Source organism: Streptomyces sp. NPDC048612, assembly GCF_043199295.1.
Classification (GTDB): Bacteria; Actinomycetota; Actinomycetes; order Streptomycetales; family Streptomycetaceae; genus Streptomyces.
Window position 1 is genome coordinate 168,744 of record NZ_JBICVV010000004.1, and the last position, 112,488, is coordinate 281,231.

At 72.3% G+C, this 112,488-nt stretch carries 97 protein-coding genes and 2 riboswitches (2 of these 99 running past the window's edge); of the genes, 37 read left to right on the forward strand and 60 right to left on the reverse strand.

The genetic code is table 11. The features are described from left to right. Both ACGFN2_RS09450 and ACGFN2_RS09455 read left to right on the forward strand, forming a co-directional pair. Positions 1-1,235, forward strand: partial view of an alpha-2,8-polysialyltransferase family protein gene (locus tag ACGFN2_RS09450; RefSeq protein WP_393358810.1) — the 3' portion only. Its footprint begins 121 nt before the window's first position; the window shows 1,235 of its 1,356 coding nt (coding positions 122-1,356); its start codon lies off the left edge, out of view; it ends in the stop codon at positions 1,233-1,235. Next, entirely contained in the window at positions 1,232-2,386 is a 1,155-nt protein-coding gene (locus tag ACGFN2_RS09455; RefSeq protein ID WP_362604411.1) for an acyltransferase, read from the forward strand. The genes ACGFN2_RS09450 and ACGFN2_RS09455 overlap by 4 nt, the downstream gene beginning before the upstream one ends. A 12-nt stretch (positions 2,387-2,398) precedes the next feature. Here ACGFN2_RS09455 and ACGFN2_RS09460 read toward each other — a convergent pair whose 3' ends face one another. Beyond that, a complete protein-coding gene (locus tag ACGFN2_RS09460; RefSeq protein WP_362604413.1) occupies positions 2,399-3,076 on the reverse strand; it encodes a TetR/AcrR family transcriptional regulator C-terminal domain-containing protein in 678 nt (225 codons plus the stop codon). Between the two features lie 38 nt (positions 3,077-3,114). Between ACGFN2_RS09460 and ACGFN2_RS09465 the strand changes: the two genes are divergently transcribed. Then, positions 3,115-4,686, forward strand: a complete 1,572-nt coding sequence (locus ACGFN2_RS09465) for an FAD-dependent oxidoreductase (protein WP_393358813.1) — start codon at positions 3,115-3,117, stop codon at positions 4,684-4,686. Between the two features lie 54 nt (positions 4,687-4,740). Here the strand turns inward: ACGFN2_RS09465 and ACGFN2_RS09470 are convergent, their stop codons facing one another. Then, positions 4,741-5,118: a hypothetical protein gene (locus tag ACGFN2_RS09470; RefSeq protein WP_393358814.1), complete on the reverse strand. Its 378-nt coding sequence runs from the start codon at positions 5,116-5,118 to the stop codon at positions 4,741-4,743. A 185-nt stretch (positions 5,119-5,303) separates the two neighbouring features. Here ACGFN2_RS09470 and ACGFN2_RS09475 point away from each other — a divergent pair, with 185 nt between their 5' ends. Further along, positions 5,304-5,801 (forward strand): GNAT family N-acetyltransferase, encoded by a 498-nt coding sequence (locus tag ACGFN2_RS09475; protein ID WP_393358816.1) that lies wholly within the window; start codon positions 5,304-5,306, stop codon positions 5,799-5,801. Positions 5,802-5,920: 119 nt separating this feature from the next. Here the strand turns inward: ACGFN2_RS09475 and ACGFN2_RS09480 are convergent, their stop codons facing one another. The 3 genes from ACGFN2_RS09480 to ACGFN2_RS09490 all read right to left on the reverse strand — a co-directional run bounded on the left by ACGFN2_RS09480 (position 5,921) and on the right by ACGFN2_RS09490 (position 8,742). Further along, on the reverse strand, positions 5,921-6,451 hold the full coding sequence (locus tag ACGFN2_RS09480; protein WP_393358819.1) for a hypothetical protein: 531 nt from the start codon (positions 6,449-6,451) through the stop codon (positions 5,921-5,923). Between the two features lie 292 nt (positions 6,452-6,743). After that, on the reverse strand, positions 6,744-8,141 hold the full coding sequence (locus ACGFN2_RS09485) for a gluconate:H+ symporter (RefSeq protein ID WP_362604422.1): 1,398 nt from the start codon (positions 8,139-8,141) through the stop codon (positions 6,744-6,746). 82 nt (positions 8,142-8,223) lie between these two features. Further along, on the reverse strand, positions 8,224-8,742 hold the full coding sequence (locus ACGFN2_RS09490) for a gluconokinase (RefSeq protein ID WP_393358821.1): 519 nt from the start codon (positions 8,740-8,742) through the stop codon (positions 8,224-8,226). Between the two features lie 143 nt (positions 8,743-8,885). On the opposite strand from ACGFN2_RS09490, the gene ACGFN2_RS09495 reads away from it, so the two are divergent. Next, complete coding sequence (locus ACGFN2_RS09495; RefSeq protein ID WP_362604425.1) at positions 8,886-9,587, forward strand: FadR/GntR family transcriptional regulator; 702 nt, start codon at positions 8,886-8,888, stop codon at positions 9,585-9,587. A 58-nt stretch (positions 9,588-9,645) separates the two neighbouring features. Here the strand turns inward: ACGFN2_RS09495 and ACGFN2_RS09500 are convergent, their stop codons facing one another. Next, positions 9,646-9,858 (reverse strand): hypothetical protein, encoded by a 213-nt coding sequence (locus tag ACGFN2_RS09500; protein WP_362604427.1) that lies wholly within the window; start codon positions 9,856-9,858, stop codon positions 9,646-9,648. A gap of 74 nt (positions 9,859-9,932) precedes the next feature. After that, a complete protein-coding gene (locus ACGFN2_RS09505) occupies positions 9,933-11,531 on the reverse strand; it encodes a methylmalonyl-CoA mutase (protein WP_393358824.1) in 1,599 nt (532 codons plus the stop codon). A 137-nt stretch (positions 11,532-11,668) separates the two neighbouring features. Between ACGFN2_RS09505 and ACGFN2_RS09510 the strand changes: the two genes are divergently transcribed. Further along, positions 11,669-12,544, forward strand: coding sequence for a L,D-transpeptidase family protein (locus ACGFN2_RS09510; protein ID WP_393358826.1), 876 nt, complete (start codon positions 11,669-11,671; stop codon positions 12,542-12,544). A gap of 255 nt (positions 12,545-12,799) precedes the next feature. Here ACGFN2_RS09510 and ACGFN2_RS09515 read toward each other — a convergent pair whose 3' ends face one another. From ACGFN2_RS09515 to ACGFN2_RS09525, 3 genes are all read right to left on the reverse strand, one after another. Further along, a complete protein-coding gene (locus ACGFN2_RS09515; protein ID WP_393358828.1) occupies positions 12,800-13,834 on the reverse strand; it encodes a hypothetical protein in 1,035 nt (344 codons plus the stop codon). Beyond that, positions 13,834-14,625, reverse strand: a complete 792-nt coding sequence (locus ACGFN2_RS09520; RefSeq protein ID WP_393358830.1) for an RNA polymerase sigma factor — start codon at positions 14,623-14,625, stop codon at positions 13,834-13,836. The genes ACGFN2_RS09515 and ACGFN2_RS09520 overlap by 1 nt, the downstream gene beginning before the upstream one ends. 575 nt (positions 14,626-15,200) lie before the next feature. Then, positions 15,201-16,922, reverse strand: coding sequence for a glycoside hydrolase family 20 protein (locus ACGFN2_RS09525; RefSeq protein WP_393358832.1), 1,722 nt, complete (start codon positions 16,920-16,922; stop codon positions 15,201-15,203). A 335-nt stretch (positions 16,923-17,257) separates the two neighbouring features. On the opposite strand from ACGFN2_RS09525, the gene ACGFN2_RS09530 reads away from it, so the two are divergent. From ACGFN2_RS09530 to ACGFN2_RS09550, 5 genes are all read left to right on the forward strand, one after another. Then, on the forward strand, positions 17,258-17,854 hold the full coding sequence (locus ACGFN2_RS09530; protein ID WP_362604439.1) for a 2-oxo-4-hydroxy-4-carboxy-5-ureidoimidazoline decarboxylase: 597 nt from the start codon (positions 17,258-17,260) through the stop codon (positions 17,852-17,854). 232 nt (positions 17,855-18,086) lie between these two features. Continuing rightward, the gene (gene sdhC / locus ACGFN2_RS09535) at positions 18,087-18,467 is read left to right on the forward strand and encodes a succinate dehydrogenase, cytochrome b556 subunit (RefSeq protein WP_362604441.1); all 381 of its coding nucleotides are present in this window, start codon (positions 18,087-18,089) and stop codon (positions 18,465-18,467) included. A 6-nt stretch (positions 18,468-18,473) separates the two neighbouring features. Then, positions 18,474-18,956, forward strand: a complete 483-nt coding sequence (locus ACGFN2_RS09540; RefSeq protein ID WP_362604443.1) for a succinate dehydrogenase hydrophobic membrane anchor subunit — start codon at positions 18,474-18,476, stop codon at positions 18,954-18,956. 20 nt (positions 18,957-18,976) lie between these two features. After that, positions 18,977-20,731, forward strand: a complete 1,755-nt coding sequence (gene sdhA / locus ACGFN2_RS09545) for a succinate dehydrogenase flavoprotein subunit (protein WP_362604444.1) — start codon at positions 18,977-18,979, stop codon at positions 20,729-20,731. After that, complete coding sequence (locus ACGFN2_RS09550) at positions 20,731-21,504, forward strand: succinate dehydrogenase iron-sulfur subunit (protein WP_362604446.1); 774 nt, start codon at positions 20,731-20,733, stop codon at positions 21,502-21,504. Before sdhA ends, ACGFN2_RS09550 begins: the two co-directional genes overlap by 1 nt. On the opposite strand, the gene ACGFN2_RS09555 is transcribed toward ACGFN2_RS09550, so the two are convergent. Next, positions 21,488-22,360 carry a hypothetical protein gene (locus tag ACGFN2_RS09555; RefSeq protein WP_362604448.1) on the reverse strand — a complete coding sequence of 291 codons (873 nt, stop codon included), beginning with the start codon at positions 22,358-22,360 and terminating at the stop codon, positions 21,488-21,490. The two genes, ACGFN2_RS09550 and ACGFN2_RS09555, sit on opposite strands and share 17 nt — an antisense overlap. Positions 22,361-22,467: 107 nt before the next feature. Continuing rightward, positions 22,468-22,866 (reverse strand): MerR family transcriptional regulator, encoded by a 399-nt coding sequence (locus tag ACGFN2_RS09560; protein ID WP_393358836.1) that lies wholly within the window; start codon positions 22,864-22,866, stop codon positions 22,468-22,470. An 84-nt stretch (positions 22,867-22,950) separates the two neighbouring features. Here ACGFN2_RS09560 and ACGFN2_RS09565 point away from each other — a divergent pair, with 84 nt between their 5' ends. After that, entirely contained in the window at positions 22,951-23,772 is an 822-nt protein-coding gene (locus ACGFN2_RS09565; RefSeq protein ID WP_393358838.1) for an alpha/beta fold hydrolase, read from the forward strand. A 91-nt stretch (positions 23,773-23,863) separates the two neighbouring features. On the opposite strand, the gene ACGFN2_RS09570 is transcribed toward ACGFN2_RS09565, so the two are convergent. The 7 genes from ACGFN2_RS09570 to ACGFN2_RS09600 all read right to left on the reverse strand — a co-directional run bounded on the left by ACGFN2_RS09570 (position 23,864) and on the right by ACGFN2_RS09600 (position 31,053). Next, on the reverse strand, positions 23,864-24,370 hold the full coding sequence (locus ACGFN2_RS09570) for an FBP domain-containing protein (RefSeq protein WP_393358840.1): 507 nt from the start codon (positions 24,368-24,370) through the stop codon (positions 23,864-23,866). Positions 24,371-24,533: 163 nt separating this feature from the next. Then, positions 24,534-25,712, reverse strand: a complete 1,179-nt coding sequence (locus ACGFN2_RS09575) for a S8 family serine peptidase (RefSeq protein ID WP_393358842.1) — start codon at positions 25,710-25,712, stop codon at positions 24,534-24,536. A 265-nt stretch (positions 25,713-25,977) separates the two neighbouring features. Continuing rightward, the gene (locus tag ACGFN2_RS09580; RefSeq protein WP_393358844.1) at positions 25,978-27,171 is read right to left on the reverse strand and encodes a S8 family serine peptidase; all 1,194 of its coding nucleotides are present in this window, start codon (positions 27,169-27,171) and stop codon (positions 25,978-25,980) included. Between the two features lie 114 nt (positions 27,172-27,285). Then, positions 27,286-28,758 carry a hypothetical protein gene (locus ACGFN2_RS09585; RefSeq protein ID WP_393358846.1) on the reverse strand — a complete coding sequence of 491 codons (1,473 nt, stop codon included), beginning with the start codon at positions 28,756-28,758 and terminating at the stop codon, positions 27,286-27,288. A 56-nt stretch (positions 28,759-28,814) separates the two neighbouring features. Next, positions 28,815-29,126: a hypothetical protein gene (locus tag ACGFN2_RS09590; protein WP_393358848.1), complete on the reverse strand. Its 312-nt coding sequence runs from the start codon at positions 29,124-29,126 to the stop codon at positions 28,815-28,817. A gap of 219 nt (positions 29,127-29,345) precedes the next feature. Then, the gene (locus ACGFN2_RS09595; RefSeq protein ID WP_393358850.1) at positions 29,346-30,743 is read right to left on the reverse strand and encodes a metallophosphoesterase; all 1,398 of its coding nucleotides are present in this window, start codon (positions 30,741-30,743) and stop codon (positions 29,346-29,348) included. 22 nt (positions 30,744-30,765) lie between these two features. Next, positions 30,766-31,053 carry an SCO4848 family membrane protein gene (locus ACGFN2_RS09600; protein WP_362604465.1) on the reverse strand — a complete coding sequence of 96 codons (288 nt, stop codon included), beginning with the start codon at positions 31,051-31,053 and terminating at the stop codon, positions 30,766-30,768. Positions 31,054-31,063: 10 nt separating this feature from the next. On the opposite strand from ACGFN2_RS09600, the gene ACGFN2_RS09605 reads away from it, so the two are divergent. Continuing rightward, positions 31,064-32,488, forward strand: a complete 1,425-nt coding sequence (locus tag ACGFN2_RS09605) for a D-alanyl-D-alanine carboxypeptidase family protein (protein WP_393358852.1) — start codon at positions 31,064-31,066, stop codon at positions 32,486-32,488. A gap of 29 nt (positions 32,489-32,517) precedes the next feature. Here the strand turns inward: ACGFN2_RS09605 and ACGFN2_RS09610 are convergent, their stop codons facing one another. The 3 genes from ACGFN2_RS09610 to trpS all read right to left on the reverse strand — a co-directional run bounded on the left by ACGFN2_RS09610 (position 32,518) and on the right by trpS (position 35,412). Next, entirely contained in the window at positions 32,518-33,429 is a 912-nt protein-coding gene (locus tag ACGFN2_RS09610) for a YihY/virulence factor BrkB family protein (protein WP_393358854.1), read from the reverse strand. Positions 33,430-33,631: 202 nt separating this feature from the next. Continuing rightward, complete coding sequence (locus ACGFN2_RS09615; protein WP_393358856.1) at positions 33,632-34,216, reverse strand: 2'-5' RNA ligase family protein; 585 nt, start codon at positions 34,214-34,216, stop codon at positions 33,632-33,634. Between the two features lie 182 nt (positions 34,217-34,398). Next, positions 34,399-35,412, reverse strand: a complete 1,014-nt coding sequence (trpS, locus tag ACGFN2_RS09620; RefSeq protein WP_362604473.1) for a tryptophan--tRNA ligase — start codon at positions 35,410-35,412, stop codon at positions 34,399-34,401. A 398-nt stretch (positions 35,413-35,810) separates the two neighbouring features. Here trpS and ACGFN2_RS09625 point away from each other — a divergent pair, with 398 nt between their 5' ends. Next, on the forward strand, positions 35,811-37,142 hold the full coding sequence (locus ACGFN2_RS09625) for a cytochrome P450 (RefSeq protein ID WP_393358859.1): 1,332 nt from the start codon (positions 35,811-35,813) through the stop codon (positions 37,140-37,142). Between the two features lie 105 nt (positions 37,143-37,247). On the opposite strand, the gene glyA is transcribed toward ACGFN2_RS09625, so the two are convergent. Continuing rightward, positions 37,248-38,519 (reverse strand): serine hydroxymethyltransferase, encoded by a 1,272-nt coding sequence (gene glyA / locus ACGFN2_RS09630; RefSeq protein WP_362604477.1) that lies wholly within the window; start codon positions 38,517-38,519, stop codon positions 37,248-37,250. A 42-nt stretch (positions 38,520-38,561) separates the two neighbouring features. Then, positions 38,562-38,653, reverse strand: a riboswitch (ZMP/ZTP riboswitch). A gap of 130 nt (positions 38,654-38,783) precedes the next feature. Between glyA and rocD the strand changes: the two genes are divergently transcribed. After that, the gene (rocD, locus tag ACGFN2_RS09635; protein ID WP_393358861.1) at positions 38,784-39,989 is read left to right on the forward strand and encodes an ornithine--oxo-acid transaminase; all 1,206 of its coding nucleotides are present in this window, start codon (positions 38,784-38,786) and stop codon (positions 39,987-39,989) included. Positions 39,990-40,139: 150 nt separating this feature from the next. Continuing rightward, a complete protein-coding gene (locus ACGFN2_RS09640; RefSeq protein ID WP_393358863.1) occupies positions 40,140-40,949 on the forward strand; it encodes a hypothetical protein in 810 nt (269 codons plus the stop codon). Between the two features lie 135 nt (positions 40,950-41,084). Here ACGFN2_RS09640 and ACGFN2_RS09645 read toward each other — a convergent pair whose 3' ends face one another. The 4 genes from ACGFN2_RS09645 to ACGFN2_RS09660 all read right to left on the reverse strand — a co-directional run bounded on the left by ACGFN2_RS09645 (position 41,085) and on the right by ACGFN2_RS09660 (position 50,633). Then, the gene (locus tag ACGFN2_RS09645; RefSeq protein WP_393358865.1) at positions 41,085-42,275 is read right to left on the reverse strand and encodes a glutathionylspermidine synthase family protein; all 1,191 of its coding nucleotides are present in this window, start codon (positions 42,273-42,275) and stop codon (positions 41,085-41,087) included. A gap of 16 nt (positions 42,276-42,291) precedes the next feature. Continuing rightward, positions 42,292-42,666 carry a hypothetical protein gene (locus ACGFN2_RS09650; protein WP_393358867.1) on the reverse strand — a complete coding sequence of 125 codons (375 nt, stop codon included), beginning with the start codon at positions 42,664-42,666 and terminating at the stop codon, positions 42,292-42,294. A gap of 225 nt (positions 42,667-42,891) precedes the next feature. After that, a complete protein-coding gene (locus tag ACGFN2_RS09655; RefSeq protein ID WP_393358869.1) occupies positions 42,892-48,486 on the reverse strand; it encodes an Ig-like domain repeat protein in 5,595 nt (1,864 codons plus the stop codon). 698 nt (positions 48,487-49,184) lie between these two features. Next, entirely contained in the window at positions 49,185-50,633 is a 1,449-nt protein-coding gene (locus ACGFN2_RS09660) for a PLP-dependent aminotransferase family protein (protein ID WP_393358871.1), read from the reverse strand. 47 nt (positions 50,634-50,680) lie between these two features. Between ACGFN2_RS09660 and ACGFN2_RS09665 the strand changes: the two genes are divergently transcribed. From ACGFN2_RS09665 to ACGFN2_RS09675, 3 genes are read left to right on the forward strand one after another with little or no spacing between them, the layout of a single operon-like run. Further along, complete coding sequence (locus tag ACGFN2_RS09665; RefSeq protein WP_362604490.1) at positions 50,681-51,196, forward strand: carboxymuconolactone decarboxylase family protein; 516 nt, start codon at positions 50,681-50,683, stop codon at positions 51,194-51,196. Then, positions 51,193-51,675 (forward strand): carboxymuconolactone decarboxylase family protein, encoded by a 483-nt coding sequence (locus ACGFN2_RS09670; protein ID WP_362604492.1) that lies wholly within the window; start codon positions 51,193-51,195, stop codon positions 51,673-51,675. Before ACGFN2_RS09665 ends, ACGFN2_RS09670 begins: the two co-directional genes overlap by 4 nt. Continuing rightward, positions 51,672-52,403, forward strand: coding sequence for an isocitrate lyase/phosphoenolpyruvate mutase family protein (locus ACGFN2_RS09675; protein ID WP_393358873.1), 732 nt, complete (start codon positions 51,672-51,674; stop codon positions 52,401-52,403). The genes ACGFN2_RS09670 and ACGFN2_RS09675 overlap by 4 nt, the downstream gene beginning before the upstream one ends. Before the next feature lie 16 nt (positions 52,404-52,419). Here the strand turns inward: ACGFN2_RS09675 and ACGFN2_RS09680 are convergent, their stop codons facing one another. Continuing rightward, a complete protein-coding gene (locus tag ACGFN2_RS09680; protein ID WP_393358875.1) occupies positions 52,420-52,989 on the reverse strand; it encodes a carboxymuconolactone decarboxylase family protein in 570 nt (189 codons plus the stop codon). 46 nt (positions 52,990-53,035) lie between these two features. Here ACGFN2_RS09680 and ACGFN2_RS09685 point away from each other — a divergent pair, with 46 nt between their 5' ends. Continuing rightward, on the forward strand, positions 53,036-54,463 hold the full coding sequence (locus tag ACGFN2_RS09685) for a PLP-dependent aminotransferase family protein (protein ID WP_393358877.1): 1,428 nt from the start codon (positions 53,036-53,038) through the stop codon (positions 54,461-54,463). A gap of 351 nt (positions 54,464-54,814) precedes the next feature. Further along, entirely contained in the window at positions 54,815-56,050 is a 1,236-nt protein-coding gene (locus ACGFN2_RS09690) for a M20 family metallopeptidase (RefSeq protein ID WP_393359038.1), read from the forward strand. A gap of 48 nt (positions 56,051-56,098) precedes the next feature. On the opposite strand, the gene ACGFN2_RS09695 is transcribed toward ACGFN2_RS09690, so the two are convergent. The 10 genes from ACGFN2_RS09695 to ACGFN2_RS09740 all read right to left on the reverse strand — a co-directional run bounded on the left by ACGFN2_RS09695 (position 56,099) and on the right by ACGFN2_RS09740 (position 68,139). Further along, positions 56,099-57,256 carry a trypsin-like serine peptidase gene (locus tag ACGFN2_RS09695; RefSeq protein WP_393358879.1) on the reverse strand — a complete coding sequence of 386 codons (1,158 nt, stop codon included), beginning with the start codon at positions 57,254-57,256 and terminating at the stop codon, positions 56,099-56,101. Between the two features lie 338 nt (positions 57,257-57,594). Further along, positions 57,595-58,569 (reverse strand): DUF4344 domain-containing metallopeptidase, encoded by a 975-nt coding sequence (locus ACGFN2_RS09700; protein ID WP_393358881.1) that lies wholly within the window; start codon positions 58,567-58,569, stop codon positions 57,595-57,597. Positions 58,570-58,704: 135 nt separating this feature from the next. Next, positions 58,705-58,917 carry a hypothetical protein gene (locus ACGFN2_RS09705; protein ID WP_362604504.1) on the reverse strand — a complete coding sequence of 71 codons (213 nt, stop codon included), beginning with the start codon at positions 58,915-58,917 and terminating at the stop codon, positions 58,705-58,707. Between the two features lie 169 nt (positions 58,918-59,086). Next, positions 59,087-60,538 carry an amidase gene (locus ACGFN2_RS09710; protein ID WP_393358883.1) on the reverse strand — a complete coding sequence of 484 codons (1,452 nt, stop codon included), beginning with the start codon at positions 60,536-60,538 and terminating at the stop codon, positions 59,087-59,089. A gap of 208 nt (positions 60,539-60,746) precedes the next feature. Beyond that, the gene (locus tag ACGFN2_RS09715; RefSeq protein WP_362604507.1) at positions 60,747-61,739 is read right to left on the reverse strand and encodes an ABC transporter substrate-binding protein; all 993 of its coding nucleotides are present in this window, start codon (positions 61,737-61,739) and stop codon (positions 60,747-60,749) included. Positions 61,740-61,741: 2 nt separating this feature from the next. Further along, positions 61,742-63,736 (reverse strand): ABC transporter permease, encoded by a 1,995-nt coding sequence (locus tag ACGFN2_RS09720; RefSeq protein ID WP_393358885.1) that lies wholly within the window; start codon positions 63,734-63,736, stop codon positions 61,742-61,744. Continuing rightward, positions 63,733-63,903 carry a hypothetical protein gene (locus ACGFN2_RS09725; protein ID WP_018089530.1) on the reverse strand — a complete coding sequence of 57 codons (171 nt, stop codon included), beginning with the start codon at positions 63,901-63,903 and terminating at the stop codon, positions 63,733-63,735. Before ACGFN2_RS09725 ends, ACGFN2_RS09720 begins: the two co-directional genes overlap by 4 nt. Beyond that, entirely contained in the window at positions 63,903-65,036 is a 1,134-nt protein-coding gene (locus ACGFN2_RS09730; RefSeq protein ID WP_393358887.1) for a glycine betaine/L-proline ABC transporter ATP-binding protein, read from the reverse strand. Before ACGFN2_RS09730 ends, ACGFN2_RS09725 begins: the two co-directional genes overlap by 1 nt. Then, complete coding sequence (locus tag ACGFN2_RS09735) at positions 65,036-66,577, reverse strand: GMC family oxidoreductase (protein WP_393358889.1); 1,542 nt, start codon at positions 66,575-66,577, stop codon at positions 65,036-65,038. The genes ACGFN2_RS09730 and ACGFN2_RS09735 overlap by 1 nt, the downstream gene beginning before the upstream one ends. Positions 66,578-66,636: 59 nt before the next feature. Further along, positions 66,637-68,139, reverse strand: coding sequence for an aldehyde dehydrogenase family protein (locus ACGFN2_RS09740; RefSeq protein ID WP_362604513.1), 1,503 nt, complete (start codon positions 68,137-68,139; stop codon positions 66,637-66,639). A 214-nt stretch (positions 68,140-68,353) separates the two neighbouring features. Between ACGFN2_RS09740 and ACGFN2_RS09745 the strand changes: the two genes are divergently transcribed. From ACGFN2_RS09745 to ACGFN2_RS09755, 3 genes are all read left to right on the forward strand, one after another. After that, positions 68,354-69,172 carry a hypothetical protein gene (locus ACGFN2_RS09745; RefSeq protein WP_362604515.1) on the forward strand — a complete coding sequence of 273 codons (819 nt, stop codon included), beginning with the start codon at positions 68,354-68,356 and terminating at the stop codon, positions 69,170-69,172. A 94-nt stretch (positions 69,173-69,266) separates the two neighbouring features. Continuing rightward, complete coding sequence (locus ACGFN2_RS09750) at positions 69,267-69,890, forward strand: Uma2 family endonuclease (RefSeq protein WP_362604517.1); 624 nt, start codon at positions 69,267-69,269, stop codon at positions 69,888-69,890. A 67-nt stretch (positions 69,891-69,957) separates the two neighbouring features. Beyond that, positions 69,958-70,167: a DUF5988 family protein gene (locus tag ACGFN2_RS09755; RefSeq protein ID WP_362604518.1), complete on the forward strand. Its 210-nt coding sequence runs from the start codon at positions 69,958-69,960 to the stop codon at positions 70,165-70,167. Between the two features lie 38 nt (positions 70,168-70,205). Here the strand turns inward: ACGFN2_RS09755 and ACGFN2_RS09760 are convergent, their stop codons facing one another. The 5 genes from ACGFN2_RS09760 to ACGFN2_RS09780 all read right to left on the reverse strand — a co-directional run bounded on the left by ACGFN2_RS09760 (position 70,206) and on the right by ACGFN2_RS09780 (position 74,645). After that, on the reverse strand, positions 70,206-71,192 hold the full coding sequence (locus tag ACGFN2_RS09760) for a hypothetical protein (protein WP_362604520.1): 987 nt from the start codon (positions 71,190-71,192) through the stop codon (positions 70,206-70,208). A 1-nt stretch (position 71,193) separates the two neighbouring features. Continuing rightward, a complete protein-coding gene (locus tag ACGFN2_RS09765) occupies positions 71,194-71,568 on the reverse strand; it encodes a hypothetical protein (RefSeq protein ID WP_362604522.1) in 375 nt (124 codons plus the stop codon). Then, positions 71,555-73,390 carry a hypothetical protein gene (locus ACGFN2_RS09770; protein ID WP_393358893.1) on the reverse strand — a complete coding sequence of 612 codons (1,836 nt, stop codon included), beginning with the start codon at positions 73,388-73,390 and terminating at the stop codon, positions 71,555-71,557. Before ACGFN2_RS09770 ends, ACGFN2_RS09765 begins: the two co-directional genes overlap by 14 nt. A 147-nt stretch (positions 73,391-73,537) precedes the next feature. Continuing rightward, positions 73,538-73,720 carry a DUF397 domain-containing protein gene (locus ACGFN2_RS09775; protein WP_393358895.1) on the reverse strand — a complete coding sequence of 61 codons (183 nt, stop codon included), beginning with the start codon at positions 73,718-73,720 and terminating at the stop codon, positions 73,538-73,540. Continuing rightward, a complete protein-coding gene (locus ACGFN2_RS09780; protein ID WP_393358897.1) occupies positions 73,638-74,645 on the reverse strand; it encodes a Scr1 family TA system antitoxin-like transcriptional regulator in 1,008 nt (335 codons plus the stop codon). The genes ACGFN2_RS09775 and ACGFN2_RS09780 overlap by 83 nt, the downstream gene beginning before the upstream one ends. Positions 74,646-74,796: 151 nt before the next feature. On the opposite strand from ACGFN2_RS09780, the gene ACGFN2_RS09785 reads away from it, so the two are divergent. Beyond that, positions 74,797-75,159, forward strand: a complete 363-nt coding sequence (locus ACGFN2_RS09785; RefSeq protein WP_393358899.1) for a hypothetical protein — start codon at positions 74,797-74,799, stop codon at positions 75,157-75,159. A 108-nt stretch (positions 75,160-75,267) separates the two neighbouring features. Here ACGFN2_RS09785 and ACGFN2_RS09790 read toward each other — a convergent pair whose 3' ends face one another. The 4 genes from ACGFN2_RS09790 to ACGFN2_RS09805 all read right to left on the reverse strand — a co-directional run bounded on the left by ACGFN2_RS09790 (position 75,268) and on the right by ACGFN2_RS09805 (position 79,464). Beyond that, positions 75,268-76,260: a malate dehydrogenase gene (locus ACGFN2_RS09790; RefSeq protein ID WP_362604529.1), complete on the reverse strand. Its 993-nt coding sequence runs from the start codon at positions 76,258-76,260 to the stop codon at positions 75,268-75,270. A gap of 460 nt (positions 76,261-76,720) precedes the next feature. Next, on the reverse strand, positions 76,721-77,833 hold the full coding sequence (locus ACGFN2_RS09795; protein WP_393358901.1) for a helix-turn-helix domain-containing protein: 1,113 nt from the start codon (positions 77,831-77,833) through the stop codon (positions 76,721-76,723). 281 nt (positions 77,834-78,114) lie between these two features. Further along, the gene (locus ACGFN2_RS09800; RefSeq protein ID WP_362604533.1) at positions 78,115-78,543 is read right to left on the reverse strand and encodes a DUF3017 domain-containing protein; all 429 of its coding nucleotides are present in this window, start codon (positions 78,541-78,543) and stop codon (positions 78,115-78,117) included. Between the two features lie 66 nt (positions 78,544-78,609). After that, entirely contained in the window at positions 78,610-79,464 is an 855-nt protein-coding gene (locus ACGFN2_RS09805) for a bifunctional methylenetetrahydrofolate dehydrogenase/methenyltetrahydrofolate cyclohydrolase (protein ID WP_362604535.1), read from the reverse strand. A gap of 241 nt (positions 79,465-79,705) precedes the next feature. Between ACGFN2_RS09805 and ACGFN2_RS09810 the strand changes: the two genes are divergently transcribed. Both ACGFN2_RS09810 and ACGFN2_RS09815 read left to right on the forward strand, forming a co-directional pair. Next, positions 79,706-80,488: an RDD family protein gene (locus tag ACGFN2_RS09810; protein WP_393358903.1), complete on the forward strand. Its 783-nt coding sequence runs from the start codon at positions 79,706-79,708 to the stop codon at positions 80,486-80,488. A 191-nt stretch (positions 80,489-80,679) separates the two neighbouring features. Beyond that, positions 80,680-81,252 carry a hypothetical protein gene (locus ACGFN2_RS09815; protein WP_393358905.1) on the forward strand — a complete coding sequence of 191 codons (573 nt, stop codon included), beginning with the start codon at positions 80,680-80,682 and terminating at the stop codon, positions 81,250-81,252. A 65-nt stretch (positions 81,253-81,317) separates the two neighbouring features. Here the strand turns inward: ACGFN2_RS09815 and purH are convergent, their stop codons facing one another. Further along, entirely contained in the window at positions 81,318-82,880 is a 1,563-nt protein-coding gene (gene purH / locus ACGFN2_RS09820; RefSeq protein ID WP_393358907.1) for a bifunctional phosphoribosylaminoimidazolecarboxamide formyltransferase/IMP cyclohydrolase, read from the reverse strand. Continuing rightward, on the reverse strand, positions 82,877-83,542 hold the full coding sequence (purN, locus tag ACGFN2_RS09825; RefSeq protein WP_393358909.1) for a phosphoribosylglycinamide formyltransferase: 666 nt from the start codon (positions 83,540-83,542) through the stop codon (positions 82,877-82,879). Before purN ends, purH begins: the two co-directional genes overlap by 4 nt. Positions 83,543-83,787: 245 nt before the next feature. On the opposite strand from purN, the gene ACGFN2_RS09830 reads away from it, so the two are divergent. Then, positions 83,788-84,654 (forward strand): hypothetical protein, encoded by an 867-nt coding sequence (locus tag ACGFN2_RS09830; RefSeq protein ID WP_362604545.1) that lies wholly within the window; start codon positions 83,788-83,790, stop codon positions 84,652-84,654. Positions 84,655-84,707: 53 nt separating this feature from the next. Here the strand turns inward: ACGFN2_RS09830 and ACGFN2_RS09835 are convergent, their stop codons facing one another. Beyond that, entirely contained in the window at positions 84,708-86,279 is a 1,572-nt protein-coding gene (locus ACGFN2_RS09835; protein WP_393358911.1) for a DUF6350 family protein, read from the reverse strand. Positions 86,280-86,378: 99 nt separating this feature from the next. On the opposite strand from ACGFN2_RS09835, the gene ACGFN2_RS09840 reads away from it, so the two are divergent. Then, positions 86,379-87,401 carry a hypothetical protein gene (locus ACGFN2_RS09840; protein ID WP_393358913.1) on the forward strand — a complete coding sequence of 341 codons (1,023 nt, stop codon included), beginning with the start codon at positions 86,379-86,381 and terminating at the stop codon, positions 87,399-87,401. 111 nt (positions 87,402-87,512) lie between these two features. On the opposite strand, the gene sucD is transcribed toward ACGFN2_RS09840, so the two are convergent. Then, complete coding sequence (gene sucD, locus ACGFN2_RS09845) at positions 87,513-88,397, reverse strand: succinate--CoA ligase subunit alpha (protein ID WP_030082896.1); 885 nt, start codon at positions 88,395-88,397, stop codon at positions 87,513-87,515. A gap of 20 nt (positions 88,398-88,417) precedes the next feature. After that, positions 88,418-89,593 carry an ADP-forming succinate--CoA ligase subunit beta gene (sucC, locus tag ACGFN2_RS09850; protein WP_088799507.1) on the reverse strand — a complete coding sequence of 392 codons (1,176 nt, stop codon included), beginning with the start codon at positions 89,591-89,593 and terminating at the stop codon, positions 88,418-88,420. Positions 89,594-90,375: 782 nt separating this feature from the next. Between sucC and ACGFN2_RS09855 the strand changes: the two genes are divergently transcribed. Then, positions 90,376-91,371 (forward strand): peptidoglycan-binding protein, encoded by a 996-nt coding sequence (locus ACGFN2_RS09855; RefSeq protein ID WP_393358916.1) that lies wholly within the window; start codon positions 90,376-90,378, stop codon positions 91,369-91,371. A gap of 186 nt (positions 91,372-91,557) precedes the next feature. Here ACGFN2_RS09855 and ACGFN2_RS09860 read toward each other — a convergent pair whose 3' ends face one another. The 5 genes from ACGFN2_RS09860 to ACGFN2_RS09880 all read right to left on the reverse strand — a co-directional run bounded on the left by ACGFN2_RS09860 (position 91,558) and on the right by ACGFN2_RS09880 (position 99,002). Then, positions 91,558-93,051 carry a hypothetical protein gene (locus ACGFN2_RS09860; RefSeq protein ID WP_393358918.1) on the reverse strand — a complete coding sequence of 498 codons (1,494 nt, stop codon included), beginning with the start codon at positions 93,049-93,051 and terminating at the stop codon, positions 91,558-91,560. 94 nt (positions 93,052-93,145) lie between these two features. Continuing rightward, complete coding sequence (locus ACGFN2_RS09865) at positions 93,146-94,015, reverse strand: hypothetical protein (RefSeq protein WP_393358920.1); 870 nt, start codon at positions 94,013-94,015, stop codon at positions 93,146-93,148. Positions 94,016-94,150: 135 nt separating this feature from the next. Beyond that, complete coding sequence (locus ACGFN2_RS09870; protein ID WP_393358922.1) at positions 94,151-95,443, reverse strand: VWA domain-containing protein; 1,293 nt, start codon at positions 95,441-95,443, stop codon at positions 94,151-94,153. After that, positions 95,440-97,851, reverse strand: a complete 2,412-nt coding sequence (locus tag ACGFN2_RS09875) for a DUF5682 family protein (RefSeq protein ID WP_393358924.1) — start codon at positions 97,849-97,851, stop codon at positions 95,440-95,442. The genes ACGFN2_RS09870 and ACGFN2_RS09875 overlap by 4 nt, the downstream gene beginning before the upstream one ends. Next, on the reverse strand, positions 97,848-99,002 hold the full coding sequence (locus tag ACGFN2_RS09880; protein ID WP_393358926.1) for an AAA family ATPase: 1,155 nt from the start codon (positions 99,000-99,002) through the stop codon (positions 97,848-97,850). Before ACGFN2_RS09880 ends, ACGFN2_RS09875 begins: the two co-directional genes overlap by 4 nt. Positions 99,003-99,168: 166 nt before the next feature. Between ACGFN2_RS09880 and ACGFN2_RS09885 the strand changes: the two genes are divergently transcribed. Beyond that, a complete protein-coding gene (locus tag ACGFN2_RS09885) occupies positions 99,169-100,530 on the forward strand; it encodes an SWIM zinc finger family protein (RefSeq protein ID WP_393358928.1) in 1,362 nt (453 codons plus the stop codon). 67 nt (positions 100,531-100,597) lie between these two features. Continuing rightward, a complete protein-coding gene (locus ACGFN2_RS09890; protein WP_393358930.1) occupies positions 100,598-102,286 on the forward strand; it encodes a DUF5691 domain-containing protein in 1,689 nt (562 codons plus the stop codon). 116 nt (positions 102,287-102,402) lie between these two features. Here ACGFN2_RS09890 and ACGFN2_RS09895 read toward each other — a convergent pair whose 3' ends face one another. After that, positions 102,403-102,858, reverse strand: coding sequence for a cobalamin B12-binding domain-containing protein (locus ACGFN2_RS09895; RefSeq protein WP_362607929.1), 456 nt, complete (start codon positions 102,856-102,858; stop codon positions 102,403-102,405). A 378-nt stretch (positions 102,859-103,236) separates the two neighbouring features. Here ACGFN2_RS09895 and ACGFN2_RS09900 point away from each other — a divergent pair, with 378 nt between their 5' ends. Both ACGFN2_RS09900 and ACGFN2_RS09905 read left to right on the forward strand, forming a co-directional pair. Further along, entirely contained in the window at positions 103,237-104,187 is a 951-nt protein-coding gene (locus ACGFN2_RS09900; protein WP_393358932.1) for an esterase/lipase family protein, read from the forward strand. Between the two features lie 246 nt (positions 104,188-104,433). Next, complete coding sequence (locus ACGFN2_RS09905; RefSeq protein WP_393358934.1) at positions 104,434-106,191, forward strand: peptidoglycan DD-metalloendopeptidase family protein; 1,758 nt, start codon at positions 104,434-104,436, stop codon at positions 106,189-106,191. Positions 106,192-106,251: 60 nt separating this feature from the next. Here ACGFN2_RS09905 and pcrA read toward each other — a convergent pair whose 3' ends face one another. Beyond that, complete coding sequence (gene pcrA / locus ACGFN2_RS09910) at positions 106,252-108,738, reverse strand: DNA helicase PcrA (protein ID WP_393358936.1); 2,487 nt, start codon at positions 108,736-108,738, stop codon at positions 106,252-106,254. 288 nt (positions 108,739-109,026) lie between these two features. Continuing rightward, a riboswitch (cyclic di-AMP (ydaO/yuaA leader) is annotated at positions 109,027-109,211 on the forward strand. Between the two features lie 7 nt (positions 109,212-109,218). Between pcrA and ACGFN2_RS09915 the strand changes: the two genes are divergently transcribed. Then, positions 109,219-110,358: an NlpC/P60 family protein gene (locus ACGFN2_RS09915; RefSeq protein ID WP_393358938.1), complete on the forward strand. Its 1,140-nt coding sequence runs from the start codon at positions 109,219-109,221 to the stop codon at positions 110,356-110,358. Between the two features lie 118 nt (positions 110,359-110,476). On the opposite strand, the gene ACGFN2_RS09920 is transcribed toward ACGFN2_RS09915, so the two are convergent. Further along, positions 110,477-110,830 (reverse strand): hypothetical protein, encoded by a 354-nt coding sequence (locus ACGFN2_RS09920; protein ID WP_362607922.1) that lies wholly within the window; start codon positions 110,828-110,830, stop codon positions 110,477-110,479. Positions 110,831-111,166: 336 nt separating this feature from the next. Here ACGFN2_RS09920 and ACGFN2_RS09925 point away from each other — a divergent pair, with 336 nt between their 5' ends. Together ACGFN2_RS09925 and ACGFN2_RS09930 are read left to right on the forward strand one after the other, a co-directional pair. Next, complete coding sequence (locus tag ACGFN2_RS09925) at positions 111,167-112,321, forward strand: NlpC/P60 family protein (protein WP_393358940.1); 1,155 nt, start codon at positions 111,167-111,169, stop codon at positions 112,319-112,321. 96 nt (positions 112,322-112,417) lie between these two features. Further along, a protein-coding gene (locus ACGFN2_RS09930) for a hypothetical protein (protein ID WP_393358942.1) crosses the window boundary here: on the forward strand, positions 112,418-112,488 show its 5' portion. Its footprint extends 115 nt past the window's final position; 71 of the gene's 186 nt are visible here — the first part of the coding sequence; its start codon is at positions 112,418-112,420; the stop codon falls past the right edge of the window.

The window sequence follows — 112,488 nt, forward strand, 5'->3', positions numbered from 1 at the left end:
GCAACAACGCGACGAATCCGGAGACCGCCGCGCCGCTGGACACCATGCCCGGCTTCGAGCGGCTGCGCGGCCGCTTCGACCGGGTGCTGTCGTGGAACGAGACGATCAGCCCGTTCCACCCCGGCGGCTGGTCGCCGCGCGCGGACGACGTCCCACTGTGGGAGCGGCATCTGCGGCTGCTGTGGGGCCTGGGCGATGACCACGTCGAGCTGGTCGTGGAGTCCATCCAGGTCAACCCGGCGCTGGCGCTGGCCCAGCTGTTCCCCGACGCGCCGGTCGAGGTCTACGCCGACGGCCTGATGAGCTACGGCCCCACCCGCAACAAGCTCGACCCGCTGATCGGCACCCGGATCAGCCGGCTGCTGCACCTGGACCTGGTGCCGGGCCTGACGCCGCTGCTGCTCACCGAGTTCGACGTCCCGTCGCAGACCGTGCCGACGGAGGCCTTCACCAAGGTGCTGTCCGAACTCTCCGACACCAGTGGCGAGGTGGCGGTCCCGGAGGGCGGTGCGCTGCTGCTCGGCCAGTACCTCTCCGCGCTGGGCATCCTCACTCCCGAGGAGGAGGAGGAGCTGCATGTGCGGATGGTGCGCGGCGCCGTCGAGCGCGGCCACCGCGAGATCGTCTTCAAGCCGCACCCGTCCGCCCCGGCCCGCTGGTCGCGGCTGCTGGAGCGGGAGGCCGAGAAGCTGCACATCGCGCTGACCGTGCTGGACACCCCGGTGCTGGCCGAGGTGCTCTACCAGCGGATGCGGCCCGCGCTGGTCGTCGGCTGCTTCTCCACCGCGCTGCTGACGGCGGCCACCTTCTACGGGCTGCCGACGGCGCGGACCGGCACCGGGCTGCTGCTGGAGCGGCTGACGCCGTACCAGAACAGCAACCGGATGCCGGTCACCCTCGTGGACGCGCTCGTGCCCGACCTGGGGGACCTCAGCGAGCGTCCCCGCGCCCACTCCGCCGCCGACGGCGTCGAGGGCCTGGTCGCCGCGGTCGGCTATGCGATGCAGCACCAGATCTATCCGCAGCTGCGGCCGTCCGCCGAGCGCTATCTCGCGGCGCATCTCGACCCGTACACCCGGCGCTACTTCAAGCGCCGCCGGCTGACCGCGCTGGCGCTGCCCGGGGCGATCCCGTCGCAGCTGTCGTTCATTCCGCGCAACGCCACGGTCCGCCGGGTCGCGCGCCGGGCGCGTGCGGTGCAGCGGCAGCTGAAGAAGCGGGCCGCGTTCGGATGACCGCCACCCAGCTGACGACCGGTGCGCCGCCCGCCGCACCGGATGTCGTCACCCCCGCGCCGCAGCCCGGCATACGGGGGCGCAGCCGCAACGGTCCGTCGCGGCTGCGCGCCCTCGACGGGCTGCGGCTGCTCGCCGCCCTGATGGTCGCCGCGTACCACTTCGGGGGCCGCGACGGTGAGATAGCGCAGGCCTGGGGCGGTTCGCCCGCCGGTCAGTTCCCCACCGCGGCACCGCTGTTCGCGTACGGCTGTCTGGGCGTCCAGATCTTCTTCGTGATCAGCGGCTTCGTGATCTGCCTGAGTGGCTGGGGGCGCAGCCTGCGAGCATTCGTCGCCTCGCGGGTCTCCCGCCTCTACCCGGCGTACTGGGTCGCGATCCTCTTGGTCACCGCGGTCTTCGCGCTCCCCTGGGTCGCCTACAAGGCGCTGTCGCCGAGCGACGTACTGACCAACCTGACCATGCTGCAGCAGCCGTTGGGCGTGGACCGGGTGCTGGGGGTGTGCTGGACACTGTGGGCGGAGATGCGCTTCTACGCGCTCTTCGCGCTCTGTGTCGTCCTGCCCGGCGCCACCCGCGGCCGCGTGGTGCTCTTCTGCGCGGGCTGGACGCTGGCCGCGGCCGTCGCCCAGGCGGTGCACGAGCCGCTCCTCGACACCGTCCTGATGCCCGAGTACGCCCCGTTCTTCATCGGCGGCATCGGCCTGTATCTGCTGCACCGCTATGGCTCCCGCGATCCGGTCGCCTGGGCGATAGTGCTGGTCAGCTGGCTGATCGGGCAGCATTACGCGGTCGCCAGACTGTGGCACGCGCCGTCGGCCGACGGCTTCTCCTACCGCTCGTCGGCGGGCATCATCGCCGTCGTCACCCTCGGCTTCGCGCTGGTCGCGGCGGTCGCCCTGGGCAAGCTGCGGTGGGCGAACTGGCGCTGGCTGACCGTCGCGGGCGCGCTGACCTACCCCTTCTACCTCGTGCACGAGCATCTGGGCTGGGTCGTGGTGCGGGCGCTGCACCACGGCGCAGGGCTGCCCTCGTACGCGACGCTGCCGCTGACCGTGGGGCTGATGCTGCTGCTCGCGTGGGTGCTGCACCGCTGCATAGAGCGCCCGCTCACGCCTGTGCTGAAGCGGGCGATCGATCCGCGCCGCTGACCGCCGTCCGGCTCAACTCCGCACGTCCGGGCCGGCGGTGGCCTCTATCCCGGCGATGATGAGGCGCAGCCCGGCCTCGAAGTTGCGGTCGATGTCGCCGAACATCTCCACCCCGGCCCGCGCCGCGAGCGGATAGCCGTCGCCGATCTTCTCCGCGCGCAGGCGCGTGTCGTAGGCGGGGTCGCGGCGCTCCGGCGCACCGGGGTCCGGGTGCACCGACTGCTCCTCGATGACCAGGCCGACGGTGAAGTTGTAGACCGTCCACCAGGCCTGCGCCGCCTCGCGCAGGGTGAATCCCTCGCCGGTGAGCTGGGCGAGGAGGCCTTCGAGCGGGCCGGCGTAGCTGTCGTCGGTCATGCGGGTACCGCTGAAGACCTTGCCGCCGTCGCGGTAGCCGAGGAGTTCGCGGCGCAGGCCGCGGCAGCCCTCGCGGAGGGTGTCCTGCCAGCTCTGGCCGGCACCGCGCGCCGCGTCCCCCTCCCCCGTCAGCTGCGTGGCCATCCGCCGGAACATCGCGGTGGCCATCTCGTCCAGCAGCTCCTGCTTGTTCTTGAAGTGCCAATACAGCGCGGGGGCCTGGACGTTGAGCTCCTTGGCGATACGCCGCAGGGTCAGCCCGTCGAGGCCGACCTCGTTCAGCACCCGCAGGGCCGTGTCGACGATCTGCTGCCGGTCGATGCGCGAAACCATGTTGACAACTTAACACCGTTAAGCGCACCCTCATAGCCATGGAACTTAACAACGTTAAGGACATCGAGAACGCTGTCGGTGTGACGGACGACCTCCTCACGACCGTCGACGTACTGATCGCCGGCGCGGGCCCGACCGGCCTCGCCCTCGCCGTCGACCTCACCCGCCGCGGGCTGCGCGCCCTGCTCGTCGAGCGGCAGGACCGCCTCTCGCAAGGCGCCCGCGGCACCGGTGTGCAGCCGCGTACCCAGGAGGTCTTCGACGACCTCGGCGCGCTGGCGGCCCTGCAGGCGGGCGGTGGCAACTACCCGCCGACCGCCCTCTGGGAGAACGGCCGGATCGCCGAGACGGCCGTGATGATCGAGCAGACCGACCCGACCCCCGCCGTGCCCTACTCGAACGCCCTGATGGTGCCGCAGTTCCACACCCAGCACGTGCTGCACGCCCGCCTCCGGGAGCTGGGCGGCAGCGTCCTCCTCGGCACCGAACTCACCGCGTTCACCCAGGACTCGGCGGGGGTGACGGCCCGTCTGCGCGGCGCCGATGGCCAGGAGCGCGAGGTGCGCGCCGCCTATCTGGTCGCCGCCGACGGCGGGCGCAGCACCGTCCGCCAGGCGGCGGGCATCGCGATGGGCGGCCCGCCCCTGCCGCCGGGCGCCGCGGTGCTCGCCGACGTCCGGGTGGACGGCCTGGACCGGGACCACTGGCACCGCTGGGTCCTGCCGGACCACGGGTTCGTCTCCCTCCTCCCGCTCGCCGGCACCGACTCCTTCCAGACGATGATCGCCGCCAACTCCACGGACACCTCGCCCGAGTCGGTCCGCGCCCTGCTCGCGGCCCACACCCACCTCGCCCCCGAGCAGATCCGCGAGGTCCTGTGGTCCTCCCTCTTCCGCCCCAAGGCGGGCCTGGCCGACACCTTCCGGGAGGGCAGGGTCTTCCTGGCCGGCGACGCCGCGCACATCCACTCCCCGGCGGGCGGCCAGGGCCTCAACACCAGCGTCCAGGACGCCTACAACCTCGGCTGGAAGCTCGGCCAGGTGCTGCGGTACGGCGCCCCCGCCGCCCTCCTCGACAGCTACGAGGCCGAGCGCCGGCCGATCGCCGAGCGCATCCTCGACACCAGCTCCCGGCTGCACCGCTCCGGCTCGCTCCGCCGCGGCCGCGATCTGCACCAGCTCGACATCGGCTACCCCGACAGTCCCCTGTCCCGGGAGCTGCGCCCCGGGACCGCCGAGGGCGTGCCCCGCGCGGGCGACCGGGCGCCCGACGCCCCCTGCACCACGGCCGACGGCCGGCCCACCCGGCTCTTCGACGCCTTCCGCGGCCCGCACTTCACCCTGCTCACCCTGGGCGCGACCGACCTCGACCCCACCGCGCTCCCCGCCGATCCGGCACTGCTGCGCCTCGTCCGCGTCGGCGGCCAGGACCCCGACCTCCTCGACACCGACGGCCATGTCCGCGACGCCTACGGCAGCGCCCCCGCCGCCCTCCTCATCCGCCCCGACGGCTACCTCGCCCTGGCCGCCCCGGCGGAGAACGCCACGGCCCCGGTGACCGAGGCCCTCGGGGCGTACCTCGGCGCGGTCACGGCGCAGATAGCCAGGTGAACGCCGCGGGCCGGCCCGGCGGGCCGGCCCGCGGTCCGCACCGGCGGGTCCCGGTCAGCGCTCTGTGATCAGCCGTGTGATCACCCGCACCGGGAGGTGCGGGTACCCGGCCCTCAGATGCCGCACGATCGCCGCATCACCCTTCTCCTGCCGCACTCGGCGCACCTCGTCGATGACCTCTGCGCGGAAGTTCTCGTACGTACGGAACGTCCGGTGGAACCACTCACGCTGTCGCCTGCGACGGTTGTGGACCGGGCCTCCCCCGATCAGCGCGAGCGAGATCAGCATGAGGGCGTTCGCAGGCGCAAGATGCCCGTTTCTCGCGAACGCCACCGTCGCGAGAAGGCCACCGACCCCCAAAAGCACCACCAGTGCCGCCGACGGATATACGCGCCGCGGTTTGTACATGTTCACGCCAGGGCTTTGGGTCATGTGCCGACCGTAACAACGCCCGCCCCTCACGCGCGGCGCCAACGCGGCGCACCACCAGGGGGTTTGGGCGGCTCCCGGAACCCTGATCCCGGTGCCCGCCCGAGCGCAGGCCGGATCGGCTGTGCCGCCTGCTCGGGTACCGATAAGGCGTTTGCTCTTCCGCGCCGCGTCTCTAGTCTTCCCGCATGGTCACCTCGCCCCGCCTGGAGAAGGTCACTCCCGGCAACTTCGACGCCGCGATCGCCCTGAAGGTACGTCCCGACCAGGACCACTTGGTCGCTCCGGTCGTCACGTCCCTCGCCGAGGCGTACGTGCACCCCGACACCGCCTGGCCCCGGCTCATCCTCGACGACGACCGGGTCGTCGGCTTCCTGATGGCCTTCTTCGACATCGACTTCGCCAGCGACGGCACCGGCACCGACATCCGCTCGGGGCTGTGGCGTCTGAACATCGCCGCCGGAGAGCAAGGCCGCGGCTACGGCCGCTTCGCGGTCCGGGCGGTGGCCGACGAGATCCGCCGCCGTGGCGGCTCCCGCCTGACGGCCTGCTGGCATCCCGGCAGCGACGGTCCCGAAGCCTTCTACCTCGGACTCGGATTCCGGCCGACCGGAGAGACGAGCGGCGACCAGCGCGTCGGCGAACTGGCGCTCTCCCAGGGCATGTCGTTCGGATCATCGGGCTGACCAGCGGAAGATGCCTGCGATGTGGAGTCCGGCCAGGTGGATGGTTGCGTCGCCGCGCCGCTTGCAGGTCTCACGGTCTGCGCAGGTGGTCGCGGATGACCGTGAAGAGTGCGCCTTGGTCAGAGCCTGTTTGTGGCCAGCTTTTCTCCATCTGTGCCACGAACAACGACATTCCAGGCGGTCCCGTCGCCATCGTCACCGTCCCACCACGTCACAAAGGAGTGCGCCAGGTCGGTGGCCGTCGAACGGTCGTCCCCGGTAGCGGGATAGTCGGTGGTCAGCTCGATGTCGTAGTCCCCACGGTGCAGTTCTACGAGGGTCAGCCTGTTGACATGCGCGGTAATCGGCCGCTTGTCGGTATCACTCAGCCAGGCCTTGAAACGCTCAAGGAGATCCTGGTCGTTGCTGCGCTTGGTGACTTGGCTGCTCGGCAGGTGCTCAGGGTTTTCACTCACGCCGTCCAGACACCCGGAGACCCAGGCTCCACGGTCGGCTTCGGCCTCCTGGCCGGCGCTGAGAGCGCGTCGCGTGCAGCCACCCCAGACAACTTCACGGACTGACGAGCCTTTACCTCCTGCGTCACGGACTGCCCGGCCCCGGTTGTAGCCGGCGGTGTAGGCGTCCCGCGCGGCCTTGTTCTTGTCTTTCAACGGTGTCTGGGTTGGCCGCTGCGATGACTCCCCCGGTTGTGGGCTGCCCGTTTCACTGCCGCATGCCGGTATGGCTAAGACGGCAAGCATGGTCGCAGCGAGCGTGCGGCGCGGGCGATATCGGGATAGGCGCATGGTGTCTCCTGCCGTGTGCGCACGTTGAGTGAGATCCGGTGCCTCCCAAGTGTTTCCTGCGGATCGCCGACTCAGGGCCACTTCGAGCAGAACGACCCGGGCGACACGGAACGACCGGAGCACGAGCGCCCGGCGAGACCCCCGCGAGAGCCCGTCGCTAGACGACCAGCGACAGCAGCAGCACGCAGACGATCCCGACCACCGAGATCAGCGTCTCCATCACCGACCAGGTCTTCAGCGTCTGGCCGACGTCCATCCCGAAGTACTCCTTGACCAGCCAGAACCCGGCGTCGTTGACATGGCTGAAGAACAGCGAACCGGCGCCGATGGCCAGCACCAGCAGTGCGGCGTGCGGGGTGGTCATCTCCGCGGCGAGCGGGGCGACCAGTCCGGCGGCGGAGATGGTGGCGACGGTCGCGGAGCCGGTGGCGAGCCGGATGGTGACCGCGATCAGCCAGGCCAGCAGGAGGGTGGAGAGGTTCCAGCCCTGGGAGACCTCCAGGATCATCTGGCCGACGCCGGCGTCCACCAGCGTCTGCTTGAAGCCACCGCCCGCGCCGACGATCAGCAGCACCCCGGCGATCGGGCCGAGCGACTTCTCGACGGTGACGGCGATCCGGCCCCGGCTGAACCCGGCCGCCCGGCCCAGCGTGAACATCGCGACGACGACGGCGGTGAGCAGCGCGATCAGCGGCGAGCCGATGACGTCGAAGACCCTCTGGACGGTGTGCTCCGGGTTGTCGACGACAATGTCCACCAGCGCCTTGGCCAGCATCATCACGACCGGCAGCAGGACGGTGGCCACGGTGATCCCGAAGCCGGGCCGCTTCTCCAGATCGTCGGAGGTGCGCTCGGGGATCAGGTTCTCGGGCGGCTGGATGTCGACCCAGCGGGCCGCGTAGCGGGAGAAGAGCGGCCCGGCGATGATCGCGGTCGGGATCGCGACGACCACGCCGAGGGCGAGCGTGACGCCGAGGTTCGCGCCGACCGCGTCGATCGCCGCGAGCGGCCCGGGGTGCGGGGGTATCAGCCCGTGCATGACGGACAGTCCGGCCAGCGCCGGGATGCCGATCCGCATCAGCGAGAAGTTGCCGCGCTTGGCGACCAGCAGCACCACCGGGATCAGCAGCACGATGCCGACCTCGAAGAAGATCGGCAGCCCGACGATCCCGGCGATCAGCACCATCGCCCACGGCATCGCCTTCCGGCCCGCCTTCGCCAGGATCGTGTCGACGATCTGGTCCGCGCCGCCGGAGTCGGCGAGCAGCCGCCCGAGGACGGCACCGAGCGCGATCAGCACGCCGGTGCCCGCCACGGTCGTGCCCAGGCCCGCCGAGAAGCTGGTGATCGTCTTGTCGAGCGGTGCGCCGGCCACCGCGCCGAGCACCAGCGAACCGATGATCAGCGACAGGAAGGCGTGCAGCTTGAACTTGGTGATGAGCAGGACGATGACGGCTATGCCGGCCAGGACGGCGATGCCCAGCTGCGCGTGACCGGCCGTGGTGATCGGCTCGGCCGCGTCCGCTGCGAGCATCTCGACGCTGAGATGTGTCACGGCGATTCCCTTGGTTGAACGGAGGGGGAAAGGTGCTGCGTTACCTGTGGGGGGTGGGGTGCGGAGGGGGCGCCGGTCCGGGCTAGCCGGCCGCCGCTTCCCGGGTGCGGAGTGCGGCCACGGCCCGCCCGGCGATCTCGTCCGGGGTGCCGGAGACATCGACGGCGACGCCGGCCTCGCCGGGCCCGAGCGGTTCGAGCGTGGCGAACTGGGAGTCCAGCAGCGCGGCCGGCATGAAGTGGCCCCTGCGCTCGGCCATCCGCTCCTCGATCAGCGCGCGTTCGCCGGTGAGGTGGAGGAAGACCAGGCCGGGGGCGGCGGCCCGCAGCCGGTCACGGTAGGCGCGCTTGAGCGCGGAGCTGCTGACCACCCCGCCGTGCCCGGCCCGCTCGCCCGCCCAGGCCCCTATGGCGTCGAGCCAGGGGCCGCGGTCGTCGTCGTCCAGCGGGATGCCCGCCGACATCTTGGTGATGTTGGCCGGCGGATGGAAGTCGTCGCCCTCGGCGTACGGGACGCCCAGTGCGGCGGCCACCAGCGGGCCGATCGTGGTCTTGCCGGTGCCGGCCACGCCCATCACGACGATCACGTCGGGGGTGCTCATCCCGTGTACCTCGCTGTCTTCCTCGACCTCGTACGCCGTAGCGCGCGGCCCCCACTGAAACCCATTGGGTACGACGTATTCAAGAGCCTGTGATGCAAACGTCATACTTAATTGGCCGGGGTGCGGGAACGTAGGCTTGGCCCATGGAAAACGAGGGGAAGGGGCTGCACGCCCGCGTGCTGGAGTCCCTGGGCCCCGCGATCACCGCGGGCGACTACCCTCCGGGCACGGTCCTGCGCACGGACGAACTGGAGCAGCGCTTCGACGTCTCGCGCACGGTCATCCGCGAGGCGGTCCGGGTCCTGGAATCCATGCGGCTGGTCGCCTCCCGGCGCCGGGTGGGGGTGACCGTCCGGCCCACCGAGGAGTGGAACGTCTACGACCCGCGGGTCATCGGCTGGCGGCTGGCCGGCCGGGACCGCCCCCGGCAGCTGCGCTCGCTGACCGTGCTGCGCTCGGCCGTCGAACCGGTCGCCGCGGGCCTGGCCGCCCAGCACGCCACCCCCGAGCAGTGCGCCCGGCTCACCGAGGAGGCCATGGGCATGGTCGCCACCTCACGCGGCCAGCAGCTCGACGCCTATCTCGTCCACGACACGGCCTTCCACCGCGTCATCCTGACCGCCTCCGGCAACGAGATGTTCGCCCGGCTCGGCGACGTGGTCGCCGCCGTCCTGACCGGCCGCACCCAGCACCAGGTGATGTTCACCGACCCCGACCCGGCAGCGGTCACCCTCCATGTGCAGGTCGCGGAGGCGGTACGCACCGGCGACGCGGCACGGGCGGAGTCCCTGACCCGCGAGATCACCGCCGGCGCGCTGGCCGAACTCGACGTCCTGGCACCGTAGTCGCGCGCCGGAACCGCACCGGCACCGTCACCGCCCGTACGCCCGGCGGCTCCCCGGCTCAGAACAACGGCTGCTGCCCCGGGAACGGCGGCTCCTCCGGGTCGAACAGCTTCTCCGCCGGCGCCATCATCGGCGCCATCCTGCGCGACCCCGGGCAGGAGATCAGCTCCAGCACCGTCCGCCGGCCGGGCGGGTCATGACGGGCGAAGCGGCCGCCGACAACGGCGATCTCTCGGGTGCAGACGGGGCACGTGCGGCGGGGTGACGACATGACACCAGTGTCGCTCAGCCCCGCCCGGCGGTCACCAGCCGCCGTCCCCGCGGGCACCGGCCGCCACGGCGCGCTCAGAACGCGTCCGTCGGCACATACGTCCCCCACACCTCCCGCAGCGCCTCGCACGCCTCGCCCACCGTCACCCGTGCGCGCAGTGCCTCGCGCAGCGGACAGAGCACGTTGTCCGTGCCCTCGGCGGCCTTGCGCAGGTCGTCGAGGGCCCCGGAGACCGTGCGCCGGTTGCGGCGGGCCCGCAGGGTGGCGAGCCGTTCGGCCTGCTGGGCCTCGATGGCGGGGTCGACCCGCAGCGGTTCGTAGGGTTCCTCCTCGTCGAGCTGGAAGCGGTTGACGCCGACCACGATCCGTTCGCCGGCGTCCGTCTCCTGCGCGATGCGGTAGGCGTTGCGCTCGATCTCGTCCTTCTGGAAGCCCCGTTCGATGGCGGCCACCGCACCGCCCAGGTCCTCGACCCGCCCCATCAGCGCCACGGCCGCCTCCTCCACCTCGTCCGTCATCGACTCGACGGCGTAGGACCCGGCGAACGGGTCGACGGTGGCGGTCACATCGGTCTCGTACGCGAGCACCTGCTGGGTCCGCAGCGCGAGCCGGGCCGACTTGTCCGTGGGCAGCGCGATGGCCTCGTCGAAGGAGTTGGTGTGCAGCGACTGGGTGCCGCCGAGGACGGCGGCGAGCCCCTGGACCGTGACCCGGGCGAGGTTCACCTCCGGCTGCTGGGCGGTGAGCTGCACCCCCGCGGTCTGGGTATGGAACCGCAGCATCATCGACCTGGGGTTCCGCGCGCCGAACTCCTCCCGCATCACCCGGGCCCAGATCCGGCGCGCGGCACGGAACTTGGCGACCTCTTCGAGCAGCGTGGTGCGCGAGACGAAGAAGAACGACAGCCGGGGCGCGAAGTCGTCCACGTCCATCCCGGCGGCAACGGCGGTACGGACGTAGGCGATGCCGTTGGCGAGGGTGAAGGCGATCTCCTGCACGGGCGAGGCACCCGCCTCGGCCATGTGGTAGCCGGAGATGGAGATGGTGTTCCACCGGGGGATCTCCGCGCGGCAGTACTGGAAGATGTCCGCGGTCAGCCGCAGCGACGGCTGCGGCGGGAAGATGTAGGTGCCGCGCGCGATGTACTCCTTGAGGACGTCGTTCTGGATGGTCCCGTTCAGCCGACCGGCTGCCACCCCCTGCTCCTCCCCCACCAGTTGGTAGAGGAGCAGCAGCAGCGCCGCGGGGGCGTTGATCGTCATCGACGTCGATACCTGGTCCAGCGGGATGCCGCCGAACAGCACCCGCATGTCCTCGACGGAGTCGATGGCCACCCCGACCTTGCCGACCTCGCCGGAGGCGATCGGGGTGTCCGAGTCGTGGCCCATCTGGGTCGGCAGGTCGAAGGCGACGGACAGGCCCGTCGTGCCGTGGGCGATCAGCTGCCGGTAGCGGGCGTTGGACTCGCGTGCGGTGCCGAAGCCGGCGTACTGCCGCATCGTCCAGGGCCGCCCGGTGTACATCGACGGGTACACCCCCCGGGTGAAGGGGTAGCCGCCGGGCGCGCCGAGCCTGCGCTCGGGGTCCCAGCCGGCCAGCGCCGCCGGCCCGTACACCGGCTCGACGGGCAGCCCGCTCTCGTTGTACCGCTCACTGCCCGCCTCGGGTGCCATGGCTGTACGCCTCCCACCGGGTGACCGGTTCGTCCAGGTTTACGCCTTGCTCACAGCATGCCCGCAGGTTCGCCGCCGCGCAGCACTGGGAAGAGTCACCGGTGGCCGGTCGGGCCGCCGAGATCCGGGGGTTGCGCATGCAGCGGAGCAGTGGACGAGGTACGGCGCCGGCGGTGGCCACGGTGCTGGTGGTGGCGGCGCTCGCGGTGGGCTGCCGCCCCGTCACGGTCACCGGCGGGGCCGGCGCGCCGGACAGCAAGGGCGTCCGCTACGCCCCCACCACGCCCGCTCCCCCGCCGCTGGGACATCACCCGCCCACCCCCGCCCGGCACGCGACGAAACCGCGGCCCGCGCACACCGCACGCCCCGCCCGGCCGGCCACCAGACCCCTGATGGCGGTGGGCTCACGCGGGGCACAGGTCCGCGAACTCCAGGCGCGGCTGGCCCAGCTGGGCCTGTTCGGCCGCGCCCCGACGGGCTTCTACGCCTCGGTCACCGCACGCGCGGTCCGCGCCTTCCAGAAACGGTGGGGCCTGCCCCGTACGGGCACCGTGCGGCCCGCGACCTGGCGCGCCCTGCGGTCACAGACCCGCCGCCCGTCGCACACGGAGCTGTACCCGCCCACCACCCGCCCGGTCGGCGCGCCCGATCCGCGCTGCATGACGGGCAGGGTGATCTGCATCAGCAAGCGGAGCAACACACTCACCTGGGTGGTGGGCGGCCGGGTCGTCTCGGCGATGGACGTCCGCTTCGGCTCGCAGTACACCCCCACCCGCGAGGGCACCTTCCACATCACCTTCAAGAGCCGCCATCACGTCTCGACGCTCTACCACACGGCCATGCCCTACGCGATGTTCTTCAGCGGCGGCCAGGCCGTCCACTACTCGGCGGACTTCGCCGCCCACGGCTACCGCGGCGCCTCCCACGGCTGCGTCAACGTCCGCGACAGAAAGAAACTCGCCACCCTCTTCACCACAGCCAAGCCGGGCACCAAGGTGGTCATCTACCACTGACCCGCACCTACACGGGGACCGAAGAAGGTCTCTGACCGAAGCGAAAATTGCTCCACCCCCACCCGGAGCAACCACACCCGCGAGAGCGGCGCCGGCTTAGGCGCAAAAGAAGGGCGCGGGCAGGGCCGGGGGAACGTGCCCCGCCCGCGCCATGTGCGCTGAGCCGTGGGTACGGGGGGAACCCCGGCTCCTCGCGCAGCCGATGACCAGTCGGCTTCACTCAGTACTGCGTCACCCGCTCGAAAAACGTCACACCTACGGGGTGGAGGTTCCTCCCGGGCCCTCGTTTCCGGGGTCCGTGGCGGTCACCGAGGGGTCGGGCGCCGTGGTGGGCGTGCCGGGGCCGGGGGTGGTGCCGGGCGTCTGGGAGGGGTGGTGGTCGTCGTCCTCGTCGCCCGAGCCGCCGCTCTGGCCGGTGTCGCCGGAGCCGCCGGTGGAGCCGCCGAAGCCGTCGCCGCCGCCGGAGTTGCCGCCGGTCTGGTAGCGGGCGAGGTAGGCACGGCAGAAGAGGTGGACCTTGTCGGCGCCGCCGGCCTTGCGTTCGAGACTCCGCAGGGTGTCGCGGTCCATGCCGTCCCGTTTGCCGGACTCGTAGCTCTGGCACAGGGAGAGCAGCAGGTTGTTCTTCTCGCCCTGGCCGGGGAGGGTGCCGGCGCCGCCGGGTCTGTCGTCGCGTCCGGTGCCGCCGCTCGGGGTGCCGCGGCCGGGGCGCTCGGTGGCGCCGGGGCTGCTGCCGGGTGCGGGGGTCTCGGTGGGACCGGCCGACTTCCGGTCGGGGGTGGGGTCGGGGGTGTGTCCCGTGGTGCCGTCGGTCTGGGCGCCGGGCTCGCGGGTGTCAAACGGCCCGGGGGACTCGGCGGCGGAGACGCTGGAGGCGGGTGCGGGTTCGCCGTCGCCCCGGAAGGGGGTGGGCAGCACTCCGGTGCCGGCGCCGACGGCGACACCGCCGATGGCGCAGGCGGCGAGGGCCACGGCGAAGCCGCGCCGGAAGGGGCGGCCGAGGCGGGTGCGTTCGGTGGCGCGTGCGGTGCGTCCGCCGGAAAGGGGTTCGGCGGCGGCGTGCTGCGCGGCGCCGGCGCCGCGGCGGGCGGCCTGCCGGAACGCGGCGAGGGCGGCCTCTTCGCCGGGGAGTTCGGCGGTGCCGGGCGTCCGGCTGCCGACCGCGGCGGCGGCCTGGAGGAGCTGTTCGAGTTCGCGTGCGCCGTCACCGTGCCGGGCACTGACCTGTTCACCGCGCAGCAATCGCTCCGCGGTGTCCTTGTCGAGCCAGTTGTACCGGTCGTCGGCCATCACATGTCCTTCTGCGTTCGTGCGGCCGTTTCCGTCACACCTGGTACGTACGATTCCGTCACGCCGTCGTGGCGCCTTCTGCCCTGTACGGGCACCCCGTTCACCGTTCCGCCACCTCGGCGCGCGCCCGGTGCGGACCGCTCCGAGGGGGCACCCTGCTGCGGGACGGCACCTTCTTCGCCGCCGTCCTGACCGGTGCCGTTCCGCCCGTCGGGGCCGGGGCCGGGCATCTCGCCGAGGAGTTCGGCGAGCCGCCGCAGCCCGCGGTGTGCGGCGGTGCGCACCGCGCCGGCCCGCTTGCCGAGCACCTCGGCGGCGCTCTTGGCGTCGAGTCCGACCACCACCCGGAGCACCACGGCCTCGGCCTGGTCCTGCGGCAGCCTGGCTATCAGCCGCATGGTGTGGCCGGTGCCCAGGGATTCCAGGGCCTCGCCCGCGGTGTCGGACGCGGCGGGGGTGTCGGCCAGTTCGCTCTCGTCGCCGCCGATCGCCGGACGGCGGCCGCGCATCCGGATGTGGTCGAGGGCGCGGTTGCGGGCGATACGGGCGGCCCACCCGCGGAAGCGGTCGGCGTCGCCGCTGAAGCGGGCGAGGTCACGGGTGATCTGGAGCCAGGCTTCGGAGGTGACGTCCTCTACGTCCGGTTCGCTCACCAAGGTCCGCACATACCCCAGAAGTCGGGGATGTACGGCGCGATAGACGGTACGGAACGCCGCCTCGTCGCCGTCCTGCGCCGCCTGCACGGCCGCCGTCAGCCGACGGTCGTCCGGCTGAATGTCGTCCCCTCGCACGGGTCCATCCTGTCGCACGCGGAATGTCCGCCGCCCGGTCCTTGCTGCATTGTCGCTTCACTCGGCCATGTCACCGGCCCGGCTCCGCCCTGCGGCGCCGGAACTGTGCCGGCTGCTGCCGCCGGCCACCGTCGGCCGGAAACCCCCGGTAACCCGGATGTTCCTGCTGACCGTAACGCGTGAGCCGGCGTCCTCCACACCCGGGAGGGGCGCACCACCCGCTCCGGCGGGACCGGGAAAGCGGGCGCGGGCGGCGTCGCCGGGGCACCTGCCGAGTGCGCGCACGAATCCATCGGGAGCTCCCGGGGAAAGACGGCGTTCCGGACCGCGCCAAGCGGCGCGAACACCGCGCCCACCAGCGCAGATCCGCACGTTACGGGCCCCTCCCGGCCCGCGTCCAGACCACGAGCCGTACCCCTGCCCGTACCCCGTGTGACGCTTTCGCGCCGTCTGGCGCTGTATCGGATAGGGGGCCGTCACCGGCCCTTCGCGAACGACGGCCGGGGCCTCTCCTGTGGGGGGTGGCGGCCCCGGCCGTCCTCGCTTCTCTCACCCGTTTCTTACCGGGCCGGTGGTCACACCCGGCTCGCCAGCACCTTGAACTGCGACCAGGACAGGGTGGGTGTCCGCGGGTCCCAGGTCTTCTGCGCCAGCGCCACCAGCGGCAGCCGGATACCGGCCGCCACCTGCGCCGCGGTCTGCGCCTGCGCCCGGTCGCACCAGATCGCGAAGCGCGCCCCGGGAATCCGGTCCGGGCCGGTCATGCTCGCGGGCACCGTCACCGGCCGGGTGCCGCGGATCACCAGCGGGGTCCAGCTCTCGTAGATCCGCTGGCCGGTCGGGTAGACGAACTGGTTGGGCTCGCCGAGGACGTAGTAGAGGTACTCGTCGTTGAAGTTCATGACGTTGCGGCCCTCGCGCAGGAAGTCCGAGGGGTCGCGGTGACCGGCCTCCTTGCCGGTCCAGTAGTCGACCATCCGGTTCTTGTCGGCGGACACCCGCGGGCTGGAGAAGAAGCCGTCGTTCCAGGCCTCGATCCGGTTCTTGCCCTTGGCCTGCACGGTCTTCTGCCGATCGTTGAGCCAGCCGGTCGTGAGGTCCTCGATGGTGCCGTTGGGCCCGTACTTCTCCCGTGCGGCCCGCGCGAGCTGCGGGTACTTGGTGGCCGGGGAGGACGACATCAGGGCCTGGTACTCGTCGCCGCCCAGGTGCCAGTACGCCGGGGCGCCCTTGGGGTTGGTGAACAGCTCGCTCATTTCCCTCAGCAGCGAGTCGATCAGCGGGGCGGACTTGGGGTTGGAGATGTCGATCGCGCCGGTGATCACCCGGCCCTGCGCGTTGCGCAGCTGGAGCTCGGGATAGTGGGCCAGCACGGCGCCCAGGTGGCCGGGCGAGTCGAGTTCCGGGACGACGGAGATGTGCAGACTGCGGGCGAGGGCGACGATCTGCCGGATCTGCGCCTTGGTGAGGTGGTCGGCGGAGACGATCTGGGGGTGGGTGTCGCTCTGGATGCGGAAGCCCTGGTCGTCGGAGAAGTGCAGCTGGAACTGGTTGAGCTTGAGGTCGGCGATCTCCCGGAGCCGGGCCTCGATCCAGTCCTGGGTGAACGGCTTGCGGGCGTTGTCCAGCGACATGCCGCGCTGCGGGCGGCCGGGCCGGTCCTGGATGGTGCCCTCGGGCAGTCCGCCCGCGGCGCGCACGGCCTGTTTGACGGTGCGGGTGCCGTAGAAGATTCCGGCGTCGGTGGGGGCCGTGAGAGTGAGCCGGGTGCCGTTGGCGGTGAGCGTGTAGGCCTCGTCGGCGGCGCCCCGGACGGGCACGTTGTCGGCCTGGTCCGCACCGTTCTTGCCGGTCAGCTTCACCTCGACGTCGCCCGGCCGTACGGTCTGGTCGCCGTAGACGACGGTCAGCCCGAGGTCGCGGGCCATCCGCTGGGCCTCGTCGGCGACATTGCTCTTCTCGCCGGCCGGTACGACCACCCGGGCCCCCTTGACGGGCCGCCAGCCACGGCCGTCGGCGGCGCGGAAGTCGCGGACCGCGGGGATGACCCGCGGTGTCCCGGTCACCGGCGCCCAGGTCGGGGTGGCTCCGGCGGAGGTGGGGTTGACCTTGGCGCTGGTGCTCCCGGGCGGCTCGGTGTCCGCGGTGCCGGTGCAGCCGGCGAGCAGCAGGGCTCCGGCGAGGGCCGCGGCCGGCAGTGCGGACCGGGCTGCCGGGCCGCGCCCGGTCGGCGGCGTCGCGGGGTGCGGCGAGGCCGAGGGCCGCGGGGCGCGCGGCGGCCGCATCGGGTTCGACATCGTGCAATCCTCACTTTTCGGGGCGAAGGCATTGCCAGGTGTGCGGAGCCGGTCGTCCACGGAACGCACGGAAGCTCTCCCATCCGGGTGAAATTCGTGCATCCGTCGGACAGTCGTCGCCAGGCGTCGTTAGCGTGGCGTCTCCGGTGTCACCCCCTTCACAGGGCTCTCCCGGAACCGCCGGAAACCGCCGGGGTGACGTCGCACACGTACCACCGCCATACCCGCCGCCGCCTCGTACGCATCCCGGCTTCGGTCCGCATCTCCCCCAGCTTCCTTCAGTCCTCCGTCCCGCACCTGTCGAACCGCCCTATTCGCATCCGTCCGAGGAGCCCATGCTGTCCGGTGACATCCCGGCCGCCCGGCCGACGACGCTGCCCCCTCCGCAGCCGCCGCGGCGCGGCATATCTCCGCGGGTCCCCGGTGCCGCACCGCCCCGTCCGGGCGCCGGGGCGACCGGGCTCCTCCGTTTCAACGCACTGCCCCGGGACGGCGCCCTGGCCTCGCTGCTGAGCTGCTGCGGCAGCCTCCGCTGGGCCGAGCGGGTCGCCGCGCACCGCCCGTATCCCGATGTGGAGTCCCTGCTCGCCGCGTCCGACGAGGCCTGTTACGACCTGACCGCGGCCGAGCTGGACGAGGCGCTCGCCGAGGAGTCGCTCTCCCCGCAGCCGCTCGTCGGCGCCCGCGGCCCCGGCACGCTGGCCGCCCACACCGCACTGCGCGCCGCGCACGCCGAGTACGAGCGGCGCTTTCGCCATGTCTTTGTCATCTGTCTGGACGGCTACCGCGACGAGGAGCTGCTCGACCAGGTGCTGGCCGCGATCCGCACCCGGCTGGGCCACGAGCCCGACGAGGAGCGGGCGGTCGCCGCGGACGAGCTGCGCCGACTGGCCCGCGGGCGGCTGGCCCGGCTCACGGCCTCGGTTCCGTAACGGATCGCAGCCCCTGGCCTCGGGGGGAGCGCGGCCGCCCGGCCGGGAATGTTCCGTTTCGTGCTTGTGTGATAGCCCGTTGGTGGCTGTTTGATCACACCTAAGGACCCCGGCGCAAGGAACCGACAGCTCGTCGATACGATGACGAGCGGCCGGTGGACCGTACCCGGCCGGGCCCGACCGACAGAGAAGCCGGCTGGCGCCCCAATCCCCGCTCCCGGAGGGTTATTCCGTGCCGGCTGGAACGCTGTACCGCGGCCGGGAAGGCATGTGGTCCTGGGTGGCTCATCGAGTCACCGGCGTCCTCATCTTCTTCTTCCTGTTCGTTCACGTCCTCGACACCGCTCTCGTCCGCGTCTCCCCCGAGGCGTACGACGACGTCGTGGCGACCTACAAGACGCCGATCGTCAATGTGATGGAGTACGGCCTGGTGGCCGCCATCCTCTTCCACGCGCTGAACGGCCTGCGGGTCATCGCCGTGGACTTCTGGTCCAAGGGCCCGAAGTACCAGAAGCAGCTGCTGTGGACCGTTGTCGGTGTCTGGGTCGTCCTGATGGCCGGTGCCTTCTACCCCGTGCTGCAGCACACCCTGCGCACGCTGTTCGGGAGCTGACGCGAGATGTCTGCTGAAACCACCTCCGCGGGTACCACGGGCGCGGACGACAGCGTCTCGCTCTATGACGTGGACCACCCGGCTCCGGTCATCGAGGCGCCGCGCAAGCGCACGGCCAAGACCCCGAAGTCGACCCGTACCAACTTCGAGCTGTACGGCTGGCTGTTCATGCGGCTGTCCGGCATCGTGCTGGTCGTCCTGGTCCTGGGTCACCTGCTGATCCAGCTGGTCCTCGACGGCGGCGTCTCCAAGATCGGCTTCGCGTTCGTGGCCGGCCGCTGGGCCTCGCCGTTCTGGCAGGTCTGGGACCTGCTGATGCTGTGGCTGGCCATGCTGCACGGCGCCAACGGCCTGCGTACGGTCATCAACGACTACGCGCAGCGGGACAACACCCGCTTCTGGCTGAAGATGCTGCTGTACACCGCGACGGTGTTCACCGTCCTTCTGGGCACGCTGGTGATCTTCACCTTCGACCCGAACATCTCCTGAAGCCGGGGCTGACTGGAACCATGAAGATCCACAAGTACGACACCGTCATCGTCGGCGCCGGCGGCGCGGGCATGCGTGCGGCCATCGAGTCCACCAAGCGCAGCCGTACCGCGGTCCTGACGAAGCTCTACCCGACCCGCTCCCACACCGGCGCCGCCCAGGGCGGCATGGCCGCCGCCCTCGCGAACGTCGAGGAGGACAACTGGGAGTGGCACACCTTCGACACGATCAAGGGTGGCGACTACCTGGTCGACCAGGACGCCGCCGAGATCCTCGCGAAGGAGGCCATCGACTCGGTCCTCGACCTGGAGAAGATGGGCCTGCCGTTCAACCGCACGCCGGACGGCACGATCGACCAGCGCCGCTTCGGCGGTCACTCCCGTAACCACGGTGAGGCCCCGGTCCGCCGGTCCTGCTACGCCTCGGACCGCACCGGCCACATGATCCTCCAGACGCTGTACCAGAACTGCGTCAAGGAGGGCGTGGAGTTCTTCAACGAGTTCTACGTGCTGGACCTGCTGCTCCAGGACGTCGACGGCGTCAAGAAGTCCGCCGGTGTGGTCGCGTACGAGCTGGCCACCGGCGAGATCCACGTCTTCCAGGCGAAGGCGATCATCTTCGCGTCCGGCGGCACCGGCAAGTTCTTCAAGGTGACCTCCAACGCGCACACCCTGACCGGTGACGGCCAGGCCGCGGCCTACCGCCGCGGGCTGCCGCTGGAGGACATGGAGTTCTTCCAGTTCCACCCGACGGGCATCTGGCGCATGGGCATCCTGCTGACGGAGGGCGCCCGTGGTGAGGGCGGCATCCTCCGCAACAAGGACGGCGAGCGCTTCATGGAGAAGTACGCGCCCGTCATGAAGGACCTCGCCTCGCGTGACGTCGTCTCGCGCTCCATCTACACGGAGATCCGTGAGGGCCGCGGCTGCGGTCCCGAGGGCGACCACGTCTTCCTGGACCTGACCCACCTGCCGCCGGAGCAGCTGGACGCCAAGCTCCCGGACATCACCGAGTTCGCGCGGACCTACCTCGGCATCGAGCCCTACACGGACCCGATCCCGATCCAGCCGACCGCGCACTACGCCATGGGCGGCATCCCGACCAACGTCGAGGGCGAGGTGCTGGCCGACAACACCACCGTCGTGCCGGGCCTGTACGCCGCCGGCGAGGTGGCCTGTGTCTCCGTGCACGGCGCCAACCGCCTGGGCACCAACTCGCTCCTGGACATCAACGTCTTCGGGCGCCGGGCCGGCATCGCGGCGGCGGAGTACTCGGCCACCGCCGAGTACGTCGAGCTGCCCGAGGACCCGGCGCAGCAGGTCGCCGACCAGGTCGAGCGGCTGCGCAACTCCACGGGCAGCGAGCGGGTCACCGAGATCCGCAAGGAGCTCCAGGAGACCATGGACGCCAACGTGATGGTGTTCCGCACCGAGCAGACGATCAAGACCGCGGTCGAGAAGATCGGCGAGCTGCGCGAGCGCTACCTGAACGTGTCCATCCAGGACAAGGGCAAGCGGTTCAACACCGACCTGCTGGAGGCCATCGAGCTGGGCAACCTCCTCGACCTGGCCGAGGTCATGGCGGTGTCCGCGCTGGCCCGCAAGGAGTCCCGCGGCGGTCACTACCGCGAGGACTTCCCCAACCGCGACGACGTCAACTTCATGCGGCACACCATGGCGTACCGCGAGGTGGGCGCAGACGGCGCCGAGTCGATCCGCCTCGACTACAAGCCGGTCGTGCAGACCCGCTACCAGCCGATGGAGCGTAAGTACTGATGAGCACCCCGACTCTCGACAAGGACTCCGCGGCCGCGGACACGGCCGAGGCCGGCGCTTCGCACCTGATCACGGTCACCTTCCGCATCCGCCGGTTCAACCCGGAGGTCTCGGAGGACGCCGGCTGGGAGGACTTCCAGCTGGAGATCGACCCCAAGGAGCGCGTCCTGGACGCCCTCCACAAGATCAAGTGGGAACTCGACGGAACGCTGACCTTCCGCCGCTCCTGCGCCCACGGCATCTGTGGCTCGGACGCCATGCGGATCAACGGCCGCAACCGTCTCGCCTGCAAGACGCTGATCAAGGACATCAACCCGGAAAAGCCGATCACGGTCGAGGCCATCAAGGGCCTCACCGTGTTGAAGGACCTTGTCGTCGACATGGAGCCCTTCTTCCAGGCCTACCGCGATGTGATGCCCTTCCTCATCACGACCGGCAACGAGCCGACCCGTGAGCGCCGGCAGTCCGCCGAGGACCGCGAGCGCTTCGACGACACCACCAAGTGCATCCTGTGCGCCGCCTGCACGTCCTCGTGCCCGGTGTTCTGGAACGACGGCCAGTACTTCGGCCCGGCGGCGATCGTCAACGCGCACCGCTTCATCTTCGACTCGCGCGACGAGGGCGGCGAGCAGCGGCTGGAGATCCTCAACGACAAGGACGGCGTCTGGCGCTGCCGGACGACCTTCAACTGCACGGACGCCTGCCCGCGCGGTATCGAGGTCACCAAGGCCATCCAGGAAGTCAAGCGGGCGCTGATCACCCGCCGCTTCTGAGCCCGGCGGCGATCCGGGTCCCGACCCGGCCGCCGAGCAGCGACGGCATCTCCCGAAGGGCCTCGCCTCCGTATCCCCGGAGGCGGGGCCCTTCGGCACGGTCGCTCACCCGCTCCTTCGCCGGGTACACCAGCACCGGCGGCAGGGCGTCGTCCACCAGCGCCACTGGCACTTCACGGCAGAAGTACGACGGGACGAACACCAGCCCCCGCCCTTCCAGATACAGGTCCCGCTCCACCGGGTAGCCGACCTCCAGCACCGGCGGCCGCCAGCGCATCACCGGCCCGAACGTCCGCAGCATCGCCACCGCTCCGGACTGCGCCAGCGCATGCCTGCGCAACGCCCGGTCCGCGCCGACCCGTTCGGCGATCCGCGGCCAGCTCGGCGCCACCGCCATGTGGTGGTACGTCCGCAGGCTGCGCGCGAGCCGGCGCAGCGCGGCCGGCTCACCGTCCGCGATCCCGCGCGCCCAGCCCGGCAGCGCCCGGTGCCCCGACAGCAGCACCAGCTCGGACCGCAGCCGCTCCCGCGGGGTGCTCATCACGGCCTCCAGCCCCGGCTCCACCCCGTGCAGGCCGGCGAACGGCGTGAGGAAGTCCGGGAAGTAGCCGTACCGCGGCACCAGCGGCAGCAGGGTCCGCAGCGGCCCCGGCCCATGCCGTACCGCGTGCTGCCGCCAGGCCGCCAGCGCCGGTTCGGCCCGGCTCTCCCGCAGCGCGTGCAGACTCAGCACCGTCTCCCATAACGGGTCGGCCCCCTCGGCCACTCGCGTCCGCACCAGATCCTGCGCGGTGAAGTGCACTCGCAGCACATCGTCCCCCTGATTCCCTGCCGCCTCCCCGAGCGGCGTGCTCACGAGGATCTGTCCGAAGTACGGACGTCCGCAAGCGGAACTGGTGGGTAGGGTCGGGGGGTTGGGCGGCGCCTTGGGCAGGGACTCGGGCGAGGCCGGCGGCGGGTCGCTCAGGCCGACCGCAGCGCCCTCGCCGCCAGCGCCTCGTCCTCCGCCCGGCGCGCCTGCATGACCTGCGCATACGCTGCGAGCGCGGCCCGTTTCCTGGTCAACTCGGCTATCTCCGACTCCAGTTGAGCCATCTGCCGGTTCATGACGCCGCTGGAGAACTCACACGCCTGCAGCCCGGGGCCGCCCTGGGCGCAGGGCAGCAGCGCACGGATGTCGTCGGTGTTCAGCCCGACGGCGAGGAGTTCCCGGATGCGCCCGACGCGCTCCACCGACTCCCGTGCGTCGTAGCGCCGGTAGCCGTTGGTGTCCCGCCGGGCGTGGAGCAGCCCCCGCTGCTCGTAATAGCGCAGCACCCGCGTGCTGACTCCCGTCCGCCGCGCCAGCTCACCGATCCGCATCCGTCCCCCTCCGACGCCGGGCCGTACCGCCGGTGCCGGGCCGCCTTGACCTTCACACCGACGTCAAGGTGCAACCTCGTGGCCATGACGCAGATTCCCGCCGCGCACACCGCGGCCACCGCCCTCCCGCCCCTGTCCACCGCCGTCGCCGGCGATCCGGCCGGACCCGGCATCCTGCTGGCCCACGGAGCGACCGGCAGCATCCGGGACAACTACGGCGGCCTCATCCCCGCGCTGACCGCCACCGGACATCGCGTCGTGGCACCCGACTACCCGGGCTCCGGTGAAACCCCGCGCGCCACCGGCCCGTTGCAGCTGGACGCACTGGCCGACGCCCTGGTCGCCGCGGCCACCGCGGCCGGCCTGGAGACCTTCACCCTGATCGGCTACTCGATGGGCACCGCCGTCTCCGTACGGGCCGCCGCCCGCCACCCCGAGCGGGTGCGCGGCCTCGTCCTGACGGCGGGCCTCGCCACGGCGGATGCCCGTACCGCCGTCTGGCTCGACCTGTACCTGCACCTCCTGGAGCGCGCCGACCACACGGGCTTCGCCCACGCCCGCGCCCTCAGCGGCTTCGCCCCCGCCCACTTCAACACCCTGTCCCCCACGGAACGGGCCGCCGCACTGGACCCTGACCCGTCCCTGCCACCGAGCGGCTCCGCCGAACAGGCGGCACTCGTCCGCGCCTTGGACACCACCGTCGACCTGCCCGGCATCTCGGTACCGACCCTGGTCATCGCCACCACACTGGACGAACTGGTACACCCGTCCCACTCGCGCTACCTGGCGGACCACATCCCCGGCGCCGTCCACACCGAGATCGCCACCGGCCATCTGCCCATGGCCGAACGCCCGGAGGAGTGGGAGGGCCTGATCCAGGGCTTCTTGGGGCGGCATGGGCTGTGAGGGAGGGGCGGGGGTGGCGGCGGGGTCCGCTCAGGACTGGGGAGCGGCTGCCTGCTCCCCCTCAGCCCCTCGCTTCCGCTGTCGCGCCGCTCTACCGCTCCCCCTCCAGGACCTTGTCCAGGAAGGCGTCCAGGTTGTGTACGGTGCGGGCGATCCGCTCCTCCAGCGGCAGCGTCTCCTCGTGCCGCCCGGCGAGCTGGGACCTCTTACGCCCCCGCACGTAGAGGGAACAGGCCAGGTCGGCACAGAGGTACGTCCCGACGGTGTTCCCCTGCCGCCCCAGCGTCCCGGCCCGGCGCGCGGCAAGCAGACTGACCCCGGACCCGGGATGCCCGGTCACACAGACCGAACACACCGTCGTCTTGGTGAAACTCCGCCGCACCCCCTGCGGCCGCCGCAACGTCACCCCGATGATCCCGTCCCCCCGCGGCGCCACCAGATAACTCCGGTCCGGCGCCCCCGGGTCCCGCCACCCCAGGAAGTCCAGATCCCCCCAGGGGAGTCCGGCCATCCCCACGGGCAGATGAATCCTGCTCGCCTCCCCTTTCGAGCAATTCACGAAGGAGGCGCGGATGGCTTTTTCACTTAGGGGGTCCATGGGGTGGGAAGGTAACAGCAGGTCGGGGCAGGTGTCGCCGGAATTTCTCCCGCCCTGCATGGCCTGGATGAACGGCGCCCACACCAGAACCTGCGCCTTCCGGGCGCGCCCGGCCCGCTTTGTCACCGGCGACCATGCACGTCCGGGGGCCCCGGCAGTCGCCTCAGCCCCAGCTCTGGCCGCCGGCGCTCTTGCGGCGGGATGCCCGGACGATGGCGATGACGGCCCCGACGACCACCAGAACGCCGATGCCGATGCCGCCGTAGAGGAGGGCCTTGTTCATGATCTCCTTGCCGCCCATCGGCGGGTTGGGGTCCTGCGCACCGGTGTCCAGCTGCGCTGAGGCCTTGCCCTTCGGCATCGGCAGCGGGCCCTCCTTGGAGCCTGCGGGGATGTCCTTCCGCAGGGCGGGGCCGGGCTGGATGTAGCCGTAGCCGTAGTGGGCGTCCGGGACCTTGAGGTCCTTCTGGCCGCTGGGCAGACCTGCCGTCTTCACCAGGCGGTTGGCGATCTGGCCCGGCGTGAGGTCGGGGTACTTCTCCTTGAGGAGGGCGACTGCGGCGGATACGTAGGCCGTCGAGCCCGAGTTGCCGTCCTCGGTGTGGTAGCTGGAGTCGCTCTTGCCCGTCGCGGCCGGGATCTTCACCCCGGGCGCGAGCAGGTCCATGTCGGAGTTGTAGTTGTTGAATTCAGCCGATTTGCCGTACTCGTCGACCGCACCGACCCCGATCACACCGGGGCAGCCCACCGGATAGGTCTTCTCGGTCGCGGACTCGTTGCCCATGCCGGCCACCACCACGGCGCCCTTGGAGATCGCGTAATGGATGGCTTCGCACGTGTCGGCCGAACGGCCCTCGGTATAGGACATGTTGATGACGTCAGCACCGTGGTCCGCCGCCCAGCGCGTGGCCAGCCCGGAGTTCTTGTACTCCGGAACGGGAAGGATCTTGGCGTCGGGCGCCAGCCCCTTGACGCCCTCGGAGCCCCCCGGACCGTGGCCACGGCCTGCGATGATCGCCGCCATACCGGTGCCGTGGTCAAGAACGCTCTCACCCGGATCGAGGTTCTTGGCCCCCTCTTCCTGAGTTGCCTTCCCGAAGTCCGGCCCGGGGAGGAACTGTCCCCTCAGATCCTGGTGGGTCTTCCGGAAACCCGTGTCGAGCACGGCCACCTTCACACCCTTGCCCGTGGCCTCCTTCCACATCTGCTCGGCCCCGAACGCTTCCAACGGCCACAGATCCTTGCGGGTTTGATCCGCGGCGGCGGTACCGCTCGCGGTGATGAGCAGCGCGCCGGTCAGCGCGGCACCCACCGTCGCGCGCAGTGTTCGGGTGACCCTCATGCTTGGCTCCTTCTCGCTGTGCGTTCGGCGTCCGCCGGCTCGCGTTGCCGCGCCGGCTCGTCCCCGCACCACAGTGCGATAGAGACGAGTCCAGCCCAGCAAGCGATGCCGCTACCGGGATCGCCACAAGAACAGCGGTGAGCCGCAGACCCAGCGCAATGAACGTGGCCAGGGAGCAATGATCGGCATGCAGAATCTGCGCCAGGTCCGGGGCTCGGAGGTGCCGGAGTCTGTGTGCCGTACGCCGTGGCCCTTTCCGGTGGGCTCAGCCCCAGGTCTGGGGACGGGGGTTGTTGCGGCGGCGGGCGGCGGTCACGACGCCGATGATGACGCCGAGGACGACGAGCACACCGAGTCCGATACCGCCGTAGAGCAGGACGGCCTGCTTGCCGCCCATGGGCGGGTCGGGGTCATAACCCTTGTCGTCACCGGGGCCGACGGCCTTCTGCGGTGCCTTGCCCTGCGGCATCGGCAGCGGGCCCTCGGCCGGGCCGGCCGCAACAGTGCGGCGGAGGGCGGGGCCGGGCTGGATGTAGCCGTAGCCGTAGTGGGTGTCCGGGAGCTTGAGTTGCTCGTCCTTCTGGGACTGCGGCAGTCCGGCGGTCTTCACCAGGCGGTTGGCGATCTGGCCGGGGGTGAGGTCCGGGTACTTCTGCTTGAGGAGCGCGGCGGCCGCGGAGACGTAGGCGGTGGCGGCCGAGCTGCCGTCCGCGGTGCGGTAGTCCGAGTCGCTCTTGCCCATGGCGACCGGGATCTTCACGCCGGGGGCGAGCAGATCGACGGCGGAGGTGGAGTTGTTGGCGTCGTCCGCCTCACCGTTCTTGTCCACCGATCCCACACCGATGGCGCCGGGGCAGGCGGCGGGGTACTTCTTCTTCGGGAGGCCGTCGTTTCCGACACCGGCCACCACGACCACGCCCTTCTCCACGGCGTAGTGGATGGCCGGGCAGGTGTCGGCGGAGGGGGTGGTTTCCGTGTACGACATGTTGATGACGTCGGCGCCGTGATCCACCGCGTAGCGCGTCGCCGCCGCACCGTTCTTGTACTGCGGAATGGGCATGATCTTGGCGTCGGGAGCCAGCCCCCTGACGCCGTCGGCGCCCTGGGGGCCGTGACCGTGACCGGCGATGATCGAAGCCATCGCCGTGCCGTGGTCCCGGATGTCCTCATGCGGACCGAGATCGCTGGAACCGTCACCTGCCGCCGTGTTCGCGAAGTTCGCGCCACCGGTGAACTGCCCTGTCAGATCCTGATGGGTCTTACGGAAGCCGCTGTCGAGCACGGCCACCGTCATGCCCTTACCGGTGGCCTGCTTCCACAGCTGCTGGGCCCCGAACGCCTCCAACGGCCACAGATCCTTGCGTACTTGGTCTGCGGAGGCGGTACCGCCGGCGGTCAGCAGCAGCGCTCCCGTTAGCGCCGCGCCCACCGTCGCGCGCAGTGTTCGGGTGACCCTCATCCTTCGCTCCTTCTTGCTGTGCTGTCCGGGCGGCATTGTCCCGCCTGAGGAAAGGCCCCGCACACCCAGGTGCGGGGCCATGCCTCATTGGCCGCATGCGACGTTATCGCCAGCTCACTCGATGACGCGAGGGGCCACCGTACGCTGCGGGGTCCAGGTCTCCTCGTCCTCGACGAGGTAGTCGGGGCGCTGCCCGGTGGTGCGCTCCTTGTCGCCCTTGCCCTTCCCCTTGGCTCCGGCACCGGCGGCACCCGCGGCGCCCGGCATGCCCTTGCTCCCCTGCTGGCCGCCACGGCTGCGGTGCAGTCCGGAGCCGCCCTGCTTGGCGCCGCCCGTCGGACCACCCGGCTTGCCGACCACGCCGCCGCGGGTGCGCGCCTGCGCACCGCCACGTCCGGCCGCTCCGGCGGCGCCTGCCTTACCGGCGCCGGTCCCGGCCGCACCGCCCGGCATACCGCCGCGCATTCCGCCGGCGCCGCCCGGGCCACGCCCCGCGCCCACGCCACGCACCCCGCCGTTGCTCCGGCCGCCCGGCATGCCGATGGGACCGGGCGGGATGGCTCCGTTGGGGAACCCGCCGGTGCCGCCGGACACACCGTGACTGCCGCCGGGCAACCCGCCGTTGATGGCGCCGCCGCCGGTCGTGGGCGGGGTAAGAGTGCCGCCCTGCACGCTGTCGAGTCCGGTGGTCACCGGCAGTTCGGGCCGGGCCGTCTTGAGGCTGTCGAAGCCCTCCGGGACGGCGTGCCCGCCCGCACCGTTGAGCCCCTTCGGGGTCGAGCCCGACAGCTTGGGGCGGCTGCCGCCGATGACGGGCATGTTCACCGGCGCGGGCGACGGGCTCGTGGAGGGGTGCTTGGGCCAGTCGCCGGCGGGACCACCGGGGTCCACGCCCTCCTTGAGGACCTTGGCCTGACCGTCGTAGTGATGCGCCAGCTCGTCCATCACGATGACGGCCTCGACCTGGCGCTCCTTGGTCAGGGACAGGTTGTTCCGGTTGAGCTCCAACGCCATACGGGCGTCCATCTTCGGGTTGTCCATGTCCCGCTTGAACTGCGCGTCGTCGCCGCTCGCGTCGGTCGCACGGTCCAGGACACCCGGGTCCTTGATCTTCGCCATGGCCGCCTTGGCCTCGCGAAGGTTGTGGGCGACGCCGGTCTCCGGGCCCAGCTCGCGGGAGCCGATCAGCACCCGCTCGACGACCCGGGCGTGGCCGTACGTCCGGTCGACCTTCTCCAGGACCTTGACGGCCTCCCGGCGGAACGCCTCGGCGGCCGAGCCCTCCCAGTGCGCCGTGGCGTGATCCACGGCGTCCATGAAGGACTTCCGGAGGCCCCCGCGCCCGTCCTCGCCCGCGAGCCGGTCGGCGGCGGCGCGCCAGTGGCGGCCGGAGTTCTCGATGCCGTCGGGGTGAGCATTCTCGATCATCGCCCGGAGGTCATCGAGGCCGTGGTGATGGAAGTCCGAAGGAGACGCGGGGATGGGGCGGTGTCCCTTGAACGACTTGAGCCGCTCCGCCCGCTCCTCCGCCTCGTGCTGCTTCGCCATCTTCTTGGCGCTCTCGTATTCCTGCCTGCCGTCAGCCATGCAGGCCCCCCTTCAAATCCATCGCCGTCTGCCGTACCTGCACCACCGCGGCCTGCTCAGCCATTCATGGAGTTCTTGGTCTGGTGCTCCTGGTCCTCGTACGCTCCACGGCTGGCTTCGGTCTTCTCACCGAACTTGTGGATGAGGTCCTGGAGGGCCTTGATGACGTCCGACATGTACGTCTGCATATCGTCGTGCGCACCGCCGAGGTCGGTCGCCTCAAGGAAATTCTCCCCGAAAGCCGCCTTCGTGAGTGTCGTGCTGTACTTCACCTTCTGGCTGGGTTCATCCATATCGGCCCGAAGGCGCCGGAGCTGGCGTACCACGCTGTCCAGTTCGTCGAGGTCGACCTTGAACCGCTCGCTCATTTCCCGCTCTCCCCGTTCCCCGTTCGTCCCCCTCGGCCCGCCCCGCACGGCCACCTCGGTAAGGACAACGCAAAGTCAATAAATACTAGGGAGTTGCCTGCCGGTGGTGCAAGATCGAAAGTCAGGATCTGTCCGATTTGACGCGGGATGGCACCGTACTTTGTCGACGGGTTGTTACCTTCTCCGCGCAACCCCTCCGCGCGGTGGTCAAGATAGCGATCACGCGCGCAACGAAGCCAGTTCCACCACCGTGATGTCCGGCGGTGCGCCCAGGCGTACCGGTGGGCCCCAGGTGCCTGCGCCGCGGGAGACGTAGAGCTGGGTGTCGCCGTAGCGTTCCAGGCCCGCGAGGGTGGGGTTGGTGGCGTCGGCGATGTGGGTGAAGGGCCACATCTGGCCGCCGTGGGTGTGGCCGGAGAGCTGGAGGTCTACGCCGTAGCGGACGGAGTCGTGGATGGTGACCGGCTGGTGGGCCATCAGGACGACGGCGCGGGCGGGGTCGCGGTCGCTGAGGGCCTGGTCGTAGTCGGGGCCGGACTGCTCGGATTGGCCGGCGATGTCGTTGATGCCGGCGAGGTCGAAGCCGGGGAGTTCGGTGCGCACGTTCTCCAGCGGGTGGATGCCCAACTCCCGTACGTGGTCGACCCACTGGTCGGCGCCGGAGTAGTACTCATGGTTTCCGGTGACGAAGAAGGCGCCGTGGCGGGCGCGGAGTTCGCGCAGGGGGGCGACGGCCGGGGCGAGGTCGGTGACGCTGCCGTCGACCAGGTCGCCGACGATGGCCACCAGGTCGGGGTGGGTGCGGTTGATCGTCTCGACGACGCGCCGGGTGTGGGCGCGGCCGAGGATCGGGCCCAGGTGGATGTCGCTGACGACGGCGATCCGGAAGCCGTGGGCGGCGCGCGGCAGTTTGGCCAGCGGGATCGTGACGCGCTTGACCACCGGGCCGCGGAGGGTGGTGTAGGTGCCGTAGCCGACGGCGGCCGTGGCGGCGAGGGTGGCGCCGGCGGCGACCGCCCGGGCGAGGAAGAGACGGCGGGGTGGGGTGGGGGGTGACGGCAGGGCGGGGGTACCGGGAGGGAGGAGGGTGGGGGAGGGAGCGGTGGGAGAAGAGGGAGAGGAGGGAGCGGAGGGCGGGTTCGGGGAGGTCTCCGGGGAAGGGGCCTGGGAGTGTTCCGGGGAGGGCTCCGGGTGGGGCTCCGGGTGGGGCTCCGGGTGGGGCTCCGGAGGTGGTGGCGGGGTCTGGGTGGGGGGCTCGGGGGCGTGGTCGGTGGAGGGTGGGGGGTGTTGTTCCGCGTGCTCGCGGGTGCGTACGGCCCGCAGCCATACCGCCCGGACCGCTTCCCCCGCCAGCAGTGCCAGGGTGAGGTAGAGCACCAGGGCCAGCCAGAGGTAGCCGGGCCAGGCGAGGGCCTGCTGGAGGGGGAAGGGGGTGCCGGTGCGGGCGAAGAGCAGGGCCGCGGGGGTGAACAGGGGGAGGACGAAGGCCGCGACGGTGCCCGTGCGGCGGAGGCGGCTGTCCGGGGTGGTGGTGTCGCGGACGAGTCGGCACCACAGGTAGCGGTGCACGCCGAAGAACAGTCCGAGGACCGGGATCACGATCAGGGCGAAGATCACGGCGTCTCCCCGTGCCCGTGGTTCAGGAGGCGGACGAGGAGGAGGCGGGCGGCTGGGGCGGGCGGTCCGCGGCTTCGCGGCGCAAGGCGCGCACACCACGGAACCCGATCACCCCGATCACCGTCCCCAAAAGAAAGGAAGCCACCGCGAGCAGCAGATGGACCCAGAAGTAGGCGGTCGGGTCACCCGCGTCGTCGAAGGCGAGACCGCTCCCGTCCTTCCAGAGGTTTTTGACGAAAGTGATCCAGATGAACCAGCTCCACACCCCGAAGGCGAGCAGGAACCAGGACACGGGGCGAGAGAGCTTCATACGTCCCAGTATGGGCAGCGGCTCCATCCGGCGGTCGGCAGGGGCACTCTTCCGTGGGGTGCTGTCGGCGTCCCGGGCCGAGCCGGGTACGTTCACCGACGTGCCGACGACCTTCAGTGCTTCCACGGCTTCCACCGACCCGACCGCCCCGAACACCTCGGCCACGACCGGCAGCGCCGGACGCGCGGCGCGTCACGGCTTCCCCCTGCGCACCGTCGCCGCACTGGCCTCCTCCGGGCTGCTGGCCACCCCGCTCCTGGCCGGCACCGCCCACGCCGACCCCAAGGAGCCGAAGGCGCCCAGGCCGCCGGCGAAGATGTCGCAGATCGGCGGGGACCGGCTGGGCACGCCCGGCGTGCAGGTGGCCCTGAAGCCGGGCAGCCCCAAGCTGCCGGGCCCGGACCTGCTGACGGCCCGCTCGTGGATCGTGTCCGACGCCGAGTCCGGCAAGGTGCTGGCCGCCAAGAACCCGCACTGGCGGCTGGCGCCGGCCAGCACGCTGAAGATGCTGTTCGCCGACACCGTGCTGCCGAAGTTCCCCAAGAACCAGAAGCACACGGTCAAGCCCGCCGACCTCGAAGGGATGGGCGCCGGCAGCAGCCTCGTCGGGATAAGGGAGAACCTGAGCTACTCGGTCCACGACCTGTGGCTGGGGGTCTTCCTGCGGTCCGGCAACGACGCCGTGCACACGCTGTCGGCGATGAACGGCGGGACCGCGGCCACCGTCACGCAGATGCAGAAGCGCGCCAAGGAGCTCAACGCCCACGACACCCATGTCGTGACGCCGGACGGTTATGACGCGCCGGGCCAGGTGTCCAGCGCGTACGACCTGAGCCTGTTCGCCCGGTCGGGCCTGCAGAACCCCGACTTCCGCGAGTACTGCTCGACGGCCAGTGCGCAGTTCCCCGGGGACAAGGGCAAGGACGGCAAGCGGGCCTCGTTCGGCATCCAGAACACCAACCGGCTGCTGAGCGGCGACTACGACATCAAGCCGTATCCGGGGATCGCGGGGGTGAAGAACGGCTCGACGACCAACGCGGGGTCGACCTTCACCGGCGTCGCCCAGCGCGGCGACCGCAAGCTCCTGGTCACGGTCATGAACCCGGAGAAGAAAGAGCACAACGAGGCCTACAGGGAGGCCGCCCAGCTCCTCGACTGGGGCTTCGCGGCGGCCGACAAGGTGGAGCCGGTCGGCCGGCTCGTCGGCCCCCGGAGCGAGGACGACGGCACCGGCGCTGTGGGAGCCAAGGGCAAGCACAAGGACGCGAAGGGGAGCACCCAGGCCGCGCTGAACAGCTCCGGCGCCAAGAGCGGCGCCTGGACGGCGCTGGGCCTCACCAGCGGGGCGCTGGCGGTGCTCGCCCTCGTGGCGTTCGCCGTGCACCGCCGCTGGCCGCTGCCCGAGCTGGTACGGAGCCGCCGCTCCCCCAAGTGACCGCAGGGGGGCGGGAGATGGTCCGGGGCCTAGGAACCCTGGGGCCGCTCCGGCCCCTCCCGCACCTTGAGCCCCTCGCCCTCCCCCTGCCGCCCCTTCCCCTCCGTGGCCGTCCAGGAGGCGCAGTACACCAGCAGCTTCGCGGTGAAGTTGATCCACAGGAGGAGGGCGATCGGGGTGCCGAAGGCGCCGTACATGCTCCGTGAGGCGACGCCCTGGAGGTAGCCGCTGAGCAGCAGCTTCAGCAGCTCGAAGCCGATGGCGCCGAGCAGGCCGGCGACCACGACGGCACGGCGCGGCGGATGGACGCCGGGGAGCCTGGTCAGTATGTAGGCGAGCAGCAGGAAGTCCGCCAGGACGGCGATGACGAAACCGGCGGAGGAGAGCAGGAGGCTGCCGACGCCGCCCTCCGGGAGGCCGATCGCCTCCGCCACCTTGCCCACCGCGGCGGACGCGAAGGTCGAGCAGGCCAGGGAGAGCACGGCCACGCCGCCCACGCCGAGCAGCAGCGCGCCGTCCCGGAGCTTGCCGAGGAAGAAGTTGGTGTCCTCGTCGGGCTTCTCCCACACGGCGCGCAGGCAGTCGCGCAGCGATTCGACCCAGCCGATGCCGGTGAGCAGCAGCGCGGCACCGGCCACCAGGCCGACGGTGGTCGCGTGGGCGACGAGTCCGGCGATGTCGAGCCGGTCGGAGAGGCCGGGGAGCTGCTCGGCGAGCTTGCCCTCCAGCGAGTGCAGCCGGGCGTCGCTGAGCAGCGCGGCACCGATCGCGGCGGCGACGGTGAGCAGCGGGAAGAGCGCGACGAAGCTGGTGAAGGTGATCGCGGCGGCGAGCCTGGTCCAGTGCACCCGGAGCATGCGCTCGTAGGCGCGCCAGAGGTGGGTGGTCATCAGCCGGCTGACGACCGGTCCGATCACCGGGAGTGTGCTCAACCAGTTCATGGCGTTCCCCTCGTGCCCTGTCGGCCGCCGGGTCGGGCAGAGGCGGCGGCCGGCGCCCCGGCTGACCCGGAACACTAGCGTCCGGGTACCCCGGAACCGTGCACCGTCATACGTGCCGTACGGCCATCGCGGGCCGGGACGGCGGGCCGGGGCACGCCCGCGGCGGCCCGCCGGTCAGCCGTCAGCCGTCGGCCGTCGGCCGTCAGCAGGACGGTGCCGAGGGGCGGGAGAGGTCGGCGGCCTGGCGGGGGACGCCGGCGGTCTGCGGCCCGAAGGGGTACTCCCGCTCCAGCCGCCACACCGCGTCCGCGCCCTGCTCGTAGAGGGCGAAGCCACCGATCGTCCAGGTCGCGGTGAAGTCCCGGAGCCCGGCCTGGGCGCGGTCCATGGCCGCTTCGGTGATGCCGTGGGCGATGGTCACATGCGGGTGGTACGGGAACTGGAGCTCGCGGGCGCACGGGCCGGAGGCGGCGCGGATGCGGGCCTGGAGGGCGGTGCAGCCCGCGACCCCGTCGGTGACCTTGACGAAGACGACCGGGGAGAGCGGCCGGAAGGTCCCGGTGCCCTCCAGGCGCAGCGGGAAGGGGCGGCAGCCGGCCGCGACCTCGGCGAGGTGGCGTTCGATGGCGGGCAGCGCCTCGGTCCGTACCTCCGTCGGCGGGAGGAGGGTGATATGCGTGGGGATGCCGGGTGCGGCAGGGTCCCCGAAGCTCTCGCGCTTCCGTTGGAGGAAGCTGCCGTAAGGCTCCGGGACCGCGATCGAAACGCCCAGCGTTACGGTCCCCACTGTGTTCTCCCTCCTGACGTGTGTGCGGCGCGCTCGCGCACCCTCTTAGTGTGCCGGGTGCGCGCCCTTCGCGGGGAGCGTCCTCGGCCCTGTTGCGAGCGGACAAGGGGCCCACGGGCGGGGCCCCCTGGCTCGGCGGGGTCCGCGCGGCAGGCCGTGGCCCGCCGCGCGAGGGGGTGGCGTCAGTGCTTGGCCGGCAGGAATCCGAGCCGGTCATAGGTGGTGGCGAGGGTCTCGGCGGCCACCGCGCGGGCCTTCTCGGCCCCCTTGGCCAGGATCGCGTCCAGGGTCTCCGGGTCGTCCAGATATTCCTGCGTACGGTCCCGGAACGGTGTGACGAAGTCGACCATCACCTCGGCGAGATCGGTCTTGAGCGCGCCGTACATCTTGCCCTCGTACTTCTGCTCCAGCTCCGCGATCGTGGTGCCGGTGAGGGTGGAGTAGATGGTGAGGAGGTTGGAGACGCCGGGCTTGTTCTCGGCGTCGTAGCGGATCACGGTGTCGGTGTCCGTGACCGCGCTCTTGACCTTCTTCGCGGAGACCTTCGGCTCGTCGAGGAGGTTGATCAGGCCCTTGGGGCTGGCGGCCGACTTGCTCATCTTGGCCGACGGGTCCTGCAGGTCGTAGATCTTCGCCGTCTCCTTGAGGATGTACGGCGCAGGCATCGTGAAGGTGTCGCCGTAGCGGCCGTTGAAGCGCTCGGCGAGGTCGCGGGTCAGCTCGATGTGCTGGCGCTGGTCCTCGCCGACCGGGACCTGGTGGGCCTGGTAGAGCAGGATGTCGGCGATCTGCAGGATCGGGTACGTGAACAGGCCGACGGAGGCGCGGTCGGCGCCCTGCTTGGCGGACTTGTCCTTGAACTGGGTCATCCGGGACGCCTCGCCGAAGCCGGTGAGGCAGTTCATGACCCAGGCCAGCTGGGCGTGCTCGGGCACATGGCTCTGGATGAAGAGCGTGCAGCGCTCCGGGTCGAGCCCGGCGGCCAGCAGCTGGGCGGCCGCGATCCGGGTGTTGCCGCGGAGCTCCGCCGGGTCCTGCGGAACGGTGATCGCATGCAGGTCGACCACCATGTAGAAGGCGTCGTGGGACTCCTGGAGCGCCACCCACTGGCGTACCGCACCCAGGTAATTGCCGAGGTGGAAGGAGCCGGCGGTGGGCTGAATGCCGGAGAGCACACGCGGACGATCGAGAGCCATGTCATTGATTGTCTCAGGTCGGGGAGAGGGCGACGGCGCGTGGTGGCGCGTGCGGCGACGGGCCCGGCGGGCCGTGGCGCGGCGAACCCTCCCGGCGGCGCGGCGGACCTCCCGACCGGCCGCTGCCGTCTGCGCGGCGGCGCCCGTTCGCGGCGGCCTGTTCGGGGCGGGCGGGAGCTGGAATCGTGGGGCTGTCGTGGCCGGGCGGCAGCGCCGTACGCGGCCCCGGCACCGCGGTCCGCGCTCGTGGGCCCCGTGCCCATGCCGCCTGCACCGCCCGGATCACGGCTCCCGCACCGCCCGGATCAACCGCCCCGGATCACGGCTCCTGCACCGCCCGAATCAACCGCCCCGGATCACCGCCACCGATCACCGCCACCGATCTGTGAGGACCACTGATGACCGACGGACAGCCGATCTCCGACGGACAGCCGATCGCCGACGACGCCCGCCTCACCGGCCCCGCGCCGCTCCCCCCTCCCCGCGCCGGCTGCCCCGCGCGCCCCGGGAGTGCGGCGGCGCACCGGCTCGCCCCCGGGGGCGCCGGGCGGGCCGCGGCCGATGCGGTGCTGCGGGAGGCCGGGGCGGTGGTTCCCGTACTGCTGCCCGGGGAGGTGCCGGCCGTCGCCGTCACCCGTCATGCGGTGCTCCGCGAGGTCCTGGCGCACCCCGAAGTCGCCAAGAACGCCTGCCACTTCACGGCGCTGCACGACGGCACGGTGCCGCCCGGCTGGCCGCTCACCACCTTCGCCACCGTCGACGGGATGACCACGGCCGACGGCGCGGACCACCGGCGGCTGCGCGGCCTGGTGACCCAGGTGTTCACGGCGCGGCGGGTGGCGGCCCTGCGGCCCCGGGTGGTGGAGCTGACCGCCGGGCTGCTGGACGGGCTGCCGGGCACCGCAGCGGCGGACGGCACGGTGGAGCTGCGCCGGCACTTCGCCTATCCGCTGCCGATGGGCGTGATCTGCGAACTGCTGGGCGTGGACGCCGGGTTGCGGGACCGGCTGCACGAGCTGTCGAACGTGATCGTGGGCACCACCGGTACGGCGGCCGAGGTGCAGGCGGCCAACCGGGAGATCACCGGCGTCCTCGGGCAGGTCGCCGAGGCCCGGCGGGCGGACCCCGGGGACGATCTGACCAGTGCGCTGATCGCCGCCCAGGAGGAGGACGGCGACCGGCTGAGCGCACGGGAGCTGGTCGGCACCCTGCTGCTGATGATCATCGCCGGGCACGAGACCACCCTCAATCTGATCACCAACGCGGTGCGGGCCCTGTGCACCGACCGCGCGCAACTGGAGCTGGTCCGGGCCGGGCGGGCGACCTGGGACGACGTGGTCGAGGAGACGCTGCGGCACGACAGCCCGGTCGCCCATTTCCCGTTCCGCTATCCGGTCCGGGACCTGGAGCTGGGCGGTACGGTCGTGCCGCGCGGCACCCCGATGTTGGCCTCCTACTCCGCGGCCGGGCGGGACCCGGAGGCGTACGGGCCCGACGCGGACCGGTTCGACGTCACCCGGCGGCCCGCCGCCCGGCACCTCTCCTTCGGCCACGGGCCGCACTACTGCCTGGGCGCGCCGCTGGCCCGGCTGGAGGCGACGGTCGCCCTGGAGGCGCTCTTCACCCGCTATCCGGCGCTGGACCTCGCCGTCCCGGACGCGGAGCTGCCGCCCCACCAGAGCTTCATCGGCAACAGCACCGGCGTGCTGCCGGTCCGGCTCACCGGCTGACCCCGGGCGCGAGGGCGCGGGGAGCCGGTGAGCGGGTGAGCCGGTCGGCCGGCCAGCCGGTCACCCGCTCGGCCTGCGGGCCGGTGAGCCTGCGGCTTCCCGCGGTCAGGCGGTCGGCAGACCCGGCGCCGGGTAGCCGGCCATCAGCTCCGCGACCTCGCCGCGGATCACCGTCAGGGCGTCCTCGTCGCCCTTCGCCGCGGCCCGGACGCTGCGGTCGATCCAGTCGGCGACCAGCGGCATCTGCTCCGTGCCCAGTCCGCGGGAGGTGAGGGACGGGGTGCCGATGCGGATGCCGGAGGGGTCGAAGGGCTTGCGGGGGTCGAAGGGGACGGTGTTGTAGTTGACGACGATGCCGGCCCGGTCCAGGGCCTTCGCCGCGACCTTGCCCGGGACGTCCTGGGAGGTCAGGTCGATCAGCACCAGGTGGTTGTCGGTGCCGCCGGAGACCAGGTCGTAGCCGCGGGCCAGCAGCGCCTCGGCGAGCGCCTTGGCGTTGGCGACGACGGCGTGCGCGTAGTCCCGGAAGGACGGGGCGGCCGCCTCGCGCAGCGCGACCGCGATGGCGGCGGTGGTGTGGTTGTGCGGGCCGCCCTGGAGGCCGGGGAAGACGGCCTTGTCGACGGCCTTGGCGTGGCTCGCCCGGGACATCAGCATCGCGCCGCGCGGGCCGCGCAGGGTCTTGTGGGTGGTGGTGGAGATGACGTCGGCGTGCGGCACGGGCGACGGGTGGGCGCCGCCCGCGATCAAGCCGGCGATGTGCGCGATGTCCGCGACGAGTACCGCGCCGACCTCCCGTGCGATCTCGCCGAAGGCGGCGAAGTCGATGGTGCGGGGGACGGCGGTACCGCCACAGAAGATGATCTTCGGCTGTTCCTTGCGGGCGAGGTCGCGCACCTCGTCGAAGTCGATCAGCGCGCTGTCCGGGCGTACGCCGTACTGCACCCCGCGGAACCACGTACCGGTCGCCGAGACGCCCCAGCCGTGGGTGAGGTGGCCGCCCATCGGGAGCGCCATGCCCAGCACGGTGTCGCCGGGCTCGGCGAAGGCGAGGTAGGCGGCGAGGTTGGCGGGCGAGCCGGAGTACGGCTGGACGTTGGCGTGCTCCACGCCGAAGACGGCCTTGGCGCGCTCGACGGCCAGCGTCTCGACGCGGTCGATGTTCTGCTGGCCTTCGTAGTAGCGACGGCCCGCGTACCCCTCGCTGTACTTGTTCTGGAGGACGGTGCCGGTGGCTTCCAGAACGGCGGCGGAGACGTAGTTCTCGCTGGGGATCAGTCGCAGCGTGTCGGACTGGAGCTGCTCCTCGGCGCCGACCAGCGCGGCCAGTTCGGGGTCGGCGGCGCTCAGCGCGGGATGGGAAAGGGGCAGTGACATGGCGTCCTCCGGGGCGGTCGATCGGTGTTTCCGGTCGTGGTCCCGGGGTGCCCAGGCGGGGCGGCACCTCGTGATGGTTGCCGCGCACCGCTTCCTCGAGGTCGCTTCCCCGTACGCCAGTCGCGATGCGCACCGCAGAGTCTAGGACACCCGCGGGGCCCTGTCCGGCGGATCTTCGCAGGCCGGGCGGTCCGGGCGGGCGCAACAATGGAGGGGGACGCGGCAGGGTCCGCGCCCCGCACGGCCTACCGAACGGAGCCACCGGTGACGTCCACGGAACGCTATATCGCCGCCGCCGAAGCCCACAGCGCGCACAACTACCACCCGCTGCCCGTCGTCGTGGCCACCGCCGAGGGTGCCTGGGTGACGGATGTGACCGGCCGCCGCTACCTGGACATGCTCGCCGGGTACTCCGCGCTGAACTTCGGGCACGGCAACCGCCGGCTGCTCGACGCGGCCAGGGCCCAGCTGGAGCGGGTCACGCTCACCTCACGTGCCTTCCACCACGACCGCTTCGGCGACTTCTGCACCCAGTTGGCCGAGCTGTGCGGCATGGAACTCGTCCTCCCGATGAACACCGGCGCCGAGGCGGTCGAGACGGCGGTGAAGACGGCCCGTAAGTGGGGCTACCAGGTCAAGGGCGTCCCGGACGGCCGGGCGAAGATCATCGTCGCGGACCACAACTTCCACGGCCGGACGACCACCATCGTCTCCTTCTCCACCGACCCCGAGGCGCGCGCCGGCTTCGGCCCGTACACCCCCGGCTTCGAGATCGTCCCGTACGGCGACCTGGCCGCGCTGGAGGCGGCCGTCGACGCCGACACCGTCGCCGTCCTCCTGGAGCCGGTCCAGGGCGAGGCGGGCGTGCTGGTGCCGCCGCCGGGCTACCTGCCGGGCGTGCGGGAGCTGACCCGCAGCCGGAACGTGCTGTTCATCGCCGACGAGATCCAGTCCGGGCTGGGCCGCACCGGCCGGACCTTCGCCTGTGAGCACGAGGACGTGGTGCCCGACATGTACGTGCTGGGCAAGGCGCTGGGCGGCGGCGTGGTGCCGGTGTCGGCGGTGGTGTCGTCCCGTGAGGTGCTCGGGGTGTACGCGCCCGGCGAGCACGGCTCGACGTTCGGCGGGAACCCGCTCGCCTGCGCGGTGGCGCTGGAGGTCATCGCGATGCTGCGGACCGGCGAGTTCCAGCAGCAGGCCCTGGAACTGGGCGAGCATCTGCACAGCGAGCTGGGGCAGCTGCTGGCCGGCGGCGCGGTGGACGCGGTACGCGGCCGCGGCCTGTGGGCCGGCGTGGACATCAACCCGTCACGCGGCACGGGCCGGCAGATCTCCGAGCAGCTGCTGGCCCGCGGGGTGCTGGTCAAGGACACCCACGGCTCGACGATCCGGCTCGCGCCCCCGCTGGTCATCAGCAAGGAGGACCTGGACTGGGGGCTGGGGCAGTTGCGGGGGGTGCTGGAGGGGTGAGGCGGGCGGTGCGGGCGGCCCGTCGTCCGCAGGTCCGGCTCCGCACCTGACCGCCCCGACAAGTCCCCCTTGCGCCCCTCGATCGGCCTGCTGGTAGCGTCGCGCTCTTCGCCGGTGTCGGCCGCGCGGAGTCCCCTGACAGGTCCCGGAATGTCCGAGCCCCCCGCACTCGCCGCGTACACGCTGTGGCGCGAAGCGCTCGCCGAGGTGGACGAGGTCTTCGCCTCGCCGCCTGAGCTCGACGGTCCGGTCGATGGGTGCACCTACTGCACTCCGGAGTCGGAGCTGCGCGTCCTCGGCGGTGACCCTGCCGATGTGCCGGACGATCTCCTGGGGTACTTCATGCGTGAGGTCGCCGGCCACTGGGACGAAGACCAATACCCCGTCCTGTGGCGCCGCTTCCTCCCCCGTGCGCTGCGCCGCTGGGGACCGGACGGGGACGGCACCGACCCGTCGGATTCGATGGGGCACCTAGGCCGCCACGGTGCCCAGCTCGCGGACTGGCCCGCGGCCGAGCGCGAGGCGGTCGAGCGGGCCTTCCGGGCGCTGCTGCACATCGCCGTGACCGACGGCCGGCCGTACCGGGAGATCACCGATCTGATGGAGGGAATCGCTCATGCGACGGGCTCCCTGGAGCCGTGGCTGGACCACATCGCCAGGCTCGCCGGTCCCGAAGCGGACGCCGGCGTGGTCCGCCTCGCCTTCGGCTGGGCCACCGAACTCCTCTGGCAAGAGCTGAAGTTCACCTGGTGGGACGACGGCGACCCGCAGCTCATCGCCGCCTGGCTGCCTACCCTGCGCGCCCGCATCGCGGCCTTTGCAGTGCAGCACCCCCGCTGCAAGAACGCATCCGACGCGCTGACAGCGATCGATGCGTGCGAGGCCGGCACCTCGGGCCCCTGGCTCTACCCCTACGACATGCGGACGCTCGGCGGCCCTGTGCTCATCCGCCAGGGGTGAGGGCATGGCACCTCATGGAAGAGGAGGTTGGTGGATGAGCGTCGCTGACCGGCCGGGCTCGCAAGGCCCGTCCGGCGCACCGGACGGGTCTCCTGCGGTGCCTCCGCCGGGCCGCCCGAGCGGCCCCCGGCGGATTCAGCGGATCACATGCGGCAAGAACCGCGCGTACTCGTCCGTGACCGGTCCCGCGGACTCCCGGATGCCGAGGCCGGCTGCCTCGTTTTCGACGATCCAGGCGCCGAGGACGACGCGGTTGCCGTCGAAGTCGGGCAGCGGGGCCAGTTCCTGGTAGCAGCAGGGGTCGTCGGGGCCCCGCAGTACCGGGTCGGTGCCCGGGGCGTGGAGGGTGACTCCGGCGCCCTCGCGGCCGAGGAGGGGCTTGGCTACATAGCCGCGGGTGTGGGCCAGTTCGCGCGGGCCGTCGAGGTAGGCGGGCAGCAGGTTCGGGTGGCCCGGATACAGCTCCCAGAGGATCGCGAGCAGCGCCTTGTTGGAGAGGAGCATCTTCCAGGCGGGCTCGATCCAGAGGGTGGAGCCGGTGCCGCCGCCGTTGTCGAGGGTGTCCAGGACGTGCGGGCCGAACTCGTCGGTGGCCAGCCACTCCCACGGGTAGAGCTTGAAGCAGGCCCGTATGAAGCGCAGCCGCTGGTCGACGAAGCGGCCCGAGAGCCGGTCCCAGCCGATGTCCTCGACCGAGAGGGCGACGGTCTCCAGGCCCGCCTGCTGGGCCGTCTCCTCCAGGTAGGCGACGGTCATCAGGTCCTCGCCGAGTTCGTCGCCCGCCGAGTGCGCGAAGTGCACCGGTGCGCCGGGCGGCAGCAGCGGGGCCTGCCGCTTCCAGGCCGCCACCAGCCGCTCGTGGAGGGAGTTCCACTGGTCGGCGCCGGGAAAGCGCTCCTCCATCCAGAACCACTGCGGGCTGGCGGCCTCGACCAGTGAGGTCGGGGTGTCGGCGTTGTACTCCAGCATCTTGGCCGGGCCGCTGCCGTCGTAGTGCAGGTCGAACCGCCCGTAGAGGGAAGGGAGTTCGTCACGGCGGCGCCAGGATTCGGCGATCAGCCCGGCCAGGCGCGGGTCGTCGATGCCGAGGTCGGCGAAGCGGTCCCGGTCGACGATGTGCGCGGCCGCGGCCAGGCACATGGCGTGCAGCTCCTCGACGACGTCCTCCAGGGCCTCGACCTCGGGGAGCGTGAAGGAGTAGTACGCGCTCTCGTCCCAGTAGGGGCGCAGCGAATCGTCCGGGTAGCGGGTCAGCGGGTAGATCAGGCCCTGCGCCTCGACGGTCTGCTGCCAGCCGGGGCGGGGCTCGATGGTGTGGCGTTCCATGGTGTGCCGGGTCCGCTCAGCCGCCGGAGGAGCCGTGCCGGCCGCCCGAGCAGCCGAAGCCGCCGCGGTTGACGGCGGTGCTCTTGCTGAATGTGCCGCTGTCGGCGTACGAGCCGCCCTTGTTGGACGGGTCGTAGTACCAGCCGGCGTCGACGCGCTTCGCGCCGCGGCCGCCGCTGCCGGTGCCGCTGCTCCCGGAGGAGGAACTGCCGCTCGCCGAGCAGTTCTTGGAGTCGACGACGCGGTAGCCCTTGAGCGTGTCGTAGCTGTTGCGGTCGACGCAGCGCTTGTCGGGCTCGGAGCCGCAGGACGTCAGGGCGGCGGCGAGCGCGCCCATGCCTCCCAGGATCACCGTGCTGGACCGCAGCCTCCGGCGTGCCTTCTCGGCCATGATTCACCTTTCCCCCGTGGAACTTTGTCTGAGCACGGACAGCGTAGACGGCGCCCGTGGGCCGGTGACAACGCGGTGCGGCCGGCTCGGCGCGGCGCCCCGGGCATCGGTGACGGACCCGTACGAAGGGGGCGGACGGCGGCCATGACCGGGCGGCGGCGACAGTCGGGCGCCGGGCCGCCCTCCGAGGAGGACGGCCCGGCGCGGCGGGCAGGGGCGGGTGTGTCAGGGGCCGGCGAGGACGGTCTGGGTGTCGGTGTCGGAGGAGCCGGTGAAGTTGGTGTCACCTCCGTAGACGCCCGTGACGGTGTAGATGCCGGCCGTGGCCAGCGGCGAGCTGGCGGCGGCGACGCCGTCGCCGTCGAGCGTGCCGGTCAGGGTCACGGTGGTCACGCCGTCGGTGACGGTGAAGGTGACCGTGCCGGTCGGGTCGCCGCTTCCGGGCGCCACGGGCTGCACGAAGGCCAGGAACGCCACCGTGTCACCGGCGTTGGACGGGTCGGGGAACGAGGTGACGGTCGTGGTGGTCGCGCTCTGGCTGACGGTGTGGATGTCGGTGCCGGTGGAACCGGTGAAGTTGGCGTCACCGGTGTAGATGGCGAAGATGTTGTGCGGACCGGCTCCCAGGGTGCTGGTGGTGATGGAGGCCACGCCCCCGGAGACGGTGGCGGTCTGCGTTCCGCCGCCGTCGCCGTCGATGGTGAAGGTGACCGTGCCGGTCACCGTGCCGGAGCCGGGTGCCACCGGCGCGACCGTGGCCGTGATGGTGACCGTCTCACCGAACACCGTCGGGTCCGGAGCCGACGTCACCGTGGTGGTCGTCGCCGCCTGGACCACCGTGTGGGTGTCCGTGCCGCTGGAGCCGCTGAAGGTGGCGTCACCGCTGTAGGTGGCCGTGACCGGGGAGGTCCCCACCCCCACCGCACTGGTCGTGGCGGTCGCCGTGCCACCGGAGAGGGTGGCGGTCAGCGTCGGGCCGCCGGTGACGACGAAGGTCACCGTCCCGGTCGGAGTGCCCGTGGCCGGTGCGACCGGAGCGACGACGGCCGTGAAGGTCACCGTCTCCCCGAACACCGACGGGTCCGGAGCCGAGGTCACCGTGGTGGTCGTCGCCCCCTGGGTCACGACGTGGGTGTCCGCCCCGGTGGAGCCGAGGAAGTTGGCGTCGCCTCCGTAGGTGGCGGTGACGGTGTAGGCCCCCGCGGTCACCAGCCCGCTGGTGGTGACACTGGTGGTGCCCCCGGTCAGCGTGCCGGTCAGGGTCACCGTGGTGACCCCGTCGGTGGCCACGAAGAGCACCGTCCCGGACGGCGTGCCCGCACCGGGCCCGACCGGCGTCACCGTCGCCGTGAAGGTCACCGGCGCGCCGGCCCCGGACGGGTCCGGGGTCGTGGTGACGGCCGTCGAGGTCGCCGCCTGGCCCACGGTGTGGGTGTCGGAGCCGGTGGAACCGGTGAAGCTTCCGTCACCGCCGTAGGTCGCCGTGACGGTGTAAGCCCCCGCGGTCACCAGCCCGTTGGTGCTCACGCTGGTGGTGCCGCCGCTGAGGGTGCCGGTCAGCGTCACCGTGGTGACCCCGTCGGTGGCCACGAAGAGCACCGTCCCGGTCGGGACGCCCGTACCCGGTGCCACCGGCGCGACGGTCGCCGTGAACGTCACCGATTCACCGACCAGCGAGGGGTCCGGCGCCGTGGCCACCGACGTGGTCGTCGAGGCCGTGCCCACGGTCTGGGTGTCCGTACCCGTGGAACCGCTGTAGTTGGCGTCGCCGCTGTAGGTCGCGGTGACGGTGTAGGCCCCCGCGGTCACCAGCCCGCTGGTGGTGGCACTGGTGGTGCCGCCGCTCAGCGTGCCGGTCAGGGTCACCGTGGTGACCCCGTCGGTGGCGATGAACGTGACCGTGCCGGTCGGGATGCCCGTGCCGGGCGCCACCGGCGCGACGGTCGCCGTGAACGTCACCGGCTCGCCCACCACCGAGGGGTCCGGCGACGAGGTCACGGTCGTGGTCGTCGACGCCTGGGCCACGGTCTGGGTGTCCGTACCCGTGGAACCGCCGAAGTCGGCGTCGCCGCTGTAGGTGGCCGTGACCGCGTACGCGCCGGCCGTCGCCAGCCCGCTGGTGGTGACGCTGGTGGTGCCGCCGCTCAGCGTGCCGGTCAGCGTCACTGTGGTGTCCCCGTTGGTGGCGAGGAAGATGACCGTGCCCGTGGGCGTCCCCGCGCCCGGCGCGACCGGCGTCACGGTGGCCGTGAACGTCACCGGCTCACCGACCACCGACGGATCGGGGGTCGAGGTCACCGTCGTGGTCGTCGACGCCTGGCCGACCGTCTGGGTGTCCGTGCCGACCGACGAGGTGAAGTTCCCGTCGCCGCTGTAGGTGGCCGTGACCACGTAGGCGCCGGCCGTCACCAGCCCACTGGTGGGGACACTGGTCGTGCCACCGCTCAGCGTGCCGGTCAGCGTCACCGTCGTCACCCCGTTGGTGGCCACGAACGTGACCGTGCCCGTGGGGGTGCCCGCGCCCGGCGCCACCGGAGCGACCGTCGCGGTGAACGTCACCGGCTCGCCGACCACCGAGGGGTCCGGGGTCGAGGTCACCGTCGTGGTCGTCAGGGACTGGACCACCGTCTGGGTGTCCGTGTCGGACGAGCCGCTGAAGTTGGCGTCACCGCTGTACGTCGCCGTGACGGTGGAGGTACCGACGGGCACCGCGTTGGTGCTGACGGTGGCGACCCCGCCGGACAGCGTGCCGGTCAGCGTCGGGCCACCGGTGACGACGAAGGTCACCGTCCCGGTCGGGACGCCCGCGCCCGGCGCCACCGCCGTCACGGTGGCCGTGAAGGTCACCGTCTCACCGGACACCGAGGGGTCCGGAGCCGTGGTCAGCGTCGTGATCGTCGTCGCCTGGCCCACGGTGTGGGTGTCCGTGCCGACCGACGAGGCGAAGTCGGCGTCGCCGCTGTAGGTCGCGGTGACGGTGTACGCCCCGGCCGTCACCAGGCCGCTGGTGGTGACACTGGTGGTACCGGCGACGAGGGTGCCGGTCAGTGTCACCGTCGTGACCCCGTCGGTCGCGACGAAGGTCACCGTCCCGCTCGGGGTGCCCGCACCCGGCGCGACCGGTGTCACGGTGGCCGTGAACGTCACCGGCTCGCCGACCACGGAGGGGTCGGGCGCCGACGTGACCGTGGTGGTGGTCGCCGCCTGGTTGACCGTCTGCGTGTCCGTACCGACCGACGAGGTGAAGTTGGCGTCACCGCTGTAGGTCGCGGTCACCGTGTGCGTACCGGCGCCCAGGGCGCTGGTGCTGACGCTCGCCACCCCGCCGGACAGCGTCCCGGTCAGGGTCGGGCCACCGGAGATGACGAAGGTGACCGTGCCGGTGGGCGTCCCCGCACCCGGCGCGACCGGCGCCACGGTGGCCGTGAACGTCACCGACTCACCGACCACCGACGGGTCCGGAGCCGAGGTGACCGTGGTCGTCGTCGCGGCCTGGCCCACGGTGTGGGTGTCCGTCCCGACCGAGGTCAGGAAGTTGGCGTCGCCGCTGTAGGTCGCGGTGACCACATGCGTACCGGCGCTGAGCGCGCTGGTGCTGACGGTCGCCACCCCGCCGGACAAGGTTCCGGTCAGGGTCGGACCGCCGGTGATGACGAAGGTGACCGTGCCGGTGGGTGTGCCCGAACCCGGAGCGACCGGCGCCACGGTGGCCGTGAACGTCACCGACTGGCCGACCACCGACGGGTCCGGCGATGAGGTGACCGTGGTGGTCGTCGCCGCCTGGAGGACGGTCTGGGTGTCGGTGTCACTGGAGCCGGAGTAGTTCGCGTCGCCGCTGTAGGTCGCGGTGACGGTGTAAGTGCCCGCCGTGACCAGTCCGTTGGTGCTGACGGTCGCGACGCCGGCGCCGTCGAGGGTGCCGGTGAGGGTCACCGTGGTGACCCCGTCGGTGATGACGAAGCTGACGGTTCCGGTCGGGATGCCGCCGGCCGGGAACACCGGCGCGACGAAGGCGGTGAAGTTGACCGTCTGGCCCACCACGGAGGGGTCGGGGAACGAGGTGACCGTGGTGGTGGTCGCCGCCTGGTTGACGATGTGGGTGTCCGTCCCGACCGAGGTCAAGAAGTTCGCGTCACCGCTGTAGGTCGCCGTGACCGTGTGCGAACCGACGCCCAGGGCGCTGGTGCTGACGGTCGCCACCCCGCCGGACAAGGTCCCGGTCAGGGTCGGACCGCCGCTGATGACGAAGGTGACCGTGCCGGTCGGCGTGCCCGCGCCCGGCGCCACCGGCGCGACCGTCGCCGTGAACGTCACGGTCTGGCCGACCACCGAGGGGTCCGGCGCCGAGGTGACCGTGGTCGTCGTCGCGGCCTGGCCCACGGTGTGGGTGTCGGTGCCGACCGACGAGGTGAAGTTCGCGTCGCCGCTGTAGGTCGCGGTCACCGTGTGCGTACCGGCGCTGAGCGCGCTGGTACTGACGGTCGCCACCCCGCCCGACAACGTCCCGGTCAGGGTCGGACCGCCGGAGATGACGAAGGTGACGGTGCCCGTCGGCGTCCCCGAGGCCGGTGCCACCGGCGCCACCGTCGCCGTGAACGTCACCGTCTGCCCGACCACCGACGGGTCCGGAGCCGAGGTGACCGTGGTGGTCGTCGCCGCCTGGCCCACCGTGTGGGTGTCCGTGCCGACGGAGCCGTTGAAATTGGCGTCGCCGCCATAGGTCGCGGTGACCACGTGTGTACCGGCCGACAGGGCGCTGGTGCTGACGCTCGCGGTCCCCCCGGACAGCGTGGCGGTCAGCGTCGGGCCGCCCGTGATGACGAAGGTGACCGTGCCGGTCGGGGTGCCCGCGCCCGGTGCCACCGGGGCGACCACGGCGGTGAAGGTCACCGACTGGCCGACCGCCGAGGGGTCCGGCGCCGAGGTGACGGTGGTGGTCGTCGAGGCTTTGAGGACCGTCTGGATGTCCGTACCGCTCGACGGCGCGAAACTGCCGCTGCCGCTGTAGGTCGCGGTCACGGTGTGGGGTCCCACGCCGAGGCTGCTGGTGGTGACGCTCGCCGTGCCGCCCGAGAGGGTCGCGGTCAGCGTCGGGCCGCCGCTGATGACGAAGGTCACCGTGCCGGTCGGGGTGCCCGAACCGGGCGGGACGGGGGCGACGGTGGCCGTGAAGGTCACCGGCTGCCCGAAGACCGACGGGTCGGGGGACGAGGTGACGACGGTGGTCGTCGGTGTCAGGACCTGCTGCACCGTCTGCGTATCGGTGTCGGACGACGCGTTGAACTGCGCGTTGCCGTTGTACGTGGCCGTGATCAGGTGCGTGCCGGGGGTGAGTGTGCTGGTGGTGACGGTCGCCGAGCCGCCGGAGAGCGGGGCGGTCAGGGTGCCGCCCCCGCCGCCGGCGATGACGAAGGTCACCGTGCCGGTCGGGGTGCCCGCGCCGGGCCCGACCGGTGTGACGGTGGCGGTGATGGAGACCGTCTGCCCGAAGTTCGACGGGTCGGGCGACGAGGTGACGACGGTGGTGGTCGATGCCTTGACCACCGTGATGGAGCCGACGCCGCTGGACGGCGAGAACAGCGGGCTGCCGTTGTAGTTCGCGGTGAAGGTATGAAAACCGATGGGGATACTGCTCGTGGTGACGGTGGCGACGCCGCCGATGAGCGGGGCCGTCAGGGTGGGGCCGCCGGCGATGACGAAGGTCACGGTGCCGGTGGGGGTTCCCAGGCCCAGCGGAATGACGGTGGCGGTCAGGGTGACCGGCTGCCCGAAGGCAGCCGGATTCGGCGCTGCGGACGTCAAGGTAAAGGTGGGTGCCATGCTATGGCCCTCCGGTTGCTGGATGTTGGCGGGCCGTTCAGCTCCCCGCGGAGCTCGTGGCGCTGCGGGAAGTGGGCATCAACCTGGGCGCGGGCACGGTAATGACAGCCGACGGGGTTCGCATCTGCATACCAATGTCCTCCGCCAGGTAGGCAACCCGCCGGTCGATAGCATCAGTAGGCGCGCCGATCGGGCCGCCACGCCATAGGCGTCACACCCATTTACCCTGAATGGCGCAGCGCGAAGTGGCGCCCACGACGCGGCGGGGCGCGCGCCGCAGGGCGCGGACGGGACAGAGGTCGGCACCGGTGACGCGCGGTCAGTACGGGACGCCGCCGCGAGCGGTCCCGGCACCACCCTCAACGCCGTTGCACAACCGCGCGGTTGGGCGCCGGACGGGCGCGGACCGGGAGCGCCGGAAGCGCCCGGCCACTTCGCTGAATTCGCTATCGCAACGCATTTTCGGCGTGCGGCTGGTGAACCGACAACTGCCCCTCCACCTCCTCAATCAACCGTCCTTGCAGGGAAGTTGGCTTGGCGACGGCGACTTCTCGCCAGTCGCCGGACCGGCCGCCGTCTACACCGGCCAACGCACGGCCGGGGCGCAGGGGGTCCCGGTCACCCCCTCGGACAGAAGGAGCCGGACCATGACGGGCTCGACCGGGTGTCCTTCGTACGGGAGTGGTGACCGGCTCCCCCTACTCCCCCGGCCGGCCCGGCGACTCCGGTGGCAGGGCCCTGAGGAGGGCGTCCAGGGCGCCGGTGAAGGAGTGGTCGGGCGGGGTGCCGTAGGCCACCACTAGACCGTCGCGGGCAGGCTGCAGGGCGGTCGGGTCGTGGAAGCAGCTCAGGCCCTGGAGGGCGAGGCCCTGGCGGCGGGCAGCCTGGACGACGGACCGCTCGGTGCCGGGCGGGAGTTCCAGCACGACGTGCAGACCGGCGGCGATGCCCGAGACCCGGACCTGGGGCGCGCGCTCGGCCAGGGCGGCCACCAGCTGGTCGCGGCGGCGCCGGTAGCGCATCCGCATCCCGCGCAGATGGCGGTCGTAGGCGCCCGAGGACAGGAACTCGGCCAGGGTGAGCTGGTCCAGCACCCCGGACTGCCACTCACCGGTGCCTTTGAGCGCGCGCACCGGGTCGACCAGCCGGTCCGGCAGCACCATCCACGACAGCCGCAGCGCCGGGGCGAGGCTCTTGCTCGCGGTGCCCATGTAGACGACGTGGTCGGCGTCCAGCCCCTGGAGGGCGCCGACCGGCTGGCGGTCGTAACGGAACTCCCCGTCGTAGTCGTCCTCCAGGACGAAACCCCCGGTGGCCCGCGCCCACTGGACAGCGGCGGCCCGGCGGTCGGGGTGCAGCGGTACGCCGGTGGGGAACTGGTGGGCGGGGGTGAGCAGCGCCGCCCGTACGTCGTCGAGCGCGGCCAGCTCCTCCGTACGGGCGCCGTGTGCGTCCACGGGGAGCGGGACGGTGTCCAGGCCGGCGCGGGTGATGACGGCGCGGTGGAAGTCCAGGCCGTACGACTCGACGGCCAGCCGTCCGGTGCCCAGCGCCCGGCTGAGCAGTGCCAGCCCCTGCATGAAGCCGGCGCACAGGACGATGCGGTCGGGGTCGGCGCGGACGCCGCGGGCGCGGGCGAGGTAGTCGGCGAGGACGGCGCGGAGTTCGGGGCGGCCGCTCGGGGTGCCGTAGCCGAAGGCCTCGCTGGGGGCGGCGGTCAGCGCGCGGCGGGCGGCGGCGAGCCAGGCGGTGCGGGGGAAGGCGGAGACATCGGGGGTGCCGGGGGTGAGGTCAAAGCGCGGGCGGCCTGCGGGGCCGGGCGGGCCCGGGGTGCGCGGGGCGGCGGGCGGGGTGCGGGGCAGGTCCCTCCCGCCCGGCAGGGGCCCCCACGCGACGCGAGTGCCGGAGCCCTGGCGGGCGCTGAGCCAGCCCTCGGCGACGAGTTCGGCGTAGGCGTCGGCGACGGTGTTGCGGGCGAGGCCGAGGTCGGCGGCGAGCGAACGGGAGGACGGCAGCCGGGTGCCGGGGGCCAGCCGCCCGGACCGTACGGCGTCCCGCAGGGCCCGCAGCAGCGCGGCCCGCAGCCCGCCGGGGCCGGTGAGGTCGAGGTGCAGGTCGCGACCGAAAGTGGCCCAGGAATTCTCCATGAAAGTGGACCATACAGCTGCGCCACTTCCGCCGTAGCGTCATCGGCATGACGACCGCACCAACAGCACGGACCACACCCGCCGCGGACTCCGGTACGCCGGCCGGGGCCACCCACCGGCACGGCCCCCGGCTGCGGTGGGCCCAGCTCGCCCCCGAGGTCTACCAGGCCATGACCGCGCTGGACACCGCCGCGAAGCAGGGCCTCGACCCGGCGCTGGTCGAGCTGGTCAAGATCCGTGCCTCGCAGCTCAACCACTGCGCGTTCTGCCTCGACATGCACATCAAGGACGCCCGCACGGCCGGCGAGAGCGAGCAGCGGATCTACCTCCTGAACGCCTGGGAGGAGGCCCCCGGCCACTACACCGAGCAGGAACAGGCCGCCCTCGCCCTCACCGAGGCGATCACCCTGCTCACCGAGGGCTTCGTGCCGGACTCCGTGTACGACCGCGCCGCGGCGCACTTCGACGACGCCCGACTCGCCCGCCTCATCGCCCTGATCACCACCATCAACGCCTGGAACCGCTTCGGCGTCGCCACCCGCATGACCCCGGGCCGCTCATGACCACGGCCGAGACCGCTCCCCAGGTCCCCCCGACCGGCCCCCGGCTGCCCTTCTACCGGCTCGCGCCCGAGATCTACGCCCCGCTGCTGGCGCTGACCCGGGCCGCCAAGAAGCACCTCGACCCGGTCCTGGCCGAACTCGTCCTCCTCCGGGCCTCCCAGCTCAACCACTGCGCTTTCTGCCTCGACATGCACATCACGGAGGCCCGCCGGGCCGGCGAGACCGAGCAGCGCCTCCACCTCCTCAACGCCTGGGAGGAGGCCCCCGGCCACTACACCGACCAGGAACAGGCCGCCCTCGCCCTCACCGAGGCGGTGACCCTGGTGGCGCGGGGTGGCGTCCCGGACGCGGTGTACGACCGGGCGGCGGCGCACTTCGACGACGTCCAACTCGCCCATCTCCTGGCCCTGATCACCGCCATCAACTCCTGGAACCGGATCAACACCGCGTCCCGTACCCCGGTGGGTGATGCCCTGTGACGGCCGCTGAACTGCGCGCCCTCCACCACGGGCCGGATCTGCCGCTCGTGCTCCCGGGCCCCTGGGACGCCGCCAGTGCCACGGTGTTCGCCGACGCCGGGTTCACCGCGCTCGCCACGCCCAGTGCGGGCATCGCGGCCTCGCTCGGTTACGCGGACGGCGCGACCCCGCCCGGCGAGATGTTCGCCGCCGTCACCCGCATCGTCCGGGCCGTCGGCATCCCGGTCTCGGCGGACGTGGAAGCCGGATACGGCCTGTCCGCCCGGGAGTTGGTGGGCCGGCTCGCGGACACCGGCGCCGTGGGCTGCAACCTGGAGGACACCGACCACACCACCGGCACCCTGCGGGACGCGCACCGGCAGGCCGACTGGCTGGCCGAGGTACGCGCCGAGGCGGGCGATGCCCTGGTGATCAACGCCCGGATCGACACCTACCTGCACGGCGCCCCGGACACCGAGGAGACGATCCGCCGCGGCCGCCTCTACGCCGCCGCCGGCGCCGACTGCGTCTATCCGATCCTCGCCCCGCCGCCCCGGCTCGCCGCCCTCGCCACCGCCATCGGGCTCCCCCTCAACTCCGTGGTGACCCCGGACGGCCCCGCTCCCCGCGCCCTCGGCACCCTGGGCGCTTCCCGGGTCACCTTCGGCCCGGGACTGCAGCACCGGGCGACGGCGGCCCTGGCGGGGATCGCGGAGCGGCTGCGGGAGGAGCTGGGAGGGGAGCGGTAGAGGCGGCGGCCGTCGCTCACCGCTCGTCCGTCCCCGGCACCTTGCCCGTGGCGAGGGCGATCCGGTTCCAGGTGTTGATGGTGAAGATCAGGGCCAGCAGCTGGGCCAGTTCGGCCTCGTCGAAGTGGGCGGCGGCCCACTCGTACACCGCGTCCGGCACGCCACCCTGCGCCACCAGGGTCACGGCCTCCGTGAGGGCGAGGGCCGCCCGCTCCTTCGGGGTGAAGAAGTGTGCGGCCTCCTCCCAGACCGCGACCATGTGCAGCCGCTCCTCGCTCTCACCGGCCTTGCGGGCGTCGGTGGTGTGCATGTGCAGGCAGTACGCGCACTTGTTGAGCTGCGAGGAACGGATCTGGACCAGCTCCACGAGGGCCGGGTCCAGGCCCTCCCGGGCGGCGGCGTCGAACCCGATCAGCGCCCTGAACGCCTTCGGCGCGGCCTTCGCGAAATTGACCCGCTGGCTGCGGACCGAGGCCCCGTTCGCCGCGTCGGCCCGAGGGCCGCCGTCCTGAGGGGCGCCGGCCTGAGGGGCGCTGCTGTGGGGGGCGTTGCCCTGGGAACCGTCGACCTGCGCTTCATTCGTCATACCGTGAATCTAGAAGAGCAGAAGACCGGCTGTAGGGTGCATTTCCATGCCGGAATCATGGGTCAATTCCGCCGAGAGCCTGGGCGCCGATCTGTATCTGGAGCTGACCGGTCCCGGCAGCCGCCGCGCCGCCCTCATCCGGGCGCTGCGGGACGCCGTACGGTCCGGGCGGCTCGCCCCCGGTACGCGGCTGCCGCCCTACCGTTCGCTCGCCGCCGACCTCGGCCTCGCCCGCAACACCGTCGCCGACGCCTACGCCGAACTCGTCGCCGAGGGCTGGCTCAGCGCCCGCCAGGGCTCCGGCACCCGCGTCGCCCCCCGCGCACAACCGCTGACGCCCGCCCGGTCCCCGGGCGCCCGCACCCCGGTGAGCCGCCCCGCGCACAACCTCCTCCAGGGACAGCCGGACGCCGCGTCCTTCCCGCGCACCGCCTGGCTCGCCGCAGCGCGCCGCGCGCTGACCGCCGCCCCGCACGACGCCTTCGGCCCCGGCGACCCCCGGGGACGCCCCGAACTGCGCCGCGCCCTCGCCGACTACCTGGCCCGCACCCGCGGCGTACGCACCGACCCCGAACGCCTGGTGATCTGCTCGGGCTTCGCCCACGCACTGCGCCTGCTGCTGCCCGCCGTACTCCCCGGCCCCCTCGCCGTCGAGTCCTACGGCCTCCCCTTCCACCGCCGGCTCCTGGCCACGGCCGGCATCCCCACCCACCCCCTCGCCCTCGACGAACACGGCGCGGACCCCGCGCAGTTTGCCTCCTCCACGGAGCCGAAGGCGGTCCTGCTCACCCCCGCGCACCAGTTCCCCCTCGGGGTGCCGATGCACCCCCAACGGCGTGCGGAGGTGATCAACTGGGCGCGGGAGACCGGCGGTTACGTCCTCGAAGACGACTACGACGGCGAATTCCGTTACGACCGCAAGCCCGTCGGCGCCCTCCAGGGCCTGGACCCGGAGCGCGTCCTGCACATCGGCTCGGTCAGCAAGAGCCTCTCCCCCGCGCTGCGCCTGGGCTGGATGGCGCTCCCCGACCGCCTCGTCGAGGCCGTACTGGCCGCCAAGGGCGAGCGGGAGGCCTGGGCGGGCGTCACCGATCAGCTCACCCTGGCCGAGTTCCTCACCCACGGCGCCTACGACCGGCACATCCGCCGGATGCGCCGGCGCTACCGCAGACGCCGCGACCAGCTGGTCGACGCGGTGACCGCCCACGCCCCGCACCTCACCGTCACCGGCATCGCCGCCGGCCTGCACGCCGTACTCCAACTCCCCGACGGCTCGGGCGAGCCGGACGAGCGGGCGGCCCTGCGCGCGGCGCGCCGGCAGGGCCTGGCCCTCGACGGCCTGTCCGCCTACCGCCACCCGGAGGCCACCATGCCGCCCCGCCACGGCCTGGTCGTCGGCTACGCGACCCCCAGCGACAGCGCCTTTCCCGGCGCTCTGGAGGCGCTGTGCCGGGCGCTGCCGCCTGGGGAGTAGCGGACGTGGGCGCGGGGCGGGACAGGGCTCCCGTGCCGGGCTCTCGTCGCGGGCAGCTCCGCGGCGGCCGGGCCCGTGGCGGACAGCGGTCCCCATGACGGGGGTTACCCCCACCTCTGAAAGGTGGCTCGCCGGATGGGCAAGGGCATCCGCGCACAGCGATCGTGTCATCACGGGTTCTCGGCTCACCGGGCAGCGGCGGCACGACATCCAGTGCCGAGGGACCGCTTGCCTGTCGGACGCCCGGAAGACCGCTTGAGGGATCGCGAAGGGGGAAACGTGAAGCATCCTGGGGACCGGACTCCCGCGCGCCGCACACTGCTGGCCGGTGCGGCGGCAGCCGGTGCGGGCATGGTGTGGGGCACCGAGGGGACGGCCGTGGCCGGCGGGCGAGGACGGCCGGTGGGGCGCGGAGCGGTGGCGCAGGACGCGGTGGACGCCGAGGCCGCACGTCTCCGGCGGGAGCTGATCGCGCTGCGGCGGGACCTCCACCGGCACCCCGAGTTGCCGGGCCGGGAGCGGCGCACCGCCGGTGTGGTGGCCCGCGAACTGCGAGCGGCCGGACTGACCGTCACCACCGGGGTGGGCGGCCACGGCGTCGTCGGAGTCCTGCGTGGCGCACACCGCGGCCGGACCGTGGCGTACCGGGCGGACATGGACGCGGTGCCGCCGAAGGACATCGTGGGCGGCGGCCCGGCGGCGGCTCATGTCTGCGGGCACGACCTCCACACCACGGTCGCCCTCGGCGTCGCCCGGGTCCTGGCACGCCTGCGGCGGCGACTGAGCGGAACGGTGGTGTTCCTCTTCCAGCCGGCCGAGGAAACCCTGTCCGGGGCCCGCGCGCTGCTCGACGCGGGCGTGCTGGAGCGCACCGGCGTCGCGGAGATCCATGCGCTGCACTGCGGGCCGTTCCCCGTCGGCACGTTCGCGGTGACCCCGGGCTACGGGCTGCCCGGCCAGGACAAGGCAGAGGTGGCCCTCTCCGGGCCCGACGCGCCCGATGCCGCGCGGCGGCTGGCCGCCGAGATCAACGCCCTGGCCACGGTGGCAGCGCCGCAGACGCCCGCCGACATCGAACGGCTGCTGGCCGACGCCCTGACCGCCGACGGCCCCCTGGCCCGTTTCGTGGCGGTCCGGGCCGGAGCACAGGAGGCCGGGGTGCGGGTGACCTACCGCTGCTGGCCACAGGAGCGGTACGGGGAGGTGCGCGCGGACATCCGCCGCCTGGCCAGGTCCTGGGCGGGGGCAAGGGTGCGCTTCCCCGCCGAGCCGTTCCCGGCCATGGTCTGCCCGGAACGCGACGCCCGCAGGCTCGCCCACCACCTGCGCCACGCGCTGGGCCGGGACGCGGTGGCCGAACTCCACGCCGCGTTCCCGCCCTTCAGCGGCGAGGACTTCGCCCTCTACCTGGACCGCGTCCCCGGCACCTTCACCTTCCTCGGTGTCCGCGCCCCCGGCGCCCCCCTCACGACCGGCTACCCGCACTACCCCGACTTCGCGCCGGACGAGCGGGCGATAGGCATCGGCGTACGGGCGATGGCGGGCTGGATCGCGGAGCGGACGCACAGCGGCGGGTCCGGCCACTGAGCTGCCCGCCCGCGCCCGCCACCACGACTGCGCCCGCCCCCGCGACTCCTACTGGTTCGCGAACTTCTGGCTGATGTCGGTGAAGATGCGCTGGGCCTCGGGGCCCAGGTGGGGTCCGGCCAGCCAGGTGTGGGCGTTGGAGCTGATCGAGGTGTTGGAGACCAGGGTCAGCTTGCCGCCGCGGTTGACGAACCAGCCGCCGCCGGAGGTACCGCCGGTCATGGTGCAGCCTATGCGGTTCATGGCGGGCGTGCCCTGCTGCATGACGAGGCGGCCGGGGCGGGCCGGGCAGTTCATCATGCGGGCGCCGTCGTAGGGGGGCGCGGCCGGGTAGCCGAAGGCGTCGAGGGAGCTGAGCCGGTTCGCCGCGGGGGCGTTGAACCAGACGCGGGCGGCGTTGCCGACGGTCTCCTGGAGCGACTTGCCGCCGCCGTTCTCCGGCTTCACGTGCAGGACGGCGAAGTCGTAGGCGGAGCCGCCGTTGCCGGACTCCTCGCTGCCCATGTTGATCCACTCACCGGACGTGGTGATCCAGTCGGCCCAGAAGCGGCCGTACGGGGTGACCTGCTGGGACGGCGTGCTGTTGACCTGGTTCATCGGCACACCGTTGTCGTTGTACGACGGCACGAAGACGATGTTGCGCATCCAGCCGCCCTTCTTGCCGGAGTGCACACAGTGGCCCGCGGTCCACACCAGGTTGGACTTGCCGGGGTGCGCCGGGTCCTCGACGATCGTGCCGGAGCAGACCATCGGGCCCTTCGGGCTGTCGAAGAAGATCTTGCCGACCGGGGCCATGTGCTGGTGGTACGGGCGGGCGACCTGTTCGGCGGTGACCGGCTGCGGTTCGGGGTCGGTGCCTTCGAACTCACTGCCCGTGCCGGTGGCGTTGACGTCGATCTCCGGCGAGGTCTTCGCCTTGGCCAGCCGGTCCGACTTCCAGTGGTCCTTGATGACCGGGTTGGCGAAGTCCTTGGCGTCGCGGGCCCACTTGTCCCAGTCCTGCCAGCCGCCGTCCTTCCACTTCTTCAGGTCGTCCAGGCTGGTCGGCACGCCCTTGGGGAGCTTGAGGCCCCCGTCGGCCCGGTCCTTGGGGTCGGCGGCCGCACTGCCGGCGGCCTGGTCGGCGGGGCCGCAGGCGGAGACCGTGCCCGCGAGCAGTGCGACGAGTGCCGCGGCCGCGGCGGTGGAGCGGCGGATGGATGGCATGGAGCGGACTTCCCCCCGGTACGGGGCGGCGCGGGGCGCACCGCGCCGCGCCGCCGTGAATTGTCATGTCCCTCGTCGGGCTGCGCCCTACTATGCCGCCACGCCGGGACCACCGGGCACCCAGGTCCCGGCCGCAGCGCGCACCCCAGGACGGGACATACGCAATCAGGACGGGACGTTCGCCATGTCGCCTTCGCCGGTCCGCCGCTCCGTACGGAGCGCCTCACGCCGCGCCGATTCACCCCGGGCGAGGGGGAATTGCCGAGCGCGCCCGCACGGCGGCCCGGAGTCATGCAAGCGACCGGAAGCAGGGCCCCGGGCCCCGCCCCCCGGCCATCTCACTGCGCCCTGCGGACCTCGTCGAGCTTCTTCCCGAGGGCCTTGGTCTCCGCGATCAGCCGGTCGTGCGCGTGCCGCTGTGCCTCGTCCCCCTGGTCCCGGAACGCCGTGCGGAAGTGCGGTGCGAGCTGGGTCCACCAGCCGTAGTCCAGCATCGACCAGGCCTGCGGGCACAACGGGGCGCGGGTCTTCGGCAGGTACCCCGCACCGACCAGGGGGCCGTCGAACCGCTTCGGGTCGCTGCCGTCCAGGTAGCAGAGGAAGGTGAAGACCCGCTGCTGGGTGACGGGGTGGTCGCTCGACAGCCCTTCCAGCGTCAGCCCGCCCTCCTCGCGGGCGAGTTCGTCGAAGAGGAGGGCGGCGGCGAGCGAGGGACCGGGGCCGACCTCGTTGACGGTGTAGAACGACGCGAAGCCGTCGGCGGCGTCCTCCTCCAGGCCGAGGTTCGCCAGCAGCAGCTGACGCTGGAGGGCATGGCCCATCTCGTGGCCGAAGACGAACTGGGTCGACAGCGCGGTCAGGTCGTCGGCGTTGTACCGGTCCTCGGGGAACAGGGCCGGACGCTTGACGGTCTTGGCCACCTTGCCGCTGACCTCTTCGATCTGCGTCAGGAACGACGGCGGCACGAAGACCGTCCGGCCGTCGGGCTGGGTGACCGCGTCCGTGACGCCCGGCGGGACCTTGCCGGTGACGCGTACGACCAGATCGTGCGGGAGAGCGACCGAGGCGTTCACCCAGTCGGCGACCTGCTCCAGTACACGGGACTTCCGGATCACCGCCACGGCCGGACGGTCCTGCGGCTTGACCGTGTCGTCCTGGTAGACGACCGTGACCTCGCCCTGCGCGCCGTCCCTCTCTCCGTCGCCGTCACCGTCACCGTCGCCGCCGCACGAGGCGAGCGCGAGGCAGGCGACGAGCAGCGTCGCCGCGCCGGCGGTCCGCACCACGGCCGGGGACCCGCCACTGTTCAGCACCCTGGTCAGCTCTTTCCTCGGCCGGACCTGACACGCGGATTATGGGCGAGAAAGACCATGCCCTCAATAACCCATTTGTGCGGGTTGCCCCCCCCTAGGCGAGGGCCGCCGGCATCGAAGATCCGGAAAGCCGGCCTACCGCCGGGCCGCCCTCGGGTCCCCGTGCACCGGGCCGGGGCGGCCCGTGCCGTAGCGGTACTCCTTGAGCTGGTCGGCCGTGGGGTACCACTGGTTGCGGCAACGGCAGCACCACCAGCGCCAGTTGTCCCAGTCGGTGCTGGTGTGGGCGGTGTCCTTCCACAGCCAGTCGTCGCAGTCGGGTGTGGGGCACTTCGGCGGCAGCGGCATCACGGGCGCCTTTCGTCGGTGACGGCTGCCCAGCCTTCTGCGCCGCCCGTCACGCCGTGCGGTGGTTGACCGCCCGCCACCCGAACGGGTGGGAACCGCACGCACCAGAAGGCCCCGGCCCTCGCTCCTGATCCGCACCTCGCCCCCGACGGACATCCGGTGGAACGCCCTACCTCGGTGCCTGGAAACCGCCGATCTTCTGCTCAAGCAGGTCAGCCAGCCGCAGCGGGGTGCGGTCCTCGAACATCGGGCCGATGAGCTGCACTCCCACCGGCAGGCCCTCGGGGGACCGGCCCGCTGGAACGGCGGTGGCGGGCAGGCCGGGCATGGTGGCCAGACCGGCCCAGACGAGCTGGTCGAAGTACGGGTACTCGACGCCGTCGATGTCGATCCGGCGTGCCAGCAGATCGGGGTTGTGGTCGTGCGGGAACGCGGGAGTGGGCGTGATCGGGCACACCACGGCGTCGAACTCGGCGAAGAGCCGCCGCCAGCCGTGGCGGTGGAGCTCGCGGCGGTTGTCCGCCGCCATCCAGTCGCGGTGGCTGAACACCATGGCGCGCAGCCGCGCCGCGTCGAGGCTCTGGTCGTCCGCGCTCAGTCCGGCGGCGCGGGTCCGCAGCTGCTCGTAGGAGTCGAGGGGAAAACGCGCGACGGAGCCCGAGAACAGCAACTGCGTGTAGAGCGTCCCGGCTTCGGTCAGGTCGGGCAGCAGCGGGGTGTGCCGTGCGACGCGGGCGCCGCCGTCGGCGAGCGCTTCGGCCACCCGGTTCACGCCCGCTCGCACAGCGGCCCCGGTCGGAATGAGCGGATGCTCGTCGAGGACCAGGACCCGGAAGTCGGCGAGCCGCTCGTGGCGCGCGGGCGGCAGCGTCACCTCGTACGCCGTGCCGAGCGTCAGCGGGTCCGGTCCGGCCATGACGTCGAGGAGGAGTTCGAGGTCGCGGGCGGTGCGTGCCATCGGGCCGACGACGGCCAGATCGAGGTCGACCGGCAACGGCGGTGCCGGCGGCGCGACCATGCCGCGGGTTGCCGCCAGTCCGAGTGTCGGCTTGTGCGCGTAGACACCGCAGAAGTGCGCGGGGGTGCGCAGCGAACCGGCGAGGTCGGAGCCGAGGGACAGCGCGCCGAATCCGGACGCCAGGGCCGCCGCCGACCCGCCGGAAGATCCGCCCGACGTGCGAGCGTGATCCCACGGGTTGTTGGTGGTGCCGTAGATCTCGTTGAAGCTCTGGATGTCCTGCAGCCCCAACGGCACATTGGTCTTGCCCAGCACCACGGCGCCCGCGGCCTTGAGCCGCGACACCTGCACCGCGTCCTCGGCGGGCAGATGGTCCCGGTGTTGCGGCATGCCCCAGCTCGTGGGCAGCCCGGCGATGTCGTAGGACTCTTTGACCGTCACCGGAATACCGAGCAGCGGCCGGTCCTCGCCGCGGGCGCGCGCCTGGTCTGCGCCGCGCGCGGCGGCCCGCGCACGGTCGAAGTCCGGCACACAGATCGCGTTGACGGCCTTGTCGTCGCGCTCGATGCGGGTAATCGCCTCGTCGGTCAGTTCCGCTGAGGTCACGTCACCGGCGCGCAAGGCGGCCGCGAGTTCTTCTGCAGTCTGAAAGTTCCGCTCCATGAATGCGAACGTACTGGCCTCTGTCAGAGGCCATAAAATGCCGATTCGCACAATTCAGGAGAGGTATCTCCACTCCATGGTCTTCTCCGGCCACGGAGAATTCGCCCGGCCGCCGGCCATGGCGGCGCGCGGCGCCCCGGAACGCGCTCGCGGGCAGCCGCACCCGTGGTGCGACTGCCCGCGAGTTCCCGCGTGGCCCGTCAGGCGGCTACTTCTTGGGCAGCCACTTCTTCCACACGTCCGGGTGCTTCTCCACCCAGCGCTTCGCCGCCTCGTCGGCGGACAGGCCGCCCGAGGCGATGGATTCGGAGACCTCGTTCTGGTCGTCCTTGGTCCACTTGAAGTGCTTCAGGAACGCCGAGGCGCTGCCGCCCTTCTTGGCGAACTCCGTGTTGAAGTACTTCTGGAGCGGCGTGGTCGGGTAGGCGCAGTCGATGGACTCGGGGTCCTTGGTGCCCTTCTCCGCGCAGGCGTCGGTGTACTTGGGGAGCTTGACCTCCACCATCGGCACCTGGTTGAAGAGCCACTGCGGCTCGTACCAGTACGTCAGGAAGGGCTTCTTCTCCTTGGCGAACTGCTGGATCTGAGTGATCTGCGCCGCCTCGGAGCCCGCGAAGACGACCTCGTAGTTGAGCTTGAGGTTCTTCACCAGCGCCTTGTCGTTGGTGACGTAGGACGGCGAACCGTCCATCAGCTGGCCCTTGTTGCCGCTCTCCGAGGTCTTGAGCTGGTCGGCGAACTTGTTGAGGTTCTTCCAGTTCTTGACCTCGGGGTGCTTGTCGGCCCAGTACTTGGGGACGTACCAGCCGATGTGCCCGGTGACGCCGTTGCCGCCGCCCGCGGTGATCGTCTTCTTGTCCTTGACGTACCGCTGCTCCTGCTCCGGGTGACCCCAGTCCTCCAGGATCGCGTCGACCCGGCCCTGGCTGAGGGCGTCCCAGGCGGGGATCTCGTCCACCTGGACGGTGTCGACGTGGTAGCCCATCTTGTGTTCGAGCAGGTACTTGGCGACCGCGACGTTGGACTGGGCGCCGACCCAGGTCTGCACCGACAGGGTGACCGACTTGGAGCCCTTGGCCGCCGCGAACGGCGAGGCCTGCTTGGTCATGTCGGCCTTGCCGCAGGACGACAGGGAGAGCGAGAGGACCGCCGCGCCGGCCAGCGTGGCCGTCCCGATGATCATGGTGCGCTTACGGGACATGGTCAGACTCCCTTCCCCGTCGTACGGCGTTCCGTGGGCTGGGTGACCCGGTCGAGCATCAGGCCCAGGCACACGATGGCGACACCCGCGACCAGGCCGAGGCCCAGGTCTCCGGTGGCGAGGCCGGTGACGACGTCGTAGCCGAGGGCACCGCCGCCGACCAGACCGCCGATGATGACGACGGCGAGGACCATGACCACGCCCTGGTTGACGGCCAGCAGCAGGGCCGGCCGGGCCAGCGGAAGCTGGACCTGGCGCAGGATCTGCCAGCGGGTGGCGCCCAGCGAGTGGGCGGATTCCATCGCGGCCGGGCTCACCTGGCGCAGGCCCTGGGTGGTGATGCGGATGACGGCCGGCAGCGCGTAGACCACGGCAGCGGCGGCGGCCGGAGCGCGGCCCACGGCGAACAGCGCGACGACCGGGATCAGGTACACGAACTGCGGCATGGTCTGCATGACGTCCAGGACCGGGCGCAGGATCGCCTCGAAGCGCTTACTGCCCGCCGCCAGGACACCGACGCCGAAGCCCAGCACCAGGGTCACCGCCAGGGCGGCGATCACCTGGGACAGGGTGTTCATCGACGGCTTCCAGACGCCCAGGACGCCGATGGCGGCCATCGCGAGGACGGCGGTCAGGGCGGTGCGCCAGGTGCCGATGAGCCAGGCCAGCGCGGCGACGATGAGCAGCGTGGCGTACCAGGGCAGCGCGGTCAGGCCGTCACGCAGCGGGTTGAGCACCCAGTTGGTGAAGTGCGCGGCCCAGTCGGCGGTGCCGCCGACGACCGGGACTCCGGAGTAGAGGTGGTCGACCATCCACTCCTTGAAGTCGTTGACCGGGCGGGCCACGTCCACGGCCCAGGCGCCCGGCCAGACCAGCGAGCCGCTGAGCCGCCCGGCCAGCGCGAGGGCGGCGGTGACCACGGCGATGCCGGTCCAGGCCTGCCAGCCGCGCAGCCACTTCGGGCCGTTGGCGGTGTCGGCACCGAGCCGTTCACCGGCCGCCGCGGTGGTGCGGTCCATGACGATGGCCAGCAGCACGATCGGGATGGCGGCGGCGAGCGCGGCACCGACGTCCACCGAGGCGAGGGCCTGGTAGACGCGGTCACCGAGACCGGCGGCGCCGATCATCGAGGCGATGACGACCATGCCCAGCGCCATCATGATCGTCTGGTTGACGCCGAGGAGGAGTTCCTTGCGCGCCAGCGGCAGACGGGCGGTCAGCAGCCGCTGCCGGCCGGTGGCGCCGAGCGAGGAGACCGCCTCCAGGACACCCGCGTCGGCACCGCGCAGGCCGAGCGCGGTGAGCCGCGCCATCGGCGGAGCCGCGTAGATGACCGTGGCCAGGAGGGCGGCCGGGACGCCGATGCCGAAGACCAGCACGACGGGCAGCAGGTAGGCGAAGGCCGGCAGGACCTGCATGGTGTCCAGGACCGGACGGAGGATGCGGAACAGGCGCTCGGAGAGACCGCCCGCCAGGCCCAGCAGCGCGCCGACCACGACCGAGACGACGACCGCCACGACCATCAGCGCGAAGGTCTGCATGGTGGGGACCCACATCCCGAGCAGCCCGCTGACCAGGAAGGAGATCAGTGCGGTGGCGGCGATGCGGACACCGGCCACGCGCCAGGCGATCAGCGTCACACCGGCCGTCACACCCGTCCAGCCGAGGGCGAGCAGCAGCAGGTAGACGCCGCGCACGGAGATCACCACGGCGTTGCTGAGGTGACCGAGGAAGTAGACGAACAGCGGGTGGCTGTCGCGGTTGTCGATGATCCAGTCGCTGGTCTTGTCCAGCGGGCCGGAGACGTCGACGGTCAGCGCCGACGGCCAGGCGGCGCCGAACTTGGCCTGCAGCAGCGGCACGAGGACCGCCGCGGCGAGCACGAGCACCAGGAGCTTGGTCACGGCGCGCATTTGCAGCACGGCCCGCAGGGGGCCGGGCCGCACGGCGTCGCTCAGCGGGCGCGTCGCCATGGGGGGCGTGCTGAAGAAGCTCATGCGCGCCCCCGCTTCACGGTGCCCGTGGGCACGTTGAGCGCGGCGCAGCGCTGGGCCTCACGCCAGTGGCGCAGCCAGGAGGCGCGCAGCCGGGTGCGGGGTGTGGCGGCGGGAGCTCTGGAGCCGACGGCGCGGAGGGCGCCGTCGCGGGTGGTAGCGGTGTACATCAGGCGGCCACCTCGTCCTGCTGCGGGCTGTCGAGCCGGGCGACCACGTTCAGCAGACCGGCGCTGTCGACGATGCCCAGGCAGCGCTTGCCGTCGACGACCCGGGCCGCGCCGCCGGAGCGGGCGACCGCCTCGATTGCGTCGGAGATCAGGGTGTCGGGGCTCAGCGCGGGGCCCTGGTCGGCCTCGCCGTCCTCGGCCGGGCGCATCGCCCGGCGCACGGTCAGCACCTGCTCGCGCGGCACGTCCCGGACGAAGTCGCGGACGTAGTCGTCGGCCGGGGAGCCGACGATCTCCTCGGGGGTGCCGAGCTGGACGATCTCGCCGTCGCGCATCAGGGCGATCCGGTCGCCCAGGCGCAGCGCCTCGCTCAGGTCGTGGGTGATGAACACCATCGTCCGGCCCTCCTCGCGGTGCAGGCGGACGACCTCTTCCTGCATGTCGCGGCGGATGAGCGGGTCGAGCGCGCTGAACGGCTCGTCGAAGAGGAGCACTTCGGGGTCGACGGCGAGCGCGCGGGCCAGGCCGACGCGCTGCTGCTGACCGCCGGAGAGCTGACCGGGGCGGCGCTTCTCCATCCCGGCCAGGCCGACCTTCTCGACCATCTCGTTGGCCTTCGCGCGGCGCTCCGCCTTGCCCATGCCCTGGATCTCCAGGCCGTAGGCGACGTTGTCGACGACGGTGCGGTGCGGCAGCAGACCGAAGTGCTGGAAGACCATGGCGGCGCGGCGGCGGCGCAGTTCACGCAGCGTGGCGCGGTCCATGGCGCGGACGTCCTCGCCGTCCATCTCCAGCACGCCGCTGGTCGGCTCGATCAGCCGGGTCAGACACCGCACGAGGGTGGACTTGCCCGAGCCGGACAGGCCCATGACGACGAAGACCTCGCCCTTGTGGACGTCGAAGGAGACATCGCGGACGGCGGCCACACAGCCGGTCCGGTCGCGCAGTTCCTGGACGTTCAGGCCCCTGACGGAGGAGTCCTCGGGGATGCGCTCGGCTTTGGGGCCGAAGACCTTCCAGAGGTTGCGGACGGAGAACACGACCTCACGGCCGTCGGACTCCCCGGTGGTGGCGGCGTCCTCGGACGTACGGGCGTTGGGTATCTCGGATGCGCCGGCGGAGGTGGTAGCCATCACGCATCACCTCCTTGGGTCGGAGCCTTCTGGAGCAGTTCGGCGCACTTCTCCCCCACCATGAGCACACCCAGCATGGGGTTGACCGCGGGCATCGTCGGGAAGACGGAGGCGTCGGCGATACGGATGCCGGCCAGTCCGCGGATCTTCAACTCGGGGTCGACGACGGCCAGCTGGTCGTCGGCGGCGCCCATCTTGCAGGTACCGGCCGGGTGGTAGACGGTGTGTGCCGCCTTGCGCACCAGCTCGCTGATCTCCGCGTCGTCGGTGACCTCGGGGCCGGGGAAGACCTCCCGCTTGAGCCACTTCTTGAACGGCTCGGCCTGGGCGACCTTGCGGGCCAGCTTGACGCCGTCGACGAGGGTCTTGCCGTCGTAGTCGTCCTCGTCCTCGAAGTACTTGAAGTCGAGGGCGGGCTTGGCCTCGGGGTCGGCCGAGGTGAGGTAGAGGCGGCCGCGGGAGCGGGACTTGGGGATGTTCGGGGTCATCGACACGCCGTGCTCGGGGCGCTCGTAGCCCAGTCGCTCGGGGTTGTCGGTGAACGGAATCTGGTAGAAGTGGAACATCAGGTCGGGGCCCTTGTGCTCCGGGTCCCGCTTGACGAAGAGGCCCGCGTCGGAGTCCATCGCGGAGTTGCCCGGGAGCGGTCCGTTGGTCTCCCAGACGATCACCGACTCGGGGTGGTCGATGAGGTTCTCCCCGACACCCGGCAGGTCGAGCACGCAGGGCAGCCCGAGCGCTTCCAGGTCCTTGCGCGGCCCGATGCCGGAGTGCATCAGCAGCCGCGGGGTGTCGACGGCGCCGGCGCAGACCAGCACCTCGCGGGCGGCCTCGACGTAGACCTCCGCGCCGTCCTTCGTCCGGACGTGGACGCCCTTGGCGGTGGTGCCGTCCAGCTCCAGCTCGGTGGCCCAGGTCTCCAGCATCAGGTGGAGGTTGGGGCGGTCGCCGGCCTCCATGTGCGGGTGGAGGTAGGCGACGGAGGCGGAGGAGCGCTTGTTGTTCTCCGGGTGGTAGGAGAGGTCGAAGAAGCCGACGCCCTCGTCGAAGGGCTTGTCGTTGAAGCCGACGACCTCGGGAACACCGAGGGCGGTCTTGGTGGCCTCGATCCAGTCGGTGGCGATCTGGTTCTGGTCCTTCTTCGCCACCCGCACGATGTTGTTGCGCAGCTTGCCGAAGTAGGGGTCCATCTCCTTGGCGCCCCAGCCGGCCGCGCCGGCCTCTTCCCACTCGTCCCAGTCGGAGGGCAGCGGCTTGAAGGAGATCAGGGTGTTGTGCGAGGAGCACCCGCCGAGCACCTTGGCGCGGCTGTGCAGGATGTGCGAGTTGCCGCGCGGCTGCTCGGTGGTCGTGTACTCGTAGTCGAGGTCGCCGCCGAGCAGGCCGAGCCACTTGCGCAGCGTCAGCACGTCCTCACGGTCGATGTCCGACGGGCCGCCCTCAATAACCGCGACGGTGACGTCCGGGTCCTCGGTGAGGCGGGAGGCAATGACGGAACCGGCGGTGCCGCCGCCGACTACGACATAGTCATACACAGGCATTGGGGGTGCTCCTTCTTACAACGTGCGTGGTGCGGGTGGTGCTGTGACAGGGGCGGGTGTCAGCCCGCGAACCAGCGCACCGGCTCCGGCCGGAGGTTTTCGTAAATGTGCTTGCTCTCGCGGTACTCGTCCAGACCCGTGGGACCCAATTCCCGACCGATGCCGGACTTGCCGAAGCCGCCCCACTCCGCCTGCGGGAGGTAGGGGTGGTAGTCGTTGATCCAGACCGTGCCGTGCCGCAGCCGGGCGGCGACCCGGCGGGCGCGTGCGGTGTCGCCCGAGAAGACGGCACCGGCCAGGCCGTACTCGGTGTCGTTGGCGAGCGCCACGGCCTCGTCCTCGGTGGTGAAGGTCTCCACCGTCAGGATCGGGCCGAAGGTCTCCTCACGGACCACCTTCATCTCGCGGTGGCAGCCGTCGAGCACGGTCGGCGCGTAGAAGTAACCGGTGGCCGGACGGACGTCCGACGGCTCGGGCCGGGCACCGCCGCAGCGCAGCTGAGCGCCCTCGGCCAGGGCGGAGGCGACATACGCCTCGACCTTGTCGAGCTGCTGCTGGGAGACCAGCGGACCGCACTCGACGCCGTCCTCGGTGCCCCGGCCGAGCTTGATCTTCTCGGCGCGGCGGGCCAGCTCGGAGACGAAGCGGTCGCGCACCGACTCCTCGATGATCAGCCGGGCACCGGCCGAGCAGACCTGGCCGCTGTGGATGAACGCGGCGTTCAGCGCCTGGTCGACGGCGGTGTCGAAGCCCTCTTCCGTGGCGCACGCGTCGGCGAAGACCACATTGGGGTTCTTGCCGCCCAGCTCCAGGGCGATCTTCTTGGCGCCGGAGACCGCGGCCGCGCCCGCCTTCGTGCCGCTGACCAGGCCACCGGTGAAGGAGAACAGGTCGACGTCGGGGTGCTCGGCGAGCCGCTGGCCCACCGGGAGGCCCGCGCCGGTGACGATGTTGGCGACCCCGGCCGGCAGTCCGGCCTCGACCAGCAGCTTGACCAGGTGCACGGTCGACAGCGGGGTGACCTCGCTGGGCTTGATCACAAAAGTGTTGCCGGCTGCGAGGGCCGGCGCGATCTTCCAACTCGCCTGGAGCAGCGGGTAGTTCCACGGCGTGATGAGCGAGCAGACACCGACCGGCTCGTGCACGACCACGCTGTGCACGTCCGGCGAGCCGGCGTCGACGACCCGGCCGCCGCTCTCGTTCATCACCACGTCGGCGAAGTACCGGAAGGCGTTGGTGACGTCGTCGACGTCGACCCGGCCCTCCTCCAGCGTCTTGCCGGTGTCCCGGCTCTCGATGAGGGCGATGACCTCACGGTCGCGCTGCAGCAGGTCGGCGACCCGGCGGAGCAGCGCGGAGCGCTCGGCGACGGCCGTACGGGGCCAGTCGCCCTGGTCGAAGGCCCGGCGGGCGGCCGCGACCGCAGCGTCGGCGTCCTCGGCACCGCCCTCGGCCACCAGCTGGAGCGTCGTCGCGTCGGCGGGGTCGAGGACCTCCCGCGTGTCGCCGGATGCGGCGGCCTGCCACACCCCGTCTACGTGAATGGTCTCGATTGCCGACACGTCGTTCTGCCTTCCGGTTACTGATCTCGTTCCCACTGGTGCAACCACTGGCGTCACCAGCAACGTGGACCCCTCCCCCCAAGCGGCGGACCTATGCCCAAACGTTCATGGAAAGTGACTCGACTCACTGAATGTGCGGCCGAATGTCCCGGAACGTACCCTGAATAGCCGTATGTCCCAGGCCGTATTTCCCCTCGGGACCGGAGGTACCCAGATGACCACCAGACGGCGTGCCGCCACCGCCACCGCCGCCCTGACCTGCGGCGCGGCCCTGATCGTCGGGCCCGTGTGCACCGGGGCCGCGGCGGCCGAGGACCCGGACGGCGGCGAGGGCGACCTCGCGAACAAATCGGCCCAGCAGATATCCGACGATTCCCTGCATCAACTGGTCGCCGCGAAATCCCTGCGGTTGCGCACCCAGACCAGTGCCGATCCCACGAAACTCGACCTCACCCTCGACCGCGCCGGCAACTGCACCGGCGCCATCAGCAAGGGCTCACTCGGCCGCATCGAGCTGGTCAAACGCGGAAACCAGGTCTGGATGAAGCCGGACGCGGCCTTCTGGAAGAGCCAGCTGCCCGGGAACGAGGGCCAGGAGGCCGCCGAGAAATACAAGGACACCTTCCTGCACGGCACCACCAAGGACGCCTTCCTGGGCAACCTCTCCGCGGCCTGCGACCTCACCGCGTTCCAGAAGACCGCGGTACCCCCCGAGAACCCGCCCTCCGGCGCCCCCTCACCCTCCGTCACCCCCACCCTCACCAAGGGCCGCCCGACCACCCACGAGGGCACCCGCGTCCTCCCCGTCGTCAAGAAGGCCCAGGGCGCCGTCCAGACCCTCTACGTGGCCATCGACGGCAAGCACTACCCCGTCAAACTCACCGCCGAGGTCGACCACCAGACCGGCACCATCCTCCTGAGCGACTACGACACCCCGGTCTCCGCCAAGACCCCCGCCCCCGGCGACACCGCCGACATCTCGGTACTGGAGAACCGGCTCCAGGGGCCGGGCCAGGGCTCGCAGAGCGCCTGACTCCCCCCGGTCGCGGTACGTAACCGTTCGTACATACGTATCGTTGAACCGTGCGGCTGCCCGCGGCGCGCGGGCAGCGGGGAGGAGCGGCACGATGACCATCAGCCTTGACCGGACCGAGACGATCGAGACCGACGGGACCGAGATGGCGGAGCCCACCGAGCAGCGCAACGAGCTGAGCCTGGACGAGCTGTTCAGGCAGCTGGAGCGGATGCCCACCCCCGAGGGTTACAAGGTAGAGATCGTCGAGGGGGCCGTTTACATGACGCCGCAGCGCGACGTCCATTGGCAAACCATCCGCCGTATCGTGCGGGCGCTGGAAGACCATTTCGGGATGGATGTCCTGGTGACTTCGGACGTGCGGATCAACTTTCCAGGCGAGCGGAACGGCTTCGCCCCAGACGTCGCCAAGATGTCCGACGGCGCCGAGAAGGACGAGTTCGGGCGCTGGCGCCATCAGGACGTCGAGTTCATCGCCGAAGTCGTCTCCAAAGGCACCGCGCCGAACGACTACGGCCCCAAGAAAACGGCCTACGCCGTCGCCGAGGTCCCGGTCTACCTGATCGCCGACCCGTACCTGGGCCGGTGCCGCGTCTTCACCGACCCGCAGGACGGCGACTACAAGATCGACACCACCATCGCCTACGGCACCCCCGTGGACCTCACCCACACCGTCGTCGGCCTCACCTTCTCCACCGAAGAGTTCCCCCGCGACTGACCCCGCCCGTCACCCGCGCTGCCGAACCGGAGGGGCCCCGGCCTGCGGGCCGGAAGACAATGCAGGCATGGCTGACACAGCGGCGAAGGCAGTGCTCGAAGGCGGCCCCGAGGAGCTTCCGGCGCGGATCGTGCCGATCGACCCTCCCGGGAGCGAGCTGAAGATCCCGTTCCGTAACGGCTACGAACACTTCCGGGCCACCAGCCGGCAGCAGCACACCTCCGAGGGGCCGCTGCCCGTCTACGAGTGGTGGGAGCGCACGGAACTGCCCGGGTAGCGGCCCGAGCGGCGCACCGCTCGGGCCGTGCGGACCGCTCAGGTGTGGGGAACGAAGCTCCGCAGCGCGATCTCCTGCGTCCACTCCTGCTCCGGCCAGGCGTCCTCGGTGCCCAGGACCAGCACCGCGAACTGACGCCCGTCGGCGGCGGTGAAGGCGCAGTCGACGACCTTCACGCGGGTGCCGAGGCGCTCGCTGTCATAGGCGTAGACCAGTTGGTTGGCGTCTATGCCCGGCCCCGGGAATCCCAGCGGTTCGAGGCTGATCTCCTGGTAGCCGGGGTTGGCGGCCAGGCCCTTGGAGGCCTGCGAGAGCGCCTCGCGCGGGGTGATTTCGGGGTCGGTGATCTCGAAGATCTGCACCAGCCCGCGGTCGTCCGGGGCGGTGTAGAACACTCCGGTCTTGCGCTCGCTGCGCGTCCAGGTGCCGGGCACCGCGAGGGTGAAGCCCTTCTTGTCGTGGGCGAGGCGGTAGCCGTCCGGCAGTTCGGAGAGGGTGGGGGCGGGCGTGACGCGGTCCGGGGCGCCGGTGGACGGGCCGGTGGCCGTACGGGACGGGGCGGCGGACTTGCTGCGGGCCGGCGGCCGGGCGGAGGCCGGATCGTCGCCGTGCCCCCAGAGCAGATAGCCGCCGCCGACGGCCGCCGCGATCACGGCCACCGCCGCCCCGGCGACCAGTCCGGTACGACGCCGGCCGCCCGGGGCGTAGCCGACGCCTGACTCGGGCGTGCGGTACGGGTCGGCGGCCGGGCCCGGTAAGCCCTCGGTGTACGCGCTGGGGTGCGGGTACGGGTACGTGCTGCGCGACGGATCGGCTGCCGGGGGCGGGGCGGGCGGGGGCGCGTCCGTGGGCGGCGTACCCGAGGGCGGGGTGCCCGTCGCGGGCCCGTCGTCCCCCGGCCCGCCCACCGGCGGCGTGAAGGACGGCCGGGGCGGCGCCGGGCCCGTGTAGGGCGCGGGTGGCGGGGTGCCGTCCTCCCAGCTCTGGGTCTCGTTGTTCCAGCGGGCCTGGCGGCCGTACTTCATGTCAGCCTCCCGCCAGGGCCGTAACCGCCTGGGTCACCGCGGCGCCGGAGGCCAGCAGGCTCACCACCGCCCCGGCGTCGGTGAGCGCCGCTCTGAGCCGGGCCAGCCGCCCGGCGCCCGCGGCTCCCTGGTCCGCGATCTCGGCCTCGGTCTCGGCGAGTTCCCCGCTCAGCGCCGTGATCTGCGGACTCTCCACGGCCCGGGACAGATCGTCGCGCAGGGCACGGACGGCGCGCAGCAACTCCTCCTGCGCCGGGTCCGCCGACGGCGCGGCCTGGCCCGCGTTGTGGGTCACGGTGTTGTGGTCGCCGATGGCGAAGGCACCCTGGACGCTGCCGATGTGGATGCCGTTGCCGCGTTCGTCAGCCGTTGCCACGCTGGGAAGTTCCCTTCGTCCCGGTGCCACGCGGAGTGGCGTTGTTCGTGATCGTGTTGTGGTCGCCGATGCCGACGGCGCCCTGTGCGGACTCGACGTAGACGCCGCCCTCGGCGACGTGCACGATCCGCTGCTCGAACTCGGCGGTCTGGTAACCGGCTTCGTGCAGCGCCGTGGTCACCCCCGCCGCCACCCGCTGCTGAATGGTCTTCAGGTAGCGGGCGACGTCCATGTCCTGGAAGAGCGAGGCCTCTCCGAAGGAGCCCAGTTCGCGTACGGAGGCCCCGGGGCCCTCGGGCAGCGCCGCGCCGTGTCCCGCGGTCGCCAGCCGCCAGGCCGACAGCAGCCCGCGGGCCAGCGTGCCGAGCGCGTGCCCGGCCGAGCGGGGTGTACGGGCCAGCGCCCAGACCGCCTTGCCGAAGTGGTGATGGTGGCGGTACACGTGCGCGATCCGGTCGGCGTCCTGGAAGAGCTGCCGCAGCGGCCACAGCACATGCGGCGCGACCTCCAGCATCAGCATCCCGCCCTGGGTGTGCACCCGCACGAAGAGCGTGGTGACGACGCCCTCGTTCCAGCCGCCGACCCGGATGCGCAGGAAGTGCCGCCTGGTCTCGCCGCCTTCCTCCACCGCGGCCGCCCGGTGCTCCTCGAACGCCGCCGGGGCGTACGGCGCCGCCTCCCGGGTCGGCAGCCCCTCGGCCGGCAGGAAGACGCACTCGTCGATCTCCAGCGCGCGCAGCCGGTCGCGGACCGCGGCCGCCGACGCCGGCGAACCGTGCGGCGACGGCACCCGCAGCGCCGCCACCAGCGGCACGATCCGGGCCAGGATGGCGCTGTTGTCCAGCGGTTCGGCGGTGCGGTCCGCGCGCGGGTTCAGCTCGACCGACAACGACCAGGTCTTGTACGGGTTTCCGGCGCCGCAGAACGGGTTCGCGGCCCGGTACATCACCAGCGGCCCGTGCTGCTCGGTCCGTACCCGGTCCCGCAGCCGCTGGAAGCGGAGGCCCTCGGCGCGCTCGGCGGGGTCGGACATGACGTCGGGGAAGCGCTCCCGGGACAGCTCGTTCGCCAGCACCCGCGCGAACTGCCCGCGCTGCAGACCGACCAGTACGGCCAGTGCCACCGGCAGCAGCAGCGCGACCCACACCCCGAACAGCAGGCCCACCGCCGCCGCGCCGCCCTCGCTCCCGTAGGAGGAGCCGAAGCCGCTGTCGTAGCCGTAGCCGCCCGAGGAGTCACCTGTCAGGGAGTCCAGCAGTTCCGGCAGCAGCGTGACGAACGGCGACCGCGGGCCCAGCAGGCCGACCCCGCCGACGAACGCCGCCACCAGCAGCGACAGGTAGAAGAAGGCCAGCGTCAGCCGGCCGTACCAGCGCAGGACGAAGGACAGGACCCGGGCCGGACCCGGCAGGACCGGTGACCGGCGGACGACGCGGGCCACCACCATGACGGCGACGGGGAACACATAGAACGCCGCGATGCCGGAGGACAGCGGGAGCGCCACGATCCACAGCAGCAGGATCGCCGCCGCCCACCCGAGCTGCAGCCGCCGGGCGCGCAGGGCGTGGGCCAGCACGCGGGCGGCGTCGATGCCCAGGGACGGCGCGGCGAACCGCTGTTCGTGGACGTACAGCTCGTCGATGACCGCGTCACGGAACGCGTCGTCCATGTAGGTGCCCGCGCACAGCAGCCGGGTGGCCTCGCTGGCGCCGGGCGGGATCGGCGGGAGCTGCGCCGGGGGCGGAGCGCCCCCGGCCGTTTTCCGTAACCGTTGTGGATCGCCTGGTTCACCAGGCTGCGCAGGCACATCCGTCCGCGTCATCGGCTTCCCCCAAAAACACCACCAACGAGCTGGCGCCGAGGGCCTGTTGGGCAGACGGACCACCGTGGTCGGCCGCGCGGCGCAGAACCCGCAGCATAGAGGAGCGAAGCGCTCCGTGTCAGCGCGATAACCCAAGGTCGCCGCGGGTCAGACGGCCGGAGGGAACTCCCCGTCCTTGAGGGCGGCGACGAACGACGTCCAGCCACCCGTCGGGAAGACCAGCACGGGCCCGTCCGGGTCCTTGCTGTCACGCACGGGGACGGCGTCGGGGATACCGGGGGCCACTTCGATGCAGTTGCCGCCGTTGCTTCCGCTGTAGCTGCTCTTCATCCAGGTGAGCGCCACCTCGACGCAGTCGCCGCCGTTGTCCCCGCTGTAGCTGCTCTTGGTCCAGGTCACCGCGCTGAGTTCGTGCCTGTCCATGCTGCTCGTACCCCTCCATCACGTCGCTGATCAGAGCGGCGGACTCGTGGGCCGACAGAGCGTCCGCCCTGAGCACATCATAGGTCTGGCTGTGTCGGAGGTAGACGGCCGGATCGTTGGTGAAATGGCCACGGTCCACCGATTCCGAGTACACCCAGCGTTCCTTGGCCAGTTCGATCAGCGACACGGAACTGAGGGGGCGAACGAGCCCGAAGAGCCCCGCCGGTGCCACCTGGATACGGATGTTGGAGCGCTGCCCCACACTCAGCAGGTGCGCACACTGCTCACGCATGATGTCCGGACTGCCCACCGCGTTGCGCAGACAACTCTCGTCCAGGACAGCGACGTACAGCGGGCCTCCCTCGGCCAGAAAGCGCGGCTGTCGGCTCAGTCGGGCCCGGACGCGTGACTCGACCTTCTCGGAATCCGTGCCACGGCGACTGAACAACACACGCGCATAATCCGGCGTCTGCAACAACCCAGGAATGAGCTGCTCTTGATATGCACGCAGCGCCACCGCCTTCGCGTCCATCTCCGCCCGCCGCTCAAACCAGTCCGGATGCTGCACTTCCGGATACCAGTCGATCCGCCCCCACAGCCGCAGCAGCACTCCCCCCGTCCCCAGCAGTTCGTCGCACTGCTTGGCGAAGGTGTCCTGCGGGACGCGCGTGCCCGCCTCCACGCGGGCCACCTGCGAGCGATCGCACGGGATCTTGTTCGACAGGCTCTCCTGCGTGAGGCCCGCCGCCTCCCGGAAGTGCCTCAGGACCTCCCCGAACACGGCGGCATTGGTGGCTGCCGGTCCACTCTCTGCATTGCGCCGTCGGCTCACCGCATCCCCCTTGGTGCCAGAAGGTGAGTGTCACGCGTCAGACGTTGCGACCCGCACTACGGGGCGCGACGCTGAACACACCCAACGTAACGGGTCGTTCGGCCGACTGTGCCGCCTTCTGCCGCAACCAAACTTCTGGGAGTCATTGAGCATGAGTTACGACCGGGATGCCGCCCCCGCACCCGTGCCGGGGCTGCGTCTGCTGCCGTGGGAGGGCGAGGGCGGGAAGCCGTGCTTCCTGTCGGCGGACGGGGCCGGAGGCGTGCTGTCGCGGCTGGCCGACGAGATCGAGGCGGAGCAGCTGTGTGACGGCTCCGACGTGCTCAAGGGCGCGGTGGCCGTACTGGACGACGGCAAGGCGGGCGAGCACGCGTTACGGCGGGCGCTGCGGGCGACCACGCAGGCCTTCGGCGACGTGCTGCGCGTCGCCGACAGCCGGGGCGCGCGGCTGCCCGTGGCGGCGGACGGTGACCCGGAGGCCGACGCGAGGGAGCCGCGGTCCGAGCCGACCTGACCGGGTCGACATGACCGGGCCGATATGACCGAGCCCGCACGGTCGTTGCGGACCGTGCGGGCTCGTCGGTGCTGCGGTGCCGCCCGGACGGGGCGGCCGCGGCGTGGGTCAGCCGAGGAGGCCGAGACCGCGGACGGCCTCGCGCTCCTCCGCCAGCTCCTGCACCGACGCGTCGATGCGCTCGCGGGAGAAGTCGTTGACGTCCAGGCCCTGGACGATCTCGTACGCGCCGTCCTTGGTGGTGACGGGGAAGGAGGAGATCAGGCCCTCCGGGACGCCGTAGGAGCCGTCCGAGGGGATACCCATCGAGGTCCAGTCGCCGGCGGCGGTGCCGTTGACCCAGGTGTGGACGTGGTCGATGGCGGCGTTGGCGGCGGAGGCCGCGGAGGAGGCGCCACGGGCCTCGATGATCGCCGCACCGCGCTTGGCGACGGTCGGGATGAAGTCCTCGGCCAGCCACTTCTGGTCGTTCACGACCTCGGCGGCGTTCTTGCCCGCGACCTCGGCGTGGAAGATGTCGGGGTACTGGGTGGCGGAGTGGTTGCCCCAGATCGTGAGCTTGCGGATCTCGGAGACCGGGGTGCCGGTCTTCTTCGAGAGCTGCGAGAGCGCACGGTTGTGGTCGAGGCGGGTCATCGCGGTGAAGCGCTCGCGCGGCACGTCCGGCGCGGCGGCCTGGGCGATCAGCGCGTTGGTGTTGGCGGGGTTGCCGACGACCAGGACCTTGATGTCGTCCGCGGCGTGGTCGTTGATGGCCTTGCCCTGCGGCTTGAAGATGCCGCCGTTGGCCTCCAGGAGGTCGCCGCGCTCCATGCCCTTGGTACGGGGGCGGGCGCCGACGAGCAGCGCGACGTTCGCGCCGTCGAAGGCCACGTTCGGGTCGTCGGAGATGTCGATGCCCTGCAGCAGCGGGAAGGCGCAGTCGTCGAGCTCCATGGCGGTGCCCTCGGCGGCCTTCAGACCCTGGGGGATCTCCAGAAGGCGCAGCTTCACCGGCACGTCCGCGCCGAGGAGGTGTCCGGAAGCGATGCGGAAGAGCAGTGCGTAACCGATCTGGCCGGCGGCGCCGGTCACGGTCACATTGACGGGAGTGCGGGTCATGGCGATCTCCTGCGCGGTGTTTTCCGGGGGCAAGCCCCTGGACCACCATGGTTGGCGGTGGGTGTCCCTGCCCGGCTATCGAGGTCTCTTGGTATCGAGAGACCCGGCCGTCAGGCTATCGGACCCCTGCCGGGGGCAGGTGCCGGGCCGGTGTGGAACACCTCACCGGGTGCCCGGAGACGTCCGTACGGCCGTCCGGAGCACGCCATGGGGGGGGCGGCGTGCGTTCCGGACGGCCTCTGTGGACGAGTGGCTGGCAGCCGCCCGCTCAAGGAGGGGGGAAGCGGGCGGCCGCCTAGTTGTGCCACACCCGTGGGGGGGTACTCGTCGCATGCCCGGGATAGCGGCGGGCATGCCCCCTGTCTTTCGGACATCCTCCGGGGGCGGTGATTCCGGCCCTGCGGGCGGCCCCGGGCGGCCCTTGCCGCGCGCGGCCGCCGCCCTCGGCCAGGGACGCCGGCTAACGGACCGCGGTGCGGGGCGACGGGGCCGGTGCCCCGGCGGGCGTGGCCGGAACCGGACGGGAGCAGCCCTTCACGCCCGCCATCGTCGTCCCGCACGCCGCGACCTTCGCCGGGTCCCCGGTCACCTCGACCATGGAGGTGTAGGCGGCGCCGTTCCGCTCGGCCCGCGCGGTGGCGCTGTGGCCGCCGGCGCTGAGGGTGGCCTGGTCGCCCGGTGCCGCCCGGCTGATCCGGGCCCAGGCGGTGTGGCAGACCTTGCTGTAGCGGACCTCGATCACCGCCCGGCCGGCCACTCCGCGGGACGGGGTGATGGCGTGCGCGCCGCCGCAGCCCATCGCCTCCGGGTCCTTGCCCACGCAGCCGGCGCCGGTGCAGCGCACCCCGGCCGGCAGCACCTGCTTCGGGCTCGGCGCGGCCGCGGTCCGGGCCGCCGTCTTCTTGGCGGGGCCGTCACCGGGGTTCAGCAGCAGGAAGGCGGCGCCGGCCGCCAGCGCGGCACCGGCCACGCCGAGACCGGACCACAGCAGCGTCCGGCCACGGCCGGAGCGCCGCTGCGGCACCTCGGGCGCGGGCGCCGTGTCCGGGGAGGGGGCGACGGCCGCCCATCCGGGGAAGTCCGCGGCCGTCGGGGTGTCCGTGCGCCGCTGTTGGGGCACGGAGGGCAGCGGGGCGGTCAGGGGTGCCGCCGTCGCCTGCGCGGTCTCCCCGGCCTTCGTGGTCCGGGCGGATCTCGCGTGCTTCGCCGGGGGTTCGGCCACGGGCCGGTCGGTGTCCCAGCCCAGCGCGGCGCGCGCCTGGGCGACGCTGATCGCCTCCATGGTGACGTCGTGCCGCATCTCCGAGCGGCTCCAGGCCCGTTCGGCCAGCTCCCACAGCGTGGTGAGGTGGGCGGGTGGCGCGCCGGTCGCCTCGGCGAGCGCGACCACCGCGCGCTGCGGTGGCAGCAGCCGCCCGTTGAGATAGCGCTCCCAGGACGTTTTGCTGTAGCCCGTGGCGTCCGCGAGCGAGGCCACGCTCAGTCCTTTGCGGTCCACGAGCCTGCGCAGCTGTCCGGCGAACTCCCGCACCTGCGGATCGAGTTCCTCCGGAAGCTCCTTCCAGCGAGGCATTGCCTCCCCCTCTTCCCCCCGCTCACGTGCCGGAGCGCGGTCCCCCGGTCCGCCCTCCCTTGCTCCCCGTGAGGGCGCCACGGTCAGGAGGGCGCTCCCCGTTCACGGGCACACGGGAGCGTGCGGGCATACGTCACCCTCCGTGCGTCCCGTGATCCCTGCAGTGTGGCATTTCTGTCGGGGTCCGGACGACTTCCGTACGAATCCTGACAAGAACCGGGCGGAGCGGGGGCACAAAGCGTCATACTCAGGCCCCTTGCCGAGCGGTGGGTAGGGCGCCCCTAACGCACGGTGAAGTGGACGATGTCGTCCAGGAACGGGATGTGAATCCACGGCTTGGGCTGCACCATCAGCGACAGCATCACGATCACGAAGCCGAGCACCCCGTACGTGAGCATGTCCGTGAAGCGGGAGCGGACGGCCAGCATCCCCACCGACGGCAGCGCCCACCGCAGCACCGCCCCGGCCAGCAGGGCGAGCCCGATCACGATCACGCCGATACGGAACGCGTCGAGCGCCACCAGCAGCAGCCCGACGGCGACCCCGCCCATGACGCTGAGCAGCGGCCACTGCCGGGCGGGCGCGGGGTAGCCGCCCGCGGCCGCCCGGCCGCCGCCCTCCGGCCGGGCCGTGTCGCGGGTCAGCGTCGGGAAACGGCGCGAGGAGCGCTGCGGCTCGGAGGCTCCATCCGAATGCGCTTCGGCACCCATGGCGGGCAGTCCCTTCCGGTGTCCGGATACGTCTGTCAACGTCAAGGGTCTCAGGTCCGGCCGCGGTCAGCCCGCCGCGCGCTCGGCGGCCTCGACGACGTTGACCAGCAGCTGGGCGCGGGTCATCGGGCCGACACCGCCCGGGTTGGGGGCGACCCAGCCGGCCACCTCGGTGACGCCCGGGTGCACATCGCCGACGATCTTGCCGGCCTCGTCGCGGCTGACGCCGACGTCCAGGACGGCCGCACCGGGCTTGACGTCCTCGGGCTTGATGATGTGCGGCACACCGGCCGCGGCGACGATGATGTCGGCCTGCCTGAGGTGCGCGGACAGGTCGCGGGTGCCGGTGTGGCACTGGGTGACCGTGGCGTTCTCGGACTTGCGGGTGAGCACCAGCGGCATCGGGCGGCCGATGGTGATACCGCGGCCGACGACCACCACGTTCGCGCCCTTGATCTCGACGTCGTGCCGCCGCAGCAGCTGGACGATGCCGTACGGGGTGCAGGGCAGCGGGCCCTCGATGCCGAGCACCAGGCGGCCCAGGCTCGTCGGGTGCAGTCCGTCGGCGTCCTTGGCCGGGTCCATCAGTTCCAGGACGCGGTGGGCGTCGATGCCCTTGGGGAGCGGCAGTTGGACGATGTAGCCGGTGCAGGCCGGGTCCTCGTTCAGCTCCCGTACGACCGCCTCGATCTCCTCCTGGGTGGCGGTCTCCGGCAGCTCGCGCTGGATCGACGCGATGCCGACCTGGGCACAGTCGCGGTGCTTGCCATTGACGTACCAGCGGCTGCCCGGGTCGTCACCGACCAGGAGGGTGCCGAGGCCGGGCTGCACGCCCTTGGCCTTGAGCGCCTCCACGCGGGTGGCCAGCTCGGACTTGATAGCGGCTGCGGTGGCCTTGCCATCCAGAATCTGCGCGGTCATACCCCCATCCTCCCGGATGAGGGGGGCCACCTTCCAATCAGGGCATGCGGCGGTCTCCGTGGCCGGAATTGATCATTGCACTTGCACAACAGTGAGCGACCTTGACTGGACAGAGTGAATGCGCAACTAGAAGGATTGACGCGCAGTGCCGCAGGCTTCGTCGGGGGGTGGCCAGTGAATCCTGTTTTTCCTCCGAGTCATGCCGCGTCGTCCCCGCCTGACACAACGGAGGAAAACAGCAGTGAGCTTTGGTGACCCGAACAACCCTTACGGCCAGCAGCCGCAGGCACCGCAGGGCCCGTACGGCCAGCAGCCGCAGGCACCGCAGGGGCCGTACGGCCAGCAGCCCCCGGTCCCGCAGCAGGGTCAGCCCGGCTACGGCTACCCCCAGCAGGCGCCGCCGCAGCAGCCCTACGGCTACCCCCAGCAGCAGGCCGTCCCGCAGCAGCAGGCCTACGGCTACCCCCAGCAGGCCGCGGCCCCGTACGGGCAGCCGATGCCCGGCATGGGCATGCCCACCGGCTACGCGAGCTGGGGTGCCCGGGTGGGCGCCTACCTCATCGACTACCTGATCGCCGGACTGCTCCCGACGATCCTGTACATCGTCGGTATCGCCATGTCGGCCAGCGCGGCGACCTCGTCGATCCCGGACACCTCGGCCTGCTCGCCCAGCGACCAGCAGTGCTACACGGACGCGCTCAACCGCGCCTCGGAGAGCAGCTCGCCGGCCGGCGCGATCATCTGCACCGTGCTCGCCGCCCTGATCGCCATGGGCGCCGGCATCTTCCTCCTCGTCAAGGAGGGCAACACCGGCCAGACTCCGGGCAAGAAGGCGCTGAACATCCGGGTCGTCAAGGAGACCACCGGCCAGCCCCTCGGCTTCGGTATGGCCTTCGTGCGCAAGCTGTGCCACGCCCTGGACGGCCCGCTGTGCGGTCTCGGCTTCTGGTGGCCGCTGTGGGACGAGAAGGCCCAGACGTTCGCGGACAAGATCGTCGGCTCGGTGGTCGTCAAGACCCAGTAGGCCCCTCCGGGCGCGCCGGCACCAGGCCGCCCGATGCACCACTGCCCGAAGGCCCCCTCGCAACAGCGCGATCGGGGCCTTCGCGGCTATATGGAGCGGGTCCCCGAGCCCGCGGAGCACGACGGAAGCCGGTTGGCCTACCGTCCCTTACCTCACCGATATCCGCTCAAGACGCCTGAAGGACGCCGCTCGTGAGCTACCCCAATCCGAACCCCTACGGTCCGCCCCCGGGGCAGCAGCCCCAACAGCCCCAGTACGGCTACCCCCAGCAGCCGCAGCCGCCGTCACCGTACGGCCCGTACCCGGGCGGCGGCGGGATGTCCGGCATGCAGGCGCCGTACCCGACGGTGATGCCCGGCGGCGTCAAGGCCGCCCGGGTGCTGCTGTTCGTGCTCTCCGGCCTCAACCTCATCGGCCTGGTCCTCGCCGTGATGGGGCTGGGCGACGTCAGCAAGGCCTCGCACGAGGCCACGCTGGACACCGCCGCCGACAACGTCACGGCGATGAACATCGGCAAGGGCGTGCTGATCGCGGCGATCGTGCTCATCGTGATCTTCTCGGTGGTCGCGATCACGCTGGCCCTGCAGTTCGCCAACGGCGGCAGCGGGGTGCGCACCGGCACCATCGTCTTCGGTGTCGCCAACATCATGCTGAGCCTGTTCACGTTCCCGATCGGCCTGGTGCACACGATCCTCGGCATCCTGGTGCTGGTCTTCGTGTCCAAGGACGACGGCAACGCCTGGTTCAGCCGGCCGCGTTACTGACGGGGCCGCCACGAGCGACCGAGGGCCGCACCCCGCGCGGGGTGCGGCCCTCGGGGCGTTCCGGCTCAGTGGAAGAAGTGCCGGGTGCCGGTGAAGTACATCGTCACGCCGGCCTTCTCGGCGGCCTCCACGACCTGCTCGTCACGGACCGAACCACCGGGCTGGACCACGGCCTTGATGCCCGCGGCGGTGAGGATCTCCAGGCCGTCGGGGAACGGGAAGAACGCGTCGGAAGCGGCGTAGGCGCCCCGGGCGCGCTCCTCGCCCGCCCGCTCGACCGCGAGCTTCGCGGAGTCGACGCGGTTGACCTGCCCCATGCCGACGCCGACCGAGGCGCTGTCCTTGGCGAGCAGGATCGCGTTGGACTTGACCGCGCGGCAGGCCTTCCAGGCGAACGCCAGCTCCGCCAGCTCGGCGGCGGACAGCGCCTGGCCGGTGGCCAGCGTCCAGTTGGCCGGGTCGTCGCCGTCGGCCTGGAGCCGGTCGGTGACCTGCAGCAGCGCGCCGCCGTCAACGGGCTTGACCTCTACGGGGTTCGACGGCGCCTCGGGGCAGCGCAGCACGCGGATGTTCTTCTTGCGGGCGAGGATCTCGACCGCGCCGTCCTCGTAGCCGGGGGCCACGATGACCTCGGTGAAGATGTCGGCGACCTGCTCGGCCATCGCCACGGAGACCGGGCGGTTGACGGCGATGACGCCGCCGAAGGCGGAGAGCGGGTCACAGGCGTGCGCCTTGCGGTGCGCTTCGGCGACATCCGCGCCGACCGCGATACCGCAGGGGTTGGCATGCTTGATGATCGCGACGCAGGGCTCGGTGTGGTCGTACGCGGCCCGGCGCGCGGCGTCGGTGTCCGTGTAGTTGTTGTACGACATCTCCTTGCCGTGCAGCTGCTCGGCCTCCGCGAGCCCGCCGCTGCCGTCCACATACAGCGCGGCGCCCTGGTGCGGGTTCTCGCCGTAACGCAGGACGTTCTTGCGGGAGTAGGTGGCGCCGAGGAACTCGGGGAAAGCGGCGTCGTCGGCCGCGTAGTCATCGACGAACCAGGAGGCGACGGCCACGTCGTAGGCCGCGGTGTGCTGGAAGGCCTCCGCCGCCAGCCGCTTGCGCTCGGCCAGCCCGAAGCCGCCGTCGGCCACGGCCTTGAGGACGTCCCCGTAACGGTCCGGGTTGACGACGACCGCGACCGACGGGTGGTTCTTGGCGGCGGCGCGGACCATCGACGGGCCGCCGATGTCGATCTGCTCCACGCACTCGTCGGGGGTGGCGCCGGAGGCGACGGTCTCCCGGAACGGGTAGAGGTTCACGATCACCAGGTCGAACGGCTCGACGCCGAGCCCGGCGAGCTGCTGCCGGTGGTCCTCCAGGCGGAGGTCGGCCAGGATGCCGGCGTGCACCTTCGGGTGCAGGGTCTTGACCCGGCCGTCGAGGCACTCGGGGAAGCCCGTCAGCTCCTCGACCTTGGTGACCGGCACCCCGGCCGCGGCGATCTTCGAGGCCGTCGACCCGGTGGAGACGAGCTGGACGCCCGCCGCGTGCAGGCCCTGCGCCAGCTCCTCCAGCCCGGACTTGTCATAGACGCTGACCAGCGCGCGGCGGATGGGCCGCTTCGTGCCTTCGGTGGCGGTCACGAGATACGTACCTTTCGTCCCTCAATGCGGTAGCCGTGCCGGGCCAGGTGCCCCACGACCTCGACGAGCAGCGATCGCTCGACTTCCTTGATGCGCTCATGCAGCGCGGATTCGTCGTCCTCGTCCCGGACCTCGACCACGCCCTGGGCGATGATCGGGCCGGTGTCGACACCGTCGTCGACGAAGTGGACGGTGCATCCGGTGACCTTCGCGCCGTACGCGAGCGCGTCGCGCACGCCATGGGCACCGGGAAAGCTCGGCAGCAGCGCCGGGTGGGTGTTGACCGTGCGGCCGCCGAAGCGGGCCAGGAACTCCTTGCCCAGGATCTTCATGAAACCGGCCGAGACCACCAGGTCGGGCTCGTACGCGGCGGTCGCCTCGGTGAGCGCCGCGTCCCAGTCCGCGCGGCTGTCGTGGTCCTTGACCCGGCAGACGAACGTCGGGAGCCCGGCGGCCTCGGCGCGCTCCAGGCCCGCGATGGCACCCCGGTCGGCGCCGACCGCGACGATCTCGGCGCCGTACGCGTCCGGGCCCTGCGCGGCGATGGCGTCCAGCAGCGCCTGGAGGTTGGTCCCGGAGCCGGAGACCAGGGCGACGACACGGGCCGGGCGGCCGGAACGGCCGGGCGGGACGGACGGGACGGGGGGTGGGGAGGAAGCCACGGCGGGGCTCTTTTCCGATCTCGCGTGCTTTGTGTGGTCGTACAAGACTGCGGACACCGCAGATCCGGGGAACCCTACGAAGGCGCCGACCGTCGGCAACGATACCGGCACACCGCGCGGCCCCCACGGGACGGGGGCGGGCACGGGAGGTAGCGTCAGGCGTAAGACTGCATGCAGTTCGTGGTAACCACGCGCCGGCCGCCGAGGCCCGCGCGCGGACGAGACAAGGGGAAGACACACTCCAGATGACGGACCGACGCCGCCGCGCGGCCCTCCTGCTCCCTCTGCCCGCCACCGCCCCCGGGGTGGTGCTGCTGCCGCGTGAGCGCAAGTCGTCCTCGTCGTCGGAGCCCACCGGCCCGGACTCCACACCGGAGTCCGGCCCGGACAACCCCTTCGCACCCCCGCCGGCCGACGCCCCCGACCAGGCCTGGCGCCCGCGCCACCCGGCGTCGCACCGGGCCGGCAAGGACGACGACGAGGACCGGCCGCAGGACGAGCCGAGCTGGGGCGACCAGTGGAGCCCCCGGCAGCCGGGCCGGCAGAGCGGCGGCTTCGGCAACCGTCCCGGCGGCCGCAACGGGCAGCAGGGCGGCTCCGGCGGTCCCGGCGGCTCCGGTGGACCCGGCGGGCTGCGCTGGGACCCCACCGACCCGGCCCAGCGCCGCGCCCGCTACGCACTGCTGGCCGGTATGTGGTCGTTCTTCTTCGTGCTGTTCAGCCTGCCGGAGGTCGCCCTGCTGCTGAGTGTGCTGGCGCTCTACTGGGGCGTCAGCTCGCTGCGGGCCAAGCCCGCCCCCGCGAAGGCCTCCGCCGCGGCCACCACCGCCGCGATGGAGGGCCGGCCCGCGCCGGACGACCGTCCGGCCCAGGGTGACCGTCCCGGCGCCCCGTCCGCGCCGGGCTCCACCCGGCCGCAGGTCACCTCGGCCATCGCCGGGCTGGTGACCGCGTCGCTGGCGCTGGTGATGGTGGCCGCGACGTTCACCGTGCAGATCGTCTACCGCGACTACTTCACCTGCGTGAACGACGCCCTGACGCAGTCGGCGGGCAAGTCCTGCGAGAACCTGCTCCCCAAGGAACTGCGGCCGCTGCTGAGCACGCAGGAGTAGCGAGGCGCTCCGGCGGGAGGCGCCGGGACCGTCCCGGGGCCGGGCAGGCGCCGTCAGCTGTCCGCGGCCGCGCCGCTGGTCGCGGACGTCCCCGCACCCCTTGCCGGTGCGGGCGGGCCGCACCGGACCGCGGCCAGGCCGCTGAGCGGTGCGGTGCCGTCGCTGTCTTTCCCGGGGGTGCCTTCGGCCTCCCCGTCGCCCTCGCACGGGGTGGCGGCGCCCCCGCTTTCCGAGCCCTCCGTGCTCGCCTCCTCCCGCCGGGCCGGCTCGTTCTGCGGAGTCTCGGCCTCCGGGCGCCGGGCCCGCAGCCACCAGAGGCGCAGGGCGACCGCGACCGGGATGCCGGTCAGGGCGGTCCAGGCCGTCGCCGCCAGGCCCGTGCGCCACCAGCTCGGGCCGAAGGCGGCGAGCGCGCCGGTGCCCAGCGCACCGCCGGCGAGGCCCGCGAGCACGGCCATGACCAGACCGCAGACGCCCGCCCCGAGGGCCGCCACACAGGCCGTCGCCCACCAGGACCAGGGGGCGCCCGGGGTGCTCGGTGTGGTCGCCGAACGGGCCGCCTGCCGGGCGAGCAGCACCCCCGCCGCCACGGGCACGACGGCCACCGCCCAGGTCAGCGGGTTTCCCGGCCCGGCGTCCGGCAGCCCGCCGAGCAGCGGCAGCTGCGGCAGTACGGGGTGCGCCGAGGTCCCCAGCGGGCTGACCGCGCTGTCCGCGCCGACCGTGAACCCCGGGCCCAGGCCGTAGGCGGCGCCCCAGACGGCCGCGTTCGGGAGCAGCACGAGGCACAGCAGCAGCACCGTGGCGCGGCCCGCCCAGTCGGGCGCCAGCTGGAGCAGGTCCTCGCGCACCCGGCCCGCGTGCAGGCCGAGGGAGAGCAGGGTGAGCAGCACACCGGCGGCCAGCAGCGTGCCGAGCGCGGCGCCACCGGACCGGCACACGGCACCCCGGCGGGCGGCGGCGCCCCGGGAGCCGCCGAGGAAGACCCGCAGCCGGTGCGGCGCCCTGGACCGGGCCCGCAGGACCTTCGCGGGCAGCAGCTCGGGGGCGGGGTGGCGGAGGAGACGCCAGGCCGTACCGGCGAGGACGGCGGCCGTGGTGACCGGCACGCACAGCAGCACGCTGAGCGGCTCGGCGCGCAGCCCCCCGCCGGAGGTGTAGAGCAGCGCACCGGCCACCACCAGCAGATAGCCGGTGAGCAGCGCGCCGAGGAGGGTGCGCGGGGCGACCGCACGGGCGGTGTCGGGGACCAGGCCCGCGGGCGGGGTGTCGGTCGCGGTGGCCAGGGCGTGCCGGGCGGCCCGGTGGAGCAGACAGACCGGGAGGACGGCGAGCAGCAGCGGGGTCACGGCGACCGGGACGCCGGAGGGGGCGGCGGTGCGGACGAGGTCGCCGCCGTGCGCCAGCAGCCACAGGTCGGCGGCGAGGCGCAGCGCCCGGGAGGGGTCGCTGTCGGGGTAGGGCGAGGCGACCCAGAGCAGCAGCACGGCGACCGTCAGCGCGCCGAGGCCGAGGCCGGCGGCGGTCACCCCGCCGAGGAAGGCCGCGCCGATCGCGGAGGAGCGCTGCGCGGCGGTCCGGCCGTGCGAGGACAACGTAGGGCCGCGATCGGTCAACTGGCTCACGGCGCCATGCTGCCAACAAGACCGCTTTCCGCCATGTACTGGCGAAATGCCCGACGTGTCGCGCGGTGCGAACTCTGCCGGTTTTCCACACTGCTCTGTATGACCCACCGCGAGCAGGCCGCCACCGCCTTCGACGATCTCCACACCCGGCACGCGGCGGCGCTGACGCAGCAGGCGTATCTGCTCACCGGGCGCCCGGAGCTCGCCCGGCGGGCGGTGGAGCGGGGGTTCCGGCTGGCCTGGCTGCGCTGGCCGGAGGTCGCGGTGGACCCCGATCCGGCGGGGTGGGTGCGGGCGGCGGTGTACGAGTACGCGCTGACGCCGTGGCACCGGTGGTGCCCCGGGCTGCGGCCCGCCCGTGCGCCGCACCGGCCGCCGGGTGCCGCCGGACCGCCGGACGGTGCCCTGCCGGCCGCGCTGCTGAGCCTGCCCGCCCCGTACCGGCGGGCGCTGCTGCTGCACGACGGGCTCGGGCTCGGGCTGGACAGCACCGCGGCCGAGATCGAGGCGAGCGTCCCGGCGACGGCGGGGCGGCTGGCGCACGCGCGCGAGCGGATGGCCGCGCTGCTGCCGGAGCTGGGGCTCGCCGGGCAGCCGCCGGAGCGGCAGGGCGAGATCCTGCGGGCCGCCCTCACCGCGCTGCCCGCGCCGCCGCAGCCGGAGACGCCCGCCGCGCGGCAGGTGCGGAGCGACAGCGAGCGCGACGCCCAGCGGACCACCCGGGCGGTCTTCGGAGCGCTCTGGCTGTTCGCGCTGGTGCTGCTGGTGACGATGGCCGTCACCCCGGGCCACTACACCCCGCGGCCGAAACAGCCCCTGGCGACCGCGCCGCACTCCCGGGCGGCACCGCCCCCGCACCGGGACACGGACGACGCCGAGCGGCGGGACAGGGCCCGGGAGCGGAGGAACGACGCGGCGCGGGAACGGAGAAGCGCGGCGGCGCGCGAGCGGAGAGACGCGGCGCGGGAGCGGAGATACGCCGCGGCGCGGGAACGGCGGAAGGCGGCACGGGAGCAGGCGGACGCCGCGGCACGGGAGCGCAGGAACGCCGCCCGGGAGCAGGGGAACGCGGCCGTACGCAAGCGGCTCCGGGAGGCCCGTCTCGCGCCCGAGCTGCGCTGATCCGTACGGCACCCGCCACCGGGAACGGGTGCGGGCCCGCACCCCGAGGGGTGCGGGCCCGCGTCCGGTGCCCCGCGCCGCCGGACGGGTCCGGCGGTGCGAGGCCGCGCGTCAGCCGCCGAGGATCTCGCGGGCCAGCCGCGCGGTCTCGGACGGGGTCTTGCCGACCTTGACGCCGGCGGCCTCCAGGGCCTCCTTCTTCGCCTGGGCGGTGCCGGAGGAGCCGGAGACGATGGCGCCGGCGTGGCCCATGGTCTTGCCCTCGGGCGCGGTGAAGCCCGCGACGTAGCCGACGACCGGCTTGGAGACGTTGGCCTTGATGAAGTCGGCCGCACGCTCCTCGGCGTCGCCGCCGATCTCGCCGATCATCACGATCAGGTCGGTGTCGGGGTCGGCCTCGAACGCCTGGAGGGCGTCGATGTGGGTGGTGCCGATGACCGGGTCGCCACCGATGCCGACGGCCGACGAGAAGCCGATGTCACGCAGCTCGTACATCATCTGGTAGGTCAGCGTGCCGGACTTCGACACCAGACCGATGCGGCCGGGCTTGGTGATGTCGCCCGGGATGATGCCGGCGTTGGACTGGCCGGGGGTGATCAGGCCGGGGCAGTTCGGGCCGATGATCCGGGTCTTGTTGCCCTTGGCCTTGGCGTACGCCCAGAAGGCGGCGGAGTCGTGCACCGCGATGCCCTCGGTGATCACGACGGCCAGCGGGATCTCGGCGTCGATCGCCTCGACGACGGCGGCCTTGGCGAAGGCCGGCGGCACGAAGAGCACGGACACGTCGGCGCCGGTCTTCTCCATCGCCTCGGCGACCGAGCCGAAGACGGGCACGTCGGTGCCGTCGAAGTCGACGCTGGTGCCGGCCTTGCGGGGGTTCACACCGCCGACGATGTTGGTGCCGTCACCGAGCATCAGCTTGGTGTGCTTCATGCCAGTGGCACCGGTCATGCCCTGGACGATGACCTTGCTTTCCTTGGTCAGGAAGATAGCCATGGTTGTTGTGTCCTCGTCCTTTACTTAGCAGCCAGCTCGGCGGCCTTGTCGGCCGCGCCGTCCATGGTGTCCACGCGCTGCACCAGCGGGTGGTTGGCCTTCGACAGGATCTCGCGGCCGAGCTCCGCGTTGTTGCCGTCGAGGCGCACGACGAGGGGCTTGTTGACGTCCTCGCCCTTGGACTTGAGCAGCTCCAGGGCCTGGACGATGCCGTTGGCGACCTCGTCACAGGCGGTGATGCCACCGAAGACGTTGACGAAGACGGACTTGACGTCCGGGTCGCCGAGGATGATCTCCAGGCCGTTCGCCATGACCTCGGCGGAGGCGCCGCCACCGATGTCGAGGAAGTTGGCGGGCTTGACGTTGTCGTGCTTCTCGCCGGCGTAGGCGACGACGTCCAGGGTGCTCATGACGAGGCCCGCGCCGTTGCCGATGATGCCGACCTGGCCGTCGAGCTTGACGTAGTTGAGGCCCTTGGCCTTGGCAGCGGCCTCCAGCGGGTTGGCCGCGTCCTTGTCCTCCAGCGCCTCGTGCTCCGGCTGGCGGAACTCGGCGTTCTCGTCCAGGGACACCTTGCCGTCGAGGGCGATGACCTCACCGCTGGCGACCTTGGCGAGCGGGTTGACCTCGACGAGGAGCGCGTCCTCGGCGACGAAGGTCTTCCACAGGGTCACCATGACGTCGGCGACCTTCTCGGCGACCTCGGCCGGGAACTTCGCCTGGGCGACGATCTCGCGGGCCTTCTCGATCGTGACGCCCTCGTTGGCGTCGACCGGGACCTTCGCGAGCTCGTCGGGGCGGGTCGCCGCGACCTCTTCGATGTCCATGCCACCGGCGACGGAGGCCATGGCCAGGAAGGTGCGGTTGGTGCGGTCGAGGAGGTACGAGACGTAGTACTCCTCGGCGATCTCCGGAGCGGTCTCGGCGATCATCACCTTGTGGACCGTGTGGCCCTTGATGTCCATGCCCAGGATCTGACCGGCCTTCTCGACCGCGTCGTCCTCGCTGGTGGCCAGCTTCACGCCGCCGGCCTTGCCGCGGCCACCGACCTTCACCTGCGCCTTGACGACGGACTTGCCGCCCAGCCGCTGGGTCGCCTCGCGGGCTGCCTCAGGCGTGTCGATGACTTCACCGGCCAGCACCGGTACACCGTGCTTGGCGAAGAGGTCCCTCGCCTGGTACTCGAACAGGTCCACGCGCGTCCGTCCCTTGTCTTCTCAGAATCGCCGTAGTGATCGCGGTTCGTTCGTCTGCGATGGGCGTGCCGCGAAGGGCAACGTGACGGCGCTGTCACTGAGGGAGGCGTACACGGTGACCGGATACGCGGCATGTCCGTCCCGCAGGTTATCGCCGCAGCACCTGAGGCCCTAAATCGCAGATCACACTCCAGCGGTGATTACCATCACAGATCTTTTGGCCAAGTTACGCCTCCCTGGGATTTCCGCATGTTGTCGGGCGGTTTTCCACCACTCCGGGGAGCAATGGGGCGAGAACACCCATCCTGGTGGCGGTATGGCGGCGGTCTGCCGCCGGTCCGTCGTCACTCGCGGTGCACACCTGCGGCGCCCGGGGGCGGCGCGCGCTTGGCGGCGGGTGGGTCTGTGCGCGGGGGGGCAGGCGGCTTCGGGGGCGGTTCCGCTTTCCGGATCGACCTCTTGACCCGCCAACTCCCTTCTGCGAACACTGTGTTGAGCACTTCCGCATGCTCAGGCACCAGGAGTCATACGCTTCGGCCCCGCCCCCGCGCAGTTGCGCTCCCTCCCCCCACCCCCTCTCCCGCTCCCTCCCTCCTTTCTCGATTTCCCGATCTCCGCGCACTCGGTGTTCGCAGGGATTCCAGGGGGAATGCGGACACATACGACCTGCCCCGGTGTTCCTGCCGCAGCGCTTGCGCGCGGCATCCGCTGACTCGGCCGCCGGGCAGGTCACAGACCACCGCGGTGGCCGACGCCGCGGTCGACGAGGAAGGAATCGCCTGATGGCCACCCCGCTGACCGCGAGCCGGCTGCTCAAAGCACTGCGCGACGAGGGCCTGGTGGTCCACGAAGTCCGCAGCTGGCGTACCCACAACCGGAACTCCAAGGGCCCCTGGGCCCCCGTGCACGGCGTGATGATCCACCACACCGCCACCGAGGGCACCGACAGCTCGGTGGACCTCTGCTACGACGGGCGCTCCGATCTGCCGGGGCCGCTGTGCCACGGCGTGATCGACAAGAAGGGCGAAGTCCATCTCGTCGGCAACGGCCGCGCCAACCACGCCGGGCTCGGTGACGGCGACGTACTGCGGGCGGTGATCAACGAGGACGCGGAGCTGCCCGCTGACAACGACGCGGACACCGACGGCAACCGCCACTTCTACGGCTTCGAGTGCATCAACCTCGGTGACGACAAGGACCCGTGGCCGGAGGTGCAGCAGACCGCCATCGAGAAGGTGTCGGCCGCGATCTGCCGGGCGCACGGCTGGAACGAGCACTCGGTGATCGGCCACAAGGAGTGGCAGCCGGGGAAGGTCGATCCGCTCGGCTTCGGGATGGACGACCTGCGGGGCCGGATCAAGCAGCGGCTGGCGAAGGCGGCGGAGGGCGCACCGGAGACGGATGGTGCGGAGCCGGAGGGCGGCGCGGAGCCGGAGGGCAGCGCGGAAACGGGCGACGGCGCGGAAACGGGCGGTGCGGAAGCGGACGGCCCGGAGCCGACGTCGTCGGAGTCGGGGTCGGAGTACGCGTCGTACGAACCGTTCCCCGGCGGGGACTTCTTCCGGCCGGGGGCCAGCAGTCCGCTGATCACGGCGATGGGCGAACGGCTGGTCGCCGAGGGCTGCGACCACTACCGGGTGGGGCCCGGCCCGGAGTGGACCGAGGCGGACCGCGCGTCGTACGCGGCCTGGCAGCACAAGCTCGGCTTCCGCGGCGAGGACGCGGACGGCATCCCGGGGCAGGTCAGCTGGGAACGGCTGCAGGTGCCCAACGCCTAGCCGACGGGGCCTGGTTGGCGTACGACCTCGTGGCGTACGGCCTGTGGGCCCGTCCCCCACGCCTTGTCGGCGTCCGGAAACACCAAGGCCGGGCGGCCCTCCCCCACGGAGGTCCGCCCGGCTGTTCTTGGGTGTTCCGGTATCGGTCGCCGCCGCGACCGGGAGCCGGTGGTGTCGGCCTGTGGCTCAGACGGCCTGGACCGGGAGGGCCGGCAGCGCCGGGATGTTGGCGGCGTTGGTCAGGTCGGCCAGGTCAGCGGGCACGGCCGGAACGGCAACGGCGTCGGTCAGGTTGGCCGGGACGGCGGGCACGGACGGGACCGCGGGCACGGACGGGACGGACGGGACGGACGGGACCGCGGGCACGGACGGGACGGACGGGACGGACGGGACCGCAACGGCGTCGGTGACGTTGGCGGGCACCGCGTCGGTCACGTTGGCGGGCACGGCCGGGACAGCCGGGACAGCCGGGACAGCCGGAACGGCAACCGCGTCGGTCACGTTGGCCGGGACGGCGGGCACGGACGGCACGGCCGGGGCGGACGGAACGGCGGGCACGGACGGGACAGCCGGGACGGCCGGGACGGACTTCGCCGGGGTCAGGCCGCGCACGCCGGTGACGGCCTGGCCGGCGGTGTCCTGTGCGTCGGTCACGACGACGGTGGCCAGGCCCTGCGCGAACGGGGTGGCGTCGGCGGCCGCGCCCTGCGCGAAGGCCACCGCGTCGGCCACCTTGCCCTCGGCGAACGGCACCGTCTTGGCCACCTCACCCTGCGCGAACGGCACCGCGTCGGTGGCCACGCCCTGGGCGAACGGCACCGCGTCGGCCGCGGCACCCTGCGCGAACAGCTGCGCCTGGCCGCCGACGACGGTCACGAACGGGGTCGCCTGACCGGCCGCGTCACCGGCGAGCTGACCGGCACCGCCGACCGCGCCCTGGGCGACCGGCACGACCTTGACGACGACCCGGCGGGCGACGGGCGGCAGCACGTCGGCGGCGGTCTGGTCGACGACCGGACGGGTGGTGGCCAGCGCACCCTGGGCCTGCTTGGTCAGCTGCTCGGGACGGATGCCCGCACCGGCGAGACCGGCCAGCAGGTTGTCGGCCGAGCCCGGGGCCTTGGGCAGCGCGGGGGTCTTGGGCAGCGCCGGGGTGCCGGGCAGGGCCGGGACGCCCGGGGTGGCGGGCAGCTGCGGAACGGCGGGCAGCGTGCCGTCCGTGAGGCGGCCGGCCCGGCCGAGGTCGGCGCCCTTGGCGGCCTTCTTGACGGTCTTGACGGCCTTCTTGGCCAGCTTCGCACCGGCGGCGCCGCGCACCTCAGCGGTGTCCGGCAGCCCGGCGCCGCCGGCCTGCTCACGCACGCCGTCGACCGCACCGGTCACGTCACCGAGCTGCGACAGCTTGCCGGTGGGCAGCTTCTGGGCCGGCACGCCGCCGAGGGCGCCGGTGGCCTTGTCCGCCGCCTCGCCGACCGTCTTCTCAGCGGTCTCGACGGTCTTCGACGCGGTGCCGGTCACCTTGCCGGTGGGCAGCTGCGAGGTGGTGTCGGTGACCGTGCCGGTGGCCGGCAGGTCCGTGCCGACGGGCAGGTCGGCGGCGTTGGCGGTGACCGAGCCCAGGGCCCACAGGCCGGTGGCGGCAGCGGCGACGACGATGGAACGACGGATGGTGGAGCGCATGGTGGTGAAGTCCTTCGAATTCTGAGGGGTTTGACGGGCAGACCTGTCCCGCCCCCGCGCGGCAGGTCCAGTTACAGACGCGGAGCGGTCTGCCCTAGCCCGGGAATTCGAGGATTTCTTCGGCACGCCGACGCGTCGGAGCGCCATCGGCCGTGCGGACGCCACCGGGCAGCAGCCGGAAGCGGGTGGCGTCGGCCGTGACGGCGGCGTGCTGGTCCCCGCCACGGGGGCCGTTGCCGTCACCGGCGGTGTGCGAGGCGGGCGCCGCCGGGCCCTGCGGGGACTGCCCCGGAAGGCCGTTGTGGCTCGGGTCCCGCTGCTCGTGGACGGTGCCCGAGGGGCCCTCGGAGGCCGTCCGGTGCAGAGCGTCGCGGAGCTGAGCCGCCTGGGCGGCGGCCGTGTCCGCCTGAGCGCCGGCCCGCGAAGCGGCCTGCGGCGCACCGTGGTCCGGCGTGCGGCCGTGCTGCGTGCCGCCGTCACCGGGCCGTTCGGTGTGCTCACCGGACGGGAGGTGTACGGGCAGCGCGGCACCGGCCGCGTCCCCGGCCTCCCGGACGACGCGGCTCACCGGCTCGGTGATCCGGCCGGTGACCGGTGCGGTCCGCTCGACGGCGGGCCGTACGGCCTCGGTCACCGCGTCGGACGCGGTGTGGGTGCGCTCGGCGAGCTTGGCGTGGGACTCCTCGCCCCGCTGCTTGAGCGCGGCTTCGGAGCCGGACAGCCGGCTCGCCCCGTCCCGGGTGGCGGCCCGGTCCGGGGTGGACGCCTCGGCGGCGGGCCGCGCCGGGGCCGTTGCCCCGGTCAGGTCCGCGCTCCCCGTGCGGTCGTCGGCATGGGCGCCGGGACCGAAGGCGAAGCCGAGGGCGACGAAGCCCGCCAGGAAGAGCCCGGCCAGCAGCGCACGCCGCACGGCCACCGTGCGCGGCAGGCGCACGGCGGCAGGCAGGGCGAACACAGCGGACAAGGGGGGACCTTCCCATACGGACGGGGACAGCCGAGGAACATGTCCTCAGGTGTCACGCGCGTCGCGGGCGATCGAGCGATGCGCTGATACTTGCATGAGCAACCAGGTGCCACGCAAGTCCCGCCGCGCCACCTGTCACCGTTGCTCCGCCATGTCCGGTATGGGCAGCGGCCGCTTCTCGATGGCGGCCGCCATCACGTCGGGGAACAGGTCCGGAGTGCAGGCGAACGCCGGTGCGCCCAGGGCCGCGAGGGCCGCGGCGTGTTCCCGGTCGTAGGCGGGCGCGCCCTCGTCGGACAGCGCGAGCAGCGTCACGAACTGCACCCCGGACGCCTTCATCGCGGCGACCCGCTTGAGCATCTCGTCCCGGATGCCGCCCTCGTAGAGGTCGCTGACGAGGACGACGACGGTGTCGGCGGGGCGGGTGATGCGGGACTGGCAGTAGGCGAGCGCGCGGTTGATGTCCGTGCCGCCGCCGAGCTGGGTGCCGAAGAGGACGTCGACCGGGTCGTCCAGTTGGTCCGTCAGGTCGACCACGGACGTGTCGAAGACGACCAGCCGGGTGTCGAGGGTCCGCAGGGAGGCCAGGACCGCGCCGAACACCGAGGCGTAGACGACCGAGGCGGCCATCGAACCGGACTGGTCGATGCAGAGCACCACGTCCTTCTTCACCGACTGCGCGGCGCGGCCGTGGCCGATCAGCCGCTCGGGCACGACCGTGCGGTACTCGGGGAGGTAGTTCTTGAGGTTCGCCCGGATCGTGCGGTCCCAGTCGATGTCGCGGTGGCGGGGCCGGCTGATCCGCGCGGAGCGGTCCAGGGCGCCGGTGAGGGTGGCGCGGGTGCGCTGCGCCAGCTTCCTCTCCAGCTGTTCGACGACCTTGCGGACGACGGCGCGGGCGGTCTCCCTGGTCGTCTCCGGCATGACCTTGTTGAGCGACAGCAGGGTGCCCACGAGATGCACGTCCGCCTCCACGGCTTCCAGCATCTCCGGCTCCAGCAGCAGCGCGGACAGCCCCAGCCGGTCGATGGCGTCCCGCTGCATCACCTGCACGACGGACGACGGGAAGTACGTGCGGATGTCGCCGAGCCAGCGTGCCACTCCGGGGGCCGAGGCCCCGAGGCCCGCCGCGCGCCTGCCGCCGCCGTCCCCGTTGCGGCCGCCCTTCTCCCTGCCGTAGAGCGAGGCCAGCGCCCCGTCCATCGCGGCGTCCCGGCCGCTGAGCCCGCACCCCGTGCCGTCCGCGTCGCCGCCACCGAGCACCAGCCGCCAGCGACGCAGCCGTTCGGCCTCGGGGACGGCGGCGGGGGCGGGAGCGGTAGCGGGAGCCGCCGGGGTGGTGGCCGTGGTGGGCGCGTTCGTGGCCGTGGTGGGCGCGGTGGTGGTGGCCGCGGTCGTGGTCGTCGGGTCCGGTGTCGTGGTGGTCATGTCCGTGCTCCCGTGAGGTCGTCGGCCGGTCGGGGCGGTTCCGGCGGGTCGTCGTCGAAGCCGTGGTGTCCGATGCCCAGCAGCAGGCGGAGCGTGGGGAGGACGGCCGCGGCGCGGTCGCGGTCCAGGCCGGGGCCGAAGCCGGGCACGGCCGCGTCCGGGGCGGCACCGTCCGCGCTGCGGGGGGCCGTCGCGGGCGCGCGGCGGACCAGTTCGCCGAGGGTGCGCCGCACTCCGGTCCCATACTCCGCGAAGGTGCGGCGCAGCAGCGGGAGGACGTCGGTGAACGCAGCGTCCGGCACACCGGTCAGCCAGCCGTCGACCAGCGCCAGCAGCCGTTCGTCGTGCACCAGCAGCATGCCGCCGTCCCCGCCGCCGACGAAGCCCTCGATCCATCCGGCGGCGTCGGTGGGCGGGGTGCCGGGCGACAGTGCGAGGCTCATCAGCCGCTCCGCTCCCCCGTCGCCCAGCGCGCCGTCGTCCAGCAGGAGCCGGGTCGCGCGGCCACGGATCAGGCCCGGCACGGTGTCCCGTTCGCCGACCGCCCGCAGCACTCCGGCCCAGCGTTCGCGCAGCCGGGGCACTGCGGGCTGCCCCGTCTCCGGCTGGCCGAGCAGCGCGACGGCCTGGTGGGTGGCGTCGAGATGGCCGCGCATCTCGGCGGCGCCGTCGGCGTCCAGCCCCCCGCAGGCCGGGGGCAGTCCGACGAAGACCCGCTCGGCCAGGCCGGTGGCGACCTCGCGGAGCGCCAGGGCGTCGGTGCCGCGCACATCGCCGTAACGCACGGACCGGACGAGGGCGGGCAGGGCCTGGGCGAGGTGGCCGACATCCGCGTCCAGCGCCGCGCGGTCCGCCAGCGCCCGCATCACCACCGGGAGGGCGTCGGGGAGTTCGGCGCGGAGGCAGCGCTCGGCGAGCGCGGTGACCTCGGCGAGGCCGCTCGCCCCGGCCGCCTCGGACGCGGCCTTGGCGGTGGCGGCCGAAAGCACAGTCGTGCCCCAGATGCCGGCCTCGGCGACCCGTACGGAGAGTTCCGGCTCCCAGCGCAGCAGCCAGGTCTCCCGGAAGGTGCCCGTACTGCCGCGGGAGCGGGTGGGCTCGCCCCAGGGGATGCCGAGCAGCCGCAGCCGGTGCAGCAGGCGGCTGCGCCCGGCGTCGGTCTCCTTGCGCAGGTCCAGCTCCAATTCCCGTTCCAGCGCCTCCGGTTTGAGCCGCAGCGTCCGGCGGCTGCGGGCGAGGTCCCGGTCCAGCGGCACCGCGGGGGCGTCCTCCGGGACCTCGCCCAGCACCTCCCCGACCACCAGCCGGTCGTGGATCAGCGAGGACGGGGCGTCGGTGCCGTCCCCCATGACGGCGCGCACCGCGTCGTCCAGTTCGGTCAGCCCGGCCAGCGGGCGGCCGCGCACCGCGGCCAGTCCCTCGGCGAGCCGCACCGCCTCGATGACATGCGCCGACGAGACGGGGTAGTCCTCCTCGCGGAGCAGTCCGGCGGCCTTGGTCAGCCAGCGTTCGACGGGGCGGTCGGGGGCGCTGAAGAGATGGCCGTACCAGCCGGGGGAGGCGACGCCGGCGCCGTAGCCGCTGCGGCGGGAGAGCCGCCGGTGCGTCCAGGGCACCCAGGTCACCGCCGCCTTCACCTTCGGCAGGCCCTTGAGGAGCCGGCGGTCGGCGGTCATCGTGGTGCGCCGTGCGAGGGCGGGGACGTGCCAGGCGCCGCACACCACAGCGACGCCGTCGCCGAACTCCCGCCGCGCGGCCCGCAGCCGGAGCCGCATATGGGCCTCCCGCACCGGATCGCGGTCGTGCCCGCCGTCGCCGTGGGTCTCGCGGAGCGTGCCCATGGCCTCGGCCAGCGCCGCGAACGGTGCCAGCGCGTCCGCACCGGACTCCCCGCCGCCACGGTGCTCGACCGCGTCCTCCCACCAGCGCTCGGGGTCGTCGTCACCGGCCGCCTCGGCCAGTGCCCGGAGCGGATCGATCCGCACCGCGGCGCCGGCCTCCTGGCCGTCGGTCTCCTGGGCTCCGGTCCCGTCGTCCACGGGCTCCGTGTCGTCCCCGGCCGCCAGGGAGTGCGCCGCGGGCAGGTCGATGAAGCGGACGGGGACGCCGTGCGCCAGCGCCCAGCGCATCGCCACCCACTCAGGGGAGAACTCGGCCAACGGCCAGAACGCGGCGCGGCCGGGGTCGTCCAGGGCATGGGCGAGCAGCGCGACGGGCGGCCGCATCCCCTCCCGGGCGGCCAGCGGCACCAGCTCGTCCGCCTCCGGCGGCCCCTCGATCAGGACCGCGGCCGGCCGGCACTGCTCCAGGGCAGCGCGCACCGCCCGCGCCGACCCGGGGCCGTGGTGGCGCACCCCGAGCAGCACCGGCCCGCCCTCGTGGGCCGTTCGCTCGCTGCGCCCGCTCATGCGCTCACCTCACGGCAGGCGCGGTAGAAGTCCTTCCAGCCCTCGCGCTCGCGCACCACGGTCTCCAGATACTCCTGCCACACGACCCGGTCGGCGGCGGGGTCGCGCACCACGGCGCCGAGGATGCCGGCGGCGACGTCGCCGGAGCGCAGCGCCCCGTCCCCGAAGTGGGTGGCCAGCGCCAGCCCGTTCGTCACCACGGAGATGGCCTCGGCCGTGGAGAGGGTGCCGGACGGTGACTTGAGCTTGGTCCGGCCGTCGGTGGTGACACCCGCCCGCAGCTCCCGGAAGACCGTGACGACCCGGCGGATCTCGTCCAGGCCCTCCGGCCCGGCCGGCAGGTCCAGCGAGCGCCCGATCTGCCCGACCCGGCGCGAGACGATGTCGACCTCCTCCTCCGGGGTCGCGGGCAACGGCAGCACGACGGTGTTGAAGCGGCGGCGCAGCGCGCTGGAGAGTTCGTTGACGCCGCGGTCGCGGTCGTTGGCGGTGGCGATGAGGTTGAACCCGCGGACCGCCTGCACCTCCTGTCCCAGCTCCGGGATCGGCAGGGTCTTCTCCGACAGGACCGTGATGAGCGAGTCCTGGACGTCGGCGGGGATACGGGTCAGCTCCTCGACCCGCGCCGTCATGCCCTGCGCCATCGCGCGCATCACGGGGCTGGGCACCAGCGCCTCCCGGCTGGGGCCGTGCGCGAGCAGCTGGGCGTAGTTCCAGCCGTAGCGGACCGCCTCTTCCGGGGTGCCGGCGGTGCCCTGCACCAGGAGGGTGGAATCACCGCTGACGGCCGCCGCCAGATGCTCGGACACCCAGGTCTTGGCGGTGCCGGGCACACCCAGCAGGAGCAGGGCGCGGTCCGTCGCGAGGGTCGTCACGGCGACCTCGACGATGCGGCGCGGGCCGACGTACTTGGGCGTGATGACCGTGCCGTCCGCGAGCGTGCCGCCGAGGAGGTACGTCGCGACCGCCCACGGCGAGAGCCGCCAGCGCTCCGGACGCGGCCGGTCGTCGGCCGCCGCGAGGGCCGCCAGCTCCGCCGCGAAACTGTCCTCGGCATGCGGCCGCAGCACCTCACCGCCCGCGGCTTCCGGCGCCGTCCCGGCCGTCCGGCCGCTCTCGCCGTCCGTCGTCGTGAAGCTGTTCGCGGACATGGTTCCCCCTCGTCGTACGGGCGCGGCCGGCACCCCGTCATCGCTCCGGCCGCTTGCGGAATCCACCCTGCACCACGCCACTGACAATGCCCCGAAAACCGTCCCTGGTCTGCGAGTTCGTCGCGGCCGCCGCGGATTGTCAGTGGTCCGCCGTAGCGTCGGAGACATGAATCCGCAGGGGGAACGCTGGACGACGGACCAGGTGCGCGCACTGGCACCTGACGAGGCATCACGCCGAGCGGGCGGCAAGCTCGCGGCGCCCGGACCGTGGTCGGAGACGGGCGCGGACGGGGGCGTGGTGTGGGGGCGATGCAAGGGCAGCGGCAAGAAGCCGTACCAGACGGTCGTGGACCTCACGGGCCCCGCCTTCACGTGCAGTTGCCCGAGCCGGAAGTTTCCGTGCAAGCACGCGCTGGCGCTGCTGCTGCTCTGGGCGGGCGACGGCGGGGAGGTGCCGGCCGGGGAGCCGTCGGCGTGGGCGGATGAGTGGCTGGCCGGGCGCCGGAAGCGGGCCGGGCGGGCTCCGGACGGCTCCCCGGGCGCGGACGCCGCGTCGCGGGCGCCCGCGGACCCGGAGGCCGCCAGGCGGCGGGCGGAGCGCCGGATGCGGCGGATCGGCGCCGGCGCCACGGAGCTGGAACAGCGGCTGGCTGACCTGGTGCGGTCCGGGCTGACCTCGGCCGGGAGCGGGGGAGGCTCCTGGGACGAGACGGCGGCCCGTATGGTCGACGCCCAGGCTCCCGGACTCGCCTCGCGGGTGCGGGAGTTGGCCTCGGTGGTGGGGTCCGGCACGGACTGGCCGGCGCGGCTGCTGGAGGAGTGCGCGCTGCTGCACCTCCTCGGCCAGGGGTTCCTCGGTATCGACCGGCTGCCGGGCCCGCTCGCGGCCACGGTCCGCGCGCGCGTCGGGCTCACCACCGACACGGCGGACCTGCTGACCGGCCCCGATGCGGCGGCGGTCCGGGACCGCTGGCTGGTGCTCGCCCAACAGGACAGCGACGACGGCGCGTTGCTCACCCGCAAGATCTACCTGCGGGGCGAGCGGTCCGGCCGGATGGCGCTGCACCTCTCCTACGGCGGCTCTCCCGCCCGCCCCCTGGACCTGGCACTGCCGCCCGGTCTGGTGCTGGACGCGGACCTCGCCTACTACCCGGGCGCCCGCCCGCTGCGTGCCGCGCTCGGCGAGCGGCACGCCCCGCCGGCCCCCGGTCCGGTCCCGCCCGGAGGTGGCATCGACGCCGCGCTGGCCGCGTACGGCGACGCACTGCGCGACGACCCCTGGCTGGATTCCTGGCCGGTGGTGCTCAGCGAAGTCACGCCGATACCGGGCCGCGACGGCCGGGGCTGGCAACTGGCCGACGCGGACGGGGAGTCGGCGCTCCCGCTGGACCCGCGCGGCCTCGGCCGTACGAGCCTGTGGCAGCTGGTCGCCCTCTCGGGCGGGGAGCCGGTCACGGTCTTCGGCGAATGCGGCCCCCGCGGCTTTCTGCCGCTGACCGCCTGGGACCCCACCCCGGTGTCCCTGTGACCCGCACCCCGGCCACAACGCCCCGGCCCTCTTGGACACCGCCCCTCACCGCTGCCTGGAGGAAGGCATGACCCGCACCACCCCTCCCACACCTCCCACCGCCCCCGCCCCCTGGGCCGACCTCGTGAGCGCCGCGCTGCTCGGCACCGAGCGCCGGACACCGCCGGTGGCGGCGCGGCCGGGACAGGACGCCGCGGCCGCGCTGCTGGACGCGGCCGCGGTGAGCACGGTGCGCCGGCGCGCCGCGCTGCGCCCCGCACCGGCCGGCGAGCGGCCCGCCCCGGCCCCGGCCGACCCGCGGCCCCCGCTGCCTCCGGCGGCCCGCCGCCGGCTGTCCCTGCTGCTCGCCGACCGCGGCGGCAGCGGAGGCGGCAGCCGCCGGGGCACCGCCCCCGACCTCACCGAACTGCTGCCCCAGTGGCTGACCGCCGCCGGTCAGCACGGCTACCGCGCCCCAGAGGCGCTGCTGCCCGCGCTGCTCGACGCCGCCCGCGCCCGTACCGACCTGCGGTCCGCCGCGCTCGCCCTGGCGGGGCCGCGCGCCCTGTGGCTGGCCCGGCTCAACGACGAGTGGAAGTTCGTGCTCCGGGGCCTGGGCAGCACGTCCGGGCTCCCCGGTGACGACGGGCCCGAGGCCGTACGGCGGCGCTGGGAGGAGGGCCTGTTCGCGGAGCGGGTCGCCCTGCTCACCACCCTGCGCCGGCAGGACCCGCCGGCGGGCCTGGCACTGCTGGCCACGACCTGGTCCACGGAACGGGCCGAGGACCGCCTGATGTTCCTCGACTCGCTGCGCGCGGACCTCTCGGCGGCCGACGAGCCGTTCCTCGAAGAGGCCCTGTCCGACCGCAGCCGCAACGTCCGCGCCACGGCCGCCGAACTCCTCTCCACCCTGCCCGGTTCCGCGCTCGCGGCCCGTATGGCACAGCGGGCGCACACCTGCATCGGCCTGGACCGTACGGCCGGCACACCGGTGGTCGCGGTGGAGGCGCCCCATGAGTGCGACCCGGGGATGCAGCGGGACGGCGTGGCGCCCGCACCGCCCTCCGGACGGGGCGAACGGTCCTGGTGGCTGAGCCAGTTGGTGGAGGCGGCACCCCTGGACGGCTGGCACGCGCGCTTCGGCGGCCGGGACGCGGCGGCGATCATCGCGCTGCCGGTGGGCGACGACTGGCGGACGGAGCTGCACGACGCCTGGTGCCGCGCCGCCGTACGCCAGCGCAACGCCGCGTGGGCGCGGGCGCTGCTGGGCGCACCGGCCGCCCCGTCCCAGTCCGCCGAGGTCGCGCCGGCCGGCTCGTCACGGGACCTGACGAAGCTGCTGACGGTGCTGCCGGAGGACGAACGGGCCCGCTGGGTGGCGGAGTTCATCGCGGCGCACGGCCTGTCGGAGGCCTTCCGGATGCTCGGTGTGTGTGCGGTCCCGTGGGCCGAGCCGCTCGGCGGAGCGGTGGTCGACGCCCTGGACATCGCCCGGGACGCGGGCAGTTACCCCTGGAGCTTCAGCGGCGTGATGGGCCTGGCCGAGCGCTGCCTGGACCCGGCCGCCGCGGACCGCCTCGACATGCTCACGGCCGTCACGGACGAGCCCGAAGGCGCCTCCCCGGGCTCCGGCGGCTACTGGTCCGAGGCCTTCCAGCGCCTGGTCGGCACCCTCCGCCTGCGCGCCACGATGCGCGCGGAACTCACGCCGCCACCGGCCGGCGACGACACCGGGCCCGGCACCAGGGAGCCCCCATCCGGCCCCCGCCTGCCATGAGCCCGCGCACCGCAACCGCACGCCCCGGGGCCCGCCGCCCCAGGGCCCGCCGGTTCCGCGCTCCGTCCCGGCCCGGCCGCCGCCGGGCCGGGCCGCTCCGCCGGTTGCGGGGTACCTCAGGCCGCCGAGCGGACGTTCGCGTTGACCCACTCCACGATCGAGGCGGTGGTGGCACCCGGCGTGAAGATCTCCGCGACGCCCTGCGCCTTGAGCGGGGCGATGTCCGCCTCGGGGATGATGCCGCCGCCGAAGACCTTGATATCCGCCGCGTCCCGCTCCTCCAGCAGGGCGATGACCTTCGCGAAGAGAGTGTTGTGCGCCCCGGAGAGGATGGACAGCCCGATCGCGTCGGCGTCCTCCTGGATCGCGGTGTCGACGATCTGCTCCGGAGTCTGGTGCAGCCCGGTGTAGATCACCTCCATACCGGCGTCACGCAGCGCCCGCGCGATGACCTTGGCGCCCCGGTCGTGCCCGTCCAGGCCCGGCTTGGCCACCACCACACGGATCGGCCCCGACCTGCCCGCCGCGCCCTGGCTCCCCGCTTGCGCTCCGTCATGCCGAGCCACACTCATCACTGCCTCCAAGCCATGCACGGCACTGTGGTGCCGCCGAGCCGACAATCGATCGCGCGACCGCGATCCGGCGGCCACGAGCGTGAACGAACGTTATCGCCAGCATCCCGTACCCAGCCGTTTCGTGACATCCGGGGAGGGGGAAATCACACACGGGACACGTTCGCCACGCGCCGCGTCCCGCGTGTCGTGCCGCCGGAGCCGGGCGGCGCAGCGCGGGCCGGGCGCCCGGGAAGCCACCGCCGGGCCACCGCCCCGCCGGGCAGGCAGCAGCACGAGCCGCGCTCACGCCGCCTGCCCGCCGGCGCCGCCCAGGGCTTCCCACGAGGGCATACGGGGGTCGGTGACGCCTTCCGCGTGCCATCCGGGAGGTCGGCCATGAAGGCCCTGCCCTTTCTCTCCGCACCCCTTCTGCTCGCACGCCTCGTCTCCCCACCCCTGTGGTGCGCGCGCCTGCTCCCCGCCCGCGCCGCGTCGCTCCCGCTGCGCAGCACGGTCGTGGAACTGGCGGTCCTCGCCGCCCATCTCCTCCTCTATCCGACCGGCATCTCCCAGGAACGCCGCGCACCACGGCCCACGCCCCACCCCGCGGCCGGGCCCCCGGAAGGGTTCCCGGCACCGGAGCCACCCGGGTCACCGGAGGCCCCGGTACCGGCCCCCGCTCCCCCGACACTGCTGCCGACCGAGGGCCGCTCCCATCCGCCGGTCCTCCTGCTCCACGGCTTCATCGACAACCGCTCCGTCTTCCTGCTGCTGCGCCGCTCCCTGCACCGGCACGGCTGGCGTCATGTCGAGGCGCTCAACTACTCGCCGCTGACCTGCGATCTCCGTAAGGCCGCCGAACTCCTCGGCCAACACGTGGAGGAGCTCCGCTCCCGGACCGGCCATCGCCGGGTGGACCTCGTGGGCCACAGCCTCGGCGGACTCATCGCCCGCTACTACGTCCAGCGGCTCGGCGGCGACAGCCGCGTCCGTACGGTCGTCACGCTCGGCACCCCGCACTCCGGCACCCGTATCGCGCCCCTGATGTCCGCGCACCCCCTCGTCCGCCAGATGCGCCCCGATTCCGAGGTGATAGCGGAGCTGTCGCTGCCGGCGCCGAATTGCCGCACGCAATTCGTCGCTTTCTGGAGCGAGGAGGATCAGGTGATGGTTCCGGCCACAACAGCGAGAATCAGTCACCCGGATTTGATCGCGTACAGCGTGCATGTCGCCGGTGTCGGACATCTCGCCCTACCGGTCAATGGCACCGTCGCCGCCGGAATACGGGAGGCACTGACCTCGGCGGAATCCGCGGAAGGAGCCGCGGACGCCATATCGGTGGCCTGAACGGCCGCCCGGGACGACCTGCGGACACCTCACAGAACGCGGCCATGGCGCCGTAACGGCGACCTGATCTTGACGCGAGGTCGAACAAACTTCGAACGAGGCGCCAAGAGCTCGCATGGGGACTCCCGAAAGGCGGCCAAATGCCCGATCTGGCCTAGCCCAAAACCAGTTGAAGATTGTCGCCGTCGCGTACCGCCGGGTACAGTCGCCGCTAATTCTCCTGCTGCCGAGGCGAAAGAGAAGTTGGTGAACGACCGTCACCCCTCGGGGGCCCAGCCTCCGACCGGTTCTGCTTCCGACGCCTCGTATGCGCACTATCCGGCCTACGACTCCTACGGGCCGCAGTCCGCCACCGGCACCGCCGCATACGGTGACGGCGACCCCCTCTTCGGCTCGCTCCCCGGTTCGTACGAGAGCGGCATGTACGACACCGGCACCTATGACGCCGGAATGTACGACACCGGTGCGCACGGCACGGCGGACGCCTACGGCATGAGTTCGTACGGCACCGGCACCTACGGCACCGACGCCTATGACACGGGCGCGTACCCGGCGGTCGGCGGCTACGCCACCGGCGCGTACGACACCGGCAGTTACGCCACGGGCCAGTGGGACACCGGCGGCTGGGACACCGGCGCCCACGCCGTCGCCGACCCGCACGCGGCCGCCCCGGGCTACGACCCGTACGCCCACACCGCGTACGACGCCCCGGCGCAGGACGCGGCCGGGTACCCCTCCTCCGGATACGAGACCACCGGATACGAGGCGGCCGGATACGAGGCCACCGCGTACGGTCACGGCAGCTACGACACCGGGAGCTATCCCACCGGCGCGTACGACACCGACGGTTACGCCACCGGCGCGTACGAGACCGCCGACTCCTTCAACGCCTTCGACCGGCAGGCCACCGCGGTCGAGGAGACCGCGAGCTTCGAGGCCACCGCGATCTGGTCGACCACGGACCAGGACCTGATCGCCGGTATCCCGGCACAGGCCGGACCGCCGCCGGCCGACACCCTCCAGTGGGACAACGCCAGTTGGGACAAAGCCGGGCATCTCACCCACGGCACTCCCGACGGCGACCAGTCCGGGAACGACCCGTACGACACCGGCCGGGCCGGGGGCGACGACTCCCCCGGCGACGCCGACGCCTACCGCGAGGCCGCGGCCGTGGCGGACGCCATGACGCAGGCCATGCCGGTCACCCCCGCCGCCCCGTCCCCCGTGGGCCGCCGGGCCGCCGGGGCGGAGGCCGGGAAGGCCGTCCGCGGCCGGGGCCGTCGGCGCACGGCGAAGCGGTCGGCGCTGCTGACCGTCGCGGTGCCCTCGGTCGCCGCCATGGGCGTGTGCGCCGTGGCCGCCGCTGCCGTCACGGCCGGCGGGGAGGACAAGGACGAGGCGACCACCCAGGCCGCGCCCGACGCCGGTGCCGTCAAGCCGTCCGCCGCCAACAACAAGCTGGACACCCAGCTCGCCGGACTCAGCGCCAGCGCCGATGACTTCCGTGACCGCGCCAGCCGCACCCAGGAGCGGATCGACCTCAAGGAACGCCAGGAGCTCGAGCGCCAGCGCAAGGCGAAGGAGGCGGCCCGCAAGGAGGCCATGCGGCCCAAGTTCCTGCTGCCGGTCAAGCAGCACGGGCTGAGCGCGCAGTTCGGCCAGGCCGGGGTCAACTGGATGTCGCTGCACACCGGCATCGACTTCCCGGTCAGCTACGGCACCCCGGTCATGTCCGCCACCGACGGCACCATCCGCACCCAGTGGAACTCCGCCTACGGCAACATGGCGATCGTGACGGCGCCCGACGGCACGGAGACGTGGTACTGCCACCTCAGCAGCACCAAGATCCGTTCCGGTTCGGTCAAGGCCGGTGACCAGATCGCCTATTCGGGCAACTCCGGCAATTCCACCGGACCGCATCTGCACTTCGAGGTGCGTCCCGGCGGCGGCGCGGCGGTCGACCCGCTGCCCTGGCTGCGCGACCACGGCCTCGACCCGAACTGACCGCCGCCGCCCGCCCGGTGGCAGCCCCCAGGAGGTGTCCCCGGGGGCCGGCCTCTCCCGCTACAGCTTCTCCACCGGCGCGTACCGGAGCAGCAGCCGCTTGGGCTTCTCGCCGCCGAAGTCGATCGTCGCCTCGGCGTTGTCACCGCTGCCCTTGACGCCGACGACCGTGCCGAGGCCGAAGCTGTCGTGGGTGACGCGGTCGCCGATGGACAGCGGGACCACCTGGCGGCTGCCCTGGCCGCGACGGGTCGCGAAGCCGCCGGCGCCCTTGGCCCGCGACGACGACAGCGCCGAGCCGAAGCCGCCTCCGCCGCCCGACAGGCCGCCCATGGACGCGGACGGCGTCGCCGGGCCCGTGCGCTTCCACTCCAGGTGGTCGGCCGGGATCTCCTCCAGGAACCGGGAGGGCGGGTTGTACGAGGGCTGGCCCCAGGCGCTGCGCATCGTCGAGCGGGTGACGTAGAGCCGCTCGCGGGCGCGGGTGATGCCGACGTAGGCGAGCCGGCGCTCCTCCTCCAGCTCCTTGGTCTGGCCCAGCGCGCGCATGTGCGGGAAGACGCCGTCCTCCATGCCGGTCAGGAAGACGGTCGGGAACTCCAGGCCCTTGGCGGTGTGCAGCGTCATGAGGGTGATCACGCCGCTGCCCTCCTCTTCCTCGTCCGGGATCTGGTCGGAGTCGGCGACCAGCGCGACCTGCTCCAGGAACTCGGACAGGGTGCCCGGCCCCGGGGCGGCAGCCCCCTCTGCCGCAGCCTCCCCGCGGTCCTGCTCGAACTCCAGGGCCACGGCGGCGAGTTCCTGGAGGTTCTCGATCCGGGTCTCGTCCTGGGGGTCGGTGGAGGCCTGGAGTTCGGCGAGGTAGCCCGTGCGCTCCAGGACGGCTTCCAGGATGGTGGCGGGGCCGGCGCCGGACTCGACGATGGTCCGCAGCTCCTCCATGAGGACGTTGAAGCGCTTGACGGCGTTGGCGGAGCGGGCCGCCATGCCGTAGGCCTCGTCGACCCGGCGCAGCGCCTGCGGGAAGGTGATCTTCTCGCGCGACGACAGGGCGTCGATCATCGCCTCGGCGCGGTCGCCGATGCCGCGCTTGGGGACGTTCAGGATGCGGCGGAGCGGGACGGTGTCCTCGGGGTTGGCGAGCACCCGCAGGTAGGCGAGGACGTCGCGGACCTCCTTGCGCTCGTAGAAGCGCACCCCGCCGACGACCTTGTAGGGCAGCCCGACCCGGATGAAGATCTCTTCGAAGACACGGGACTGGGCGTTGGTGCGGTAGAAGACGGCGACCTCGCCGGCCTTGGCGTCGCCGGCGTCCGTCAGCCGGTCGATCTCGTCGGCGACGAACTGCGCCTCGTCGTGCTCGGTGTCGGCGACATAGCCGGTGATCCCGGGGCCGGCGCCGGCGTCCGTCCAGAGGTTCTTGGGGCGGCGGTTCTCGTTGCGCTCGATGACGGCGTTGGCTGCGGACAGGATCGTCTGCGACGAGCGGTAGTTCTGCTCCAGCAGGATCGTGGTCGCGTCCGGGTAGTCCTCCTCGAACTGGAGGATGTTGCGGATCGTGGCGCCGCGGAAGGCGTAGATCGACTGGTCGGCGTCACCGACCACGCACAGCTCGGCGGCGGGCACCTCGGCGGTGCCGGGGCCGACCAGCTCGCGGACCAGGGTGTACTGGGCGTGGTTGGTGTCCTGGTACTCGTCGACGAGGACATGACGGAAGCGGCGGCGGTAGTGCTCGGCGACGTCCGGGAAGGCCTGGAGCAGATTGACCGTCGTCATGATGATGTCGTCGAAGTCCAGGGCGTTGGCCTCGCGCAGCCGCGCCTGGTACATCGCGTACGCCTCGGCCAGGCTCTTCTCGAAACCGTCCGCAGCGGTCCCGGCGAAGGTCTCCTCGTCGATGAGCTCGTTCTTGAGGTTGGAGATCTTCGCGCTGAAGGACTTGGGCGGGAAGCGCTTGGGGTCCAGATCGAGATCGCGGCAGACCAGGGCCATCAGGCGCTTGGAGTCGGCGGCGTCGTAGATCGAGAAGGAGGACGTGAAGCCCAGCTTCTTGGACTCGCGGCGCAGGATGCGGACGCAGGCGCTGTGGAAGGTGGAGACCCACATGGCGTGGGCGCGCGGGCCGACCAGCTCCTCGACGCGCTCCTTCATCTCACCGGCGGCCTTGTTGGTGAACGTGATCGCGAGGATCTGGCCGGGGTGGACATGACGCTCGGCGAGCAGGTGCGCGATGCGGTGGGTCAGCACCCGGGTCTTGCCGGAACCGGCACCGGCCACGATCAGCAGCGGGCCGCCGGAGTGCACCACGGCGGCCTTCTGCTCGTCGTTGAGCCCCTCCAGCAGCGCCGCGGCGTCGACGGCCGGGCGGGCGGCGCCGTCGCGGTAGTAGGCCTCCCTGGGGACGGGCGCGTCGAACCGCCCGCCGAAGAGGTCGGCGGGGATCTCCTCCGGGGCCGGGCCGTGCTCGTCCTCGGGGGGCGGAGGATGCTGCTCCTCACCCTTGTGGCTGAGGTCCGCCAGGAAGCTGTCGTCAAAGAGGCTGCTCATCGCCCACCGAGTCTAGGCGGCCGCACTGACACTCCGCGGCGGAGTGGCGGAATGCGGGCCGCCTGTGAAGCCGGCACCGGCGCAGCGGCGCTCCGGGCGCCCGGCACCGCCGCCGACCGGCGGCGCCTCGTCTACCCGAATCCGACATCTGGCACAACAGGCCGCGCATCGCGTTCAGGTCACGAAAAGGTTTCGGGCATATCGAACATCAGCCTTCACAGAAGCCACACGAGTTGGCTAACGTCCTCGCTCAGGCAGCCCGCCTCCCCGCGGACGACAGGTTCGCACGGGCCGCCGACGCCGAGTCCGGCCCTGCCCCCAGGCACCCGGAGCCGGGGACCCACCAGCACCACCGGGGTGAATCGATCCGTACGGCCGTCGCCAGTGGACGTCCGGACCGTAGGGCAAGCCTTCCGTCAGCGACACCGCCCGAACCCGACAGCTAACCCGGTAGGCGGTCCACGGAAGGAGTTGCCGGTCTTGGCGTCGCATCGCAAGCCGCGCACCAGCGTTCTCGCCTCACCCGCAGGCCGTCGTACAGCGGCCGGTCTCACCACCGCCGCCCTCGCCTCGGTCACCCTGCTCTCGCAGTCGGCCAACGCGGCGCCCAGGGCACCCAAGCCCGCCGTCGAAGAGGTCCAGAAGAAGGTCGACGACCTCTACCACCAGGCCGAGGTGGCCACCCAGAAGTACAACGCCGCCAAGGAGCGCGCCGACGCACAGCGCGACAAGGTGGACGACCTGCTCGACGCCTCGGCCGAGCGCGCCGAGAAGATGAACGAGTCCCGGCGCAAGCTGGGCACCTTCGCCTCCGCGCAGTACCGCACCGGCGGGATGAACCCGACGGCGCAGCTGATGTTCGCCAAGGACCCGCAGCAGTTCGTCGACCGCAACCACCTCATGGAGCGGCTGACCGGGCGGCAGAAGCAGGCCGTCAGCGACTACCAGGAGCAGCAGTCGGCGGCCGCCCGGCAGCGTGCCGAGGCGACCGACAGCCTGGAGCGGCTGCAGAAGTCGCAGGCCTCTCTCAAGGAGTCCAAGCGCTCCGTCCAGGACAAGCTGTCCGAGGCCCGGCAGCTGCTGTCCCGGCTGACCGCGCAGGAGAAGGCGCGGCTGGCGGAGCTGGAGCGCCAGAAGGAGGAGGCGGCCAAGCGCCGGGCCGCGGAGGAGGCGCGCAAGCAGCAGGAGCGGGAGCGCCAGCGGCAGCACGACGGCGACGGCTCCACGGGCGGCGGTTCGGCCGGCGGTTCCACGGGCGACTCGACCTCCACCGCCAAGGGCGAGAAGGCGCTCGCCTTCGCCCGCTCCCAGATCGGCAAGCCGTATGTGTGGGGCGCGACCGGACCCACCTCCTACGACTGCTCGGGGCTGACCCAGGCCGCCTGGAAGGCGGCGGGCGTCGATCTGCCCCGGACGACCTGGGACCAGGTCAAGGTCGGCGAGCGGGTGGCCACCAAGGACCTGAAGCCCGGCGACCTGGTGTTCTTCTATGACGACATCAGCCACGTCGGCATGTACCTAGGCAACGGCAAGATGGTCCACGCTCCGAAGCCGGGCGCCAACGTCCGGGAGGAGTCGATCTACTACATGCCGATCTACGGGAGCGTCCGCCCGGGCTGAGGCCCCCGCTCCCCCACAGACCACCCCCCACGGTCACCCCCCACACGCCACCGCGCGGCCCTCGCCTCCGATCTACGGAGTGCGGGGACCGCGCGGTGTGCTGTTGGCGGGGCGCTCGTCAGGTCCAGAGCACCGCGATGAAGATGTTGGCCACGGTGAGCCCGCCGACCGCGGCGAAGAGCGGCTTCTCGACCGTCTCGTCGTCCCGCTTGACGTAGACCAGCGCCAGGATCACCACCAGCAGGGCCATCTTGATGCCGAGCTTGATGTTGTTGAGGGGGTGGTCCTGGGCCTGGTTGAGGCCGACCAGCACGATGCCGGTGACCAGCATCGTCAGCGCGCCGTGCAGCATGGCCGGCACGAAGCGGGCGGTGCCCGCGCTCATCGCCTTCATCTGGGTCAGGAAGCCGCCCAGCAGGGAGGCGATGCCGATGATGTGCAGGCCGACGAAGATATTGGTTACTACGTCCATAGTGCGTGATCGTAGCCGCCGTATAGCACGGCCCTTCGGGCAGGGCGCCCGCTATCGACAGTTCGGTCAGGCCAGACCGGTCCCGGCCGTACGGCCATGGCGCCGCGGTCGCGCGCGCACTCATCGCGGTCGAAAGCGAACAATTCCGGGCAAGGGGGCTCATTGCCCGACACCCCGGCTTAGCGTCCTCCTCCAGGCGGCCGACTCCCCGCCTCGCCGGTCTCCCACCGGCGTTCCGTCGGCCGTCCCGCCGAGAGGTACGGCGGCCGGTCCGTCGCCCCCGTGGCGGACCGGCCGCCGGGCCCCCGGCTCGAAGGACGGAAAGGAACGGCCACCGTGGCCTCGCACCGCAAGCCCCGGCAGCATCCGCTCGCCTCGCTCACCGGCGGCGGATCGCGCCGTGCGCGCACCGCCCGCACGGCCGCCACCCTGGCCCTGGCCGGTGCCGCCACCGCCACCGGCCTCGACGGCACCGCCCAGGCCGCCCCCCGGCCCACCCCCGCCCAGGTCAAGGACCGGGTCGACGCGCTGTACCAGGAGGCAGAGGTGGCCACGCAGCACTACAACGGCGCGAAGGAATCCGCCGACACCGCACGGGAGGAGCTGAGCCGGCTCCAGGACGAGGCGGCCCGCAGGACCCGCCGGCTGAACGCCGCCCGCGCCGAACTGGGCACCCTGGCCACGAGCCAGTACCGCTCCGGCGGCATCGACCCGACGGTACGGCTGTTGCTGTCCGCCGACCCGCAGCGCTATCTGGACGGCGCCGCGGTGCTGGAGCGTACGGGCAGCCACCAGGCGACCGCCGTGGCCGGGTACGCCCGCCGGCTCGGCAGCGTCCGGCAGATCCGGCAGCGGGCCGAGGACACCGTGGAGCGGCTGGCGGACACCGAGGCCCGGCTGAAGAAGCACCGGGTCACCATCGTGCACAAGCTGGACGCCGCCGAGCAGTTGCTGAGCCGGCTGACCGCGGAGCAGCGCCAGCGGATGGCGTCCCGGGGCGGTGCGCGGAACGGGCCGGACCGGAGCGGGCCGGACCGGAGCCGCACGGACCGCGGGACGGACCGCGGGACGGACCGCGGGGACGGCCCGTCCGGCGTTCCCGGCGGCGCGCAGGCCGCCGCGGCCGCCGCGCAGGCGCCCAGCCCCCGTGCCGCCCGTGCCGTCTCCTTCGCCTACGGCGCCCTCGGCAAGCCGTACGTCTGGGGCGCGACGGGCCCCTCCGGGTACGACTGCTCAGGCCTGACGCAGGCCGCCTGGAAGGCCGGCGGGGTCGCCCTGCCCCGCACGACCTACACCCAGATCAGCTCCGGCCCGCGGATCAGCCGGTCCCAACTCGCCCCCGGTGACCTGGTGTTCTTCTACTCGGGCATCAGCCATGTGGGGCTCTACGTCGGGAACGGCCAGATGATCCACGCACCGCATCCGGGGGCGCCGGTACGGCTCGCCCCGATCGACCAGATGCCGTTCGCAGCGGCGACCCGTCCCGCGTAGGGGGGCCGGCGGGGGCGTGGCAGGGGTGAGCCCGACTGAACTGCCGCCACTGGAGAGTCACTTGGGGCGGCGAGGGCCCCGCGTACGCTCGGCCGGATGACGCACAGCGCCGCGGTCCCGGACACCGCGCTCCTGTCTGCCGTCCACGCCTGGGCCGACGGCTGGAC

Bases quoted from the DNA above. Each gene is read 5' to 3' on its own strand.
- ACGFN2_RS09455 (WP_362604411.1), top strand. From the start codon at position 1,232: ATGACCGCCACCCAGCTGACGACCGGTGCGCCGCCCGCCGCACCGGAT.
- ACGFN2_RS09460 (WP_362604413.1), bottom strand. From the start codon at position 3,076: ATGGTTTCGCGCATCGACCGGCAGCAGATCGTCGACACGGCCCTGCGG.
- ACGFN2_RS09465 (WP_393358813.1), top strand. From the start codon at position 3,115: ATGGAACTTAACAACGTTAAGGACATCGAGAACGCTGTCGGTGTGACG.
- ACGFN2_RS09470 (WP_393358814.1), bottom strand. From the start codon at position 5,118: ATGACCCAAAGCCCTGGCGTGAACATGTACAAACCGCGGCGCGTATAT.
- ACGFN2_RS09475 (WP_393358816.1), top strand. From the start codon at position 5,304: ATGGTCACCTCGCCCCGCCTGGAGAAGGTCACTCCCGGCAACTTCGAC.
- ACGFN2_RS09490 (WP_393358821.1), bottom strand. From the start codon at position 8,742: ATGAGCACCCCCGACGTGATCGTCGTGATGGGCGTGGCCGGCACCGGC.
- ACGFN2_RS09495 (WP_362604425.1), top strand. From the start codon at position 8,886: ATGGAAAACGAGGGGAAGGGGCTGCACGCCCGCGTGCTGGAGTCCCTG.
- ACGFN2_RS09500 (WP_362604427.1), bottom strand. From the start codon at position 9,858: ATGTCGTCACCCCGCCGCACGTGCCCCGTCTGCACCCGAGAGATCGCC.
- ACGFN2_RS09505 (WP_393358824.1), bottom strand. From the start codon at position 11,531: ATGGCACCCGAGGCGGGCAGTGAGCGGTACAACGAGAGCGGGCTGCCC.
- ACGFN2_RS09510 (WP_393358826.1), top strand. From the start codon at position 11,669: ATGCAGCGGAGCAGTGGACGAGGTACGGCGCCGGCGGTGGCCACGGTG.
- ACGFN2_RS09515 (WP_393358828.1), bottom strand. From the start codon at position 13,834: ATGGCCGACGACCGGTACAACTGGCTCGACAAGGACACCGCGGAGCGA.
- ACGFN2_RS09525 (WP_393358832.1), bottom strand. From the start codon at position 16,922: ATGTCGAACCCGATGCGGCCGCCGCGCGCCCCGCGGCCCTCGGCCTCG.
- ACGFN2_RS09530 (WP_362604439.1), top strand. From the start codon at position 17,258: ATGCTGTCCGGTGACATCCCGGCCGCCCGGCCGACGACGCTGCCCCCT.
- ACGFN2_RS09540 (WP_362604443.1), top strand. From the start codon at position 18,474: ATGTCTGCTGAAACCACCTCCGCGGGTACCACGGGCGCGGACGACAGC.
- sdhA (WP_362604444.1), top strand. From the start codon at position 18,977: ATGAAGATCCACAAGTACGACACCGTCATCGTCGGCGCCGGCGGCGCG.
- ACGFN2_RS09550 (WP_362604446.1), top strand. From the start codon at position 20,731: ATGAGCACCCCGACTCTCGACAAGGACTCCGCGGCCGCGGACACGGCC.
- ACGFN2_RS09560 (WP_393358836.1), bottom strand. From the start codon at position 22,866: ATGCGGATCGGTGAGCTGGCGCGGCGGACGGGAGTCAGCACGCGGGTG.
- ACGFN2_RS09565 (WP_393358838.1), top strand. From the start codon at position 22,951: ATGACGCAGATTCCCGCCGCGCACACCGCGGCCACCGCCCTCCCGCCC.
- ACGFN2_RS09570 (WP_393358840.1), bottom strand. From the start codon at position 24,370: ATGGACCCCCTAAGTGAAAAAGCCATCCGCGCCTCCTTCGTGAATTGC.
- ACGFN2_RS09575 (WP_393358842.1), bottom strand. From the start codon at position 25,712: ATGAGGGTCACCCGAACACTGCGCGCGACGGTGGGTGCCGCGCTGACC.
- ACGFN2_RS09580 (WP_393358844.1), bottom strand. From the start codon at position 27,171: ATGAGGGTCACCCGAACACTGCGCGCGACGGTGGGCGCGGCGCTAACG.
- ACGFN2_RS09585 (WP_393358846.1), bottom strand. From the start codon at position 28,758: ATGGCTGACGGCAGGCAGGAATACGAGAGCGCCAAGAAGATGGCGAAG.
- ACGFN2_RS09590 (WP_393358848.1), bottom strand. From the start codon at position 29,126: ATGAGCGAGCGGTTCAAGGTCGACCTCGACGAACTGGACAGCGTGGTA.
- ACGFN2_RS09600 (WP_362604465.1), bottom strand. From the start codon at position 31,053: ATGAAGCTCTCTCGCCCCGTGTCCTGGTTCCTGCTCGCCTTCGGGGTG.
- ACGFN2_RS09605 (WP_393358852.1), top strand. From the start codon at position 31,064: ATGGGCAGCGGCTCCATCCGGCGGTCGGCAGGGGCACTCTTCCGTGGG.
- ACGFN2_RS09610 (WP_393358854.1), bottom strand. From the start codon at position 33,429: ATGAACTGGTTGAGCACACTCCCGGTGATCGGACCGGTCGTCAGCCGG.
- trpS (WP_362604473.1), bottom strand. From the start codon at position 35,412: ATGGCTCTCGATCGTCCGCGTGTGCTCTCCGGCATTCAGCCCACCGCC.
- ACGFN2_RS09625 (WP_393358859.1), top strand. From the start codon at position 35,811: ATGACCGACGGACAGCCGATCTCCGACGGACAGCCGATCGCCGACGAC.
- glyA (WP_362604477.1), bottom strand. From the start codon at position 38,519: ATGTCACTGCCCCTTTCCCATCCCGCGCTGAGCGCCGCCGACCCCGAA.
- ACGFN2_RS09640 (WP_393358863.1), top strand. From the start codon at position 40,140: ATGTCCGAGCCCCCCGCACTCGCCGCGTACACGCTGTGGCGCGAAGCG.
- ACGFN2_RS09645 (WP_393358865.1), bottom strand. From the start codon at position 42,275: ATGGAACGCCACACCATCGAGCCCCGCCCCGGCTGGCAGCAGACCGTC.
- ACGFN2_RS09650 (WP_393358867.1), bottom strand. From the start codon at position 42,666: ATGGCCGAGAAGGCACGCCGGAGGCTGCGGTCCAGCACGGTGATCCTG.
- ACGFN2_RS09655 (WP_393358869.1), bottom strand. From the start codon at position 48,486: ATGGCACCCACCTTTACCTTGACGTCCGCAGCGCCGAATCCGGCTGCC.
- ACGFN2_RS09660 (WP_393358871.1), bottom strand. From the start codon at position 50,633: ATGGAGAATTCCTGGGCCACTTTCGGTCGCGACCTGCACCTCGACCTC.
- ACGFN2_RS09665 (WP_362604490.1), top strand. From the start codon at position 50,681: ATGACGACCGCACCAACAGCACGGACCACACCCGCCGCGGACTCCGGT.
- ACGFN2_RS09670 (WP_362604492.1), top strand. From the start codon at position 51,193: ATGACCACGGCCGAGACCGCTCCCCAGGTCCCCCCGACCGGCCCCCGG.
- ACGFN2_RS09680 (WP_393358875.1), bottom strand. From the start codon at position 52,989: ATGACGAATGAAGCGCAGGTCGACGGTTCCCAGGGCAACGCCCCCCAC.
- ACGFN2_RS09685 (WP_393358877.1), top strand. From the start codon at position 53,036: ATGCCGGAATCATGGGTCAATTCCGCCGAGAGCCTGGGCGCCGATCTG.
- ACGFN2_RS09690 (WP_393359038.1), top strand. From the start codon at position 54,815: ATGGTGTGGGGCACCGAGGGGACGGCCGTGGCCGGCGGGCGAGGACGG.
- ACGFN2_RS09695 (WP_393358879.1), bottom strand. From the start codon at position 57,256: ATGCCATCCATCCGCCGCTCCACCGCCGCGGCCGCGGCACTCGTCGCA.
- ACGFN2_RS09705 (WP_362604504.1), bottom strand. From the start codon at position 58,917: ATGCCGCTGCCGCCGAAGTGCCCCACACCCGACTGCGACGACTGGCTG.
- ACGFN2_RS09710 (WP_393358883.1), bottom strand. From the start codon at position 60,538: ATGGAGCGGAACTTTCAGACTGCAGAAGAACTCGCGGCCGCCTTGCGC.
- ACGFN2_RS09715 (WP_362604507.1), bottom strand. From the start codon at position 61,739: ATGTCCCGTAAGCGCACCATGATCATCGGGACGGCCACGCTGGCCGGC.
- ACGFN2_RS09720 (WP_393358885.1), bottom strand. From the start codon at position 63,736: ATGAGCTTCTTCAGCACGCCCCCCATGGCGACGCGCCCGCTGAGCGAC.
- ACGFN2_RS09725 (WP_018089530.1), bottom strand. From the start codon at position 63,903: ATGTACACCGCTACCACCCGCGACGGCGCCCTCCGCGCCGTCGGCTCC.
- ACGFN2_RS09730 (WP_393358887.1), bottom strand. From the start codon at position 65,036: ATGGCTACCACCTCCGCCGGCGCATCCGAGATACCCAACGCCCGTACG.
- ACGFN2_RS09735 (WP_393358889.1), bottom strand. From the start codon at position 66,577: ATGCCTGTGTATGACTATGTCGTAGTCGGCGGCGGCACCGCCGGTTCC.
- ACGFN2_RS09745 (WP_362604515.1), top strand. From the start codon at position 68,354: ATGACCACCAGACGGCGTGCCGCCACCGCCACCGCCGCCCTGACCTGC.
- ACGFN2_RS09750 (WP_362604517.1), top strand. From the start codon at position 69,267: ATGACCATCAGCCTTGACCGGACCGAGACGATCGAGACCGACGGGACC.
- ACGFN2_RS09755 (WP_362604518.1), top strand. From the start codon at position 69,958: ATGGCTGACACAGCGGCGAAGGCAGTGCTCGAAGGCGGCCCCGAGGAG.
- ACGFN2_RS09760 (WP_362604520.1), bottom strand. From the start codon at position 71,192: ATGAAGTACGGCCGCCAGGCCCGCTGGAACAACGAGACCCAGAGCTGG.
- ACGFN2_RS09770 (WP_393358893.1), bottom strand. From the start codon at position 73,390: ATGACGCGGACGGATGTGCCTGCGCAGCCTGGTGAACCAGGCGATCCA.
- ACGFN2_RS09775 (WP_393358895.1), bottom strand. From the start codon at position 73,720: ATGAAGAGCAGCTACAGCGGAAGCAACGGCGGCAACTGCATCGAAGTG.
- ACGFN2_RS09785 (WP_393358899.1), top strand. From the start codon at position 74,797: ATGAGTTACGACCGGGATGCCGCCCCCGCACCCGTGCCGGGGCTGCGT.
- ACGFN2_RS09790 (WP_362604529.1), bottom strand. From the start codon at position 76,260: ATGACCCGCACTCCCGTCAATGTGACCGTGACCGGCGCCGCCGGCCAG.
- ACGFN2_RS09795 (WP_393358901.1), bottom strand. From the start codon at position 77,833: ATGCCTCGCTGGAAGGAGCTTCCGGAGGAACTCGATCCGCAGGTGCGG.
- ACGFN2_RS09800 (WP_362604533.1), bottom strand. From the start codon at position 78,543: ATGGGTGCCGAAGCGCATTCGGATGGAGCCTCCGAGCCGCAGCGCTCC.
- ACGFN2_RS09805 (WP_362604535.1), bottom strand. From the start codon at position 79,464: ATGACCGCGCAGATTCTGGATGGCAAGGCCACCGCAGCCGCTATCAAG.
- ACGFN2_RS09830 (WP_362604545.1), top strand. From the start codon at position 83,788: ATGACGGACCGACGCCGCCGCGCGGCCCTCCTGCTCCCTCTGCCCGCC.
- ACGFN2_RS09840 (WP_393358913.1), top strand. From the start codon at position 86,379: ATGACCCACCGCGAGCAGGCCGCCACCGCCTTCGACGATCTCCACACC.
- sucD (WP_030082896.1), bottom strand. From the start codon at position 88,397: ATGGCTATCTTCCTGACCAAGGAAAGCAAGGTCATCGTCCAGGGCATG.
- ACGFN2_RS09855 (WP_393358916.1), top strand. From the start codon at position 90,376: ATGGCCACCCCGCTGACCGCGAGCCGGCTGCTCAAAGCACTGCGCGAC.
- ACGFN2_RS09860 (WP_393358918.1), bottom strand. From the start codon at position 93,051: ATGCGCTCCACCATCCGTCGTTCCATCGTCGTCGCCGCTGCCGCCACC.
- ACGFN2_RS09870 (WP_393358922.1), bottom strand. From the start codon at position 95,443: ATGACCACCACGACACCGGACCCGACGACCACGACCGCGGCCACCACC.
- ACGFN2_RS09875 (WP_393358924.1), bottom strand. From the start codon at position 97,851: ATGAGCGGGCGCAGCGAGCGAACGGCCCACGAGGGCGGGCCGGTGCTG.
- ACGFN2_RS09880 (WP_393358926.1), bottom strand. From the start codon at position 99,002: ATGTCCGCGAACAGCTTCACGACGACGGACGGCGAGAGCGGCCGGACG.
- ACGFN2_RS09885 (WP_393358928.1), top strand. From the start codon at position 99,169: ATGAATCCGCAGGGGGAACGCTGGACGACGGACCAGGTGCGCGCACTG.
- ACGFN2_RS09890 (WP_393358930.1), top strand. From the start codon at position 100,598: ATGACCCGCACCACCCCTCCCACACCTCCCACCGCCCCCGCCCCCTGG.
- ACGFN2_RS09895 (WP_362607929.1), bottom strand. From the start codon at position 102,858: ATGAGTGTGGCTCGGCATGACGGAGCGCAAGCGGGGAGCCAGGGCGCG.
- ACGFN2_RS09900 (WP_393358932.1), top strand. From the start codon at position 103,237: ATGAAGGCCCTGCCCTTTCTCTCCGCACCCCTTCTGCTCGCACGCCTC.
- pcrA (WP_393358936.1), bottom strand. From the start codon at position 108,738: ATGAGCAGCCTCTTTGACGACAGCTTCCTGGCGGACCTCAGCCACAAG.
- ACGFN2_RS09920 (WP_362607922.1), bottom strand. From the start codon at position 110,830: ATGGACGTAGTAACCAATATCTTCGTCGGCCTGCACATCATCGGCATC.